Annotated in this window: 91 protein-coding genes (1 of these 91 only partly in view); 38 read left to right on the plus strand and 53 right to left on the minus strand. The window is 59.3% G+C overall.

Annotation, left to right across the window (positions count from 1 at the left end):
• Both earP and AACY02_RS06150 read left to right on the plus strand, forming a co-directional pair.
• Positions 1-488, plus strand: the final stretch of a protein-coding gene (earP, locus tag AACY02_RS06145) for an elongation factor P maturation arginine rhamnosyltransferase EarP (RefSeq protein WP_339431190.1). 655 nt of this gene lie to the left of the window's left edge; the window shows 488 of its 1,143 coding nt (coding positions 656-1,143); its start codon lies beyond the left edge, outside the window; the stop codon is at positions 486-488.
• 48 nt (positions 489-536) lie between these two features.
• Positions 537-1,106 carry an elongation factor P gene (locus tag AACY02_RS06150; RefSeq protein ID WP_028619992.1) on the plus strand — a complete coding sequence of 190 codons (570 nt, stop codon included), beginning with the start codon at positions 537-539 and terminating at the stop codon, positions 1,104-1,106.
• Positions 1,107-1,294: 188 nt separating this feature from the next.
• Here AACY02_RS06150 and AACY02_RS06155 read toward each other — a convergent pair whose 3' ends face one another.
• The 3 genes from AACY02_RS06155 to AACY02_RS06165 form a co-directional block, all read right to left on the minus strand.
• Positions 1,295-1,714: an organic hydroperoxide resistance protein gene (locus AACY02_RS06155; RefSeq protein ID WP_339431191.1), complete on the minus strand. Its 420-nt coding sequence runs from the start codon at positions 1,712-1,714 to the stop codon at positions 1,295-1,297.
• Positions 1,715-2,015: 301 nt separating this feature from the next.
• On the minus strand, positions 2,016-2,471 hold the full coding sequence (locus AACY02_RS06160; protein ID WP_339431272.1) for a MarR family winged helix-turn-helix transcriptional regulator: 456 nt from the start codon (positions 2,469-2,471) through the stop codon (positions 2,016-2,018).
• 72 nt (positions 2,472-2,543) lie between these two features.
• Positions 2,544-3,500: a LysR family transcriptional regulator gene (locus tag AACY02_RS06165; RefSeq protein ID WP_339431192.1), complete on the minus strand. Its 957-nt coding sequence runs from the start codon at positions 3,498-3,500 to the stop codon at positions 2,544-2,546.
• A 110-nt stretch (positions 3,501-3,610) separates the two neighbouring features.
• Between AACY02_RS06165 and AACY02_RS06170 the strand changes: the two genes are divergently transcribed.
• A complete protein-coding gene (locus AACY02_RS06170; RefSeq protein WP_339431193.1) occupies positions 3,611-4,360 on the plus strand; it encodes a sulfite exporter TauE/SafE family protein in 750 nt (249 codons plus the stop codon).
• Here the strand turns inward: AACY02_RS06170 and AACY02_RS06175 are convergent.
• Positions 4,350-5,204: a LysR substrate-binding domain-containing protein gene (locus tag AACY02_RS06175; RefSeq protein ID WP_339431273.1), complete on the minus strand. Its 855-nt coding sequence runs from the start codon at positions 5,202-5,204 to the stop codon at positions 4,350-4,352. The two genes, AACY02_RS06170 and AACY02_RS06175, sit on opposite strands and share 11 nt — an antisense overlap.
• Before the next feature lie 97 nt (positions 5,205-5,301).
• Between AACY02_RS06175 and AACY02_RS06180 the strand changes: the two genes are divergently transcribed.
• Positions 5,302-5,517 (plus strand): DUF1127 domain-containing protein, encoded by a 216-nt coding sequence (locus AACY02_RS06180; protein ID WP_339431194.1) that lies wholly within the window; start codon positions 5,302-5,304, stop codon positions 5,515-5,517.
• A 64-nt stretch (positions 5,518-5,581) separates the two neighbouring features.
• The gene (locus tag AACY02_RS06185; RefSeq protein ID WP_339431195.1) at positions 5,582-6,808 is read left to right on the plus strand and encodes a winged helix-turn-helix domain-containing protein; all 1,227 of its coding nucleotides are present in this window, start codon (positions 5,582-5,584) and stop codon (positions 6,806-6,808) included.
• A gap of 111 nt (positions 6,809-6,919) precedes the next feature.
• Here the strand turns inward: AACY02_RS06185 and AACY02_RS06190 are convergent, their stop codons facing one another.
• Positions 6,920-8,266 carry a class II 3-deoxy-7-phosphoheptulonate synthase gene (locus AACY02_RS06190; RefSeq protein WP_339431196.1) on the minus strand — a complete coding sequence of 449 codons (1,347 nt, stop codon included), beginning with the start codon at positions 8,264-8,266 and terminating at the stop codon, positions 6,920-6,922.
• A gap of 151 nt (positions 8,267-8,417) precedes the next feature.
• Between AACY02_RS06190 and AACY02_RS06195 the strand changes: the two genes are divergently transcribed.
• Positions 8,418-9,173, plus strand: a complete 756-nt coding sequence (locus AACY02_RS06195) for a spermidine synthase (protein ID WP_339431197.1) — start codon at positions 8,418-8,420, stop codon at positions 9,171-9,173.
• A 109-nt stretch (positions 9,174-9,282) separates the two neighbouring features.
• Here the strand turns inward: AACY02_RS06195 and AACY02_RS06200 are convergent, their stop codons facing one another.
• The gene (locus tag AACY02_RS06200; protein ID WP_339431198.1) at positions 9,283-10,074 is read right to left on the minus strand and encodes a crotonase/enoyl-CoA hydratase family protein; all 792 of its coding nucleotides are present in this window, start codon (positions 10,072-10,074) and stop codon (positions 9,283-9,285) included.
• 422 nt (positions 10,075-10,496) lie between these two features.
• Here AACY02_RS06200 and AACY02_RS06205 point away from each other — a divergent pair, with 422 nt between their 5' ends.
• The gene (locus AACY02_RS06205) at positions 10,497-12,170 is read left to right on the plus strand and encodes a DEAD/DEAH box helicase (RefSeq protein WP_008088238.1); all 1,674 of its coding nucleotides are present in this window, start codon (positions 10,497-10,499) and stop codon (positions 12,168-12,170) included.
• A gap of 116 nt (positions 12,171-12,286) precedes the next feature.
• On the opposite strand, the gene AACY02_RS06210 is transcribed toward AACY02_RS06205, so the two are convergent.
• Positions 12,287-13,054, minus strand: coding sequence for a DODA-type extradiol aromatic ring-opening family dioxygenase (locus AACY02_RS06210; protein ID WP_339431199.1), 768 nt, complete (start codon positions 13,052-13,054; stop codon positions 12,287-12,289).
• A gap of 103 nt (positions 13,055-13,157) precedes the next feature.
• Here AACY02_RS06210 and AACY02_RS06215 point away from each other — a divergent pair, with 103 nt between their 5' ends.
• Positions 13,158-13,814, plus strand: coding sequence for a thiopurine S-methyltransferase (locus AACY02_RS06215; RefSeq protein ID WP_339431200.1), 657 nt, complete (start codon positions 13,158-13,160; stop codon positions 13,812-13,814).
• A 127-nt stretch (positions 13,815-13,941) separates the two neighbouring features.
• On the opposite strand, the gene htpX is transcribed toward AACY02_RS06215, so the two are convergent.
• Positions 13,942-14,829, minus strand: a complete 888-nt coding sequence (gene htpX, locus AACY02_RS06220) for a protease HtpX (protein WP_339431201.1) — start codon at positions 14,827-14,829, stop codon at positions 13,942-13,944.
• A 304-nt stretch (positions 14,830-15,133) separates the two neighbouring features.
• Positions 15,134-16,345 carry a pyridoxal phosphate-dependent aminotransferase gene (locus AACY02_RS06225; protein WP_042560257.1) on the minus strand — a complete coding sequence of 404 codons (1,212 nt, stop codon included), beginning with the start codon at positions 16,343-16,345 and terminating at the stop codon, positions 15,134-15,136.
• A gap of 224 nt (positions 16,346-16,569) precedes the next feature.
• Here AACY02_RS06225 and msrB point away from each other — a divergent pair, with 224 nt between their 5' ends.
• From msrB to AACY02_RS06240, 3 genes are all read left to right on the plus strand, one after another.
• Complete coding sequence (msrB, locus tag AACY02_RS06230; RefSeq protein WP_339431202.1) at positions 16,570-16,965, plus strand: peptide-methionine (R)-S-oxide reductase MsrB; 396 nt, start codon at positions 16,570-16,572, stop codon at positions 16,963-16,965.
• A gap of 101 nt (positions 16,966-17,066) precedes the next feature.
• Positions 17,067-17,552 (plus strand): glutathione peroxidase, encoded by a 486-nt coding sequence (locus AACY02_RS06235; protein ID WP_339431203.1) that lies wholly within the window; start codon positions 17,067-17,069, stop codon positions 17,550-17,552.
• The gene (locus AACY02_RS06240) at positions 17,549-18,010 is read left to right on the plus strand and encodes a MarR family winged helix-turn-helix transcriptional regulator (protein WP_339431204.1); all 462 of its coding nucleotides are present in this window, start codon (positions 17,549-17,551) and stop codon (positions 18,008-18,010) included. The genes AACY02_RS06235 and AACY02_RS06240 overlap by 4 nt, the downstream gene beginning before the upstream one ends.
• Here the strand turns inward: AACY02_RS06240 and AACY02_RS06245 are convergent.
• Positions 17,994-20,315: a hybrid sensor histidine kinase/response regulator gene (locus AACY02_RS06245; protein WP_339431205.1), complete on the minus strand. Its 2,322-nt coding sequence runs from the start codon at positions 20,313-20,315 to the stop codon at positions 17,994-17,996. The genes AACY02_RS06240 and AACY02_RS06245 overlap by 17 nt on opposite strands.
• 166 nt (positions 20,316-20,481) lie before the next feature.
• On the opposite strand from AACY02_RS06245, the gene AACY02_RS06250 reads away from it, so the two are divergent.
• Together AACY02_RS06250 and AACY02_RS06255 are read left to right on the plus strand one after the other, a co-directional pair.
• Positions 20,482-21,372 carry an ATP-binding protein gene (locus tag AACY02_RS06250; protein WP_339431206.1) on the plus strand — a complete coding sequence of 297 codons (891 nt, stop codon included), beginning with the start codon at positions 20,482-20,484 and terminating at the stop codon, positions 21,370-21,372.
• The gene (locus tag AACY02_RS06255) at positions 21,369-21,851 is read left to right on the plus strand and encodes a GAF domain-containing protein (RefSeq protein WP_339431207.1); all 483 of its coding nucleotides are present in this window, start codon (positions 21,369-21,371) and stop codon (positions 21,849-21,851) included. Before AACY02_RS06250 ends, AACY02_RS06255 begins: the two co-directional genes overlap by 4 nt.
• On the opposite strand, the gene AACY02_RS06260 is transcribed toward AACY02_RS06255, so the two are convergent.
• The 8 genes from AACY02_RS06260 to AACY02_RS06295 form a co-directional block, all read right to left on the minus strand.
• Positions 21,852-24,797, minus strand: coding sequence for an HD domain-containing phosphohydrolase (locus AACY02_RS06260; protein WP_339431208.1), 2,946 nt, complete (start codon positions 24,795-24,797; stop codon positions 21,852-21,854).
• 47 nt (positions 24,798-24,844) lie between these two features.
• Positions 24,845-28,489, minus strand: a complete 3,645-nt coding sequence (locus AACY02_RS06265; protein WP_339431209.1) for a transporter substrate-binding domain-containing protein — start codon at positions 28,487-28,489, stop codon at positions 24,845-24,847.
• Positions 28,490-28,497: 8 nt separating this feature from the next.
• Entirely contained in the window at positions 28,498-29,124 is a 627-nt protein-coding gene (locus AACY02_RS06270; protein ID WP_339431210.1) for a response regulator transcription factor, read from the minus strand.
• 384 nt (positions 29,125-29,508) lie between these two features.
• The gene (locus AACY02_RS06275) at positions 29,509-30,837 is read right to left on the minus strand and encodes a deoxyguanosinetriphosphate triphosphohydrolase (protein WP_339431211.1); all 1,329 of its coding nucleotides are present in this window, start codon (positions 30,835-30,837) and stop codon (positions 29,509-29,511) included.
• A 70-nt stretch (positions 30,838-30,907) separates the two neighbouring features.
• Positions 30,908-32,071, minus strand: a complete 1,164-nt coding sequence (locus tag AACY02_RS06280) for an EAL domain-containing protein (protein ID WP_339431212.1) — start codon at positions 32,069-32,071, stop codon at positions 30,908-30,910.
• Between the two features lie 126 nt (positions 32,072-32,197).
• The gene (locus tag AACY02_RS06285; protein WP_339431213.1) at positions 32,198-32,536 is read right to left on the minus strand and encodes a hypothetical protein; all 339 of its coding nucleotides are present in this window, start codon (positions 32,534-32,536) and stop codon (positions 32,198-32,200) included.
• Complete coding sequence (locus AACY02_RS06290) at positions 32,533-32,919, minus strand: phage holin family protein (RefSeq protein WP_221729181.1); 387 nt, start codon at positions 32,917-32,919, stop codon at positions 32,533-32,535. Before AACY02_RS06290 ends, AACY02_RS06285 begins: the two co-directional genes overlap by 4 nt.
• A 2-nt stretch (positions 32,920-32,921) precedes the next feature.
• Positions 32,922-33,236 carry a DUF883 family protein gene (locus tag AACY02_RS06295; protein WP_339431214.1) on the minus strand — a complete coding sequence of 105 codons (315 nt, stop codon included), beginning with the start codon at positions 33,234-33,236 and terminating at the stop codon, positions 32,922-32,924.
• 306 nt (positions 33,237-33,542) lie between these two features.
• Between AACY02_RS06295 and AACY02_RS06300 the strand changes: the two genes are divergently transcribed.
• Positions 33,543-34,751 (plus strand): ammonium transporter, encoded by a 1,209-nt coding sequence (locus tag AACY02_RS06300; RefSeq protein ID WP_339431215.1) that lies wholly within the window; start codon positions 33,543-33,545, stop codon positions 34,749-34,751.
• Here the strand turns inward: AACY02_RS06300 and AACY02_RS06305 are convergent.
• On the minus strand, positions 34,748-36,460 hold the full coding sequence (locus AACY02_RS06305) for a cation:proton antiporter (RefSeq protein WP_339431216.1): 1,713 nt from the start codon (positions 36,458-36,460) through the stop codon (positions 34,748-34,750). The genes AACY02_RS06300 and AACY02_RS06305 overlap by 4 nt on opposite strands.
• A 207-nt stretch (positions 36,461-36,667) precedes the next feature.
• Between AACY02_RS06305 and AACY02_RS06310 the strand changes: the two genes are divergently transcribed.
• From AACY02_RS06310 to AACY02_RS06320, 3 genes are all read left to right on the plus strand, one after another.
• A complete protein-coding gene (locus AACY02_RS06310) occupies positions 36,668-36,904 on the plus strand; it encodes a glutaredoxin family protein (protein ID WP_339431217.1) in 237 nt (78 codons plus the stop codon).
• A gap of 112 nt (positions 36,905-37,016) precedes the next feature.
• A complete protein-coding gene (locus AACY02_RS06315; RefSeq protein ID WP_003226726.1) occupies positions 37,017-37,334 on the plus strand; it encodes a transcriptional regulator in 318 nt (105 codons plus the stop codon).
• A 71-nt stretch (positions 37,335-37,405) separates the two neighbouring features.
• Positions 37,406-38,296, plus strand: coding sequence for a pseudouridine synthase (locus AACY02_RS06320; RefSeq protein WP_339431218.1), 891 nt, complete (start codon positions 37,406-37,408; stop codon positions 38,294-38,296).
• 81 nt (positions 38,297-38,377) lie between these two features.
• Here the strand turns inward: AACY02_RS06320 and AACY02_RS06325 are convergent, their stop codons facing one another.
• Together AACY02_RS06325 and mobA are read right to left on the minus strand one after the other, a co-directional pair.
• Entirely contained in the window at positions 38,378-38,599 is a 222-nt protein-coding gene (locus AACY02_RS06325; protein WP_339431219.1) for a YgdI/YgdR family lipoprotein, read from the minus strand.
• A 78-nt stretch (positions 38,600-38,677) separates the two neighbouring features.
• Entirely contained in the window at positions 38,678-39,280 is a 603-nt protein-coding gene (gene mobA / locus AACY02_RS06330; protein ID WP_339431220.1) for a molybdenum cofactor guanylyltransferase MobA, read from the minus strand.
• Positions 39,281-39,361: 81 nt separating this feature from the next.
• On the opposite strand from mobA, the gene moaB reads away from it, so the two are divergent.
• Together moaB and AACY02_RS06340 are read left to right on the plus strand one after the other, a co-directional pair.
• Positions 39,362-39,901, plus strand: a complete 540-nt coding sequence (moaB, locus tag AACY02_RS06335; RefSeq protein WP_339431221.1) for a molybdenum cofactor biosynthesis protein B — start codon at positions 39,362-39,364, stop codon at positions 39,899-39,901.
• A complete protein-coding gene (locus tag AACY02_RS06340) occupies positions 39,885-41,111 on the plus strand; it encodes a molybdopterin molybdotransferase MoeA (protein ID WP_339431222.1) in 1,227 nt (408 codons plus the stop codon). Before moaB ends, AACY02_RS06340 begins: the two co-directional genes overlap by 17 nt.
• Positions 41,112-41,172: 61 nt before the next feature.
• Here AACY02_RS06340 and AACY02_RS06345 read toward each other — a convergent pair whose 3' ends face one another.
• On the minus strand, positions 41,173-41,481 hold the full coding sequence (locus AACY02_RS06345) for a hypothetical protein (RefSeq protein ID WP_339431274.1): 309 nt from the start codon (positions 41,479-41,481) through the stop codon (positions 41,173-41,175).
• 313 nt (positions 41,482-41,794) lie between these two features.
• Here AACY02_RS06345 and yegS point away from each other — a divergent pair, with 313 nt between their 5' ends.
• Positions 41,795-42,712 (plus strand): lipid kinase YegS, encoded by a 918-nt coding sequence (yegS, locus tag AACY02_RS06350; RefSeq protein ID WP_339431223.1) that lies wholly within the window; start codon positions 41,795-41,797, stop codon positions 42,710-42,712.
• Here the strand turns inward: yegS and AACY02_RS06355 are convergent.
• The 3 genes from AACY02_RS06355 to AACY02_RS06365 form a co-directional block, all read right to left on the minus strand.
• Positions 42,696-43,355 carry a response regulator transcription factor gene (locus tag AACY02_RS06355; protein ID WP_339431224.1) on the minus strand — a complete coding sequence of 220 codons (660 nt, stop codon included), beginning with the start codon at positions 43,353-43,355 and terminating at the stop codon, positions 42,696-42,698. The two genes, yegS and AACY02_RS06355, sit on opposite strands and share 17 nt — an antisense overlap.
• A complete protein-coding gene (locus tag AACY02_RS06360) occupies positions 43,352-44,245 on the minus strand; it encodes a sensor histidine kinase (RefSeq protein WP_339431275.1) in 894 nt (297 codons plus the stop codon). The genes AACY02_RS06355 and AACY02_RS06360 overlap by 4 nt, the downstream gene beginning before the upstream one ends.
• A gap of 475 nt (positions 44,246-44,720) precedes the next feature.
• Positions 44,721-45,191 (minus strand): hypothetical protein, encoded by a 471-nt coding sequence (locus tag AACY02_RS06365; protein WP_339431225.1) that lies wholly within the window; start codon positions 45,189-45,191, stop codon positions 44,721-44,723.
• A gap of 453 nt (positions 45,192-45,644) precedes the next feature.
• On the opposite strand from AACY02_RS06365, the gene AACY02_RS06370 reads away from it, so the two are divergent.
• Both AACY02_RS06370 and AACY02_RS06375 read left to right on the plus strand, forming a co-directional pair.
• Positions 45,645-46,580 carry a chemotaxis protein CheV gene (locus AACY02_RS06370; RefSeq protein WP_339431226.1) on the plus strand — a complete coding sequence of 312 codons (936 nt, stop codon included), beginning with the start codon at positions 45,645-45,647 and terminating at the stop codon, positions 46,578-46,580.
• 91 nt (positions 46,581-46,671) lie between these two features.
• A complete protein-coding gene (locus AACY02_RS06375; RefSeq protein ID WP_339431227.1) occupies positions 46,672-47,478 on the plus strand; it encodes an MOSC domain-containing protein in 807 nt (268 codons plus the stop codon).
• 74 nt (positions 47,479-47,552) lie between these two features.
• On the opposite strand, the gene ppnP is transcribed toward AACY02_RS06375, so the two are convergent.
• The 8 genes from ppnP to AACY02_RS06415 form a co-directional block, all read right to left on the minus strand.
• The gene (gene ppnP / locus AACY02_RS06380) at positions 47,553-47,837 is read right to left on the minus strand and encodes a pyrimidine/purine nucleoside phosphorylase (RefSeq protein ID WP_221729165.1); all 285 of its coding nucleotides are present in this window, start codon (positions 47,835-47,837) and stop codon (positions 47,553-47,555) included.
• A 71-nt stretch (positions 47,838-47,908) separates the two neighbouring features.
• Entirely contained in the window at positions 47,909-48,451 is a 543-nt protein-coding gene (locus tag AACY02_RS06385) for an exonuclease domain-containing protein (protein WP_339431228.1), read from the minus strand.
• Between the two features lie 70 nt (positions 48,452-48,521).
• Entirely contained in the window at positions 48,522-50,483 is a 1,962-nt protein-coding gene (locus AACY02_RS06390; protein ID WP_339431229.1) for an acetyl/propionyl/methylcrotonyl-CoA carboxylase subunit alpha, read from the minus strand.
• Positions 50,484-50,535: 52 nt separating this feature from the next.
• Entirely contained in the window at positions 50,536-51,333 is a 798-nt protein-coding gene (locus AACY02_RS06395) for an enoyl-CoA hydratase/isomerase family protein (protein ID WP_339431230.1), read from the minus strand.
• Positions 51,330-52,487, minus strand: coding sequence for a citronellyl-CoA dehydrogenase (atuD, locus tag AACY02_RS06400; RefSeq protein WP_339431231.1), 1,158 nt, complete (start codon positions 52,485-52,487; stop codon positions 51,330-51,332). The genes AACY02_RS06395 and atuD overlap by 4 nt, the downstream gene beginning before the upstream one ends.
• A gap of 30 nt (positions 52,488-52,517) precedes the next feature.
• Entirely contained in the window at positions 52,518-54,134 is a 1,617-nt protein-coding gene (gene atuC / locus AACY02_RS06405) for a geranyl-CoA carboxylase subunit beta (protein WP_339431232.1), read from the minus strand.
• Positions 54,135-54,137: 3 nt separating this feature from the next.
• Positions 54,138-55,007: an SDR family oxidoreductase gene (locus AACY02_RS06410; protein ID WP_339431233.1), complete on the minus strand. Its 870-nt coding sequence runs from the start codon at positions 55,005-55,007 to the stop codon at positions 54,138-54,140.
• Between the two features lie 12 nt (positions 55,008-55,019).
• The gene (locus AACY02_RS06415) at positions 55,020-56,810 is read right to left on the minus strand and encodes an acyclic terpene utilization AtuA family protein (protein WP_339431234.1); all 1,791 of its coding nucleotides are present in this window, start codon (positions 56,808-56,810) and stop codon (positions 55,020-55,022) included.
• Between the two features lie 184 nt (positions 56,811-56,994).
• On the opposite strand from AACY02_RS06415, the gene AACY02_RS06420 reads away from it, so the two are divergent.
• From AACY02_RS06420 to AACY02_RS06430, 3 genes are all read left to right on the plus strand, one after another.
• Positions 56,995-57,618, plus strand: a complete 624-nt coding sequence (locus AACY02_RS06420; RefSeq protein WP_221729157.1) for a TetR/AcrR family transcriptional regulator — start codon at positions 56,995-56,997, stop codon at positions 57,616-57,618.
• Between the two features lie 92 nt (positions 57,619-57,710).
• Positions 57,711-58,508 carry a substrate-binding periplasmic protein gene (locus AACY02_RS06425; RefSeq protein ID WP_339431235.1) on the plus strand — a complete coding sequence of 266 codons (798 nt, stop codon included), beginning with the start codon at positions 57,711-57,713 and terminating at the stop codon, positions 58,506-58,508.
• A gap of 86 nt (positions 58,509-58,594) precedes the next feature.
• Entirely contained in the window at positions 58,595-59,608 is a 1,014-nt protein-coding gene (locus AACY02_RS06430) for a GNAT family N-acetyltransferase (RefSeq protein ID WP_339431236.1), read from the plus strand.
• 137 nt (positions 59,609-59,745) lie between these two features.
• Here the strand turns inward: AACY02_RS06430 and AACY02_RS06435 are convergent, their stop codons facing one another.
• Positions 59,746-60,300: an RNA polymerase factor sigma-70 gene (locus AACY02_RS06435; protein ID WP_339431237.1), complete on the minus strand. Its 555-nt coding sequence runs from the start codon at positions 60,298-60,300 to the stop codon at positions 59,746-59,748.
• 366 nt (positions 60,301-60,666) lie between these two features.
• Here AACY02_RS06435 and AACY02_RS06440 point away from each other — a divergent pair, with 366 nt between their 5' ends.
• Positions 60,667-73,665, plus strand: coding sequence for a non-ribosomal peptide synthetase (locus AACY02_RS06440; RefSeq protein WP_339431238.1), 12,999 nt, complete (start codon positions 60,667-60,669; stop codon positions 73,663-73,665).
• A 121-nt stretch (positions 73,666-73,786) separates the two neighbouring features.
• Complete coding sequence (locus AACY02_RS06445) at positions 73,787-74,602, plus strand: alpha/beta fold hydrolase (protein WP_339431239.1); 816 nt, start codon at positions 73,787-73,789, stop codon at positions 74,600-74,602.
• Positions 74,603-74,710: 108 nt separating this feature from the next.
• Here AACY02_RS06445 and dsbG read toward each other — a convergent pair whose 3' ends face one another.
• The 5 genes from dsbG to AACY02_RS06470 form a co-directional block, all read right to left on the minus strand.
• A complete protein-coding gene (gene dsbG / locus AACY02_RS06450) occupies positions 74,711-75,481 on the minus strand; it encodes a thiol:disulfide interchange protein DsbG (protein WP_221729151.1) in 771 nt (256 codons plus the stop codon).
• On the minus strand, positions 75,457-76,326 hold the full coding sequence (locus tag AACY02_RS06455; protein ID WP_339431240.1) for a TlpA disulfide reductase family protein: 870 nt from the start codon (positions 76,324-76,326) through the stop codon (positions 75,457-75,459). The genes dsbG and AACY02_RS06455 overlap by 25 nt, the downstream gene beginning before the upstream one ends.
• Positions 76,326-78,059: a protein-disulfide reductase DsbD gene (dsbD, locus tag AACY02_RS06460; protein ID WP_339431241.1), complete on the minus strand. Its 1,734-nt coding sequence runs from the start codon at positions 78,057-78,059 to the stop codon at positions 76,326-76,328. The genes AACY02_RS06455 and dsbD overlap by 1 nt, the downstream gene beginning before the upstream one ends.
• A 91-nt stretch (positions 78,060-78,150) precedes the next feature.
• On the minus strand, positions 78,151-78,843 hold the full coding sequence (locus AACY02_RS06465; protein ID WP_339431242.1) for a hypothetical protein: 693 nt from the start codon (positions 78,841-78,843) through the stop codon (positions 78,151-78,153).
• Positions 78,844-78,919: 76 nt separating this feature from the next.
• Positions 78,920-79,612, minus strand: a complete 693-nt coding sequence (locus AACY02_RS06470; RefSeq protein WP_339431243.1) for a hypothetical protein — start codon at positions 79,610-79,612, stop codon at positions 78,920-78,922.
• Between the two features lie 270 nt (positions 79,613-79,882).
• Between AACY02_RS06470 and AACY02_RS06475 the strand changes: the two genes are divergently transcribed.
• The 5 genes from AACY02_RS06475 (at position 79,883) to AACY02_RS06495 (ending at position 84,364) form a co-directional block, all read left to right on the plus strand.
• Entirely contained in the window at positions 79,883-80,563 is a 681-nt protein-coding gene (locus AACY02_RS06475) for a response regulator (protein ID WP_221729146.1), read from the plus strand.
• The gene (locus AACY02_RS06480; RefSeq protein ID WP_339431244.1) at positions 80,563-81,885 is read left to right on the plus strand and encodes an ATP-binding protein; all 1,323 of its coding nucleotides are present in this window, start codon (positions 80,563-80,565) and stop codon (positions 81,883-81,885) included. The genes AACY02_RS06475 and AACY02_RS06480 overlap by 1 nt, the downstream gene beginning before the upstream one ends.
• A gap of 129 nt (positions 81,886-82,014) precedes the next feature.
• Positions 82,015-82,500: a GNAT family N-acetyltransferase gene (locus tag AACY02_RS06485; protein WP_339431245.1), complete on the plus strand. Its 486-nt coding sequence runs from the start codon at positions 82,015-82,017 to the stop codon at positions 82,498-82,500.
• Between the two features lie 143 nt (positions 82,501-82,643).
• A complete protein-coding gene (locus AACY02_RS06490; RefSeq protein ID WP_339431246.1) occupies positions 82,644-84,056 on the plus strand; it encodes an aspartate aminotransferase family protein in 1,413 nt (470 codons plus the stop codon).
• 83 nt (positions 84,057-84,139) lie between these two features.
• Complete coding sequence (locus tag AACY02_RS06495) at positions 84,140-84,364, plus strand: MbtH family protein (protein WP_221729142.1); 225 nt, start codon at positions 84,140-84,142, stop codon at positions 84,362-84,364.
• Positions 84,365-84,446: 82 nt separating this feature from the next.
• Here AACY02_RS06495 and AACY02_RS06500 read toward each other — a convergent pair whose 3' ends face one another.
• The 10 genes from AACY02_RS06500 to soxR all read right to left on the minus strand — a co-directional run bounded on the left by AACY02_RS06500 (position 84,447) and on the right by soxR (position 91,963).
• Positions 84,447-85,355 carry a metal ABC transporter substrate-binding protein gene (locus AACY02_RS06500; RefSeq protein WP_339431247.1) on the minus strand — a complete coding sequence of 303 codons (909 nt, stop codon included), beginning with the start codon at positions 85,353-85,355 and terminating at the stop codon, positions 84,447-84,449.
• Positions 85,356-86,255, minus strand: coding sequence for a metal ABC transporter permease (locus tag AACY02_RS06505; protein WP_339431248.1), 900 nt, complete (start codon positions 86,253-86,255; stop codon positions 85,356-85,358).
• The gene (locus tag AACY02_RS06510) at positions 86,255-87,034 is read right to left on the minus strand and encodes a metal ABC transporter ATP-binding protein (protein ID WP_339431249.1); all 780 of its coding nucleotides are present in this window, start codon (positions 87,032-87,034) and stop codon (positions 86,255-86,257) included. The genes AACY02_RS06505 and AACY02_RS06510 overlap by 1 nt, the downstream gene beginning before the upstream one ends.
• A complete protein-coding gene (locus tag AACY02_RS06515) occupies positions 87,031-87,960 on the minus strand; it encodes a metal ABC transporter substrate-binding protein (RefSeq protein WP_339431250.1) in 930 nt (309 codons plus the stop codon). The genes AACY02_RS06510 and AACY02_RS06515 overlap by 4 nt, the downstream gene beginning before the upstream one ends.
• 35 nt (positions 87,961-87,995) lie before the next feature.
• A complete protein-coding gene (locus AACY02_RS06520; protein WP_339431251.1) occupies positions 87,996-88,571 on the minus strand; it encodes a DUF6162 family protein in 576 nt (191 codons plus the stop codon).
• Positions 88,568-88,909 (minus strand): hypothetical protein, encoded by a 342-nt coding sequence (locus AACY02_RS06525; RefSeq protein ID WP_339431252.1) that lies wholly within the window; start codon positions 88,907-88,909, stop codon positions 88,568-88,570. Before AACY02_RS06525 ends, AACY02_RS06520 begins: the two co-directional genes overlap by 4 nt.
• The gene (locus tag AACY02_RS06530) at positions 88,906-89,448 is read right to left on the minus strand and encodes a thiamine pyrophosphate-binding protein (RefSeq protein WP_339431253.1); all 543 of its coding nucleotides are present in this window, start codon (positions 89,446-89,448) and stop codon (positions 88,906-88,908) included. Before AACY02_RS06530 ends, AACY02_RS06525 begins: the two co-directional genes overlap by 4 nt.
• A complete protein-coding gene (locus AACY02_RS06535) occupies positions 89,445-90,644 on the minus strand; it encodes a PepSY-associated TM helix domain-containing protein (RefSeq protein ID WP_339431254.1) in 1,200 nt (399 codons plus the stop codon). Before AACY02_RS06535 ends, AACY02_RS06530 begins: the two co-directional genes overlap by 4 nt.
• A gap of 294 nt (positions 90,645-90,938) precedes the next feature.
• On the minus strand, positions 90,939-91,397 hold the full coding sequence (locus AACY02_RS06540; RefSeq protein WP_339431255.1) for a VOC family protein: 459 nt from the start codon (positions 91,395-91,397) through the stop codon (positions 90,939-90,941).
• A 119-nt stretch (positions 91,398-91,516) separates the two neighbouring features.
• On the minus strand, positions 91,517-91,963 hold the full coding sequence (gene soxR, locus AACY02_RS06545) for a redox-sensitive transcriptional activator SoxR (RefSeq protein WP_339431256.1): 447 nt from the start codon (positions 91,961-91,963) through the stop codon (positions 91,517-91,519).
• A 93-nt stretch (positions 91,964-92,056) separates the two neighbouring features.
• Between soxR and AACY02_RS06550 the strand changes: the two genes are divergently transcribed.
• From AACY02_RS06550 to AACY02_RS06570, 5 genes are all read left to right on the plus strand, one after another.
• On the plus strand, positions 92,057-92,422 hold the full coding sequence (locus AACY02_RS06550; protein WP_339431257.1) for an antibiotic biosynthesis monooxygenase: 366 nt from the start codon (positions 92,057-92,059) through the stop codon (positions 92,420-92,422).
• 137 nt (positions 92,423-92,559) lie between these two features.
• Complete coding sequence (locus AACY02_RS06555; RefSeq protein ID WP_339431258.1) at positions 92,560-92,829, plus strand: hypothetical protein; 270 nt, start codon at positions 92,560-92,562, stop codon at positions 92,827-92,829.
• A 101-nt stretch (positions 92,830-92,930) separates the two neighbouring features.
• Positions 92,931-93,545 (plus strand): LysE family translocator, encoded by a 615-nt coding sequence (locus AACY02_RS06560; protein WP_339431259.1) that lies wholly within the window; start codon positions 92,931-92,933, stop codon positions 93,543-93,545.
• A 205-nt stretch (positions 93,546-93,750) separates the two neighbouring features.
• Positions 93,751-94,917, plus strand: a complete 1,167-nt coding sequence (locus AACY02_RS06565; RefSeq protein WP_339431260.1) for an aminotransferase class V-fold PLP-dependent enzyme — start codon at positions 93,751-93,753, stop codon at positions 94,915-94,917.
• Between the two features lie 55 nt (positions 94,918-94,972).
• A complete protein-coding gene (locus AACY02_RS06570) occupies positions 94,973-96,781 on the plus strand; it encodes an aminopeptidase P family protein (protein ID WP_339431261.1) in 1,809 nt (602 codons plus the stop codon).
• A 48-nt stretch (positions 96,782-96,829) separates the two neighbouring features.
• Here the strand turns inward: AACY02_RS06570 and AACY02_RS06575 are convergent, their stop codons facing one another.
• Positions 96,830-97,426 carry a 2-hydroxychromene-2-carboxylate isomerase gene (locus AACY02_RS06575; protein WP_339431276.1) on the minus strand — a complete coding sequence of 199 codons (597 nt, stop codon included), beginning with the start codon at positions 97,424-97,426 and terminating at the stop codon, positions 96,830-96,832.
• 35 nt (positions 97,427-97,461) lie between these two features.
• The gene (locus AACY02_RS06580; RefSeq protein WP_339431262.1) at positions 97,462-98,190 is read right to left on the minus strand and encodes an SDR family oxidoreductase; all 729 of its coding nucleotides are present in this window, start codon (positions 98,188-98,190) and stop codon (positions 97,462-97,464) included.
• A gap of 90 nt (positions 98,191-98,280) precedes the next feature.
• Between AACY02_RS06580 and AACY02_RS06585 the strand changes: the two genes are divergently transcribed.
• Positions 98,281-98,844: a TetR/AcrR family transcriptional regulator gene (locus AACY02_RS06585; protein WP_339431263.1), complete on the plus strand. Its 564-nt coding sequence runs from the start codon at positions 98,281-98,283 to the stop codon at positions 98,842-98,844.
• A gap of 1 nt (position 98,845) precedes the next feature.
• Here AACY02_RS06585 and AACY02_RS06590 read toward each other — a convergent pair whose 3' ends face one another.
• Positions 98,846-99,127 carry a hypothetical protein gene (locus tag AACY02_RS06590; RefSeq protein WP_339431264.1) on the minus strand — a complete coding sequence of 94 codons (282 nt, stop codon included), beginning with the start codon at positions 99,125-99,127 and terminating at the stop codon, positions 98,846-98,848.
• Between the two features lie 172 nt (positions 99,128-99,299).
• The gene (gene rhtA, locus AACY02_RS06595) at positions 99,300-100,187 is read right to left on the minus strand and encodes a threonine/homoserine exporter RhtA (RefSeq protein ID WP_339431265.1); all 888 of its coding nucleotides are present in this window, start codon (positions 100,185-100,187) and stop codon (positions 99,300-99,302) included.
• Positions 100,188-100,747: the final 560 nt, after the last annotated feature.

The following is a 100,747-nucleotide window of genomic DNA, read 5'->3' on the forward strand; positions in this document are numbered from 1 at the left end:
TGCCTGAAGGTCGGATACTCGGCGACGTCGCGCGATGGCTTGGGATAGAAAATCTCGACGTCGGGGCGATTCATGTTCGTCAATCGCTGACGGTGCAGGTGCTGCCGTTCGTCCGCCAGGATCAATACGATCATCTGCTCTGGTGCTGCGATTTCAACGCGGTGCGCGGGGAAGACTCGTTCGTGCGGGCGCAATGGGCGGGGCGGCCGATGCTCTGGCACATTTATCAGCAGGACGAAGACATCCATCTGGACAAGCTCGATGCCTTCCTCGCGCTCTACACAAAAGGCCTGTCACCGGCCGCTGCCGAGGCGATGAGCGGTCTCTGGCGAGCCTGGAGCGCCGGTCAGCCGATCGGCGAACACTGGCTCGCGGCCCGTCATCATTGGCCAGAACTGCAGAAAAATGCCGAAGCGTGGTGTCTGGAACAAGGCTTGCAGGCCGATCTTGCCGCGGCGCTGGTACAGTTTTACCTAAATTGGATATGATACGCGGCCTAGATTTTTGTAAATCCCATCCAAATTCGGATATTCGCAATGAAAACTGGTAAAGAACTGAAACCCGGTACCGTGATCCGTCTCGAAAACGATCCTTGGCTGGTTCAGAAAGCTGAATTCACCAAGTCGGGCCGTAACAGCGCGATCATGAAGACCAAGCTGAAAAACCTGCTGACCGGTTACAAGACCGAGATCGTTTACAGCGCCGACGACAAACTGGACGACGTAATCCTCGACCGCAAAGAAGCGACCCTGTCCTTCATCAGCGGCGACACCTACACGTTCATGGACACCACTGACTACACCATGTACGAGCTGAACGCTGAAGACATCGAAGCCGTTCTGCCTTTCGTTGAAGAAGGCATGACCGATGTTTGCGAAGCGATCTTCTTCGAAGAGCGTCTGGTTTCCGTAGAGTTGCCGACCACCATCGTGCGCGTAGTTGACTACACCGAAGGTTCGGCTCGTGGCGACACTTCCGGCAAAGTCATGAAGCCAGCCAAGCTGAGCAACGGTACCGAGCTGCAAGTTGCCGACTTCATCGAAATCGGTGACAAGATCGAGATCGACACCCGCGAAGGCGGTTCCTACAAAGGCCGTGCCAAATAAGCACTGCTTTTTGCGGAAAGAAAAAACCCGACCATTGAGTCGGGTTTTTTTGTGCCTGCGATTTGTGCTGTTGCTCATCCTCTGTGGGAGCGGGCTTGCTCGCGAATACGTTGTTGCATCCAGTGAAGGGTTGACTGACAGGACGCCTTCGCGAACGAGCCCGCTCCCACAGGTTTTTTGCGTTTATCTCAAACGGTGGTGTGCAAACGTACATCAACATTGCCACGGGTGGCGTTGGAGTACGGGCAGACTTGGTGCGCCGCTTCGACCAGGCTTTGCGCGTCGGCCTGATCAAGGCCCGGCAGGCTGATGTGCAAATCGATGTCCAGACCGAAACCGCCTGGGATCTGGCCGATGCCGACGTGGGCGGTGATCGAAGCGTCGTCCGGGATTTTGCGTTTGGTCTGGCTTGCGACGAATTTCAGCGCGCCGATGAAGCAGGCCGAGTAACCGGCGGCGAACAGTTGCTCAGGGTTGGTCGCTGCGCCACCGGCACCGCCGAGTTCTTTCGGGGTTGCGAGTTTGACGTCGAGGATGTTGTCGCTGGAGATTGCGCGACCATCACGGCCACCGGTGGAAGTTGCGATTGCAGTGTAGAGAGTTTGCATGGTGTGAGCCTCGTTCAGTGTCGTTTTTTGCGCTAACTGTTTGCGCGCTAAGTAAGTGCGAGATGAATGTAGCTCGCAAATATTTTGTGCGCAAGATAATTTTTTCAAAAAATGTCGGCCCTGATGTGTGAACAGTCCACTAATCATCAAAAGTGCATGATCTGAAAGGAATTTTTGAGTTGGCGCAGAAACATTGTGGAAGCGGGATTGCTCGCGAAGGCGTGGTGTCTGTCAACGAACAGGAATTTGACACCCCGCTTTCGCACGCAAGCCCGCTCCCTCATGGGGGGAGGTAATGGATTCAGGTGAGGCTGTCGTGCAGATGGCTGCGAAGTGCCTGCAACTCAGCTTGCAGATTCTGCAGGCGCTCCAGGGTGAAACCGCTGGCGCCTAGAATGCATTGCGGAACTGTTCTGGCTTGTTCCTTCAGTGCCCGGCCCTGTGCGGTCAATTCGACAATCACCACGCGTTCGTCTTCACGGCTGCGGGTGCGGCTGAGCAAGCCTTCGCCTTCCAGGCGTTTGAGCAATGGCGTCAACGAACCCGGATCCGTCAGCAGTCGTGTGCTGATTTCTCCGACAGTCAGACCGTCCTTCTCCCACAGCACCATCATCGCCAGATACTGCGGATAGGTCAGGCCCAGCGCTTGCAGCATCGGTTTGTAGACCTTGGTCATCATCAGTGAGGTCGAGTGCAGGGCGAAGCACGCCTGATTGTCCAGCAGCAGGTCTTCGCAGGTGTCGCGTTCGGATGTCATGTCAAAGCCTTGATCGGTGATGGTCATGAATCTAGCGTCCGAATGTTTAATGCGCCAGATAATTCTCCAGTTCTAGTGGCGGCCCAGATCACGCAGGAGTGCCAGATCCCACGGCGGTACGGGGCTGAATCGGGTCTTGAGGTATTCCAGCAACAAATGACTGCGCGAATGGGTTTGCCGTTCCATGCGCAACGCGTAGATGCCCGCGGATTCCGGCGCAGGCAGGCCGTGCTCGCAGAACAGCGGCAGCAACTCGCCGCGCAACAGGTACTCGCTGGCGAGCCAGGTTGGCAGGTGCGCAATCCCCAGCCCGGCCAAGGCGCCACACACCAGTGCCTCGGCGTTGTTGGCGCTCATGCGAATGCGTGCGGGACGATGCAGTTGCATCTTCCCGTCTGCCTCGAAACGCCAGGCAAAGGGCGGGGCGAGACCTTCCCAGTCCAGACCGTCGTGTTCACTCAATTGCGCGGGATGGTCTGGCACGCTTCGGCGTTTGAGATAGTCAGGGCTGGCGCAGGCAATGCGCACTATGCTTGCCAGCGGAGTGGCCACCAGCCGTGTGTCGGCCAGTTGTCCGGCCCGCAGCACCAGATCCACTTTGCCCAGGTTCGAACCGCTCATATCGACGAAGCTGTCGATCAGGTGCAACTGCACATCCAGCCCGGGATACAGAACGAGGAAGTCAGCAATGACTGGTGCCAAGTGTCGCCGCCCGAACGCGGCCGGGGCGTCGATGCGAATCAAGCCTTCCGGCGCACTGCTCAGGGAAACGGCTTCGGCGCGGGCCAGTTGCAGTTCGGCGACGATCCGTCGCGCCCGTTCGGCAAAGGCCAGGCCTGCGGGGGTGGCGCGCACGGCGTGTGTGCTGCGGATGAACAACTGGCTGCCGACCGCGCTTTCAAGGCTGTCGATGCGTCGAGCGACTGCCGAAGGCGTCAGTGGATGAAGGCGTGAAGCGGCGGAAAAACTGCTGCTTTCCAGCACATCGAGAAACAGCCCGAGTTGATCGGTCAATTGATTGGGGTTCATGTCGGTTCAACGCTTTTGCGAAATCGGCATAGCCATTGTGCGTTGCTGTGCGTTTCCCTGCCAGCCGCGACTGCGTAGGATGAATCGCCTGACGTAAGAGGAATTTGGCTGTGATGGACTTCTTGTTGTACCTGCTGTTCGGCGCGGCCCTCGGCACACTCGGTGGCATCTTCGGCATCGGTGGCGGCCTGATTGCCATTCCTTTGCTGGGCGTGTGGTTCGGGCTCGACCAGCAGATTGCCCAAGGCACCGCGCTGGTGATGGTGGTGCCGAACGTGATGCTGGCGCTGTGGCGTTACCATCAGCGCAATCGCATCGAACTGCGGCATGCGTTGCCGCTGGCCGTCATGGGCTTCTGTTTTGCCTGGATCGGCTCGATCTGGGCGGTGGGCATCGATGCACAGACGATGCGCATCGGTTTTGTCGCCTTTCTGGTCGTTTTGTCCGTCTATAACCTGGTGCGCATACTAGGCGCGCGGCCAGCGACGACACCCCGGATGCGTTATTCCTGGCCATGGCTGGGTGTACTTGGTGCGGCGTCCGGAACCATGGGCGGGTTGTTTGGTGTCGGCGGAGCCGTGGTGGCGACGCCGGTGCTGACCAGCGTGTTCGGAGCCACTCAGGTGGTTGCTCAAGGCCTGTCGCTGGCGCTGGCGTTGCCGAGCACTGGCGTCACCCTGGTCACCTACGCGGTGCATCACGAAGTTGACTGGATGATCGGCCTGCCACTGGCCATCGGCGGTCTGGCGAGCATCAGTTGGGGTGTGAAAGTTGCCCACGCGATGCCGGAAAAAATTCTGCGTGGGCTGTTCTGCGGCTTCCTGGTGCTGTGTGCGGTGATGCTCGCGATTAAAGTTTGAAGCCGTCGACGATGTGTTCGGCCAGGCACTCGGTAATCGGGGAAGGTTTGTTCAGGTTGCGGATCAGCATGATGCTCGCCTCGGGCAGCAGCGGCAGGTTTTCGTCGGCGCCGAGAATACGCATATCCGGGGTGATCAGGCTTTCCAGTTGGGCGGTGATCGCCAGACCAGCGCTCACCACCGCCATCAGCGCCGACAGGCTGGTGCTGTTGTAGGCGATGCGGTAATCGCGGCCCATTGCGTCCAGCGCATTGCATGCCCACAAGCGACAGAAACAATCACTGTTGAACATCGCCAAAGGCAACGGCGTCTGTTCGTGGGCGCTGAAGTTTTGCGCCTCGGCCCAGACGAAGCGCTCCTTGCGCAGCAGTTGACCAATCTCGTTGCCCGGCTCGCGGGTCACGATCGACAGGTCCAGGTCGGTGCGCTGCAATAGCTGTCTGGTCGATTCGCAATGCACTTCGATCTGGATCAGCGGATAGAACTGCGCAAACCGCGACAGGATTCCCGGCAGAAAGCGCATCACGTAATCATCCGGCGTACCGATGCGCACGGTGCCGACCATGTGCGGCTCGCGCAAGGTGTTGAACACTTCGCTATGCAGTTTGAGGATGCGCCGCGCGTAACCGAGCAGAACCTGACCCTCTGCAGTCAGTCGCACCTGACGGCCATCACGCTCGAACAGTTGGCGCTGCAACACGTCTTCTTCCAGCCGCTTCATTTGCATGCTCACCGCTGATTGCGTGCGGTTGACCATCTCGCCAGCGCGGGTGAAACCGCCCTGATCGGCAATCGCGACAAAGGTGCGCAGGACATCGGTATCGATACTGGGGTAGGCCGACAATTGATGAATCTCCGTGATGAATGCCATCAGAAACATTCGTTGGATTGATCTTAGCGCCAGCGCGAGACTGGGGCCATCCACAACGGAGGGCAATACGATGAAAGGTCAAAAAGTCTATGTAAGCGATGAAAGAGTTCCTGTTCATCTCATCTCGGATCTGCTGCACAAGTTTAGTCGCTGGTACGAGCTTCACCGCGAACGCGAGTTGCTCGCCAGTCTGAGTGACGAAGCGCTGAAAGACATCGGCGTCAGTCGCGCCGACGTCGAACATGAGTCGGTGCGGCCATTCTGGGACGATCCGATGCACAAATGATCAGGGCATTACTACACAAACCACTTTCAGGTGAGGTAGGTTGCGAGCAGACAAGGAGATGCTCATGCCCGCGACACTGTCCTTTTCCCTTAAACAGGCTCGACGTCTGGCGCTGGCTGCCCAAGGGTTCAACGGGCGCCAGCCGCCGACCGTCAAGGCATCGCACCTTAACCGGCTGATCGAACGGCTGGGCCTTTTGCAGATCGACTCTGTCAATGCCGTGGTGCGCTCGCACTATCTGCCGCTGTTCTCCCGTCTCGGTTCCTATTCTTCTGACTTGCTCGACCAAGCGGCCTGGACTTCGGGACGGCGTCGCACGTTGTTCGAATATTGGGGGCATGAGGCATCGTTGCTGCCGCTGTCGATGTATCCGTTATTGGCGTGGCGGATGCAGCGCGCCAAACGTGGCGAAGGCATCTATCAGCAGTTGGCGAAGTTCGGTCGCGAGCAGCAGGGCACGATTCGTCGGGTGTTGGCGTCTGTTGAAGCACAGGGTGCTTTGGGGGCCGGCAGTCTGTCGACCCGCGAAGACAAGGCTGGGCCTTGGTGGGACTGGAGTGCGGAGAAGCATGCGCTGGAATGGTTGTTCGCCGCTGGCGAAGTGACAGTGGCGGGGCGGCGCGGATTTGAGCGTTTGTATGATTTGCCCGAGCGGGTAATGCCGGCGTCGATCCTGCAGCAGACCCTGCCTGATGAGGCCCAGGCGCAGCGCGGATTATTGCTGCATGCCGCTGAAGCACTGGGCGTCGGCACGGAAAAAGATCTGCGTGACTACTTTCGTTTGAATCCGGCGGATGCCCGTCCGCGTCTTGCCGAACTGGTTGAGGCCGGACAGTTGCTCACCTGTGAAGTGGCCGGTTGGCGGCCAATCGCCTATTGCCTGCCGGAGCCGAAAGTCCCGCGCAAGGTAGCGGCCAGCGCGCTGTTATCACCGTTCGATTCGTTGATCTGGGAGCGTAGTCGCACCGAGCGTCTGTTCGATTTCCGCTATCGACTGGAGATCTACACGCCTCAGGACAAACGGGTTTACGGGTACTACGTGTTGCCGTTTCTACACAACGAACGGATTGCTGCGCGGGTCGATCTGCGTTCCGAGCGGGCATCGGGGCGATTGGCGGTGCAGGCGGTACACGAGGAGGCGGCGGGGCTGGATGACGAGGGGATGCTGGCGCTGGCGGTGAACTTACGGCGGATGGCGCATTGGCTGGGGTTGGAGAGGGTGCAGCTTAATTGTCAGCGCGAGAGTGCAGGGCGGTTGCGGGTGGCATTGGCGCAAATTGATGTTGATTGATTGGGCCTTTTCGCGAGCAAGCCCACACTGGATTGGTGTTGTTCACTAAACCAGTGTGGGAGCGGGCTTGCTCGCGAATGCGACCTGTCAGACGCTAGATGCCTGACTGATTCAACGGCGAACCTGCTTCAGCGTCTCAGCAATCAAAAACGCCAGTTCCAGCGACTGATCGGCATTCATCCGCGGGTCACAGTGCGTGTGATAACGATCCGACAAGCCATCTTCAGTGATCGGCCGCGCCCCGCCAATGCACTCGGTGACATTCTGCCCGGTCATCTCGATATGAATCCCGCCGGCATAAGTGCCTTCGGCTCCGTGTACCTGGAAGAACTGTTTCACCTCGCCGAGGATCTGCGCAAAATCACGGGTCTTGTAGCCGCTGCTGGCCTTGATCGTGTTGCCGTGCATCGGGTCGCAACTCCATAGCACCTGCTTGCCTTCGCGCTGAACCGCACGGATCAGTGCTGGCAGGTGATCGCCAACCTTGTTCGCGCCCATTCGCGCGATCAGGTTCAGGCGACCCGGATCGTTGTCCGGGTTGAGCACGTCGATCAGGCGGATCAAATCGTCGGGGTCCATGCTCGGGCCGACTTTCACCCCGATCGGGTTGTTCACGCCGCGCAGGAATTCGACGTGAGCGCCGTCGAGCTGACGGGTGCGGTCGCCGATCCACAGCATGTGCGCCGAGCAATCGTAGTAATCGTTGGTCAGGCTGTCACGACGCACGAAGGCTTCTTCGTAGTTCAGCAGCAATGCTTCATGGGCGGTGAAGAAACTGGTTTCGCGCAATTGCGGCGAGCTGTCCATGCCGCAAGCGCGCATGAAGGCCAGGGTTTCATCGATGCGGCCAGCGAGGTGGCTGTACTTCTCGGCCAGCGCCGAGTTGGCGATGAAATCGAGATTCCATTTGTGCACTTGATGCAGGTCGGCAAAACCGCCCTGGGCGAAGGCGCGCAACAGGTTCAGGGTCGCGGTGGACTGGTGATAAGACTGCAGCAGGCGTTCCGGGTCCGGCACACGGCTTTTTTCGTCAAAACCGATGCCGTTGACGATGTCGCCACGGTAGGCCGGCAGGGTCACGCCGCTGATGGTTTCGTCGTTGGCTGAGCGCGGCTTGGCAAACTGGCCGGCCATGCGCCCGACCTTGACCACCGGGCAGCCCGCGGCGAAGGTCATGACGATGGCCATTTGCAGCAACACTTTAAACGTGTCGCGAATTTTCGCCGCGGAAAATTCGGCAAAGCTTTCGGCGCAGTCACCGCCCTGCAGCAGGAACGCCCGCCCCTGAGTCACTTCGGCAAACTGACGACGCAGTTCGCGTGCTTCGCCGGCAAACACCAGTGGCGGATAGCTGGCCAGCGTCTGCTCGACCTGGCGCAAGTGCGCGGCGTCGGGGTATTGGGGTTGTTGCTGGATCGGCAGGGCACGCCAGCTTTCAGGGCTCCAGGGTTGGTTCATCACGGTCTCTAAGGTTCTACGCACGGAAGGCCATGGTATCAGCAAATTAGTGCGTGACCTGTTCCTGCCCCTTCGCCGACAATCGCCTCTTTGCCACGGCGCCAAAGCGGTGCCATCGCGTCACCGCGCTCGGTGACCATCAGGAGACGAAATGACTGAGGAGCGCGTCGAGCATCTGCTCGCCGAAGTACAGGATGAGTTCGGCGTGATTCGCGTGCTGGAAGTGGCGGATTACCGCTTTCTCGAATTCGGCGATGCAATCGAGCAGAGCTGTGTGTTCACCGCTGATCCGAGCTGGCTGGAATACGACTACACCCGGGCGATGCTGATTGGCGCGTTGTGCCATGAGCGCCCGGAGAGTGCGCTGTTCCTCGGACTGGGCGCCGGTACGCTGACTCAGGCCTGCCTCAGGTTCCTGCCTCTGGAGGATGTCGAAGCGATTGAGCTGCGTCCCGATGTGCCGCGTCTGGCCGTTGAATACCTTGGGCTGGATGATGATCCGCGTCTGTACATTCGCGTTGGCGATGCGCTCGAGTTGCTGCCAACCGCCGAGCCGGCGGATCTGATTTTTGTCGACCTCTATACCGATGTCGGGCCGGGCGTCGGGCACCTTGCCTGGCGTTTCCTGGGTGACTGTCAGAAGCGTCTGAATCCGGGCGGCTGGCTGGTGATCAATCAGTGGGCCACCGATGACGGCAAGCCGCTGGGTGCGGCGTTGTTGCGCGGGCTCTATCACCGGCATTACTGGGAGTTGCCGGTGAAGGAGGGCAATGTAATTCTGATTGTCCCGGCGGATCTCGATCAGGCACTGGACATGCAGGCGCTGACGGCCCGGGCCGAAGCACTGGCGCCGCAGTTGGGGTATTCGTTGCAGTCGTTGATCAAAGCCATTCGTCCGGCGACTTGAGTCTTCAGTGCTGACCCCTTCGCGAGCCAGCCCGCTCCCACACTTGAAATGCATTCCAAATGTGTGAGCGGGCTGGCTCGCGAAGAGGGCCTGAAGAGCACCACATTTCTCAGATCCCTTTGAAGATGCCCGGGCGCCGTTCAACCAGCGACTTGATACCTTCCTTGGCATCCTCACTACTCAGCAACTTTTTCACCAGCGTCGGCAACCCCTGCGCCGCCGCCGTCTCACCTTCATAGCGCGCCTGTCGCGCCGATTGCAACGTCGCCTGTACCCCCAACGGCGCCTGTCGGGCAATCCGCTCAGCCAGTTCAATCGCCCGTGGCAGCAGATCTTCGCTGGCCATCACTTCCTGCACCAACCCCAGCCTTAATGCGTCGTGGGCATCAAACTCATCCCCGGTCAGCAACCAGCGCATCGCATTGCCCCAGCCGGCCACCTGATGAAAACGTAAAGTCGCGCCACCAAAAGGAAAGATCCCACGCTGAACTTCCATTTGCGCGAAGCGGGTATTGCTCGCACACAGGTTGATATCCGCTGCCAGCATCAACTCGATACCAATGGTCAGGCAGTAGCCCTGCGCTGCAACAATCACCGGTTTGCTCACCCGTGGCCCGACGAAAACGCCCCAGGGATCGCAACCGCCGGTCGGAACCTGCCAGCCTTGCGCAAGGGCGGCGCTGGCATTGACCAGATCCAGACCGGCGGTAAAGTGTTCGCCATGCCCGAACACCACCGCTACCCGCGCCTCGCTATCCGCCTCGAACTCGCCGTAGGCCAGGCTCAGCTCATTGAGCAGGTCGAGGTCGAACGCATTGCGCTTGGCCGCTCGGTCGAGGCCGATCAGGTGGACATGACCACGACGTTCTCGGCTGACGCGGCCGGGGCAGGGCTGGTTCATGGCTAAATCCTCAGGCAGGAAGGGCGGGGCAGCGACGGTATGCCGCACATCGGTGAATCGTTTTAGCGTCATCACCCGTAGGGCCGGGCCTTTGAAAAATAGACCTTGGCGCGATTATCCGCAAAACCCCATTACACAGCGGTGACGCACGGATTCAGGCGATAAAAAAAGCTCCCTTTTTGGGCAAAATCCGGTATAGTGCGCGCCGGCCTTTAACCGGGCCGCGTTTAGGTAGCGCAATTTCCCGAAGTCAGCTTCGGCTGCACGTCCGCATTGCGGGCTCTTCCCGGACGATTCTTTTTCTCATTCATTCGTTTTCGCAAATCCCCGCCGACAAAGCTGCCAGGGCGACTCTTGAGTCTCAACACGGCATGCGCAGCTTTGGAGCATGGGTCTTTGCGGATGCACTTAGAGGCAGACCCATGACCCAGGAAACCGGCGGATTCGCCGCTTTTAATCTTAATCCGAATATTCTTGCAGCCGTCGCAGCGACCGGCTACGAAGAGCCTTCGGCGATTCAGCAGCAATCGATCCCGATCATCATGGCCGGCCAGGACATGATTGGCCAGGCGCAAACCGGTACCGGTAAAACCGCCGCGTTCGCACTGCCTATTCTGCACCGCATCGATCCTGCCAAGCGCGAACCGCAAGCCCTGATCCTGGCGCCAACCCGAGAGTTGGCGCTGCAAGTAGCAACCGCTTTTGAAACCTACGCCAAGCAAATGCCAGGCGTCACCGTTGTCGCCGTTTACGGCGGCGCGCCGATGGGCCCGCAACTGAAAGCAATCCGTAACGGCGCACAGATCGTTGTCGCCACTCCGGGCCGTCTGTGCGACCACCTGCGTCGCGACGAGAAAGTGCTGTCGACCGTGAACCACCTGGTTCTCGACGAAGCTGACGAAATGTTGAAACTGGGCTTCATGGATGACCTGGAAGTCATCTTCAAGGCTCTGCCAGCGACCCGTCAGACCGTTTTGTTCTCGGCTACCCTGCCGCAGTCGATCCGCGCCATTGCCGAACGCCACCTGCGCGATCCGCAACACGTCAAGATCCAGACCAAGACCCAAACCGTTACCGCGATCGAACAGGCTCACCTGTTGGTTCACGCTGACCAGAAGACTTCGGCCGTTCTCAGCTTGCTGGAAGTGGAAGATTTCGACGCTCTGATCATGTTCGTGCGCACCAAGCAAGCGACCCTGGATCTGGCCAGTGCCCTCGACGCCAAAGGCTACAAAGCCGCTGCGCTGAACGGTGACATCGCCCAGAACCAGCGTGAGCGCGTTATCGACTCGCTCAAGGATGGCCGTCTGGACATCGTTGTTGCGACCGACGTTGCTGCTCGTGGTCTGGACGTTCCGCGCATCACTCACGTTTTCAACGTGGACATGCCGTACGATCCAGAGTCCTACGTTCACCGTATCGGCCGTACGGGTCGTGCCGGTCGCGAAGGTCGCGCACTGCTGCTGGTGACTCCGCGTGAGCGTCGCATGCTGCAAGTGATCGAGCGTGTAACCGGTCAGAAAGTGGCTGAAGTACGTCTGCCGGACGCTCAGGCTGTTCTCGATGCGCGCATCAAGAAGCTGACCAACAGCCTCTCGCCGCTGGTGGCTGATGCCGAGTCGACTCACGGTGAACTGCTGGATCGTCTGACTGCCGATATCGGCTGCACGCCGCGTGCTCTGGCTGCTGCTCTGCTGCGCAAGGCCACCAATGGCCAAGCGCTGAACCTGGCTGCAATCGAGAAGGAGCGTCCACTGGTGCCGAACAATGCACCGCGTGGCGACCGTCCTGAGCGCACCGGTGATCGTCCAGATCGTGGTGACCGCGAGCGTCGCGCGCCAATGCCTTTGGGCGAAGGCCGTGCTCGTTGCCGTACCGCGCTGGGTGCGCGTGACGGTATCGCTGCGAAGAACCTGCTGGGCGCTATCCTCAATGAAGGTGGTCTGGCCCGTGAAGCGATCGGTCGCATCCAGGTGCGTGACAGCTTCAGCCTCGTCGAGCTGCCGGAAGATGGTCTGGACAAACTCCTGACCAAACTGAAGGACACTCGCGTTGCCGGTAAGCAGCTGAAACTGCGTCGCTATCGCGAAGATTGATCCGCTCCTGGCTGATTGATCGAACATAAAAAATCCCCGACTGGTTCGGGGATTTTTTTTGCCTGTTTTCTGGATTCACATCAATCCATGTGGGAGCGAGCGTTCTCGCGAAAGCGTCAGCCGAAACGATATATATCCATCCCCAACGCCCCCATCGTGAACCCCTTGTGCGCCACACTGAACTCGCCTCCGGCACCTCGCGCAAAATACAGCGGCAGCAAATGCTCATCACTCGGATGGCTTCGCACCGCGTTGGGCGCCTGCTGACGGTAGTCGTGCAGCGCAGCCTCATCGTTGGCTGCAAGTCTGTCGATCATCCAGTCACGGAAGGCCTTGGCCCATGGCTCGACACTTTCCGCACCGGCATGCCAGTCCAGCTCACGCAGGTTGTGAGTGATGCTGCCAGAGCCGATCAGCAGAATCCCTTGTTCGCGCAGGCTTGCCAGCGCACGGCCGACGCGTGTTTGCAGTGCCGGACCGCCGCGACTCGGTAACGAAACTTGCACCACTGGAATATTTGCCTCGGGATACATCAGGGACAGCGGCACCCAGACGCCGTGATCGAACGGGCGCTGTGGATCGAGGCGCACGGGTAGGCCTTTAATGGTCAGCAGATCGGCGACCTCGGCAGCCAGTTGCGGATTGCCCAGCGCCGGGTACTGCACTTCAAACAGGGCGCGCGGGAAACCGCCGAAGTCATGCAATGTCTCGGGTTGCGGATGGCTGCTGACCAGCAATTCGTGACTCTCCCAGTGTGCGGAGACAATCATGATGGCTTCGGGCCTGGGCAATTCGGCGGCCAGTCGTGCGAGGGCTGGGCCGCTGGCGCCGGGCTCCAGCGCGAGCATGGGCGATCCATGGGAGATAAACAGGCTGGGAAGCATGGACGGGTTCCTGAGCGGTAAGATGGGCCATCTTCAGTCAGTTCATTGATCTAAATCTAATATAAGTTTTAACGCTTTTTGATCGATTTTTTAGGAGCGACACATGCAGCCTGAGTTTTGGCACAAGAAGTGGGCATCTGACCAGATCGGCTTTCATCAGCCTGAGGTGAACCCCCATTTGCAGCGGCACTGGCCGGATCTGTCGATCCCTGTATCGGCCCGCGTACTGGTGCCACTGTGTGGGAAAAGTCTGGATTTGCTGTGGCTGGCCGGGCGTGGCCACAAGGTTTTAGGGGTTGAGCTGTCGGAAAAAGCTGTCGAGGATTTTTTCAGCGAGCAGCGGGTGTCCCCGCAAATCAGCGAGAGGGGCATATTCAAGGTATATCGCGCTGGATCTATCGAGCTTTGGTGTGGTGATTTCTTTGCACTGAAAGCGGACGATGTCGCCGATTGCGCAGCGCTGTACGACCGGGCAGCGATGATCGCGCTCCCGTCACCGATGCGTGAGCAGTATGCGGCGCACCTTCAGCAGATCTTGCCGCAGGGCTTGCAAGGATTGTTGATTACGCTGGATTACGATCAGTCACAGATGTCCGGGCCGCCGTTCGCGGTATTGGACGATGAGGTGCAGCGGTTGCTGGGCGGCGGTTGGCAGGTGCAAGTGCTCGAACAGCAGGATGTGCTGGGGGAGAGCTGGAAGTTCTTGCAGGCGGGCGTGACGCGGTTGGAGGAGAGGGTTTACCGTATTTCCGGTCATTAGTTGTTTTTCGGCAGTACTGACGTTATCGCTGACTTGCCAGCGATGACGTCAGCCAGAGCAGCCCATGACTCGAAGCAATAAAAAAGACCCGCATCACTGCGGGCCTTCTTTTTTTACGTGAGCTGGATCAACCGCGACGACGCAAAGCGTCGATACGCTCTTCCAGAGGCGGGTGACTCATGAACATGCGGGCGAAGCCCTGCTTGATACCACCGTTGATGCCAAACGCACTCAGGGTGTCCGGCATGTGTACCGGCAGGCCCTGTTCGGCACGCAGGCGTTGCAGTGCACCGATCATCGCGCTGGTACCGGCCAGACGTGCACCGGCTTCGTCGGCGCGGAATTCGCGTTTGCGCGAGAACCACATGACGATCGCACTGGCCAGGATGCCCAGTACCAGTTCGGCGAAGATGGTGGCCACGTAGTAGGCAATGCCCCGGCCTTCTTCGTTCTTGAAAAAGAACTTGTCGACGAAGTTGCCGATGATCCGCGCGAAGAACATCACGAAAGTGTTTACCACGCCCTGGATCAGCGCCAGGGTCACCATGTCGCCATTGGCAACGTGGCCGATTTCGTGAGCCAGCACGGCTTTCACTTCATCGGGCGAAAAACGCTCGAGCAGGCCCTGACTGACGGCGACCAGTGCGTCGTTCTTGTTCCAGCCAGTGGCGAACGCGTTTGCTTCGTAAGCGGGGAAAATACCGACTTCGGGCATCTTGATCCCGGCTTCGCGGGACAATTGCTCGACGGTTTGCAGCAGCCATTGCTCATGCCGTGTGCGTGGCTGGCTGATGATCTGGGTGCCGGTGCTCATCTTCGCCATCCACTTGGAGATGAACAGCGAGAACAGAGAGCCGGCGAAACCAAAGACTGCACAGAAAACCAGCAGCTGACTGAGGTCGAGATCAACCCCGTTGGCCGCCATGAACCCGTTGAAGCCAAAAAGGCTCAGGGTGATGCTGGCTATCAGCACGACCGCCAGGTTAGTGGCCAAAAACAGCAGGATGCGCATCATGGTTGTAGAAATCTCCTCAAGCTAAAGATGTAGCGTAGTGCGGGGTATATAAGGTGCTGCACCGGGCTATTCAACCGGGTGACTATTTCAAACTGTGTCCTACAGCGATTTCTTCGGCGCACGCCCCGTTTCCCACAACAGACACTGATACGGACGACACGCAGCCGCGACCCGTCGCCATGGCGTCAGGCGTATATGGCGGGTACGAATCGCAAGTGTAGAGGGCGTGTGGAGGAGGGGAGCGCAGAAGTGTTGCTGAATCAGACAGTGCGCAACGTTCGGGCCGTTGCGCACTGCTGGCCATTTACTGGCGGTAGGACTTGAGGAAGTTGCCGATGCGGCCGATGGCCATTTCGAGTTCGTCGACTCGTGGCAGGGTGACGACACGGAAGTGATCCGGCCACGGCCAGTTGAATGCCGTGCCCTGCACCACCAGCAACTTCTCGGAGAGCAACAGGTCAAGGACGAATTTTTCGTCGTTGTGGATCGGGCAGACCTTCGGGTCGATCCGTGGGAACGCGTAAAGCGCACCCATCGGTTTGACGCAGCTCACACCCGGGATATCGTTGAGCAGTTCCCAGGTACGGTTGCGCTGTTCCAGCAGGCGACCTTGCGGCAGTACCAGATCATTGATGCTCTGATAGCCGCCCAATGCGGTCTGGATCGCATGTTGGCTCGGCACGTTCGCACACAGACGCATGTTGGCCAGCATGTCGATGCCTTCGATGTAACTCTGGGCGTTGTGTTTCGGTCCGGAAATCGCGATCCAGCCAGAACGGAAGCCGGCCACGCGATAGGACTTCGACAGGCCGTTGAAGGTCAGGCACAGTAGATCCGGGGCCAGGGACGCGGTGCAGATGTGCACGGCGTCGTCGTACAGAATCTTGTCGTAGATTTCGTCGGAGAACACCACCAGGTTGTGCTGACGGGCCAGTTCCAGCATGCCCAGCAACACTTCCTTCGAATACACCGCGCCGGTCGGGTTGTTCGGGTTGATGATCACCATGGCCTTGGTGTTCGGGGTTATTTTGGCCTTGATGTCGGCCAGGTCCGGGAACCAGTCGGCACCTTCGTCGCACAGGTAGTGCACCGCGTTGCCGCCGGCCAGGCTCACGGCAGCGGTCCACAGCGGATAGTCTGGCGCCGGCACCAGCACTTCGTCGCCGTTGTTGAGCAGCGCCTGCAGCGACATCACGATCAACTCGGAAACGCCGTTACCCAGGTAGATGTCTTCAATGCCGACACCTTCGACCTGTTTCTGCTGGTAGTACTGCATCACGGCCTTGCGCGCACTGAACAGACCTTTGGAATCGCTGTAGCCTTGCGCGGTTGGCAGATTGCGGATCACATCCTGAAGGATTTCGTCCGGCGCTTCGAAACCGAACGGCGCCGGGTTGCCGATGTTCAGCTTGAGGATGCGCTGGCCTTCCTCTTCCAGTCGTTTGGCGTGCTTGAGCACCGGGCCGCGAATGTCGTAGCAGACGTTGGCGAGCTTGTTCGATTTGCTGAACTGCATGGCGATGTGATCCCGAAAATGAACGATCCAGACGGCGGATGGACAACCGTGCTGGGATTCCTGCGTCTTCGTACAGGCGAATGTCTTGAGGCATGGTGCCCAGAATCCGTTTGAATGCGCCCGGTCTGGCTGCCAGACTGGCGTGTGACGAGGCGCAATCATACGTGCCGCCCGATCCGTGGAAAAGGTACAGATCGGGCTTTTTCAGCCGCTGAGGTGTGATGATGGAAAAGTTGGAAAAAACCCTGGAAGAATGGAAAGCCATGCTTGATCCGCAGCAGTACGAGGTTTGCCGCCTCAGTGCGACCGAGCGACCGTTCTCCGGCAAGTACAACGCCACCAAAACTGATGGTGTTTACCACTGCGTCTGCTGTAACGAGCCATTGTTCGACTCCACGACCAAATTTGATTCCGGTTGCGGCTGGCCGAGCTTCTACGCGCCAATCGGCGAAGGTGCCATGACCGAAATCCGCGATATCAGCCACGGCATGATTCGTACCGAAGTGAAATGCGCGTGCTGTGATGCGCATTTGGGGCACGTCTTTCCGGACGGTCCGCCCCCGACTGGTTTGCGCTATTGCATCAATTCGGTGTGCTTGAATCTGGAGCCCCGGGAGTAGGTGTTTGGGCGGCCCAAGGGTCGCTCTTCGAATAATTAAATTGTATGCAATTAAATTGTTCGCTATTTTTGCGGCTTCTTCCTGATTTCAGAGCGCGCCCCATGAGCGACAACCTGCTGAATATCCCTTGCACCACCATCAAGGGCGAACAAAAGACCCTGGCCGATTTCGCCGGTAAAGCGGTGTTGGTGGTCAACACTGCCAGCAAGTGCGGCTTCACCCCACAGTACAAGGGGCTGGAGGAACTGTGGCAGGCCTACAAGGACCAAGGCCTGGTAGTTCTGGGCTTTCCATGCAATCAATTCGGCAAGCAGGAGCCTGGCAATGAGGGCGCGATCAGTGAGTTCTGCGAACTGAATTTCGGTGTCAGCTTCCCGCTGTTCAAAAAGATCGAAGTCAACGGCGCAGGCGCCCACCCACTGTTTGTGCAATTGAAGAAGCGCGCTCCGGGTGTACTCGGTTCTCAGGGCATCAAGTGGAACTTCACCAAGTTCCTGATTGGTAAAGATGGCCAGTTGGTCAAGCGCTTTGCGCCGGCCACCAAGCCGCAGGATCTGAGCCGCGAGATCGAAGCCTTGCTCAAATGAACAGCCTGTCCGTCGATTCGCTGAACCTCGACAGTCAGTTGTGCTTCAAGCTGTATGCGGCTTCTCGTGCGGTGATCCGCGCCTACAAGCCGATGCTCGATCAGCTTGGCCTGACCTACCCGCAATACCTGGCGATGCTGGTGTTGTGGGAATGGCAGGACAGCGCGCCAGAGCAACCAACGGTCAAGGCACTTGGCGAGCGACTGGCGCTGGATTCCGGCACCTTGACCCCATTGCTCAAGCGGCTGGAGCAATTTCAACTGGTACAGCGCCAGCGCTCTGTGCTCGATGAGCGTGAGGTGCATCTGAGCCTGACGGCGGCGGGGCAGGCGCTACGCGAGGAGGTCGGGCCACTGAAGGCCCGTCTGCTGTGCGACAGCGGTGTGGATCTGGACCGATTGAATGGCTTGCGCGACGGACTCGATCACTTGCTGGGCCAGATCAAAGCGCTGGCGTAGTCGTGATCCATTGGTCCAGCAATGCCGCCAGCTCTTCGCGGCGAAACGGCTTGGCCAGGTAGTCACTCATGCCCGCCGCCCGACAGCGTTCACGCTCCTCGGACATAGCGTTGGCGGTCAACGCGACAATCGGCAGGTTTGGCCAGCGTCCGCTCTGGCGAATCTGTCGGCTCGCTTCATAACCGTCCATCACGGGCATGTTGCAGTCCATCAGCACCAGATCGAATTCCTGATACTCCAACTGATCCAGCGCTTCGGCGCCATGGGCAGCCACCACGACATCACAGCCAAGTTTGCCGAGCATGCCTTTGGCCACCAGTTGATTGACCGGGTTGTCCTCGACCAGTAGCACACGCCCACGTCTGACGGGGGGCGAAGTTTCGAGTTGTGCATCGTTGATGGTGGCGACCTCCGGGTTCAAGGTGCGCCGCAGATTCTGATAGAGCGCGTTACGCGCCAGTGGTCGGGCCTGTTGTTGCAGCGGGGCGAGGGCCGCCGCTTCTTCGCTGGGCAGGAAACTGCCGTAGGCGGTCACCAGCAGGATCGGAGCGGTGAGTGTCGGACGCAGCCCGAACAGGCACTCGGGGCAGTCAGTGATCAGTACATCGGGCGACAGCCCCAGCAGCGAGTCGTCCATAGTGCGTTGTTCGTACGCAAGGCCCCAGACCGGCAGCAGATTTTTCAACAACTCTGCCAAGCCGCTGCTGGCGGCGGTAATGGCGAGGACTTTGCCATGCAGAAGCGCCGGAGCCAGTGCTCGGGTATGGCAGGGCAGCGGTAGCTCGGCGCAGAACTGGCTGCCGAAACCGGTCTCGGAAGTGATACTCAGGCGTCCCTGCATGGCTTCGCAGAGGTTGTAAGTCAGCGCCAATCCCAGTCCGGTGCCGCCGTACTGGCGGGTAATGCCGGCACCCGCCTGAGTGAACGGCTGGAAGATCTTCACCTGTGCTTCCTGTGCGATACCGATACCGGTGTCGCAGACTTCGATACGCACGCCATCCTTGTAGGTCGACAATCGCACATCCACCCGCCCGAAGCGGGTAAATTTCAGGGCGTTGGACAGCAGGTTGCTGACGATCTGCCGGACCCGGGTCGGATCGCCCAGCACCAGTGCGGGGAAGTGCGGATCAATCAGGCAGGTCAGCTCGACGCTCGGCGCCGCGTTCTGCGACAGCAGGTTGGCGGTGTCCTCGATCAATGAGCCGAGGTCGAACGGGATGTGCTCGAGCTCCAGTTGTCCTGCATCGAATTTAGACAGGTCGAGAATATCGTTGAGCAACTCCACCAGCACTTTGCCCGAGTCGTGGGCGATCGATAGCTGTTGTTGTTGCTCGGCATTCAGCGGTCCGTCGAGTGAAAGCGCGATCATCCCCAGCAGACCGTTGAGTGGCGTGCGGATCTCATGGCTCATGTTGGCCAGGAACGCCGACCGCGCTTCGGCCATCTCCAGCGCCGTGCTGCGGGCGACTTCGAGCTCCTGATTGGACTGGCTGAGCCGGGTATTGATCGCTTTGAGTTCGGCGGTCCGCGTCGAGACGATGTCTTCCAGTTGGCCGAGGTATTCGGTCAGACGGTTTTCGGCGTTGCGCCGCTGCTGGATCTCGGTGGCGATGTTCTCGAATTGCTGATTGGCGACTTTGACCAGTACGCCGATTTCATCGTTGGCATGCCCGGCCGGGCATTCCAGCGTGGCCGCTTCGGCGCTGCGAGGGTCACGTCCGCTGAGCTCGCGAATGACGCGAACCAGCGGTTTGGTCAGCATCACGTAAAACAGCGCCAGCAGAATGCCGGTCAGGATCAGGCTGCGCGCGAATCCATTGAGCAGTGTGACCTCGGCCCGGCGCAGGAAGCGGCTGCCGTACGTGTAGGTGTCGACTTCAAGACTCAGGATCCCCAGCGATTCGTTGGGCAGGTGATCCAGATACAGGCGATCTTCGAATTGACGCTTGGCGCCGAAGAGGAAATCGCTGATCACCCGATAGCCGTTTTGCAGCTCCGGGCGTTTGACACTGGCCAGCTCCGTATTGTTGTTGTCGATCAGTTGCGCAGAAATGATTGCCGGTGAGCGCAGCAGGCCCAAGGCGAGTTCCTGGGCCAGTTCGGCATCGATGTTGTAGGCAATGCGTGATGCCGGGTTATGGCTGATCTCCAGCAAAGACAGGATTTCACGGTTGATGGCGGCGTCTTCACTGGCATAATCGATGCCGATTTGCAGTAGGCTGAGCAGCGTGCCGAGAATGAACCCGACCAGCACAGTAAGCCGGGCTTGTTTGTATGACAGCCGGTGAGTGAATTTGATATCCATGGGGTGTTGAACCACTTCCGTTTCCCTTCGCTGCTCAAGCATAGTCGATCATGTACGGATACCGAGGTTCCCGAATCGCCTTGTAACAAGGCTCGGCGCGGGAGTTTTGATCTGAGTGTCGTCGCTGGATCGCCATCATCACTGTGAAAGGGCCCGAGGAGAAGACGTGGATTCCCGATTGAATGCTTTTCTTGAACGTGCCGAGTCTGTTCTGGCGCGGATCGAACCGTTGTTGCCGGTGCCTCGTCCTGTCATCGACTGGGGGACTTGCCTGGCTGCGCGCTGGCAGCGTGACGGACGCAGCGGTTTTCTGCTGCCGCTGGAGGTCAGCCTCGACATGCGGCTGTCCGACCTGATCGGTGTTGACCGTCAGCTTGAGCAACTGGGGCGCAACACCCGGCAATTCCTCGACGGCATGCCGGCCAACCACGCTTTGCTCTGGGGCTCGCGCGGCACCGGCAAATCCTCGCTGGTCCGGGCGTTGCTCGCCGAGCACGCCAAGGCCGGCCTGCGCCTGATCGAGATCGAGCGCGACCATCTGGCCGACTTGCCGCGCGTGGTCGAGCAGATTGCCAAACTGCCGCAACGTTTTGTGCTGTTCTGCGATGACTTGTCGTTCGAATCCGGTGAAGGTGATTACCGCATTCTCAAAAGCGTGCTTGACGGCTCGCTGGAGCAGGCGCCGGACAACGTCTTGCTGTACGCCACGTCCAATCGCCGTCACCTGGTGCCGGAGAAGGAAAGCGACAACGAAAACTGGACACGCGTCGACGGCGAACTGCACCCCAGTGAGGCGGTGGAGGACAAGATCGCGCTGTCGGATCGTTTCGGTCTGTGGCTGTCGTTTTATCCGTTTACCCAAGAACACTTCCTGAATGTTGTCGAACACTGGATCGGCCAGTTGGCCGCCAAGGCTGGCCTGAGCTGGCAGCGCGACGAAGCACTGGACATCCTTGCCGTGCGTTGGGCCACCGGCCGCGGCAATCGCAACGGACGTTGCGCGTACCAATTCGCCCGTTATTGGGTGGGACTGAAATTGTTGGAGCACAAGGCATGATTGATTTGCAACAAAGCGGCCAGGGCCTCGAAGGTTATGGCATGTTGGCCGCGCAACTGGAGTCGCTGCTGGCCGATGAGCGCGATTTTATCGCCAACGCTGCGCAGTTTTCCGCGTTCCTGTTCAACCAGCTCGAGGATCTGAACTGGGCGGGTTTCTACCTCAATCGCCACGAAGAGCTGGTGCTCGGCCCGTTTCAGGGCCAGATCGCATGCGTGCGTATTGCGTTCGGGCGCGGTGTCTGCGGTGCAGCGGCGGCAACCTTGCAGACCCAGCGGGTTGAAGACGTTCACGCGTTTCCCGGTCATATCGCCTGCGACAGCGCCTCGAACAGTGAACTGGTCGTGCCGCTGGTCAAGGAGGGGCGCCTGATCGGTGTTCTTGACCTCGACAGCCCGAAGCTTGCGCGATTTGGCGCCACCGATCAGACGGGTATCGAGCAACTGGCGGCGATCTTCCTGCGCCTGACCGACTGCTGATCACGCGCCAAGGCCGGCCTTTTGCAACAGGCTGGCCGTATCCACTGAATCAATCTGGTGGGGGTCGAGAAAACGTTCGGCGTACTGCATGTACACGCCGTCGTTGATGAACAATCCAAACAACTGCGCATCGATGTGCGCCTCGCGGCACATGGTAGCCATGATCCCCAGAGCCTCGCTCAAGGACTTGGCTTTCTTGTAGGGACGATCGGCCGCAGTGAGTGCCTCGAAAATATCGGCGATCGCCATCATTCTTGCTGGCAGGCTCATCTCTTCGCGCTTAAGGCGTTTCGGGTAACCGGTGCCGTCCATTTTTTCATGATGGCCACCCGCGATTTCGGCAATGCTGTCGAGGTGGCCGGGGAAGGGCAGGTGACTGAGCATCATGATCGTCTGCACCATGTGGTGATTGATGATGTAGCGCTCTTCGCGGGTCAGGGTTCCGCGCACGATGCTCAGGTTGTACAGCTCGCCGCGATTGTATTTGTAGCGCGGTACATCCAGCTTGAAGCCCCACGGATTGTCGTCCGCAATCAACTCGTTTGCGTCGCGTTCAAGTAAATGTTCGGGTTTGTCCGCCAGCAACTTTTCGTGTGCTGGCAAACTCTGCACTGGTGTTTTCGCCTGACGCTTGTTTTCTTCCCATGACACGCCTAAACGGTCATCCAGCGTCCGCACCCATGTGCGTTGGGACAGATCATGCAGGCGCTGCAGATCCGCTTCGGCCATCGCTTCACTGCCCAGGTTGCAGCGGGCCACAAAGGCAAAGTCTTCGTCCAGTGCGTACAGGGTTGCATCGCGTCGTTCGGCCAGTGAGGTTTCGTCTCCACCCAGGGCCAGGGCCTGCCAGTAAATGATCCAGGCATCGCGCTTGAGCACTTCGAAACGGGTGCGGATTTCGTGGATGCGGTCGTTGAGGGTTTCCAGTTTGGTGGCCTTGTCGACCACGTATTCCGGCGTCGTGACCTTGCCGCAGTCGTGCAGCCACGCGGCAATGTGCAAGGCTTCCCATTCATCCTCGGTGGGTTGATAGGCCTTGAAGGCGGGCGCCTGGCTCGCCGCAGCGGCCTGGGCGAGCATCAGGGTCAGCTCTGGCACTCGTTGACAATGCCCGCCGGTATAGGGGCTCTTGGCGTCAATGGCCCCGGCGAGTAACTGAATGAATGCATCGAGCAGTTGTTTCTGTCTGGCTTGCAGGCGTTGGCTCTCGATACTCACAGCCGCTGCACCGGAGACTGCCTGCAGGAAGGCAATGCGGTCGGGCCGCAGTTTTTCGAGGTCGGCCGGGGTGCCGCTGTCGTTGATCAGCAGGATCAGCAGCCCGATGGTTTCGTTATGGCGGTTGTGCAGGCGGATGCCGATCAGATGGATGCGCGGCGAGGCCATTGCCAGCAAGACTTTCTGCAGATCCCCGGCCTGATCGACACCCATGTTGCTCACCACATTGTCGGTGCTGACCAATTGTTCAAACCATGCAGGGCCTTGGCTCTCGTGCAGGTCGTGCCCCTGAATATCGAACGCCTCCAACGCTTGAGGTGTGCCATTGATCACCAGCCCGTAAGGCTCCATGCGGCTGTCATCGTTTTCACGCAGATAGATCAGCCCTGCCTGAGCCTGGGCGATCTGCACCGTTTCGAACAGTACCCGTTGCAGCAGCGGTGCGAACCGGGTTTCGGCCCCCAGGGTGTCGGTTATCCGGAAGAAACTTGCCAGGGTATCTTTCATTCGGGCCATCGACACGCTCAATTGGTCGACTTCAAGTACCGGAGAGCGCCGGGCCAGTGGAAAGTTGAAATCGAAACTGCGGATCGCGTCCGCTTCCTTTACCAGCGCATGCAGCGGTTTGACCAGAATACGCGAGATCACCCAACCCAATGGCAGGCACAACAACAAGGTGCCCAGGGTGATCAACGCACCTTGCCAGCGCATGCGATAGGCATCGACCAACAGTTCGTCTTCCGGTACGAGCAACGCCAATTGCAAACCTTTCGGGCCGCCTTCCTGAATGCTGCTGCGTGCGACGATCCATTGCCGGCCGTTCGCTTCCAGTCGATTGCCCGTGTGTGCACCAGACAGCAGCGCATGGAGGCTGGGGCTCAAGTCGGCCGCCCTGGCCAGATGCGCGGTGCGGTCATCGACGATCAGGCGGCTGCTATCGGGATAAGCCACGGCATTGCCGTTGGCATCGAACAGGACAATTTCGGTAGAAGGCGTGACGACATGCTTGCTCAAGGTGGCAGACAGGGCGGCCAATGTCAGGTCAGCGCCAATCACCGCATTCTCGCCACTGCGTCGGGCCAGCGTGGTGCCGACATTGTGGGTGGAGAAAAACACATAGGGTTGGGTGGTGATCTGCTCGGTTTGCTGGCGGGCGTCGACGAACCAGGCGCGGCTGCGCGGATCGTAGGCGTCTTCGGTATTGTCCTGGCGGCTGATTGGCGTCAGGGCGAGGTCGAAGAACAGCGATTGCGAATGCATCTTGCCCTGCGGGTCATGCTCGATGCTCCAGACCTGATACGCCGCCGCTTCCGGTGCCTTGAGCAATGTCTTCAAGGCAGCGGTGCGTAGCGGGCGGACCATGAAAAAATCGCCATTGGCATAACCCAGATAGAGCGAGGCCAGGTTCGGGTTGTCCGTGAGCGACTGGCTGAACGGTCTGAGCAGCGGCAAGCGTTGATCAAGACGCATGGCCTGTGTGGCGGGATTGTCCGCCAGCAGGCTCAACAGGTGCCGGATTGGCTGATAGGTCGCGGACATGTCCAGGCGCACGTCCTGCTCGATCCTGTTGAACAGTTTTTCACTGCTCGACAGGATGATCTGTGTCGTCTGGCGATAATTGAACAGTCCCAGCACCACGCCCGTGAGCAACAGCAGAAACGTGAACATGACACTGATGTGCACGTGCAGCGGGAACCGGCGTTGTTGCGGGCGCAGTGGGCTGGGCATTTCCGGTTCTCCTTGATGGTTAACTCACTGCTCAGCGCCAAGCATAGTTAAGGCACGCTCATTGTGCCTTGATCGGACAATGCTAATTGTTGTTGCAAGGCTTGCTCCAGTTCGAGTATTGCCCGGTTGCTCGCCTCGCAACGGCGGGCGATCTCGTCCGTTGCCAATGCCTGTGCGCAGGCCTGTTCAAGGGCATCGCAGCATTCGATTACGCGTGTTGCCTGAGCGATGCGCGCGGCGCCTTTGATCTTGTGAGCGACCACGGCCAAGGCTCCGGGATTGTCTTGCGGCGACAACGCGAGCAGTTCCTGTCGGTCGAGACGGCTGCTTTTGAGCAGTTCAACCAGCAGCCGCCGAGCCTGTGCAGGATTGCCGCCGGTCAACATGTTCAGACTTTGCAGGTTGAATGCTGGCGAGGGTGAAACCGGGACGATGCCATCGAGCCACTGGCTGAGCAGACTCAGGCTCAGGGGTTTGAACAGGCAATCGTTCATGCCGGCCTGTTTGCAACGTTGTATCTCCTCGGGTTGTGCATTGGCGGTGAAGCCCAGCACCGTGCAGGGTGGGCAGCGGCTCTGCAGCTCTTGCTGGCGAATGGCGCGGGTCAGTTCATAGCCATTCATCAGGGGCATGTTGCAGTCGACAATCACCAGGTCGAACCGGCCATCCTTCCACAGTTCAAGTCCGCAGCGACCGTTCTCGGCGATGCTGAAGTGATGACCGAGGAACTCCAGTTGCTGACACATCAACAAGCGGTTGGCAGGGTGATCGTCCACCACAAGTACGCGCAGGGGCGCCAGCGAAGTTTTGACAGGGGGTTCACTTCGGGCCGTACTCACCTGGGCCGGCAAGGTTTCCAGCGGCAAGGAAATGCATACCTGAGTGCCGATACCGGGCTGGCTGCTCAATTGCAGTTGTCCGCCCATCATTTCGCACAGATTGCGACTGATGACCAGGCCCAGACCTGCGCCGCTTCTGGCCTGCTGATGGCTGTTCTCCGCCTGGGCAAAGGGTGCGAACAAACGCTGCTGATCCTCGGCACTGATACCGACGCCGCTGTCCTGTACGGTCAGTTGCATCAGCGCACGAGCCGGCACCTCCGTGCTCATGAGGTCAAGAGTGATCCTGATATGTCCGCGCTCGGTGAACTTGATGGCGTTGCTGATCAGGTTGGACAGCACTTGCTTGAAGCGCAGTGGGTCCAGCTGCACGTCGACCGCCAGATCCGGCGGATTGAAGATGATTTGCAGGGCCAGATTTTTCTGCCGGGCGAGGCCGTCGAAAATTCTGGCGACAGACGCCACCGTGTCGACCAGATTGACCCGTTCCGGACAAAGGCTCAGGCGTCCGGATTCGATCCGTGCGATGTCGAGAATGTCGCCGATCAAGCCCAACAGATCCTTGGCTGAATGGTAGGCAGTGTCGATCGATGAACGGTCCGGATGCTGTTGATCCATGCGTTTGAGCGTCAGCTCGAGCATACCGATCACAGCATTCATCGGTGTGCGGATCTCGTGACTCATGGTGGCAAGAAAAGTGCTCTTGGCACGGTTCGCCTCATCTGCCTGCTCTTTGGCGGTGCGCAACTCGTCGAACAGTTGGCGACGCTCGCTGATGTCGATCCAGCCACCGATGATGCCTTTCACTTCGCCGCTGGAGTCGCGATACGGGATGATCCAGTGATAGATCGTCAGCCGGCGGTTACCGATGTGCAGGGGACGATCCAGTAACTGGGGAATGCCTTCGTTCACTACGCGCTGGTAATCGGCTTGAAACGCCTGGGCTTCGAAGGCGTTGCTCAGAGTGCCCTGCATGACGCTTTTGCCGATAACGTCCTCGCGTCTGGCATTGAACACTTCGAGGTAGCTGTCGTTGCAGCTTTGCAACAGACCTTTGCGGTCGCGAACGTAGATCGGGTGTGGTGTGCCGTTGACCAGTGAGCTCATGAACTCGAACTGGTCGCTCAAGGCTCGCTCGGCTGCCTGGCGCTGTTTGATCTGGTGTCGCATGTAGGCGTTCCAGGCCAGCAGGAGCAGCAGGACCAGGCAGGCTCCTGTGATCACTTGATAGAACAGGCGCTGATAGTTGCGCCAGATGTTCTGCGAGGCGCTGGAGTAACCGCGCCACCGGCCGTTGATCACGCCGAGTTCTTCGGGGGCAATGCTCAGCAACGCTTTGTTGATGATCGAACCCAGTTCCTTGTTATCACGGGCAGTTGCCAGGGAGAACGCTGCCTGACCGGTGCCGATGGTGGTGGTGATTTGCAACGCGCGCTCGAAGATCCGCGAAGAAATGAAGTAGTTGGCGATCACCAATGAATTCACCGCGCCGTCAACGTGACCTTCGGCCAGTAGCGAGACGGCGCTGAATGTATCTTCTGTTTCGATCAACTGGATACGTGGGAACTCGCGTCGCAAATACTCGACCATCGGATTGCCTTGGGCAATCGCCAGTCGCTTGTCTTTGAGCTGACCCAGATTGGTCGGGCTGTCAGCGCTTTTGCGAGTCAGCAAGACGTAAGAGTTTTCCAGATAGGGCCGACTGAAGTTCAGGGTTTTTTCCCTCTCGGCAGTTGGCAGCAGTGCAGCTATGAGATCGGCCTTATGGCTGTCGATCTGTTTGATCATCTGTGCGTCGTTACGGCTGCGATGAATCTCGAAGCGCAAGCCGGTGCGCAGGCGGATCAGTTCGAGAAGGTCTGCGCTGATTCCTCGAAAATTGCCGTCGCCGTCGAAGAAGGTCAGCGGCGCGTATGCTTCATTCACCACCACACTCACCACGGGATGCTGTTTGAGCCATGTTTCTTCGCGTCTGGTCAATTGCAGCTTCTGATCGGTGAGGAGCAGGTCGCTGCCGGCGCTCCAGCGTTTGGCGATGTTGTCCCGTTCGCTGCGTGGAACCGCTTTGAGCACGGCGTCGATGATGCCCAGCAATTGCGGATTGTTACGCCGTACGGCGAAGCTGAATCCGAGGGCTTCCTGCTTGCCGAAATTAGCCATGCGGACGTTGTTCAGGTGGCCCTTGTTGATCATGTAATGGGTGGAAAGCGTGTCACCGATAAATACATCGGCCTGATCGAATGCGACGGCGTTGATCGCGTTTTGATAGGAGGGATAACAGGTAATGAGCGCTTTGGGATAAAGCATCTTGACGTCAGGGGGCGGCAGGTAGTGATACACCATGCTCAGTCGCAGGCCTGCCAGGCCTTCGGTCAGGGAGCGGTTTTCGTCTTCGCGGGTAACGAGCACTGGCTGATCAATTGCGTACGGTTCGGATAGCGCGATGTCGGCATTACTGGCTTCGAACCCGTTCGCCGTACCCAGCAGGTCAACCTGGCCGTCGATGAGCGCGTGAATCGCGGCCTCTCGGGAGGGAAAGCGTTTGACCCGGATCGGCAAACCGATGGTTTGACTGAGAAGCCCTGCATAGTCGGCGGTCAGCCCCTCGTAATCGCGACCGCTGGCGGTCATGTCGAAGGGGGGGTAATCGGGGGCAGAGGTGCCCAGTATCAGCTCGCTACGGGTTTGCAGCCACTGTCGTTGAGACTGTTCGAGTGCCACTGGCACCGATTCGCTCGCCGAGCGGCTGAGCAAGTTATAGTCCGGTGAATCAAAAGGCATGGCGAACACATTGCTGCTCAAGAACAGACCGGCACTCAACGCAATTAAATAGTCTTTTAAACGACTGGGCATGCTGGCTCTCACACGAGTGCGTTACGTTTGGCCATCTCGATAAGCTCTACAAGGGATTTGGCTTTGAGTTTCTGCATAAGGCGTTTTTTGTAGGTGCTGACGGTTTTATTGCTGAGAAACATGCCTTTGGCTATTTCCTTGTTGGTGCGCCCTTGGGCAAACAGTTGCAATACCATCAACTCGCGATCGTTGACGGACTTGAAGAGTTCCAGTTCTGTATAACGAATATCGTCGCTGCGAACCGGATTCAACGCTTGGCTGGGGAAATAGTTGTAACCGGAAAGTACCGCCTTTATAGCACTGACCAATTCGCTTAGGTCTTCCTGTTTACATACATAGCCCGACGCACCGGATTGCATGCAGCGAATTCCGAATAAAGTCGGGCATTGCGCGGTCAGTACCAGGGTTTTCAACGGCGAACTCATGGCGTTGAATCGCGCCAGTACCTCCAGACCGTCGAGTTTTGGGATGCTGATGTCGAGAATGATCAGGTCCGGCATGCACTCGCGCACCATCTGCATGGCATCGACCCCATTGTCGGTCTCTCCGACGACCTTATAACCTTCATGTTCCAGCAGCATGCGAGCGGCGAGACGGATGACCGGGTGATCGTCGACAATAAAAACGGAGTTCATAATCAAATCCCATACAAGCACCAATAAAGCGCGCACCTTAGCCCAGATAGATGAAGGCTCGCATGAACTGACTTGGCTTCAGTCGCGATATCGGATTATTCCTACAATTAATGAGGAAAGGTACTACGGTCGAACTAGGTTTGGCGTAAGGATGTACAGGGAATGCAGTGGCTTATAGTTCGGCTTGAATGTTTTACAAGTGTTGGTTGTTAATGGTTTTTTATAGGTGTTTAAGTGTGCTGGTTCGTCGCTTGTTTGTTTTTGTTTGTTTTGCCGTTACGTCGCGCCATAAAACTGCTGAGTGTGCCCGTGTCATAAGGGATTGAGCAGAGAAAGTGATTGCCCGACATTCGGTCGGCTAAATGCCGACCGAATGAGGCTGAATCAGCGACTGGAGCGACCGGTCATTTCCAGCGCCATGTCGCTGGCGTAGCTGTCGGTCATGCCGGCAATGAAATCGATCATGCGTAAAAATGACGTGTGCAACGAACCTTGCGGATCCGGTGCGTTATTGCCCAGCAAATCGAGAATACGTCGACTCTTGAACGACGGTGTGCGCCCGTTGTGTTGTTCCAGTGCGGCGCCGCAGAACGAGTTGAGCAGAATCTCCAGCGTCGTGTAGGCGCCGATTTCGTGCAGGGTTTTGCGTTTGTCCTGAAAGATCTTCTTGCGGGCAATGTCCTTGGCGTTCAATACACAGCGCTTGGCCGGGCCGTGCATGTGCTCGACCAGATCGCCGTGCAACGTGCCGGCAAGCAGTGCGTCCTGTTGCTCGACAAAGGCCCGCGCCGCCGCGTTGGTCAAATGCTCGATGGCCTTGCCACGCAGGATTGCCAGTTTGCGTCGACGCGAATCCTGCGGGCCAAGCTGACGATAGGTTTCCGGCAGATCATCACCCACCAGTCCGAGCAGCAGCGATTCGACTTCGGCGTATTCCAGCAACTCCATCTCAAGACCGTCCTCGAGGTCGATCAGGGCATAGCAGATGTCGTCGGCGGCTTCCATCAGGTACACCAACGGATGGCGCGCCCAGCGCTGGTCTTCCAGTTGCGGCAGTCCGAGCTTTTGAGCGATCTGTTCGAGCAGCGGCAACTCGCTCTGATAGCAACCGAATTTGTGTTTTTTGTATCCCAGGGAGTCAGCGTGACGGGCTGTCCACGGGTATTTCAGATACGTGCCAAGCGTGGCGTAGGTCAGGCGGGTGCCGCCGTCGAACTGATGGTACTCAAGCTGCGTGAGCACCCGGAAACCCTGGGCATTGCCTTCGAAATTGAGGAAATCGGCGCGTTCGGCTTCACTCATGCCATCAAGCCAGCCACGCCCGGCCGCCTGTTGAAACCAGTGGCGAATGGCATCTTCACCTGAATGGCCGAATGGCGGGTTGCCGATGTCGTGAGCCAGACAAGCCGATTGCACGACCATCCCCAGGTCGGCGGGATCACACCAATCGGGAAGGGCATTGCGCAGGGTTTCTCCGACGCGCATGCCCAACGAGCGGCCGACGCAACTGACTTCCAGTGAATGGGTCAGGCGCGTGTGGATGTGATCGTTGCTCGACACCGGATGCACTTGGGTCTTGCGACCCAGGCGGCGGAAGGCGCCGGAGAAAATGATGCGGTCATGGTCTTTATGGAAAGGGCTGCGGCCGAGCTCTTGCGGGCTGTGCAGGGGCTTTCCGAGGCGTTCGCGGTTGAGCAGGGTGTGCCAATCCAAGGCTGATTCTCTCCGTCTGGTGACTGAATTGCCCTAGCTTCCCGGTTCACGGCGGCACCTGCAAGCGGAACTACAGCCCCGCCGCATCGATGTCGATCAACAGTAACCGTTCGCCGTTGTCGAAAAACTGTCCGGCCGTCAGGCAATACTGGTTGCTGGTAGCGTCGCGGTAGGTGTTGGAGAGGGTCAGGCGCCGCTCCTCCCAGCCTTCGGCGAGTAAATGGTAGAAGTACGGGCGCCATGACCAGTTGTGCCCTAGATACCGGTTATCAGCGACCCAGCCGTTGTTGCGCCATTCCAGATTGGGGGTCAGTTGCGTGCCATGACGGTCGCATTGATAAAACCGCAGCAGCCATGGGAAGGCTTCCAGTTGTGGCAATGCACTGAGTGGCGCGTGAGCCTGAGCCCAGTGTTGCAGGATTGCCATCAATTCACTGAGTTGCTTGCGCATCTGCATCAACCGTGCGCGTTCGGCGAGTTTCTGATGAACGTACCGCTGGCGTAGCTCGGCAAAACGCTGCACAAAAGCGTCTGTCGGATAGAAGGCTTCCTGGGCCCGGGCGAACAGAAAACCCTGCACGTAACGGGAACCGCACTCAAGGGCGAAATTCAGTTGGGCTTCGGTCTCGACACCTTCGGCGATGATCCAGCAGCCGGTTTTCTCGGCCATTTGTGCAAGCGCTTTCACCACATCACTGCTCGGGCCGCCTAGGGCGGCGGCCTGAAATAAACGCATGTCGAGTTTGAGGATATCCGGTTGCAACGCCAGTACTCGATCAAGTTGCGAATAACCGGCGCCAAAGTCATCGATGGCAATCCGCGCACCGGCCTGGCGATAACGCGCGACCACTTCGGCAAGGCGCTCACCATTGCCCCCCAATTCGGTGATTTCGAACACGATACGTTGCGGATCAACATCATGTCGTGTCAGTTGTTTAAGGCTGGGTAGCGCTTGATCGGAGCGCAGTCGACTGATCCAGCGCGGCGACATGTTCAGGCTGAGAAACCAGTCAGCCGGAGCTTCATGCAAGCGACTCAGGGCGTTGTCACGAATCTGCCGATCAAGGCGGCGCAGTGCGATGGCAGGCGTGCGGCTGTCGGCGAACAATGGCCCGACCGAGGTCAGTTGACCGTCAGCCTGACGCAGGCGTCCTAACGCTTCGACGCCTGCTATGCGTCCGGTGGCCGTGTCGATGAAAGGCTGAAAGCAGGCGAGCGGTTGCCCGTCGATCACGGGGCCTCCTTAGTCGTTCTTGTTCTGGCTGAACCCCGTCGACCGGGTAGGCGCGAGAGGATTGAACCTCCGGATACAGGAGGTTCATCTCGCGGCTATTGCAAGAATGTAGCCAGATGCGTTCGTTCAGCGTTTGCCAGAACCCTGCATGACCAGTTTGATCAGCGGCCCAAGGCTGGTGCCCAGACGAATCAATCGGGTCAGCCCCCCGACGCCGCCGCTTTTCGCGCCTTTGCCGGTAATAAAGCCCAGCAGTGTGACAGCCGCCACGCCCCACAGCGGCGCGTGCTTGATGCCCAAGCCACCCTGCAGGTTTTGTGTCATGCCGCGCATCCGCTGCAGGGGCTGCATCACCTGACCCGCTTCATGGCGGATTTCCTGCCGGTGCATTTCCATGCGAAGGCGGATAAGCGCTTTGCGCATTTCCCGGCGTGAGCTGTTCTGTGGAAGTTCATGCAGGCTCATGGCAGCAGGCGCTCCCGGTCATTGGCCAGCTCTTCGAGCGTGCCGTGGAAGGGCGAGGATTCATCGAAGATCGCAGCCTTGAGGCGCAACCCACAGAAGATCGCCGCCAGGGTGTAGAACACGCACAGGCCGATGATCGCCGGGAGACGGTAGGTGTCCCAGAACACAATCAACACCAATGTCGATAAACCGACCAGCAACAGCAGGGCAAACACCAACGCTAGGCCTGCAAAGAGCAACAGGCTGACGGTGCGTGCTTTCTGCTCTTGCAATTCGATGCCGAACAGCTCGACATGACTGTGCAACAAGCCAAGGACGGCAGCGCCCAAACGCCGCGTGGAGGAGGCGGTGCCCGCAGTCGGGCCGGATTCACCGATCGACATGATCAGCGCCGAGTGGCCAGCAGGCCGATCAGGAAGCCGACGCCTGCCGCGATACCAACGGACTGCCAAGGGTTGGCCGACACGTAATCTTCGGTGGCAGTGACAGCGGCCTGACCACGATCACGCAGAGTGTCTTCGGTCAGTTTCAGGGTTTCCCTTGCACGCAGCAGACTGTCGTGGATCTGATCACGCAGTTCATCGGCCTGATCGCCTGCCAGACTGGCGGTGTGCTCGAGCAAACGTTCGGTGTCGGCGACTAATGTCTGGAAGTCGTTGATCAGGATTTCTTGAGCAGTCTTTGCCTTGATGCTAGCCATGGTGGATCTCCGTAGGTGGCGTCTGAATCGTTCGAGTATGAGCCTTGCGCGAAGGTTCAGTACAAATGACTGGTACAACTTTTGCTGTGTCGTGGTGCGTCGCCCGGCTGTCGTGCGCGGTTGCTGGGCACGCAAGCAGGAAAACCTTAACTCAAACAATCCATGTTCGTGTCAGGACATCGACCTCGTGCGCCAAAGTGGTTCATCGGCCCCTGGGGTTCATGACAGTTTGGTCGCAACTTGGTGCATGAAATGCCCGCACGAACTGCTTTGGTGCCTTTTTTAAGCCCTCAGGTCTGCCTCTTTATGGAAAATCTGCAAAGCGCTGTGGACACGCTGGTTCACAGCTCCAATACGTTGTTCATTCTGATCGGTGCGGTGATGGTGCTGGCAATGCACGCCGGTTTCGCTTTTCTGGAGGTCGGTACGGTCCGCCAGAAAAACCAGGTCAACGCATTGTCGAAAATTCTCAGCGATTTCGCCGTCTCGACCCTGGCCTATTTCTTTATAGGTTATTGGATTTCCTACGGCGTGACCTTCATGCAACCGGCGGCGGTGTTGAGCGCCGATCATGGTTATGGGCTGGTGAAGTTTTTCTTCCTGCTGACTTTTGCGGCGGCGATCCCGGCAATCATTTCCGGCGGCATTGCCGAGCGAGCACGCTTTGTTCCGCAATTGTGCGCTACGGCGCTGATCGTGGCGTTCATCTATCCGTTTTTCGAGGGCATGGTCTGGAACGGCAACTATGGCCTGCAAGCCTGGCTGACGGCGCGGTTCGGTGCGGCGTTCCATGACTTTGCCGGTTCTGTGGTGGTACATGCCATGGGCGGCTGGCTGGCGCTGGCGGCGGTGTTGCTGCTCGGTCCGCGTAATGGGCGTTATCGCGAAGGACGTCTGGTGGCCTTCGCGCCGTCGAGCATTCCGTTTCTAGCATTGGGCTCGTGGATCCTGATTGTTGGCTGGTTCGGCTTTAACGTGATGAGCGCGCAAACGCTGCAAGGGGTCAGTGGTCTGGTGGCTGTCAATTCGTTGATGGCGATGGTCGGTGGCACCATGACGGCATTGATCGTCGGACGCAATGACCCGGGTTTTCTGCATAACGGCCCGTTGGCCGGGTTGGTGGCGATCTGCGCAGGCTCTGATCTGATGCATCCGGTCGGTGCGCTGATAACCGGGGCCATTGCCGGTGCACTGTTTGTCTGGTGCTTTACCGCTGCGCAGGTCAAATGGCGCATCGACGATGTGTTGGGAGTGTGGCCATTGCACGGTTTGTGCGGCGTCTGGGGTGGGATTGCCTGCGGGATTTTCGGCCAGACAGCGCTCGGCGGTCTCGGTGGCGTGAGTCTGATCAGCCAATTGATTGGCTCGGCGCTCGGCGTTGCGGTGGCGCTGATCGGTGGTTTCGCCGTGTACGGTGTGATCAAGGCGTTGCATGGGCTGCGCCTGAGTCAGGAACAAGAGTATTACGGCGCCGACCTGTCATTGCACAAGATCGGCGCGGTGAGTCAGGACTAAGTCTCCTCATGGTCGGCACCGGGGTAAAAACCGTGCAGCAGGCGATAGCGATCAATGCGTACCAGATCGACTTTTTCCTGTACCTGATGCGCCGGCAAACCGAGCATGATCAAGGCGTGCGAGGCCAGCATCAGGCTCGATTCCAACAGTTCCGGCACCACTTCGGTGGCGCCGGCGGCTTTCAATTCGGCCCATTGACTGTCGTCGCGGGTGCGCACCAGAATCGGTACATGTGCGTTGAGCCGGCGGGCTTCCTTGAGGATGCGCAGGGCGACATCGCTCTGATCCACCGCAATCACCAGCAGCCTTGCGCGAAGCAGGCCGACGGCAGTCAGGAGATCTGCGCGTGAGCAATCGCCATAATGCACGTCACTTTCTCCGGATGCGGCTTCCTGTACCCGCACCGGGTCGTTATCCAGAGCAATGTAGGGTTGCTTCGCATTGCACATGAAGCGGCCGATCGATTGGCCGACGCGGCCGTATCCACAAATAACCACATGCTTGTCGAGTTCGGCGTTGAGCGCGCTGATCTCCTCGATCTGTGCTTCCTGGTTGGGTTTGCGATGCAGGGCCGCAGCGATGCGTGGAGCGGCCCGCAGCAACAATGGTGTCAGTAGCATCGAGCAGAAGGTTGCCGCGAGCAGCAGCGCCCCCAATTCGTCGGGCATCATGCTGTTTTGTTGCATCTGCGCCATCAGCGCGAAACAGAATTCGCCGCCCTGTGCCAGGGCCAGACCGCTGCGCCAGGCGGTTTCACTGTCACTGCCGCGCCACTTCACCAGAAGCGCCACAACGATGCCCTTGATGACCATCAATCCGAGTGTGAGGCCGAGAATCAACAGGCTGTGGCTGACGAACAATTGCAGATCGATCAGCATGCCGATGCTGACGAAAAATACCCCGAGCAGAATGTCGCGAAAGGGCCGGATATCAGCCTCGATCTGATGCCGGTAGTGGCTTTCACCCAGCAGCATGCCGGCGAGGAAGGCGCCAAGTGCAGGGGACAGACCCAGCAGGTGAGTCAGCCATGCAGTCAGTAGCACAATTACCAGCGCCAACAGCACAAACAACTCTGCCGAGCGTGAAGCAGCCACTTCATGGAACAGCCGAGGCAACAACCAGCGACTGGCGAACAGCAGGCCGACAAACAGCACCCCGGTTTTCGCCAGGGTCAGCGGCAATGCCCAATACCATGCTTGATCGCTGCTGCCGGCGAACACCGGCACCAGCGTCAGCAGCAAAACGGCGACAACATCCTGAAACAGTAAAACGCCAATGGCATTCTGGCCATGACTGCTGAATACCTCGCCGAGGCTGCCCAGCTCTTTGGTCACGATCGCCGTGGACGACAATGACAGTCCGGCGCCGAGCAACAGCGCTGGAGTCATCGGCATGCCCAGCAGCATCAGCAGCAGCCCCAGCAGCGCTGCGCTGATAAGCACCTGCTGGCTGCCCAGGCGAAACACCACCTGGCGCAACGCGATCATCTTCGACAGGGAAAACTCCAGGCCCAGCGAAAACAGCAGAAACACGACGCCCAGTTCGGCCACGTCTGGCAGGTGTTCACTCTCGTTGACCCAGTCGAATGCGCTCGGCCCGACCAGCAGCCCCACGCACAGGTAACCCAGCACCGGCGGTAGCCGCAGACGACGGAACAGGGCAATCACCACGAGGGACGAGGCGAGGATGATCAGCAGGTTGGCAAACACTAGGCACTCCGATGTCAGGCTCTGGCTTCTCAAGCGTAGAGGCAAAAAGAGCGGAAGCATCGCGTAATTGGTTATTGCGTGAACTGATATGAGTCAGGGTTTTGCGAGGGAAACGCCAAAGAGGCGCTGAAGCCTTTGGGCGGTGGTGGCTCGACGGGTTTCCAGGGGAGGCCTAGAATAAATTCATTAAATTTTGGTTGAGCAACCATGCCTCCTGAATGTCAGTTGTTCGGCACCCTGGGGTGTCATTTGTGTGAAGTCGCTGAAGCCCAATTGATGCCTTTTGTCGAGCACGGCCTGCTTGTCGAACTGGTGGATATCGCTGAGGACGAGCGCTGGTTTGAGGCCTATAGCCTGCGGATTCCGGTGCTGCGCCGAGTCGACACCGGTGCGGAACTGGGCTGGCCGTTCAGTGCCGATGAGGTCGCGGCGTTCCTTGGTTGAGGAGCTTTACCGGATTATCCCGCTGGTCGCCGATGCGAATCCATCCCTTGGCACTTCACGGTTTATTCGGTTACTGTATGGGCATACAGTAATTGGGTCAGAGGGACGAACTGTGGTCAATGTCGAACAGTTGAAGAACAGCGTGAACCGGATGTCGGTTGACGTGGTGCGCGAGGCCGTTCTCGAATTGCGCCTTGACGGACTGGTCACGGAAGGCAAGACGCCATTCAACAAATTGCATTTCAACACGTGTTTTGCCGAGATCGAAGCCCTGTTTCAGCGCGCCGGTTACCACAAGCAATTGGATGTGGTTGGCTATCAGGGTTTGCTCTATGCCTTGTATGACCCGGGTCGCTGGGAGGCTGTCGATGTGTTGCGCTGGCTCAAGGAGTTCACCGAGGCGGCGGCACTCAAGTCGATTCCCGCCTGAGGATTCTGCGCTAGGTTCGCTTCTCTCATTGCGGGATAATGCCAGCCTGCATTGAGGGTCCGAATTTTCGTATGTCCACATCAACATTCTCTGCTGCGCAAAATCAGGCCAGCACGCTTTATCTGCCACCCGGTAAGTGGCCGACCGTACTCGATTGTCTGTGCGAGCACTTCAGTGCCATTGGTCGCGAGCAATGGCTGGACCGAATCGCCCGGGGGCGGGTACTCGATGGTCAGGGGCAGCCAATAGCGGTGGACCTGCCCTACAAGGAAGGCTTGCGGATTCACTACTTTCGCGAGGTGCCGGACGAAAAGCCGATCCCGGTGGTCGAGTCGATTCTCTATGCCGATGAGCACTTGGTGGTGGCTGACAAACCTCACTTCCTGCCTGTCACGCCGGCCGGCGAGTATGTCGAGCAGACCTTGCTGCGCCGGCTGATCCGGCGTCTGGATAATCCCCATCTGGTGCCATTGCACCGTATCGACCGGCATACGGCGGGGCTGGTGATTTTTTCTGCCAATCCACAAACCCGCTCGGCGTATCAGTCGCTATTTCCGACGCGGCAGATCGACAAACGCTACGAAGCCATTGCCCCTGCCTTGCCCGAACTGAGCTTCCCGTTGGTGCATAAGAGCCGCCTGATCGAGGGGGAACCGTTTTTCCGCATGCAGGAGGGGCCGGGAGTCAGTAACACTGAAACGGCTGTCGAGGTTCGGGAGAAGAATGGCAATCTCTGGCGCTACGGCCTGTATCCAGTGACCGGCAAGAAGCATCAACTGCGTGTCCACATGACCGCGCTGGGGGCAAGTATCTGCAACGATCCGTTTTACCCGGATGCGCTGAAAGACGTTGAGGACGACTATGCCAATCCGCTGAAACTCTTGGCGCAAGGACTTCGTTTTATCGACCCGGTAACAGGTGAGGAGCGCGAGTTCGAGAGTCGTATCACCCTGCAATGGTGACGCCGTGCGCACTTTTTGAGTGTCCATGAAAAAGCCCGCATGAAAATGCGGGCTTTTCTGTATCCGTTGTCGACGTAGAGCTTAAAGCTCTTTAACGGTACGAACCTGATCCTTGTTGATGCGAGTTTCTTTACCGTCCAGCTGTTTGAACTCGTAGAAACCTGAATCTTCGTCGTATTGCGGGGTGTCGACGGCCTGGATTTCGCGACCGTCATTCAAGGTGATCACTGTAGGCGAGGAGCAACCGGCGAGGGTAGCGAGGCCCAGTGCGAGCATGAAAGTGGCGAGGGTCCGTTGAGTCATTAGTGTGTCTCCGAATGGGAATTCTTTTGGTTACTGAGCTTGAGACGTACGCAAGACGTCAGAGTTCCTTCGATAATGTCAGTCTGACACGGTGTTGTGTGAATTTAACAGGTCGGGGGTGTTCAGGTTAGCCAGTCGCGGGTCGTTGTCGGGGCATTGCAGGGCATTGGCGCCCAAGCTGCGCATCACTCGGCCGGGGCTGCGTTCACCGGCGTTCCAGGCGTCTTCGAAGGCCGGTAAAAGGGCGGCCGGAATCACGCAGAGCAAAGGTTCCCAGTGCTTGCCGTGGCGCAACATTAAAGGTTTGTCAGGATGCCGGTTGGCGGTTTCGCGCATGTCGTGCAGCAGCGCTGCGTCGATACTCGGAACATCACATGGCAATACCAGCAGGTGAGGATGGCGCGCGGCTTTCAGGCCCGCACGAATGCCCGCCAATGGTCCTGGAAAGTCGCTCTCGTCATCGATCACCAATTGATCGGCGAACAGCGCATAACGCTCGCGATTGCGATTGCAGGAGATGATCAGGTCGTCAGTCAGTGGGCGAGTCTTGCGCTGCAAATGTGCGATCAGCGGGTCGCCCCTCCACTCCACCAGACCTTTGTCCTGACCGCCCATGCGCTGGCCGCGTCCGCCTGCCAGAAGGAGAATGGAGCAGGGCGGCAGTTGCGTCTTCAAGGTCATGGCTGCTCTCCAGAGGGGCGGCAAAAAAAGGGGGCGCTGTGATATAACACCGGGCTGTTTCCCCTACAACTGGACGAGCCTATGAAAGCCAAGGCTGATGTACCTTTCGTGCCGCTCAATATTGCGGTTCTGACTGTCAGCGATACCCGAACCCTGGAAACCGACACCTCCGGTCAGGTCTTCGTGGACCGCTTGACTGCAGCTGGCCACGTTCTGGCCGAGCGTGTCTTGCTTAAAGATGACCTCTACAAAATTCGAGCGCAAGTCGCCCACTGGATCGCCGATGATGTCGTGCAGGTTGTGCTGATCACCGGTGGCACCGGTTTCACGGGGCGTGACAGCACGCCGGAAGCCGTGGCGTGCTTGCTCGACAAGCAAGTGGATGGGTTTGGCGAGTTGTTCCGGCAGATATCGGTGGCCGATATCGGCACCTCTACCGTGCAGTCCCGTGCGCTGGCCGGCCTGGCGAATGGCACACTGGTTTGCTGCTTGCCGGGTTCGACCAACGCCGTGCGCACGGGCTGGGATGGCATTCTTGGCGAGCAATTGGACGCTCGCCACCGCCCGTGCAATTTCGTGCCTCATCTGAAAAAGGCGATGCCTTGTGAGTCCCGTGGGTAAGCCGGGCAAGACGGGCTCGCTGATGCCGGTCGAGGAAGCGCTGGCGCGTTTGCTGGATATGGCCGAGGCCTCGCCAATCGTCGAGCATGAGTATTTGCCACTGGCGCTGGTCGAAGGTCGGGTGCTGGCCGAAGATTTGATTTCGCCCCTCGATCTGCCACCTTGGCCCAATAGCGCCATGGATGGATATGCCCTGAACCTGGCCGACTGGACCGGCGAACCTCTGCCAGTCAGTCAAAAGGTGTTTGCCGGGCAGTCTCCCGAAGCTCTGAAACCCGGTACCTGTGCGCGCATCTTTACGGGAGCGCCGGTACCGTCTGGGGCTGATTGCGTAGAAATGCAGGAAAACGCTGACGTTCAGACTGATGGAACCGTACGCTTCATCGAACCGATGAAGATCGGCCAGAACATTCGCCCACAAGGCCAGGAAACAACGGTCGGTGAGTTGATCCTGTCGGCCGGAACCCGGCTTGGCCCGATTGAGCAAGGTTTGGCTGCTTCGCTGGGCTGCGCCGGTCTGACGGTTGTGCGCAAGGTTCGGGTGGCGGTGATTTCCACTGGCGACGAATTGGTCGAGCCGGGTCAACCGCTGGGGCCAGGGCAGATCTACAACAGTAATCGGGTGCTGCTGTGCAGTTGGTTACAGCGTCTGGGCTGTGAAGTGATCGACGCAGGCATTCTTCCGGATGATCTGGCTGCCACCCGCGCTCGCTTGGGTGAGTTGCAGGATGTTGATCTGATTCTTTCCACCGGAGGCGTTTCGGTGGGAGAGGCTGATTTTCTGGGTGTCGCTTTGCGAGAAGAGGGCGAACTGGGCCTTTGGAAGCTGGCAATCAAGCCCGGAAAGCCGCTGACATTTGGCCATTTCCGCAATGTGCCCGTTATCGGGTTGCCCGGTAACCCGGCTTCGACGTTGGTGACTTTCGCGCTGCTGGCTCGGCCTTACCTGATGAGGCGCCAAGGCGTGCGGGATGTCGGCCCCCTGAAGTTCAAGGTGCCAGCAGGCTTTGTCTGGCCTGTTGCCGGCAATCGGCGTGAATACTTGCGGGGGCGTCTTGAACAGGGGAGGGCGACTATCTACAGTAACCAGAGCTCAGGTGTGTTGCGCAGCGCCGCGTGGGCAGACGGATTGGTTGAAGTATTGGAGGGGGGCACTCTGCTCGAAGGAGACGAGGTCGTCTTCATTCCGCTGAGTGATCTCCTGGGCTGAACCCTGCTTCGCAAATGCAGGCGTCGACTGATCCTGTCGACGCCTGCAATGTTTCGTTCGGTCAATGGCTGATCAGTGCAACAAGCTGGTCGAATCGGCTATTGGCCACCCAACCCAACAGACTCAGCACTACGGCTGTTGCGCCCGCCGAGTAGGCGAGACGGTGTTTGATCGTTCTGACGTCACTTCGGACTTCGTCCATGTCCCGTCGAATGTATTTGAGGTGGGTTTCCAACTCGGTCACACGAGGTTCCATATCTGTTTCTCCAGTGGTCTTGGTGCTGCTTTTGAAATCGGACTTGTGACTCGCGCGACATTCGGCGAGAGGGGCAACCGGACTCACTGGCATTCTGGCTTCATGGCTTGACATGGACATATCCACTTGCTGTTTCAAATGTACGCCAGCGACCTTTTTCATCTTTCGAGCTATTAAAAAACCTTGGGGAGTTTCCACTCATTACATGCACATCCTTGTGTTGTCGGATTGATGATTGATACCGCCGGCACACGGTGACCCAACTGTTCTGTGTGGTCAATTGAGCCGATTCCGCATGTTTCGTAAGAAAAAGTACCGCTGTGTAGGACGCTTCGGCCGGCAATTGAATTAATTGTCATTGCTGTGGCTTTTTTGCGCGACAGGGCGGTCAACATGTTTCAATCGATTCAATTCAGGGAGTGACGCTATGAGTGAACGCCGGGCGCTGTTGGTTCTGCATGGCAAGCAGGCACTCAACGAGGCCGTTCGCACCGCGGTAGAGAACAAGCGCAAGCAAGGCTGGGAGTTGGCGGTACGCCTGACCTGGGAAGCGGGGGATGCCCAGCGATGGGTCGAGCAAGCGTTGGCGGACGGGTACACGAAAATTATTGCTGGCGGCGGAGACGGCACGTTGCGCGATATCGCCGAAACCCTTGCGGCGCATCCAGGCAAAGCCAGTCTGGTGCTATTGCCTTTGGGAACTGCCAACGACTTTTCCCGCGCAGCAGGGATCCCGCTGGAGCCGGCCAATGCGCTTGAACTTCTTGATGTACCGCCGTGTGACATTGATCTGGGGGAAGTGGGCGGGCAGGTCTTCCTGAATATGGCTACCGGCGGTTTCGGCAGTCAGGTTACGGCCAATACTTCAGAAGAGCTGAAAAAAGTATTGGGTGGTGCAGCCTATCTGTTCACCGGTTTGTCGCGGTTCAGTGAGCTGCATGCTGCTTATGGTGAGCTGCAAGGGCCGGATTTTCACTGGAGCGGCGAGTTGCTGGCATTGGGGATCGGCAACGGGCGTCAGGCGGGTGGCGGGCATGTATTGTGTCCGCAGGCGCTTGCCGATGACGGTTTGCTTGATATCAGCATCTTGCCCGCACCACAGGAGTTGGCCGGCACCTTGAAGTCGCTGCTCAGCGATGGTTTCGGTATCGACAACATGTTTGTCAGAACCCGATTGCCTTGGGTCGAAATCAAGGTCGCTGAAGGGCTGTACATCAATCTTGATGGTGAGCCGCTGGAAGGCAGCAGCATGCGGTTCGAGGCGCGGCCAGCGGCGTTGCAGGTTCACCTGCCGAGGAGTTCGCCGCTATTGACCATCAAGCCGTCAGTCAGTCGTCCAGACTGATGATCTGTTCGCGCACGGCGAACAGTACAAGGCCCGCCACATCGTAGATTTGCAGGCGTTTCATGATCTGCGAACGGTGGGTCTCTACAGTCTTGATGCTCAAACCCAGGCCATTGGCGATTTCCCGGGTGGATTTGCCGCGTACGATCAAACGCAGGATTTCCAGCTGTCGGGCAGTCAGGTTGTGCGAGTCGGCGGTTTCCGGTTGCTGCTTCTGATTGCGGGTCAGCGCCTGGTTGATCACGGTGTGGGCGATGGCCGGACTCAAGTAACGCTCGTTGTTGCGCAAGGCTTCCAGGGCGTGCTCGAGTTCGGTGGCTGTGGTGTCCTTGAGCAGGTAGCCGTGGGCACCGGACTCCAGTGCCTGCATGATCAGCGCAGGGTCGGTGTGCATCGACAGGATCAGCACTTTGCTCTGCGCACGCACGCGCTTTAACCGTTGCAAAGCTTCCAGCCCGCCGGTTTCTTTCATGGAAATATCCAGCAGCACGATATCGGGACTCAGTTGCTCGACCATTTCGAGCAATTGCGAGCCGTCATTGGCCTCGCCAATCACCGCGTAACCGGGAATATCCAGCACCAGAGCGCGCACGCCGGCCCTGATCAGCGAGTGGTCATCCACCAGAAGTAAGTTGCAAGTCAACGCATAACCTTATTCGTACTGGCCCGTTCGAGTGCACGGGGGGCCCAGGGGAAAAGTGCTTCGATTCGAGTGCCTTTGCCGGGCTCACTGATAACGTTCAGGGTGCCACCCAATTGCTCGATCCGTTCGGCCATCCCGGCCATGCCTCGCTGTCCTTCACGACCTGGATTGGCGGCAGGGGCAAATCCCCGTCCGTCATCGCTGATCAGCAACGTCAGGCCCTTTGGCAGGCGTTGCACGCGTATCACCAGATTTTTCGCCTGCGCGTGACGCAGGATATTGGTCACCGCCTCCTGGGTGATGCGAAAGGCGGCGACCGCCATTTCTTCCGGGATGCCGTTAAGGCGCTGCTGGCAATCGAGGCTCCAGTGCACGCTTGTATGAGTCAATGTCTTGAGCAGATGTGCTCTCAGGCTGGCTTCAAGGCCAAGGCTGGTCAATTGGCGAGGATTGAGAATGGCCGAAACATCGCGCACCTTGTTGAGCGTTTCCTCAAGGGTTTCGCACAGTGCGGTGCATTGGTCCTGCAAGTCTTCCGGCATCCGCCGTTTGAGCCAGTCGCTCTGCAGCTTGGCGGCGGTCAGCAATTGGCCGATATCATCGTGCAGCTCGCGGCTAAGGCGGTGGCGCTCGTTTTCCTGGACTTCGAGCAGGCGGTCGGCGAGCTCCTGCGGCTGGAATTTGATTGATTTGCGTGACAGCCGATATTGCACCCAGACACAGGTGGTAGCCGCGACCTCAAGCAACAACAGTCCGAGGCCAATGTGTGCGGAAAAGCCATAGGTCAACAGGCTGCCAAGTGTGGCCGCGACACAAAGGATGAGTGTGAACCGGCGGGCGTTTTCCCGAGAGGGTGGCCATGTGGTGATTGACTTGAGACTGGCGTACATAACGGATGGAGCCAATGGATGTTCGCTGCGGGTAGACCGGCCGGTGGCTGGCGGGTCTCTGTCTGAAAATGCTGTCAATTATGTTATTGATTTCAACGCGGTTCAGTGATCGTGTTTGGCTGCCAACTTCGCTGGAGTGCCTATAGGTGGAGTCACTGTGCCATTAACTTGAGAGCAACTAATGGGCGGCATAATACCACTTAAGATACCGTTGGTCGCGCTTGCTATATATGTCCGAGAAGTCAGGAATATGTGTGGTGTCGGGCACAATTGCCATAATGGGAAAAGTCAATCTATTGTGTTCAATAGATATCTGCGTGCCTGAAGTTGAGTTTCAACACACAGGTAAACCCTGAGCCCAGCCGGAAATATCCATGGCTGTCAGGTGTGATGATTTAATTCGATTTGTCGCTGACAGGCATGAACTATTCAATCACGACATTTGGCGGCCTCTTCAGTCATGGCGTGCGCCGGATCAGGCCTGTCGCTCCGAAAAGGCCAGGAGGGGCAAACGTTTGGCGGTGGGGGCTGGCTGAAACCGAGTTTGACCGACTTGAAAGGCGAAGGCATCGATCAGCGAGGCCTGTTCACTTTTATCGAGGCTCAGTTGTCCGGTGCTCTGATCGACCAGTTCAAGTTGCCAGGCCATCAGCGTGAAGCAATCTTTCAAGGCAACCAGGGCCTGTTCGTGCAGGTCGACGTGGTCCTGCACCGGGTTGAGCAAGTCGTAAATGTGCCGTGAGAACTCGGAAATAGCCTCAAGCGCCAGGGCCTCAGCCCTGCTTGCAAGCTTGAGCAGCGTGCTGAGCATGCAGTCGATGGCGTCCTTGTCGTTGCTGATCAGTTGTAGATGGCTGAGGCATTCTTCGGACTTGGCCAGGAGTGTTTCGGCCTCGACCAGAAATTCGGGGAAGCGTTGCGCCCACTCTTTACGGTCGATCGGCATGCTTATCTCCACAACGTCATGTCTGGTGAGGGAGTGCCGTGTGTGACGACGATCATGAATCGTCGGGAGATCGCGCCCAGACGTGCAGGTGCACAGACTGAGAGGTTCCAGAGGGGTTGTTGCCACTGAACTGCGATCGCACACAATAGCCTGACTCCGTTCATGCAATGAGAATGGCGTCACATTAATGGCTATTGGATATTGCGAATATCAGGTTGATCCTGATTGTTACTAGGGGAATCCCTTAGGCGCGGGAACCTACAGTGCAAACCGAGGTCGCGCCGCAAAGAATGTAGCAGATGAAAATCACGGCGCCAGTAAAGCATGATGTTAATGTGACATCAATGGTGCGTTGTGGCATTTTGATGGTGAATTTTGCGGGAATCAAGATTCGTCATAGACCGCCGATAACCCCTTTTAGTGAATTCATCAGAACAAGCCCAGGAGTCATTGATGGCCGGCATTCTCGACACGGTAGACCAACGCACGCAACTGGTGGGTGAGAATCGCCTGGAAATTCTCATGTTCCGGCTGGCCGGGCGCCAATTGTTCGCGATCAACGTGTTCAAGGTTCAGGAAGTGCTGCAACTGCCAAAGCTGACCCTGATGCCTCAGCGTCACCCGTTCGTCTGCGGCGTGGTCAACCTGCGTGGGCAGACGTTGCCGGTGATCGACCTGTCGCAAGCAATTGGTATGCGTCCACTGGTACCTGGTCCGAACAGCACCATCATCGTTACCGAGTACAACCGTTCGGTGCAGGCATTCCTCGTTGGTGGTGTGGATCGCATCGTCAACATGAACTGGGAAGCCATTCTGCCGCCGCCGACCAGTGCTGGCCGTCAACACTATCTGACGGCGATCAGCAAAGTCGACGATCAACTGGTGGAAATCATCGATGTCGAGAAAGTGCTTGCCGAGATCGTCCCGTACAACGCCAAGGTCTCGCGTGACAAACTCGACGATCCGGTGCTGGAACGCGCCCGTGATCGCGAAGTCCTGTTGGTGGACGACTCCAACGTGGCGCTCTCGCAATTGCGTGACACCCTCGGCCAGCTCGGCGTGAAAATGCACATTGCCAGCGATGGTCTGAAGGCACTGAACATGCTCAAGGCTTGGGCGGATACCGGCGTGAACATGACGGACAAACTGCTGATGGTATTCACCGATGCGGAAATGCCGGAGATGGACGGCTATCGCCTGACCACCGAAATTCGTAACGATCCACGTCTGCGTGGTCTGTATGTGGTGTTGCACACCTCGTTGTCCGGCAGTTTCAACGAATCGATGGTGAAGAAGGTTGGCTGCGACAATTTCCTCTCCAAGTTCCAGCCGGACAAGCTGGTCGACGTGGTACGCCAGCGTCTGATGCTCGACGAAGTGCCAGCGTGATGGATCTGTTCGAAGGCTGACCTCTCGTCAGCCTTTGATTCGCGGGTGAAGCTCGTATAGGGTGGCGTTTTTGCCCACAAGGGAGTTGGCCATGCTGCGTCTGAGCGCGCTTTATCGTTACCCGTTGAAATCCGGCAAGGCCGAGGTTCTGCAAGGGATCAGCCTGGACAAGCTGGGACTGGAGGGCGATCGACGCTGGATGTTGGTCGACGAAGCCAGCGGCCGTTTCCTGACCCAACGCGCCGAAGCGAAAATGAGCCAGCTGTCCGCGCTTTGGAATGCTCAGGGTGGTCTCACCTTGAGCGCGCCTGAGCATGCTTCAATCGACATCACCTTGCCTGCCAGCGATGCGCAGTTACGTGGCGTGACCATCTGGCGCGACACGTTGCGTGTGCCGGATGCCGGTGACGAAGCGGCAAATTGGGTCAGCGAATTCATCGGTAAACCGACTCGTCTGGTGCAAGTACCGCTGGACCGGGCACGCACGACTCAGGCCGGTTTTGGCAAGGACGACGACCAAGTCGCCTTCGCCGATGGTTTTCCACTGTTGCTGATCGGTGAAGCCTCGTTGCAACACCTGTCGAAACAGGTCGGGCGGCCGTTGGAAATGCTGCGTTTCCGGCCGAATCTGGTGATCGAAGGCAGCGAGGCGTACGCCGAAGACAGCTGGAAGCGTATCCGTATCGGCGATGTCGAATTGCGCGTGGTCAAGTCATGCTCGCGTTGCATTCTGACCACGATTGATCCGCAGACCGGCGAGCGCAGCGCTGATCGTGAACCGCTGGCGACCCTGCAGAAAACCCGTGCCCAGGCCGACGGTGCGATGTTCGGTCAGAATCTGGTCAACGACGGCAATGGTCGTCTGGAAGTCGGGATGGCGGTAGAAATTCTCGAGTAATCGATGCCAGAACGAAAAATGCCCGTGTCCTTGGACACGGGCATTTTTTTTTATCGCGCATGAACCCGCTGGGTTTAGCCGCGGTATTCGCACAGGTAAGCGGTGTCGACCGCGACTTTCAGCTGGAATTTGCTGTTGGCCGGCACGTTGAACTGGCTTCCGGCGGCGAAGGTTTCCCAGTTGTTGCTGTCCGGCAGTTTGACGGTCAGTGCGCCAGACACTACGTGCATGATTTCACGCTGGCTGGTGCCGAATTCGTATTCGCCCGGGGCCATGACGCCGATGGTCGCCGGACCTTCAGCGGTGCCAAAGGCGATCGACTTGACGGTGCCGTCGAAGTACTCGTTGACTTTAAACATGGGCGATTCCTCGAAAAGGGCTAAAAAGTGAGGCGGCCAGTATGCACAAGGCTTTTAACGCCGTCACGCCCCTAAAGCGGCAGAACCAGCGGCAGCAGGCGCGCGGTGTTGCGTGCATCCTCCAGCGCTCGGTGTTGCTGACCACTGAACTGCATCCCGGCCAGTTGCAGCGCACCATTGAGGCCCAGCGGCCGCTCCAGGCGCCGGGCCTTGGCGAAGCGTTGCTTGAGGTTCATGTGCGGCACCCGGCTTAAGGCGCTGTCGAATTGCAGCCGCTGCCATTCCTGAAGTAGTTGTTTGCGGTCGTAATCGCCCCAGCTCACCCAGCCTTCGAGGCGCGTCTGATGCTGACCGAGCCAGCGTTCGAAGGCCGGCCAAACCTCGGTCAACGGCAGCGCCGCGTCGATATTGGCTTGAGTGATGTGTGTGAGTTCGCGACAGAACGGCGTCAGCAAGGGCCGTCGCGTCGGTTTGACGAAGCGCTGGAAGTGATCCTGCTCGCGTCCGGTACGATCAACCAGCGTGGCGCCGATCTCGATAATTTCCATTTCGGTGACCGGCCAGCCACCCTCGTCGGTGGTGGCTTCCAGATCTATGACCAGCCAGTGAGGCATCGCAGGGTTCCTGATTTCCGCGTCCTGATTCATCAGAGCGTAGTCAAACCCTGCGTTTGCGCCTGGCGACTCACTCCACTTGCAACAGGATCTGACGATTTTTTACCTGATCGCCGACCTTGACCTGCACCCGCTTGAGCACGCCGTCAATGCCGGCCTTGAGCGGGTGCTCCATTTTCATTGCCTCCAGCACCACCAGCAACTGACCTTTGCTGACTGCGCTGCCTTCGCTGGCCAGTACGTCGACGATGGCGCCGTCCATCGGTGCTTTTAGCGTGCCGGAGTTGACGCTGGTCTGACTGCCGATGACCGCGTGAGTTCGATTCTCAAGGTGCAGGTTGCCGGGATGGGTGAACAGCCAGAGTCGCTCAGCATTGAGCCGATAGGCGTGTCGCTGGCGCAAACCGTCGATCTCCAGCGTCAACGCCAGCGGCGTGTGGTCGATGATTTTGAGTTCCAGGGTCTGTTGCGCCACTAGCACCTGGAAGGTGTTTTGCCCGCGCGGGAGTAGTTGCAGCATCCAGTCCTGCGAATCGAGCCCGAGGCGATAGTGCAGCGGCACATTGGCATTGTTGCGCCAACCCGCCAATGCCGTGCGGTGGAGGCGGGCGCCTGCCTGATAGAACAGCACCGCGGCGATTGCCAGTTGTTCGGCACTGGGCACATAGCTGTGCAGGCTTTCGTGATCCGAAAAGTGCTGGGCAATGAACGCCGTGCTGAACGCACCCCTGACAAATTGCGCCTGCTGCAGCAGGCTGACCAGCAAACGCTGATTGCTTTGCACGCCCAGCAACACCGTGTCCTGCACGGCACGCAACAGTTTGCGCCGCGCCTCTTCGCGGGTGGCGCCGTGGGCAATCAGTTTGCCGAGCATCGGGTCGTAGAACGGGCTGATCTTTTGACCTTCGAGCAGGCCATGATCGATGCGTGCGCCGTGCAAAAGCGCTGGCTCCCAGGCTTCAATGCGCCCGGTTTGCGGCACAAAGTCCTGTGCCGGGTCTTCGGCATAGAGCCGCACTTCCATGGCATGGCCATTGAGTTGCACCTGATCCTGAGTCAACGGCAGTGGCTGTCCTTCGGCGACCAACAGTTGCCAGGCGACCAGGTCCAGCCCGGTAACCAACTCAGTCACCGGGTGCTCCACTTGCAGGCGCGTGTTCATTTCCAGGAAGTAGAATTGCCCGCGGGCATCGAGCAGAAACTCCACGGTACCGGCGCCGACGTAGTTCACTGCACGTCCGGCCTTGAGCGCGGCCTCACCCATGGCCTGGCGCAGTTCGGCGGTCATCACCGGGCAGGGTGCTTCTTCGATGACTTTCTGATGACGACGCTGGATCGAGCAGTCGCGTTCGCCAAGGTAGATAAGGTTGCCGTGCTGATCGCCGAACAGTTGCACTTCAACGTGGCGCGGTTCGATCAGCGCTTGTTCGAGGATCAATTCGTCACTGCCGAATCCGTTCAACGCTTCCGAACGTGCGGTACGCAATTGCGCCGGCAATTGCGACGCGTTGTGCACCAGACGCATGCCGCGTCCGCCTCCGCCTGCGCTGGCTTTGATCATCAATGGATAGCCGATGCGTTCGGCTTCGCGCAGCAATGTGCTGTCGTCCTGTTCTGCACCTTGGTAGCCGGCGATGCACGGCACGCCGGCTTCGAGCATGGCGATTTTCGACAGACGTTTGCTGCCCATCAGTTCGATGGCGTCGGCACTTGGTCCGATGAAGGTCAAACCAGCCTGTTCGCAGGCGCGGGCGAATGCGGCGTTTTCCGAAAGAAAACCATAGCCGGGGTGGACGGCATCGGCGCCGCTGCGGCGGGCGGCATCGAGAATGGCCGGGATGTTCAGGTAGGACTGCTGCACTGGCGCCGCACCGATGGGCACGGCTTGATCAGCCATTTTTACGTGCAGCGCATCGGCGTCGGCTTCACTGAACACCGCGACGGTGCGATAGCCCTGGGCCTGTGCGGTGCGCTGGATACGGCAGGCGATTTCACCGCGGTTGGCGATCAGGATTTTCTGAATGGCGGGCATGGGCTGTTCCCTCGAAAGTTGCGGTGTATGTGCTGGCCTGCTCGCGAAGCTTTTAGGTGGCCCACCCGGGTTTGCGTTTTTGCATGAACGCCATGGTGCCCTCGATGCCTTCAGTACTCGTCACCGCTTCGCTGAACCACTGCGCCGCTTCATCGAGTAATTCACTTGACGGTTGCCCGGCACTGGCCAGCAGCAATTTCTTCGTCGCAGCATTCGCCTCCGGCGCGCAACACAGGACATGCTGCAGCACCTCATCCAGGCGCTCGGCCAGGGCCTGCGCATCCTGCTCGACAAAATGCACCAGCCCCAAACGGCGTGCCTGATGGCCATCGAAACGTGCTGCTGTCAGCGCCAGTCGACGGGTTTCAGTCAGGCCGATGCGTTGCAATACAAACGGTGCGATCTGCGCGGGGATCAGGCCCAGGCTGGTTTCCGGCAAACCGAATTGCGCTTGGTGATCGGCAATCGCGATATCGCTGACACACGCCAGTCCGAAACCGCCGCCCATCACGGCGCCTTGCAGCACGCAAATCAGCACTTGCGGCGCGTGTTGTGCTTCTTCCAGCAATGCCCCGAACGCACGGTTCAAGTGGCGGTAGGCATCTGCACCCTGAGTGCGGGCGTTGGCCATGTCCTTGATGTCGCCGCCTGCACAAAAATGTCCACCGGCACCGCTGAGTACCAAGGCTCGAATGGCACGCTCATCGCGAACCGCCGCCAGCATCGCGCGCAGTTCGGCGACCATCTGCAGGCTCATTGCATTGCGGCTTTGCGGGCGATTGAGGGTGACGTGCAGTACGCCGCCGTGCCGCTCCAATAGCAGTGTCTGGCAATCGGGCAGGGGGCTCATTTTTTTTTCCCCGGCAGGATGCCCATCAGTTTGCAGATGATCCCCAGCATGATTTCGTCGGCGCCGCCGCCAATCGACACCAGCCGCACATCGCGGTAAGCGCGGGCCACCGGGTTATCCCACATGAAACCCATGCCGCCCCAATATTGCAGGCAACTGTCGCTGACTTCGCGACCCAGACGCCCGGCCTTGAGCTTGGCCATCGAGGCCAGGCGCGTGACGTCCTGGCCTTTGATGTATTGCTCGGTGGCCTGATAGACCAGTGCCCGCAGGCATTCGATTTCGGTCTGCAATTCGGCGAGGCGAAAGTGGATGACCTGATTGTCGATCAGGGCGTTGCCGAAGGTTTTGCGCTCCTTGCAGTACTCGATGGTGCTGTCGACGCAGTATTCCAGGCCCTTGAGCATGTTCGCCGCACCGAACAGACGTTCTTCCTGAAACTGCAGCATCTGCATCATGAAGCCGGCGCCTTCATGGCCGATGCGGTTGCGCTGCGGGATGCGCACGTTGTCGAAAAACACCTGAGCGGTTTCCGAGCTGCGCATGCCGAGTTTGTCCAGATGCGAACTGAGACTGATCCCGGGTGTGTTCATCGGCACCATGATCAGCGATTTGTTGATGTGCGGCTTGTCGTCGGAGGTATTGGCCAGCAGACAGATGAAATCAGCGCTTGGTGAGTTGGTGATCCACATTTTGCTGCCGTTGATCACGTAGTCGTCGCCATCCTTGCGGGCGTTGGTTTTCAGCCCGGCGACGTCGGAGCCAGCGCCCACTTCCGAGACACCGATACAGCCGACCTGCTCGCCGCTGATGGCCGGGCGCAGGAATGCTTCACGCAGTTCATCGGAGCCGAAGCGGGCCAGCGCCGGGGTGCACATGTCGGTCTGCACGCCGATCGACATCGGAATGCCACCGCAGTGAATGGTGCCGAACTCTTCGGCGGCGACAATCGAATAGCTGTAATCAAGGCCCATGCCGCCGAATTTTTCCGGTTTGGAAATCCCCAGCAAGCCCAGATCGCCTGCCTTGCGGAAAATGTCGTGGATCGGAAAGCGTCCGGCCTTTTCCCATTCGTCGACATGTGGATTGATCTCGTGCTCGACGAATTGGCGGACGGTGCGGCGCAGTGCTTCGTGTTCCGGGGTGAAGATCATTTTTATTGTTCTCCGTAAGATCCGTGGCGATCAGAACCGGCTGACGCCGAAGCTGTTGGGTTGCAGGGCGCGGAGGTCGGCTTCGTGGCAAATATCCAGCAAGTAGCCCAGCAGGGTGCGCGTATCGCGGGGGTCGATCAGCCCGTCGTCCCACAGGTTGGCGCTGCCGTAGAGGGCGGTGGATTGGCTGTCGAGTTTCTGCGCGGTGGCCTGTTCGAGCATGTCGAGCATTTTCGGATCAGGCGTCAGGCCGTCCTTGAGCTGCTTGGCTTGGGTGACGATGCGCAGGACTTTACCCGCCTGAGCCCCACCCATCACGGCCGTGCGGCTGTTGGGCCAGGCGAAAATGAAGCGCGGATCGAGACCGCGCCCGCACATCGCGTAGTTGCCGGCGCCGTAGGAGCCGCCCACGACAATCGTCAGTTTAGGCACCCTGGCATTGGCCACGGCTTGAATGAGTTTCGAGCCGTGTTTGATCACGCCTTGCTGCTCCGACTCGGTGCCGACCATGAAGCCTGTGGTGTTGTGGAAGAACAGCAGCGGTGTCTGGCTCTGATCGCACAGTTGAATGAATTGCGCCGCTTTGCTCGCGCCGTTGGGGGTGATCGGGCCGTTGTTGCCGATGAACCCGCAGGCGCGCCCCTGAATTTTCAATTGGCCGCAAAGGGTTTGCTGATCGAATTCGCCTTTGAATTCGAGGAAGCAGGATTCGTCAGCGATGCGCGCGATGATTTCGCGCACGTCGTAGGGCTTTTTCGGGTCGTCCGGTATCAGCCCCAGCAACTCGTCGATGGGGTAGAGCGGCTCTTTATATTGCGGTTCCGGCAACCACGGCAGTTGCTCGTTCCACGGCAGCATGCGCAGGATTTCGCGCACCTGGCGTACCCCGTCGGCATCGTTTTCGGCCAGGTATTCGGCAGTCCCGGCAACTTGCGCGTGCATCTCGGCGCCGCCCAATTCTTCATCCGTGGCCACCTCGCCTGTGGCGGCTTTAAGCAAAGGGGGGCCGGCAAGAAACAGCTTGGCCTTGCCGCGCACCACCACCACGTAATCCGACAACCCCGGTTGGTACGCGCCTCCAGCCGTCGCCGAGCCGTGTACGACGGTAATCTGCGGTAAACCCATGGCCGACATCCGCGCCTGATTGGCAAAACTGCGTGCGCCTTCGACGAAAATCTCCGCGGCATAATTGAGGTTGGCGCCACCGCTTTCGGCGAGGGTGATGACTGGCAGTTTGTTCTCCTGAGCGATCTGTTGCAGGCGCAGGGATTTTTTCAGACCGCTGGGTGAGATCGTGCCGCCCTTGATCGCACTGTTGTTCGCCACCACCAGCGCACGAATGCCAGACACGTAACCGATGCCGGCAATCAAGCCGCCACCGGCCGCGCTGCCATCCTTGTCGTCGTGCAGTTTGTAACCGGCGAGGCTGGCCAGTTCGAGAAACGGCGCGCCGGGGTCGAGCAGCAGGTTCAGGCGTTCTCGGGGCAGCAGTTGGCCGCGCTTGTCGAATTTCGGCTTGGCTTCGGCGGCCTTGTTCAACAGGTTCTGTTCCAGTTGCTGGACGTGTTCGATGGCGGCGAGCATTGCTGCGCGGTTGCGGGCGAATGCCTCGCTGTGCGGGTCGAGTTGGGACTGGATCTGCGCCATGGCTTACTCCTTGTCCTGCAAAACGTCGGGAAGGTAAGCGCGGTGGAAACCGTTGAATGAGTCACTGTGGGTCGCCTTGTGCAACGGCCATGCACGGCAGCCGATGCTGGCGGCACCATCGATTTTCAGCGTGCTGCCACTGATGAATGCCGCTGCCGGGCTGAGCAGAAATACAATCGCCGCGCTGACTTCCGATTCGGTGCCGATGCGCTTGAGCGGCACATGTTCACGCAGGGTCGGGATCACCGCTTTGAACGCCCCTTCGTAGGTGTCCATGCCACTGGAGGCGATCCAGCCCGGCGCGACCGCGTTGACTCGCACCCCGGCGTATCCCCACTCGAAGGCGGCAGTTTTGGTGAAGTTGTCCATGCCTGAACGCGCGGCGCCCGAGTGGCCCATGCCGGGCATGCCGCCCCACATGTCGGCGAGCATGTTGACGATGTTGCCACCGTGTTTGCTCATCGACTGGTTGAACACTTCCCGGGCCATCAGGAAACCGCCGACCAGATTGGTGCGTAGCACGGTTTCGAAACCTTTCTGATTGATCGACGCCAGCGGTGACGGGTACTGACCGCCGGCATTGTTGACCAAACCGTGGATCGGCCCGTGCTCGGCGATCAGCACCTTGACCAATTCCTTCACCGCCTCTTCATCGCGAATATCGCAAGCCTTGCAGTGTGCACGGCCACCGTCCTCGGCGATTTCGGCGGCGACCTTCTGCAGCTTTTCAGGTTTGCGTCCGACCAGCAGCACCTTGGCACCGAGCGCCGCCAGTTCATGGGCGGTGCAGCGACCGATGCCGCTGCCGCCGCCAGTGACGATGATGGTTTGGCCGCTGAACAGATCGGCTCTGAAAATCGACGCGTAAGCCATGCAAACAATCCTCTAGTCGAGCTGTTCGGCGATGCTCTGCGGCACCGGGATCTGGATTTCCAGCAGTTGCTGGGCGAAGGCTTTGCCTTGCGGATCGATACGCAGACTGGCCACGCCACCGCCGCCGAGAGCGTTTTCCAGGAGAAAATTCAAACTGTGGGTGCCCGGCAGGTACCAGCGTTCGACCCGACCGTGGAGCGGGTCGAGGACGTGGCTCATCCAGTCGACGATGACCGCTGGGGTCAGCGCTTCAGCGATCCATGGCAGGTATTCAGGCTTGCGCGGCATCACACCGATGTTGCTGTGGTTGCCCTTGTCGCCAGAGCGCGCCACGGCGAGTTTCACCAACGCGACGCTGGCGTCGGCGCGGCCCTCAGGTTTTGGTGGTTGATCGGCGATGGGCAGGTTCTGGCTGTCGAGAGCAATCAATGCGGGCAGGGCGCAGGGGTGTCGCTCACCGGCCTGGTCGATTTGCAGGGTGCAGGCACTTTTATCGATCAGGAACGAGAACAGACGAATGACCGGGTACACCGTCGGCCGGCCACCGACGATGCCGGTGAGCCCCGGCGCCATGCCCGTGGCAGCCTGGGCGATCTCCCGGGAGAACAGGATCAGCGCTTGCTTGTTCGGATGGCGTACAGCCAGTTTGATCACCACCTCTCGCGTGTCGCGACGCTGGCCATGGGGGCCATAAGTGGCTTCACTGCCGAGCAGTTCGAGGCTGGTTTCGCTGTAGGGCATCCAGCCACGCTGGCTGAACATCTGCGCAGTCTTGTCGATAATGGCCTGACCGACGCGGCGTGCCTTTGCCACCGCGTCAATGCCGGCGATCAGGCAACTGGCGGTGCAGCGAAAACCGTCCGGGTACGTGGCACTGACTTTGTATTTGTCACTGGGCGGCAGGCCTTTGGCACCCTGTACATGCACCCCGTTTTTGCCCTGCTGCTGTAGTTTGACCTGACTGAAATTGCAGACCACATCGGGCAACAGATACGCCTGTGGATCGCCGATTTCATAGAGCAACTGTTCGCCGACGGTCAGCGGCGTGACCAGTCCGCCGGAGCCCTCGGGCTTGCTGACGATGAATTGGCTGTCGGCGCTGACCTCTACGATCGGGAAGCCGATGTGCTCGTAATCCGGAACATCGCGCCAATCGGTGAAATTACCGCCGGTACATTGCGCACCGCATTCGATGATATGCCCGGCCAGCGCGGCTTGGGCGAGTTTGTCGTAGTCATGCCACGACCAGCCGAACTCGTGCACCAGCGCTGCACTGACCACGGCACTGTCGACCACCCGCCCGGTGATGACGATGTCGGCGCCCAGGCGCAGTGCCTCGACAATGCCCGGTGCGCCGAGGTAGGCGTTGGTCGACACGCACATTGGTGGCAGCGGGGCGCCGCTGAACATCTCGGTGATGCCTTGGCCGGTGAGTGACTTGAGTTGCGGTTGCAGGTCATCGCCCAGCAGCACGGCGATTTTCAGCGCAGTGCCAGCCTTGTCACAGGCGGCTTGCAGGGCGGCGGCGCAAGCCAGCGGGTTGACCCCGCCGGCATTACTGATGACACGGATTTTCTGCTCGGCCAGTTGCGGCAGTAGCGGCGTCAGCACGTCGATGAAGTCGCTGGCGAATCCGGTCTGTGGGTCTTTCATGCGTGCGCCAGCCATGATCGACAGGGTGATCTCGGCCAGGTAATCGAACACCAGATAATCCAGGCGTCCTCCTGCCACAAGCTGAGCGGCGGCGGTCGACGTGTCACCCCAGAAGGCACTGGCGCATCCGATGCGGACGGTGGTTGGCATTTTTATCTCCGACTCAGGAACCTGCGACAGAAGTGTCTGGAGGCTACCAAGCAAGCGCTTGGTTTGTAAATACTTGAAACTATCTTCTGCCCGAGCGCTTGCTTGGTCGTCGCCAGCGGCTTAAATTGCGCGCAACCCTGCGGTTTCAGGGGGCAACAGACTGATCGACTGTAGGAGAGAACGGGTGGACGAGCAAAAAGCCCTCAGGGTCATGCGCGAATTGGTCGATGCAGGCCAGTTGACCGACCCGGACAGCGCTCGCGGCAAACTGCTGCAGGTGGCGGCTCATCTGTTCCGCAATAAAGGCTATGAACGCACCACGGTGCGCGATCTGGCCGGCGCGGTGGGGATTCAGTCGGGCAGCATTTTTCATCACTTCAAAAGCAAAGATGAAATTCTCCGTGCCGTGATGGAAGAAACCATTCGTTACAACACCGCGTTGATGCGCGCAGCGCTCGCCGAAGCGACCAGCGTGCGTGAGCGGGTGTTGGCGCTGATCCGTTGCGAGTTGCAGTCGATCATGGGCGGCAGCGGCGAAGCGATGGCGGTGCTGGTCTATGAATGGCGCTCTTTGTCCGAGGAAGGTCAGGCCAAGGTTCTCGCGTTGCGCGATGTCTATGAAGACATCTGGCTGCAAGTGCTCGGTGAGGCCAAGGACGCCGGGTTTATCCGCGGCGATGTTTTTATTACCCGACGTTTCCTCACTGGCGCACTGTCCTGGACGACCACTTGGTTTCGCGCGGGTGGCAGTTTGAGCCTTGATCAGTTGGCGGATGAAGCCCTGATTCTGGTCCTCGAAGAGCGTTGAGGCGCTTTCTATCCGTCCGGGAAACTGGCTAACTGGGCAAAACCGCCTAGCTTGAATGCATTGATCGATATTTTTTCGGGGAGTGGGGTGTTTTGAAGTTTTCGCCAATTCGGACAGTCGCGGGGTTAGCGCTCGCAGTGCTGGCTGCACTATGGGTATTGCCCGCTCAGGCAGCGCAATTGGTTCGGGTCGGCGCGGCGCATTTTCCGCCTTACACCGTTCGCCCGGAAAACGGTGCCGATACCGGTCTGTTACCCCAGTTGGTTGAGGCGCTTAATCGCCTGCAAAGCGACTATCAGTTCGTGCTTGTGCCGACGTCGATTCCCCGACGTTTCGGCGATTTCAAGCAAGGCCGGATCGACATGGCAATCTTCGAGAACCCTGATTGGGGCTGGAAGGAGATTCCCCACACCGACGTCGACATGGGCCTTGAAGATGCCGAGATCTTCGTCGCGCAGCGCGAGGAGGGTCGCCAGCAGAACTACTTTGCCGACCTCACCGGCAAACGCCTGGCGTTGTTCAGTGGTTATCACTACGAATTTGCCAACTTCAACGCCGACCAAAAATTCCTCACGCAGCATTTCAACGCCACGCTAACCTATTCCCACGACAGCAACCTGCTGATGGTGCTGCGCGGGCGGGCGGATATCGCGCTGGTGACCCGCTCCTATTTGAGTGATTACCTGCTGCGTAACGAAAAGGTGCGCGATGAGTTGTTGGTGTCGCAACGCATTGATCAGGTCTATCACCACTACGCCATTCTTCGCCCGACCGCGCCGATCAGTGGCGAAGCGTTCGGCAAGCTGCTACAGGGTTTGCGCGACAACGGCGAGATGCTGAAGATTTTCCAGCCGTACCAGATTGCCGTGGTGCCAGTGCCTCATCGCTGAGGCACTGATTGACCTCCAAACCTAAATTTCCCCTCTTGGCTCACGTTCCATCGTTTAACTGTCAACGATTACCGTGAGCCCGACCCATGTCCAATCTGAATGACCTGACTGCCCTGGCCTTGCCATCGGGCAGCCAATTGGTAGCCGATGCAACCGAAAGCCGTCTGAGCCTGAGTCTGGACGGGCAACCGTTGATTCGCCTGCGTCTGGATCGCGAGGCCAAGGGGCCGATCCAGATCGATGAGCGTTTTGCCCTGCCGCCAGGCCAGGCGCTGTGGGCTGCCTGTTACTGGCTGTTCGCGCGGGACCCGCAGTGCCAGCAATTGACTTGGCAACTGGATCAGCCACCGACGCAGGCCTTGCTCAGCGGTTTGCTGGTGAGCACCGACGTGGCGGGTGAATACCGCTGCGAACGCACGCTGTTCTGGCAACTGCCGCAACCGTGGCTCGGCGCTTCGCTGACTGGCAGCTATCCGCAGCAAATGGTTGTCAGCGCTGGCAAGCGCCATCCGTTGCGACCGGTGAAGCCGCGCGGCGAGGTTTATCGGCGTTTTGATGCGCGCCTGGGCGCTTGGATTTCCCTGCGTACCGTCGAAATCGAAGCAGACCTGCCGCGCTTCAATCGCTGGCAGAACAGTCCGCGGGTGGCCAGTTTCTGGCAGGAAGAGGGCAGCCTTGAACAGCATCGCGACTACCTGAGCAAGCTTGACACCGACCCGCACACCCTGACCCTGATCGGTTGTTTCGATGATCAGCCGTTTGCCTATTTCGAAGCCTATTGGGCCAAGGAGGATCGCATTGCACCGTTCTGCGACGCGGACAATTACGATCGCGGCATTCACATGCTGGTAGGGGAGGAAGATCACCGTGGCCCGCACAAAGTGGCGAGTTGGTTATCGGCGCTGGTGCATTACCTGTTTCTCGATGATCCGCGCACTCAACGGGTGGTCGCTGAACCCCGTGCAGACAACGCGAAGATGATCGGCCATATGCAGAACCAGTGCTTTCATTGCGAGAAAGAGTTCGACTTCCCGCACAAACGCGCAGCGCTGATGATTCTGGGGCGTGAGCGGTTTTTTGATCGGTGCACATTGGCTTGATGATCGGGCCTCAGGATCTGAGTGATCCAGAGGCCGCCTTCGTGAGCAGGCTCGCGTCCACATGGGTTTGATGAACAAGACAAATCCAGTATGGAAGCTAGCCTGCTCGCGATTGGGAGCGCTGAAAACTCTGCGGGTTAGCGACGACCCACCGCCACGGCATCCCGACGACTACCCGAGACCTTGCGGCAGTGCACCAGCGCATCACGAATCATGAAGTTGACCAGGGTCGGCGAAACGCCGAGTTCCTTGGCGATGTCCTTTTGCGGCACACCGTGCAAGCGGTACATCTCGAACGCATAGCGAGTGCGGCTGGGCAGCTCGGTCAGGGCGTCGGCGATGTGTTCCAGGGTCGAGAAGTTGATGTGCGAGATTTCTGGCGAAGCACCCTGAATGACTACGTTCAGCCCTTCCTCTTCAGGGCCGGAATACTTCTGCTCCAACGCCTGTTTGCGGTAGTGATCGATGGCCAGGTTGCGCACGATCTGGAACAGGTAGCTCAGTTGAGCCTTGATCGACGAGGTGATCTGTGGCGCCGATTGCAGTCGGAAAAACGCATCCTGCACCACGTCTTCGGCCCGCGATCGGCAGCCGGTAATGCGCGCTGCAATTTTGACCAGAATCAGTCGGTTGTCGACAAAGGCCTGAAGTAGCGGTGAATCGCACCTGCCTGTGGATACTTGTTCCGTCATGGAAATCACCTTGCTGCCAATAGGTTAGTGGGGCGCCTGGGGGAGGGGCGTCCTACACATCGAGCGACAAATTATGCTGAATGATAATGATTGTCAATTGAGAAAGAGAATTAATGATCCGTGAGGGTGCGGTCTGGGAGGTGCGACACGCCGCCGCACCCCTGCGCCATTGGCTAGCCCGCTTGGCGACTAATTATTTCAAGACGTCGTCCGTTCTCATTGGTGAATGGTTGCGGGGTCACCACCCCGGCCAGACAGTATTCCCATGCCTTGCGTGGTCGGCGTAGACCGCGCCCTGCATGCCCTCGAAGGGCGTGACGCAGCAACCCGATTCCACTAGCAAGCCGAATTCAGGCAGGACACCCAATGACCGACGCGTTCGAACTCCCCAGCACCCTGGTCCACGCCCTCCAGCGCCGCGCGGCCCTGACGCCGGATCGACTGGCCTTGCGTTTTCTCGCCGAAAACGAAGAGCAGGCTGTGGTGCTCAGTTATCGCGAACTCGATCAGCGTGCACGCAGCATTGCTGCCGCGTTGCAGGCCGAAGCCGGGTTCGGTGATCGTGCGGTACTGTTGTTTCCCAGCGGCCCGGATTACGTCGCGGCGTTCTTTGGTTGTCTGTACGCGGGGGTGATCGCGGTACCGGCCTATCCACCGGAGTCTGCCCGTCGTCACCATCAGGCGCGATTGCTGTCGATCATCGCCGACGCCGAACCGCGTCTGTTGCTGACCAGTGCAGATCTGCGTGACGCCTTGCAGCAGATCGAAGGGGCGCCGCCGTTGCTGTGCGTCGACACCCTCGACAACGCTCTGGCCGAGCGTTGGGTTGAACCGACCCTGTCGCCGGATCACATCGCCTTCCTGCAATACACCTCCGGCTCCACCGCGTTGCCCAAAGGCGTGCAAGTCAGTCACGGCAATCTGGTGGCCAACGAATTGCTGATCCGACACGGTTTTGGCATCGACGTGAACCCCGACGACGTGATCGTCAGTTGGCTGCCGCTGTACCACGACATGGGGCTGATTGGCGGTTTGCTCCAGCCGATTTTCAGCGGTGTGCCGTGCATCCTGATGTCGCCGGCGTACTTCCTCGGCCGGCCGTTGCGCTGGCTCGAAGCGATCAGCCAATACGGCGGCACCATCAGCGGCGGGCCGGATTTCGCTTACCGCTTGTGCAGCGAACGGGTCAGCGAATCGGCGCTTGAGCGTCTCGACCTGAGCCGCTGGCGTGTGGCGTATTCCGGCTCCGAGCCGATCCGCCTCGACACCCTGCAACGTTTCGCCGAAAAGTTCACCGTGTGCGGTTTCAGTGAAGACAGTTTCATGGCCTCGTACGGCCTGGCCGAAGCCACACTGTTTGTCGCCGGCACACCGCGCGGCACGGGCATTGCTGCACTGCGCGTGGACGACCAGGCGCTGGCACAAAACCGCGCCGAGCCGGGTGACGGCAGCCCGATCATGAGTTGTGGCATCAGTCAGCCGGAACATGCGGTGCTGATCGTCGACCCCGCCCGTCTTGAAGCACTTGCCGATAACGCCGTCGGTGAAGTCTGGGCGGCCGGCCCGAGCATTGCTCAGGGCTATTGGCGCAACCCCGAGGCCAGTGCCAAGACCTTCGTTCAGCACGCCGGTCGCACCTGGCTGCGCACGGGTGACCTGGGTTTCAGCCGCGACGGTGAGCTGTTCATCACCGGTCGTTTGAAAGATATGCTGATCGTGCGCGGTCACAACCTGTATCCGCAGGACATTGAGCAAATCGTCGAGCGCGAAGTGGAAGTGGTGCGCAAGGGGCGCGTGGCCGCGTTTGCGATCAGCCAGGATGGCGAAGAGGGCATCGGCATTGCCGCAGAAATCAGCCGCAGCGTGCAGAAAATCCTGGCGCCCGAAGCGCTGATCAACGCGATTCGCCAAGCGGTGGCCGAGGCTTGTCAGCAAGCACCGAGCGTGGTGGTGCTGCTCAATCCGGGCGCGTTGCCGAAGACGTCCAGCGGCAAACTTCAGCGCTCGGCCTGCCGCCTTCGTCTGGCCGATGGCAGCCTCGACAGCTACGCGGTGTTCCCTTCGGCTGCAGCCTCAAGCACCGAACCGGCCGTGCCAACCACTGACCTGCAAGCCCTGATCGGCCACATCTGGGCCGAGCAATTGAACGTCAAACAGGTCAACAACGACGATCACTTCTTCCTGCTCGGCGGTAACTCCATCGCCGCCACCCAAGTGATCGCCCGTGTTCGCGAAGCACTCGGCCTGGAACTGAACCTGCGCCTGCTGTTTGAAGCGCCGACCCTGTCTGCTTTTGCCGCCGCCGTGGCGCAACAGCAAGAAGATGGCGGCCACGCTCAGGGCGCAATCACCGTTGTGCCGCGCACTGAGCCGATGGCGCAATCGCTGGCACAGAATCGTTTGTGGATCACCTGGCAACTGGACCCGCAAAGCAGCGCTTACACCATTCCCGGTGCCTTGCGTTTGCGCGGTGAGCTGGACGAAGACGCCTTGCGCCGCAGCTTTGAGCAACTGATCGAACGCCACGAATCCCTGCGCACGCGCTTCTTGGAGCGTGACGGCGTGGCCCTGCAGCAAGTCGATGCGACGGCTCAATTCAACCTGCAACGGATCGACATCAGCGATCTGCCATTGCATGCGCGTGAAACCCGTGCGCAACAAATCCGCGAGGACGAAGCGCGCACTCCCTTTGATCTGCAAAAAGGTCCGTTGCTGTGGGTGAAGCTGATTCGTCTCGATGACGAAGACCACCAACTGCTGGTGACGATGCATCACATCATCGCTGATGGCTGGTCGCTGAACGTGCTGATCGATGAGTTCTCGCGCCTGTATGCCGCCGCCTCCCAAGGTGCTACCGCCCGTCTCGCGTCGTTGCCTACTCAGTACGCCGACTACGGCAGTTGGCAGCGTCAATGGCTGGCGCAAGGCGAGGGCGAGCGGCAACTGGCGTACTGGAAAGCGCAGTTGGGCGATGAGCATCCGACCCTGGCGCTGGCCTCCGATCATCCGCGCTCGGCTCAGCAACTTCATAGCGCCGCACGACACACGGTGCGTCTGAGCGTCAGCCTCAGCGAAGCGATCCGCAACACCGCGCAGGCGCACGAAGCGACGCCGTTCATGCTGCTGCTCTCGGCCTTCCAGAGTCTGTTGCACCGCTACAGCGGCCAGCGTGATATTCGCATCGGCGTGCCCAATGCCAACCGTCCGCGCCTGGAAACCCAGGGCCTGATTGGCTTCTTCATCAACACCCAAGTGCTGCGCGCGGAAGTCGATTCGCGCTCGTCGTTTGTCCAATTGCTGGCCCAGACCCGCCACGCCGTACTCGGTGCCCAGGCCCATCAGGATCTGCCGTTCGAACAACTGCTCGAAGCCTTCCCGCAGGCCCGTGAGCAAGGCCTGTTCCAGGTCATGTTCAACCACCAGCAACGCGATCTGAGTGCGCTCAAACGTCTGCCGGGTCTGCTCGCCGAGGAACTGCCGTGGCACAGCCGCGAAGCCAAGTTCGACCTGCAACTGCACAGCGAAGAAGACCGCAACGGGTGCCTGACCCTGTCCTTCGACTACGCCAATGAGCTGTTTGACGCCGCGACCATCGAGCGTCTGGCCGAGCATTTCAGCAACGTGTTGCGTGAGGTCTGTGAACGTCCGCAACAAGCCATCGGCGACCTGCAACTGTTGGCTGCCGCCGAGCACGATCAACAGCAACAGTGGAGCATTGCGCCGTGTACTGCGGCGCAACAATGGCTGCCGGAACTGCTCAATGAACAGGCACGCCAGACCCCCGAGCGCAGCGCACTGATCTGGGACGGTGGCAGCCTCGACTTTGCCCAGTTGCACACACAAGCCAACCGCCTTGCGCATTACCTGCGCGATAAAGGCGTTGGCCCGGATGTCTGCGTGGCCATCGCCGCCGAGCGTTCGCCGCAACTGTTGATCGGCCTGCTGGCGATCATCAAGGCAGGCGGCGCCTACGTGCCGCTGGACCCGGATTATCCGGCCGATCGCTTGGCCTACATGCTCAGCGACAGCGGCGTTGAACTGCTGCTGACCCAGACCGCACTGCTCGACCGCTTGCCGGCCAGCGAGGGTGTCAGCGTCATCGCCATGGACGCGCTGCATTTGGAGAACTGGCCAAGCCAGGCACCGGGTCTGTGCCTGCACGGCGACAACCTTGCCTACGTGATTTACACCTCCGGTTCCACCGGCCAACCCAAAGGCGTCGGCAACACCCACGCGGCGCTCGCTGAACGTTTGCAGTGGATGCAGAACAGCTATCGCCTCAACGAAACCGACGTGCTGATGCACAAAGCGCCGATCAGTTTCGACGTGTCGGTGTGGGAGTGCTTCTGGCCGCTGATCACCGGTGCCCGTTTGCTGATCGCCGGCCCCGGCGAGCACCGCGATCCGCATCGCATCGCCCAACTGGTCCAGCAGTACGGTGTGACCACATTGCATTTCGTGCCGCCGCTGCTGGCGTTGTTTATCGACGAGCCACTCAGCGCCGAGTGCACCAGCCTGCGCCGGGTCTTCTCTGGCGGTGAAGCCTTGCCGGCGGAGCTGCGCAACCGCGTGCTCGCGCAATGGCCGGCGGTGCAACTGCACAACCGTTATGGCCCGACCGAAACCGCGATCAACGTCACCCATTGGCATTGCACCCGCGCCGATGGCGAGCGCTCGCCGATTGGCCGACCGCTGGGCAATGTGGTCTGCCGTGTGCTCGACGCCGATCTCAATCCAGTACCGGCCGGTGTACCCGGTGAACTGTGCATCAGCGGTAGCGGTCTGGCCCGTGGTTATCTCGCCCGCCCGGCACTGACCGCCGAACGTTTCGTGGCCGATCCATTGGGCGAGCAGGGCGCGCGGCTGTACCGCACTGGCGACCGCGCTCGCTGGACGTCGGATGGAGTGATCGAATACCTCGGCCGTCTCGATCAGCAGGTCAAACTGCGCGGTTTTCGCGTAGAACCGGAAGAAATCGAAGCGCGTCTGCTCGCTCAGGACGGCGTTGCCCAAGCCGTGGTGCAGGTGCGCGAGACCGCCGCCGGTGCGCAACTGATTGGCTATTTCACGGCCCTTGATGGCCGCGAAAATCAGGACGCGCAGATCATTCGCCTGAAAACCGCATTGGCCGCCGAACTGCCGCAATACATGGTTCCGGCGCAACTGATGCGTCTGGACGAAATGCCCCTGAGCCCAAGCGGCAAACTCGATCGCCGCGCCTTGCCAGCGCCGCAATGGCAAGTGCGCGAACACGTCGAACCGGTCTCTGCGCTTGAGCAACAGATCGCCGGCATTTGGCGCGAAGTGCTCTGTCTGGCGAAAATCGGTCTGCGCGACGATTTCTTCGCCCTCGGCGGCCACTCGCTGCTGGCCACGCAAATCATCTCGCGTACTCGTCAGGCCTGCGACGTCGAACTGCCGTTGCGCGCCTTGTTCGAACACAGCGAACTCGGCGATTTCGCCGAGCAGATTCGCCTGATCCAGGTCAGTGGCCGCACCAACCGACAACCGCCGATTGCTGAAGTTGATCGCCGTCAGTCGGTGCCGCTGTCCTACTCACAGCAACGCATGTGGTTCCTCTGGCAAATGGAACCGGACAGCCCGGCGTACAACGTCGGCGGCATGGCGCGCCTGCGGGGCGTGTTGCATGTCGAGCATTTCGAGGCGGCATTGCAGGCGCTGATCCTGCGCCACGAAACCCTGCGCACCACGTTCCCCAGCGTCGACGGCGTGGCCCGTCAGCAAGTGCATGCCCAAACCGGTGTACGCATGGGCTGGAAGGATTTCTCCCAACTCGCCGCTGAGGTGCGTGAGCAAAACGTCCAGCAACTGGCCGACGCAGAGGCGCACCTGCCGTTCGACCTGGAAAACGGCCCGCTGCTGCGCGCCTGCCTGGTCAAGACTGCCGATCAGGAACATTACTTCGTCCTGACCCTGCACCACATTGTCACCGAAGGCTGGGCGATGGACATCTTTGCCCGCGAACTCAGCGCGTTGTACGAGGCGTTCGTCGATGACCGCGATTCGCCGCTCGAACCGCTGGCGGTGCAATACCTCGACTACAGCGTCTGGCAGCGCGACTGGCTGGAGTCCGGCGAGCGTCAGCGCCAGCTCGACTACTGGACGGCGCAATTGGGCCGCGAACACCCGCTGCTGGAATTGCCGGGCGACCGTCCGCGCCCGCCAGTGCAAAGCCATCAGGGTGAACTGTTTCGCTTCGATCTGAGCGACGGTCTCGCCGCACGGGTTCGGGCGTTCAATGCGCAAAACGGTCTGACCCTGTTCATGACCATGACCGCCGCCCTCGCCACGCTGCTCTACCGCTACAGCGGCCAGACCGATCTGCGCATCGGCGCGCCGGTTGCCAACCGTATTCGTCCGGAAAGCGAAGGGCTGATCGGTGCGTTCCTCAACACGCAGGTGCTGCGGTGCCAGCTCGACGGGCAGATGTCGGTCGGCGAGTTGTTCGACCAGGTTCGCCATACGGTGATCGAAGGCCAGTCGCATCAGGACCTGCCGTTCGATCATCTGGTCGAGGCCTTGCAGCCACCGCGCAGCGCCGCGTACAACCCGCTGTTCCAGGTGATGTGCAACGTGCAGCGCTGGGAGTTCCAACAGAGCCGCACGCTCGCCGGCATGACTGTCGAGTACCTGGCCAACGATGCACGGGCGACCAAGTTCGACCTCAATCTGGAAGTCACCGACCTGGACCATCGCCTCGGTTGCTGCCTGACCTACAGCACGGATTTGTTCGATGAGCCGACCATCGCACGCATGGCCAGACATTGGTGCAACCTGCTCGAAGCACTGATCGCCGATCCGCAACAACGCCTCAGCGAACTGCCGCTACTCGATCAACCTGAACGCCAGCGATTGCTCGACAGCCTCGGCGTGGAGCCGGGCGAGCATCGCCTTGATCAGTGCATCCATCACCTGTTCGCCGAAAAGGCTTTGGCGCGAAAAGACGCACCGGCCCTGACTTTCGCCGGACAGACTCTGAGCTACAGCGAACTCGATGCCCGCGCCAATCGTCTGGCCTGGGCGCTGCGTGAGCGCGGCGTCGGGCCGCAAGTGCGGGTTGGTCTGGCGCTGGAGCGTTCGCTGGAAATGGTCATCGGCCTGCTGGCGATCCTCAAGGCCGGCGGCGCTTATGTGCCGCTGGACCCGGAATACCCGCTCGATCGTCTGCATTACATGATCGAAGACAGCCGCATCGGGCTGCTGCTCAGTGACCGCGCCCTGTTCAAAGCCCTGGGCTCATTGCCGTCGAGCGTGGCGCGCTGGTGCCTGGAGGATGATCGCGCCGCACTGGCCGATTACCCGGCCACCGAGCTGCCCTTCATTAGCCTGCCGCAACATCAGGCGTACCTGATTTACACCTCGGGCTCGACCGGCAAACCGAAAGGCGTAGTGGTCAGTCACGGTGAAATTGCCATGCACTGCCTCGCGGTGATCGAGCGTTTTGGCATGCGTGCGGATGACTGCGAGCTGCACTTCTATTCGATCAACTTCGACGCCGCCACCGAGCGTCTGCTGGTGCCGTTGCTCAGCGGTGCGCACGTTGTGCTGCGGGCGCAAGGGCAGTGGGATGCGCAAGAAATCTGCGGGCTGATTCGCCGTCATCGCATCAACGTTCTTGGCTTTACCCCCAGCTATGGCAGCCAGTTGGCGCAATGGCTGGCGACGCAAAACGACATCCTCCCGGTGCGTATGATCATCACCGGTGGCGAAGCGTTGACCGGCGAACACCTGCAGCGCATTCGTGCAGCGTTCAAACCGAGCCTGTTCTTCAACGCTTATGGCCCGACCGAAACCGTGGTCATGCCGCTGGCGAGTCTCGCTCCCCAGGAGCTGGAAGAAGGCGCCGGCAGCGTGCCGATCGGCAGCGTGATCGGCGCGCGCGTCGCTTACATTCTCGACGCCGATCTGGCGCTGGTGCCGCAAGGCGCGACGGGTGAATTGTTCGTTGGCGGCGCGGGACTGGCTCAGGCCTATCACGACCGTGCGGGCATCACCGCCGAACGCTTTGTCGCTGATCCGTTTGCGACCGATGGCGCACGCATGTACCGCACCGGCGACCTGGTGCGCCAGCGCGCCGACGGTCTGGTGGAGTACTTGGGGCGCATCGACCATCAGGTGAAAATCCGTGGTTTCCGTATCGAGTTGGGCGAAATCGAAACGCGCTTGCTCGATCACGACGCGATCCGTGAAGCGGTGGTGCTGGCACTGGACACACCGAGCGGTCAGCAATTGGTGGCCTATCTGGTGACGGCGCTTGCCGATCAAGTCGAAGCCAGACAGGCCGAACTGCGTGAAGCCCTCAAGTCGCATCTGAAGGCAAAACTGCCGGATTACATGGTGCCGACGCACCTGATTCTGCTGGCAAGCATGCCGCTGACGGCCAATGGCAAACTCGACCGCCGCGCCTTGCCGGCGCCGGATCCGGAGCTCAATCGTCAGGACTACGTCGCCCCCAACAGTGAATTGGAGCAGACCCTGGCACAGATCTGGTGCGACGTGCTCAACGTCGAACGGGTCGGTCTCAACGACAACTTCTTCGAACTCGGCGGCGACTCGATCCTGTCGATTCAAGTGGTCAGTCGTGCGCGACAGCAGGGTATTCATTTCAGCCCGCGTGATCTGTTCCAGCACCAGACCGTGCAGACGCTGGCCGCTGTGGCCAGTCGCACGCAGCAGGTGACGGCCGAACAAGGTCGGGTTGTTGGCGAGTCGCCAATGACGCCAATCCAGCACTGGTTTTTCGACACGGACATCCCTGAGCGTCAGCACTGGAACCAGGCGTTGTTGCTGGAACCGACCGTGAGGCTGGAACCTCATCGTCTGGAGCAGGCACTGTGGGCAGTGATTGAACAGCACGATGCCTTGCGCCTGCGTTTCAGCCAAGTCGCAGGCGAGTGGCAAGCGACGCATCAGCCCGTGTCTGAAGCGGTCGTGTTGTGGCAGGTGCGTGTCACGTCGATGGACAAGTGTGAAGCACTGTTCGCCGATGCCCAGCGCCGTCTCGATCTGCAAAACGGCCCGTTGCTGCGCGCTTTGCTGGTCGACGGCCCGCAAGGGCAGCAACGTCTGTTTATTGCTATCCATCACCTGGTGGTTGACGGTGTGTCGTGGCGGGTATTGCTCGACGATCTGCAAACCGTGTATCGCCAACTCGACAACGGGCAGTCGCTGAAACTGCCGGCGAAAACCAGCGCCTTCAAGGACTGGGCGGCACGCTTGCAGGCTTACGCGGGCAGCGAGTCCCTGCGTGAAGAATTGAGTTGGTGGCAGTCGCAACTGGCCGGCCCGAACGCTGACCTGCCGTGCGAAAACCCGCAGGGCGACCAACACCATCGTCACGCGCAAACCGTCAGCGTGCGACTCGATGCCGAGCGCACTCAACAACTGCTGCAAGCGGCGCCGCGTGCCTATCGCACTCAGGTCAACGACCTGCTGCTGACTGCGTTGGCCCGCGTCTTGTGCCGCTGGAGCGGTCAGCCGTCGGCGCTGATTCAACTCGAAGGCCACGGCCGCGAAACCCTGTTCGACGAGATCGACCTGACCCGCACCGTCGGCTGGTTCACCAGCGCCTATCCATTACGCCTGACCCCGCACAATATCGAAGAGGCTGCCGGGCAGGGCGCTTCGATCAAGGCGATCAAGGAACAACTGCGCGCCGTGCCGCACAAAGGTCTGGGCTATGGTGTGCTGCGTTATCTGGCCGATGACGTCTGCCAGCGCAGCATGGCGGCGTTACCGAATGCGCCGGTCACCTTCAATTACCTCGGTCAGTTCGACCAGAGTTTCGGCAGTCATGCTCTGTTCCGTCCGCTGGACGAGCCGGTCGGTGCCGCCCACGATCCACAGGCGCCGCTGCCGAACGAGTTGAGCATCGACAGTCAGGTCTATGGCGGTGAACTGCTGCTGCGCTGGACCTTCAGCGACGAGCGTTACAACGCGCAGACCATCAATGAGCTGGCCGCTGCCTACCTCGGCGAACTGCAAAGCCTGATCGCTCACTGCGTGCAAAGCGAGGCCGGCGGCCTGACGCCGTCGGACTTCCCGCTGGCCAAACTGACCCAGGCACAACTCGATGCCTTGCCGGTGCCGGCCGCGCACATCGAAGACGTCTATCCGCTGACCCCAATGCAGGAAGGCATGCTCCTGCACACCTTGCTCGAACCGGGCACCGGTCTGTACTACATGCAGGATCGTTATCGCATCAACAGCGAACTCGACCCCGAGCGTTTCGCTCAGGCCTGGCAAGCGGTGGTCGCCCGTCACGAAGCGTTGCGTGCGTCGTTCTGCTGGAACGTCGGCGAAGACATGCTGCAAGTGATCCACACCCCGGGGCGCACGCCGATCGAATATCTGGACTGGAGCGCCATCGCCGACACCGAGCAGGAACCCAAGCTGCAAGCGCTGCTCAAAAGCGAGCGCGAGGCCGGCTTCGATCTGCTCGATCAGGCACCGTTCCACCTGCGTCTGATCAAGGTTGGCGCGGCGCGTTACTGGTTCATGATGAGCAACCACCACATCCTTATCGATGCCTGGTGCCGTTCGTTGTTGATGAACGACTTCTTCGAGATCTACACCGCCCTCGGCGAGGGCCGCGAAGCACAGTTGTCGGTGCCGCCGCGCTATCGCGATTACATCGCTTGGTTGCAACGCCAGAGCCTGGCCGAGGCGCGGCAGTGGTGGCAGCAGAATCTGCAAGGGTTCGAACGCACCACGCCGATCCCCAGCGACCGGCCGTTCCTGCGTGAACACGCCGGTGACAGCGGCGGCATGATCGTCGGCGACCGCTACACCCGTCTCAATGTCGAGGACGGTGCACGTCTGCGTGAGCTGGCGCAGGCCCACCAACTGACCATCAACACCTTCGCCCAAGCGGCGTGGGCACTGGTGCTGCGACGCCTGAGCGGTGATCGTGACGTGCTGTTTGGTGTCACCGTGGCCGGGCGTCCGGTGGACATGCCGCAGATGCAACGCACCGTTGGCCTGTTCATTAACAGTGTCGCGCTGCGGGTGCAGATGCCGGCGGACGATCAGCGCTGTGGCGTGCGCCAGTGGCTCAGTGGTCTGCTCGACAGCAACATGCAACTGCGCGAGTACGAATACCTGCCGCTGGTGAACATTCAGGAACAGAGCGAATTGCCCAAAGGCCAGCCGCTGTTCGACAGCCTGTTCGTGTTTGAAAACGCCCCGGTGGAAGTCTCGGTGCTGGACCGGGCGCAGAGCCTGAATGCAACCTCGGATTCGGGCCGCACCCACACCAACTTCCCGCTGACGGCGGTGTGCTACCCGGGCGATGACCTCGGTCTGCACCTGTCTTATGACCAGCGTTATTTCGACGAATCGACGGTCGAGCGCATGCTCGGCGAGTTCAAGCGACTGCTGCTGGCGCTGATCGACGGCTTCCATGGTGACATGGCCGATTTGCCGCTGCTGGGTCGCGAAGAACAAGATTTTCTGCTGCACGGCTGCAACCAGAGCGCTCACGACTATCCGTTGGAGCACAGCTACGTGTCGCTGTTCGAAGCGCAGGTTGCGCAACATCCGCAACGCATCGCCGCCCGTTATCTCGATCAGCAATTGAGCTACGAGGCGCTGAACCACAACGCCAACCGCCTTGGTCATGCACTGGTTGCGGCCGGCGTGCAGATGGATCAACCGGTGGCGTTGCTGGCCGAACGTAACCTCGATCTGCTGGGCATGATCATCGGCGGCTTCAAGGCCGGTGCCGGTTACCTGCCGCTGGACCCGGGCCTGCCGAGTCAGCGTCTGCAACGGATCATCGAACTGAGCCGCACGCCGGTGCTGGTGTGCAGCGAGGCGTGCCGTGAACAGGCGCAGGTCTTGCTGGACGAATTCAGTTGCGCCAACCGCCCACGGTTGTTGGTCTGGGAAGAGGTTCAGGCCCTGGCGACGTCGATGGAAAACCCGGGCATTCACAGTGGCCCGGACAACCTCGCTTATGTGATCTACACCTCGGGCTCCACCGGTTTGCCGAAGGGTGTGATGGTCGAACAGCGCGGCATGCTCAACAACCAGTTGAGCAAGCGCCCGTACCTCGATTTGAGCGAGGCCGACGTGATCGCGCAGACCGCTTCGCAAAGCTTCGACATTTCCGTCTGGCAGTTCCTCGCCGCGCCGCTGTTCGGGGCGCGAGTGGACATCGTGCCGAACACCATCGCCCACGATCCGCAAGGTTTGCTGGCGCATGTGCAGGTGCAGGGCATCACTGTGCTGGAGAGCGTGCCGTCACTGATTCAGGGCATGCTGGCCTCGGATCACCTGAGCCTCGACGGTCTGCGCTGGATGCTACCGACCGGCGAGGCGATGCCGCCGGAGCTGGCGCACCAATGGCTGCAGCGTTACCCGCAGATCGGTCTGGTCAACGCTTACGGCCCGGCGGAATGTTCCGATGACGTGGCGTTCTACCGTGTGGACATGGCCTCGACTCGCGGCAGCTATCTGCCGATCGGCACACCCACCGACAACAACGTGCTGTATCTGCTTGATGGCGCGCTGGAACTGGTGCCGTTGGGTGCGGTGGGGGAATTGTGCGTGGCCGGCACCGGGGTCGGGCGCGGTTATGTCAGCGATCCGCTGCGCACTGCGCCGGTGTTTGTACCGAATCCGTTCGGTGCGCCGGGCGAGCGTCTGTATCGCACCGGTGACCTGGCGCGGCGGCGTAGCGATGGCGTGCTGGAATACGTCGGCCGCGTCGATCATCAGGTGAAGATTCGCGGTTACCGGATCGAATTGGGTGAGATCGAAGCGCGTCTGCACGAACAACCGCAATTGCGCGATGCGGCGGTCGGGGTGCAGGAGGGCGTCAACGGCAAGCACTTGGTCGGCTATCTGGTTGCGGCGGATTGCGCGCTCAACCCCGACGAACGTCTGGAGCGCATCAAACAACGCCTGCGCAGCGAATTGCCGGAGTACATGGTGCCGCTGCACTGGTTGTGGCTTGCGCAGTTGCCGCTCAACAGCAACGGCAAACTGGATCGCAAAGCGTTGCCGGCGCTGGAGATCGGTCAGTTGCAGAGCCGCGATTATCGGGCGCCACGCAATGAGCTTGAGCAGACCCTGGCGGGTATTTGGGCTGAGGTGTTGAAGGTCGAGAAGGTCGGCGTGCGCGACAACTTCTTCGAGCTGGGCGGGCATTCTTTGCTGGCCACGCAGATTGCTTCGCGGGTGCAGAAAACCCTGCAACGCGACGTGCCGCTGCGGGCGATGTTCGAGTGCAGCACGGTCGAGGCGCTGGCCGAATACATTGAGGGGCTGGCGGCCAGCGATATCACCGAGGAGAAGGTGGATCGCTTGAATGATCTGATGGCGCAGCTGGAGGGTTTGTAGTCTCCGGCATCATTGAACTCAACACACTTCAACCGCCACATTCGAGTACATTTTCAAGGTTGACGACCCCGAACCGGCAGCTCAGTCTGCCGGTTCACTTTTTTACCGCGCAGGTGAATCGATGCCCTTTTTCACGGTGGACGGACAAGCACTTCATTACATTGATCAAGGCACAGGCCCCGCCGTGTTGCTGGCCGGCAGCTATTTGTGGGACCAGGCCATGTGGGCGCCGCAGATCGCCGCGTTATCGCCGCACTATCGAGTGATTGCGCTGGATCTGTGGGGCCATGGCGAATCCGGGCGGCTGCCCGATGGCACTCAGTCGCTGGATGACATTGCCCGTCAGGCGCAGGCGTTGCTCGATCATCTGGGCATCGACAAGGTCACGCTGGTCGGGCTGTCGGTGGGTGGCATGTGGGGCGTGCGTCTGGCGCTGTCGGCACCGCAGCGGCTCAAGGGGCTGGTGCTGATGGACACTTACGTTGGCGTCGAACCCGAACCCACCCGTCAGTACTACTTCTCGCTGTTTAAACAGATCGAGGAAACCGGGGAAATCTCTGAACAGTTGCTCGACATCGTCGTGCCGATCTTCTTCCGGCCGGGCATTGATCCGCAGTCGGCGTTGTATCAGGGTTTTCGCGCAAAACTCGCGGCTTACACTGCTGACCGGCTACGCGAAAGCATCGTGCCGATGGGGCGCATCACCTTTGGTCGTGATGACCTGTTGCCGCGTTTGGGTGAGCTGAATGCAGCGACCACACTGGTGCTGTGCGGCGATCAGGACAAACCACGGCCACCGTCGGAAGCGCAGGAAATGGCAGAGCTGATTGGTTGCCCGTGGGTACTGGTGCCAGAGGCGGGGCATATCTCCAATCTGGAGAATCCGGCGTTTGTGACTCAAGTGCTGTTCAACTTCCTGAGTGAGCGCAACGGTTAGACCGCGTCATCGTTCTTCGCGAGCGAGCCCGCGCCCACAGAAGGATGGCATTCCACTGTGGGAGCGGGCTCGTTTGCGAAGGGGCAGTAGCCTCAACAATGTCCAGTGTTATTTAGGCCCAAGAATCTTCGCCAACTTGTCCGGCGTCGGCGCGCCTTGTTGCTGTTGCAGTTCGCCCTTGTCGTCCATATAGAAAATCGCTGGCGTGGCTTGCAGGTCCAGGTCTTCCATCAACTGCATGTTTGCCGCCAGTTTGGTCTGCACCGCCGCCGGGATGTCTTTCAACGCTTTGAGCGAACTGCCCTTGCCTGCCTTTTCGTGGTCTTGCAGGGCCTTTGCCGGATCCTTGGCGGCCAGCAGCGCAGCAGATTTACCCGGGCTGTCTTCGCGAATGATCCCGACCATGATGTGCCGTAATTGCACCTTGCCGGAGTTGACCCACGGCCGTGCCTGTTCCCAGAACATGTTGCAATACGGGCAGTTCGGGTCGCTGAACAGGTACACCGTGCGGGGTGCATCCTTGTTGCCGTCCTGAATCCAGTTGCTCGCTTCAAACTTGGCCCAGACTTCCTTGGCCATCGGCGCGTAGACCAGTTTTTGCAGCGGTTCGCTGCTCAGGTCCTTGCCGTCGGCGTCGTACAGGTTGCCCAGCAAAACGTGTTGACCGTCCGGGGTCAGGTACAGCGCCATGCCACGGTTCTGGTATTGCGCGGCATAACCACGCAAGCCGTCCGGGGCGTCGAACTGGCCGACGATTTTTGCGCCTTTGGCTTCGATCTTTTTGATCGCGGCCGGTAACTCTTCAGCGGCCTGAACGGACGGCAGGTGGAGCAGGGCTGTGCCCAGGGTCAGCGTCAGCAGGTGGCGGAGGCGGTGCATGGCAGTTTCCTTGCAGAGGTGGCCGGGCCTGTGGCTCGGTTCGGGGCGTCGAAGTTTTCCAGGGCGCGGGCCAGACTGGCGTTGGACAGTTCGCCCAGATGACTGGCCAACAGCCGGCCGTCAGGGCTATAGAACAGGGTAGTGGGTAATGCCATGGAACCCACGGCCTGACCCAGGCGGCCGCCACGGTCGAACAACACGTTGCTCAGGCTCAGACCCTGGGTTTCGAGAAACGTCGCCACGCTCTGCATGCTTTCGGCCTGATTGACGAACAGGAAGGTCAAATCGGGGCGTTGCTGTTGGGCACTTTCCAGTACCGGCATCTCCCGCCGGCAGGGCGGGCACCAGGTCGCCCACAGGTTGATCACCAGTGGCCCGCCCTGATAGTCGCTGAGTTTGATGGTCTCCCCGGCCGCGTTGCGCAGAGAGATGTCCGGCAAGCGGGTACCTTGTTCGTAGATATTCAACGACAAGGTCGCCAGCAGCCAGAAGGCCACGCCGCTGGCGACGCCGAACCCCAGCGGTCGACGCGCCCCCGGGCGACGCCAGCCACGATACAGCGCCGCCAACAGCAATACGATCACCCCCGGCCAGGCAAGAAAACCACCATCGCGCAGGTCGATGATCTGCCACGGATCATTGCGATAGTGGCTCCAGTACATGGCGACAAATGCGATGCGGGCCGCGAGTATGCCGAGCAGAAACAGGCAGAACAACGCTGACTCGGGGTTATCGCCACCACGCTTGGCCACCCGCCAGCCAACAAAGGTTGCCAGTGCCAATGCACTGATCAGCAGCAGGTGATTAAGCGCGATGGCAAACGTGCCGAGGGTGAAGGTCAGCATCAGTTGGCGTCCCGGGTGGCGGTCCAGCGTTGCAGGAACGTATCGGCATCGACTTCACCGGTAATGCGCTGGCTACGGCGTTCCTTGCCGTCGGCGCCGATCCACACGAAGCTGGGTGGTCCCGGTACTTTGTAGCGACCGAGCAGTTCACGGCTGGCGGCGTTGTCGGCGGTGACATCCAGTCGCAGCAGGCGCACATCGCTCAGTGCCTGCATCACCTTGTCCTTGCCGAACACCTGCTTTTCCATGACTTTGCACGACACGCACCAGTCGGCGTAGTAATCGAGCAGCACCCACTGGCCCTGGGCCTTGGCGGTATCCAGTTCGCGTTGCAGTGCCGCCGGATCCTTGAGAGTGGTGAACGCGTCATGGCCACTCGTTGCGGCGTTGGTGACACGGCCGGCGCTGTAGACCTGCAACGGCTGGTACGGATCGTCGCTGCCGCCAGCGGCGCCGATCACCAGCAAACTGCCCCACAACCCGAGCAGCAAGGACGTGGCACCGAACATCTGGGCAACCCGGCCATAACCTTCGGATTGTTTCCAGGCGCTATAAGCGGCGATCAACAACAGGGCACCGCACAAACCCTGCCACAAAGACGGATCCAGCACCGGGCGCAACATCAACAATGCGGTGGCGAGGAACAGGAAGCCGAACACGCCTTTGAGCAGGTTCATCCAGTCACCGGGTTTTGGCAGGAAGCGATTGCCGACCGTCACCAGCAGCAACAGCGGTACGCCAATGCCGATCCCCAGCGCGAACAGAATCAGACCGCCATGCAGGGCGTTACCGCTCTGTGCGATGTACAGCAGCGCACCGGCCAGTGGCGCGGTCATGCAGGGGCCCACCAGCAAACCGGACAGCGCGCCGAGTACACCCGCGCCAATCAGGCTGCCACCGGTGCGGCTGCGCGAAGCGTGTTCCAGTCGGTCCCGCAGCGCGACCGGCAATTGCAGTTCAAAGAAACCGAACATCGGCAATGCCAGTACCACGAACACGGCGGCGAAGGCACCCAGCAGCCAAGGATTTTGCAACCAGGCCTGCAGGTTCGCCCCCAGCAGTGCGGCGATCACGCCCATCGCGGCATACACCAGTGCCATGCAGATCACATAACTGCTGGCCAGCGCGAAACCGCGACGTGGCGTCGCGCCACTGCCGACAATCATCCCGGCCAGGATCGGCAGCATCGGCAATGTGCAAGGGGTGAACGCCAATAGCAGGCCAAGGCCGAAAAACACCAGCAGGCTCCAGCCCAGCGCCCGTTGTTGCAGGCTGCTGGCCAGGGCTTGATCCGGTGCCTCGGCGCTCGCATTGGTTTGCGCTTTGCCCCCGAGGTCGATGACCCGGGTTTGCGGCGGATAACACAAGCCCGCATCGGCACAGCCCTGGTAGCTGACTTTGATTTGACCGGTGGCCGCCGCAGGAATTTTTACCTCCAGCCCTTGGCGATACACCGGTTGTTCACCGAAAAACTCGTCGCTGTGGGATTCGCCCTCGGGCAGTGCCGGCTGCTGCTCGGCCGTCAGCCCGTCGAATTTCAGGCGTTTCTGGTACAGGTAGTAGCCGTCTGTAATTTGCCAGAATAGCTGGGTTTCACCGGATTCCAGGCGTTCGGACGTGAGCGCGAACGCCTGGTCGACCGGTAGAAACTCGGGTTTTGTTTCAAATGGATTGTTTCCTGCCTGGGCCAGACTCGAAATCAGAAGCGCAAACAGTAGAAAGAAATGACGCATGTAGGAGCCTTGTCCCTGTGCAAGTGAAGCGCAGAATGGGCGGTGGCGATTAACCGATGATTAACCGCGCCCTGTGAAGCCTCTTGGCGAGTCAGTCACGCAACAGTCCTGGCCAGGTACCGTCATTGACCGACATTGGGCCGTACGTTAGTGAATTGTCCATGTCGTATCTCAGGTACTCGTGGTTGGTCAGGAAAATGTAAAGCACTGAGCTGTCCGATGTACGATCATTTTGTGCAACGGAAATCATTCGATGTTTATAGCGCGACAAGCCCGGCCAATTATTCTCGTTGATCGTTCTGTGACTGATCGTGTCGCGTGCCAGGTTTAAGCTGAGGGTAGTGCCATCGCTTAACAGAAACCGGAAATATTTGTCTTTTGCGAGAATCGGCCACCAGGTACCTCCGATAATTCGCTCAAAGTACGGTTTCAGGCGGTGCCACATTGAATGTTCAAGGAGCTGGTGGCCCATGACTTTGTCGGTATCCTGGTTGTACCACGTCACCACCGGAGTTTTATCCTGATAAGAGAACAACCACAGAATATCGCGGTCATCGAAGAATACTTTCTCCCGAGGGATTCCGGTTGTAGTGAAGCCGAAACGCAGGTTTTTTACGTCATTGAGAGTGTCCCAGCGACCCTTGACAGGTGTGGGGTAACCCTCCGGTACTTCATTGTCACCAATGTTGAAGCGTGAGTAGGTGTTGGTGTCTTTGAAGAAAAAATAAATCCGGTCTTCTCCTGCGCGCCAGTCCACAGCGACAAAATTTTTTAATTCAGGCATGTCTGATTCCATTCATATAAAAGCGGTAAGTTTGCTGCTTTAAGGTTTGTTTGTACGGCGGCTGTCACACAATGGCTCAGTCGCGCAGCAGCCCCGGCCAATTGGTTTCATTGATGTTGTGCGGGCCGGATACGAGCCGGTCTGTCAGTATGTTGTAAACAAGGTATTGGTTGCCGGTCAGGAAGATATACCAATAGCTGTCTGCGAAAGTCCGATCATTTTGTGCGCCGGTGATGATCCGGTTTTTATAAGGAACAAGGGCGCCCAGCCTATGCTGGCCCAACGCATTGCGGGTCAGTGTTTTTGCTCTGAAGTCGAACGTCAGGTAATGCCCGTCATTGAGGATGAATCTGAACAGGAAAGAATGGCCCGTAATCTCTGCCCATGTACCGGTAATGATCTTGTCAAAGTAAGGAAGTATCGGCTTCCAGAGCGTGTCGGCCAATTTGTAAATGCCCGATACTTTGTCTTCGTCCTGGTTGTACTTGCAGACTGTCGGCGTGTCGCCGTTGTAGAAGAACAGCCAGGCGATATCTTCGTCGCTGCCGGCGTTAAACCCCAGTGACGTGGTGGTGAAGCCGAAGCGCAAGTGTTTGGTGTACGGGTCGAACTTGTCCCAGCTGCCTTTAGTGGGGCCGGGATAGCCGTCCGGCACTTGTCGGTCGCCGATATCGAATCGAGAATAGGTGTCGGTGTCTTTGAAAAAGAAGTAAATGCGATCGGGGCCAGAGCGCCAGTCGACGGCGACGAAGTTTTTTAATTGACGCATGTTTTAAGTCCATTTAATCAGGGTTGTTTTTGTGAGGCGTGTTCAAACTATCTGGAAAAGTTATTTGTATGTAGTGAAAAGGTGTGGTTTTTTATTTCTGGAAGCGCTGGATGGACATGATCTAGCGCAACATCCGACTATTGGAGTGGGCGATCACAGGGCGCTGGCCCGCTCGATTGTTCGCTGTGCTTTGCGTCACACTCGGGGATCGCCATAATTGCCGCTTAATCCTCACTTGCTTCACTCACGTCTTTTGCTCAGGGAGCTGCCATGCACGTACTGGTTTGTGAAGACGATGAGTTGATCGCCAGCGGTATCGTCGCCGGTCTCACTGCCCAGGGCTTGACTGTGGAGCACGTCAACACCGCGTCCAAGGCGCGGGCGATACTCAAGGTCGCCGAGTTTGACGTGATGGTGCTTGATCTCGGCCTGCCCGACGAAGATGGCCTCAAACTGTTGCAGCAGCTACGCCAACAAGGCCTGGAGATTCCCGTGCTGATTCTGACTGCACGCGATTCGGTCACCGACCGCGTCAACGGCTTGCAGGCCGGCGCTGACGATTACTTGCTCAAACCGTTTGATCTGCGTGAGCTTTTTGCGCGTCTGCAAACCCTGCTGCGTCGAGTGGCCGGGCGCAGCGTCAACCTGATTGAACACGGTGCGCTGACCTACGACCCGAGCAGCCGTGAAACCACCCTGGCCGGGCAGCCGGTGGATTTGTCGCGACGCGAACAATCGCTGCTGCAAGCCCTCCTGCACAACCGGGGCCGAGTGCTTTCCACCGAACAATTGAAAGACAGCGTCTACGGTTTCAATGATGAGCTGGAAAGCAACGCGCTGAACGTGCATATCCATCACCTGCGCAGCAAACTGGGCAAAGGCATTGTCGAGACTGTGCGAGGGCTGGGCTATCGCCTCGGGCCGGCCGATGGTGGAGATCAGAACAAGTGATGAGTCTGCGATTGCGCCTGAGCCTGACCCTCGGCGCTGCGTTTGCGCTGATCTGGGCGCTGGCAGCGGCGTGGATGCTCAGCGATCTGCGCAATCAGATGATGTTTTCCCTCGATCAGCGTCTGGTGGCTTCAGCACGCATGGTTGCCGGGCTGCTGGAGCAACTGCCGGCCTTGCCGAGCAAAGGTGAGGGCACTCATTTCAGTGCCGAGCAACTGAACATTCCCGGCGGCATGGCCTGTCAGGTCAGTTCGCTGCGCGGGGAGATTCTCGCCCGCAGTCACAACCATCCTGAACAAGCGCTGGAGGCCGAGAAAATGGGCTTCCACGACCAGATGATCGACGGCGCGCCGTGGCGCAGTTTCACCCTCGCCCGGGGCGATGTGCGGATCACCACGGCGGACCGGCAGATTGAACGCGAAGCCCTGAACATGTCGATCCTGCTGGCGGCGTCGGTGCCGGTGGGGGTGGCGTTACTCGGATGTCTGTGCCTGCTGTGGCTGGGGATCGGCCAAGGGCTGGCGCCGCTCAACCGTCTGCGCGAAGCTTTGATGCGGCGTAATGCCGATTCGCTTGAGCCGTTGCAGTTGCAGTCGTTTCCCAGCGAACTGAAGCCTTTGCTCGACACCCAGAATCAGTTGTTCCAGCGCATCGGCAAGACCATCGAACGTGAACGTCGCCTGACCGGTGACGCCGCCCACGAACTGCGCAGCCCGCTGACGGCGATCAAGACGCACCTGCAAGTGGCACGCATGACCGACGGCAGTGCCCGCGATCAGTCGCTGGCACGGGCCGAGGAGGGCGCCGACCGTCTGCATCGCACGCTTGAGCAGTTGCTGTTGCTGGCGCGGGTTGAGGGCAGTCTCTCGTTTGATGACGGTTCGCAATGCAGCGCCGAACAAGTGGCCAGACTCGCCATTCAGGACGCCACGGGTGGTGAACGTCAGCGGATCGAATTGCAGGTGCCGGCCAATCTCTCGGCAGCGCCATTGCAAATGCCAGCGGTGCTGTCGATTGCCGCGCTGCGCAATTTGCTCGACAACGCCCTGCGCCACACGCCCGAGGACTGTGCGGTCGAGGTGAGCCTGGAAACCATCGGCAACCGCGTACGCTTTGTCGTGCGTGACCACGGCCCCGGCATTGCGCAGGACGATCTGCAGCATCTGACCCAGCGCTTCTGGCGCAATGGCCAGAGCACGGGCTGCGGCCTGGGCCTGGCGATTGTTCAGGCAATCGTCCAGCGTTGCGACTGCGCGCTGCATTTCGACAGCCGCCCGGACGGGTTGCGGGTTGAACTGACCATGCCGTTGCAACCGGCCTGAATCCAGCATGAATCCCACAAAGGATCAGTGTTTTGGCTCATCAAATGTAACTTCTCGGCGTTCGCTATCCGGCTGGCTTGGGGTTAAGGTCACCCAAGCTTTGACTCAATGGATTGAGGGAACTGCGCCATGGAAGCACCCATCTGCATTCGTCCGGCCATTCTGGCCGACGTCGGAATCATCAGCCGTATCATCGAACATTCGATCCGTTTCGGTTGTGCGCTCGATCATCGCAATGACCCGCTGCTCGTCAGTGGCTGGACCCGACAGCATAGCGCTGACGCCATCAGTGCCCGGCTCGCCGATCCGCACTTCTACTTGAGTATCGCTTTGCAGGCGGACAAGCCGGTCGGTGTCGGCATGGCCCGGGTCAGCGGCGACATTGTGTTCTGCTATGTACAGCCGCAATCCTTTCGCCGTGGCGTGGGGCGGGCGCTGATGAATGATCTTGAAGGCTGGTTGCGGGTTCGGGGGGCGCTTCACGCCCACCTCAACAGCACTTGCACCGGTGAAGCCTTTTATCGTCATCTGGGGTATCACGAATCCGAACCATCCCTGGCACACCAAGGCTTGCAGGTCCTGCCCATGTACAAGCCGTTGCCGTTGACCGGATGACGAGTCGATCAAGGGCCTAAATCCTCACCTCGCTTAAGCGTTTCCAGAACAGGAAAACCTGCAAGTGCGCGCCGTGACTGGAATGCGTAATTGTCGGGTGTGCTGTTTTGGTCGCTATCCATAGCCAATTGAGGGGTCGAGAGATGTCAGTCGCCACCAGCCTTATCGAAGCGTCGTCGGCCCGGGTCATCTCGGCGCCAGCGGAAACCCTGTATCAGTTCAATGAATCGCCATTGCTGGCCCGTCAGGCCCGGCAGGAATCCAATGCCCGCAGCTATCCACGCCGCATTCCGCTGGCACTCAAGCGCGCCAGGGGCTTGTATGTCGAAGACGTCGAGGGGCGTACTTTCATCGACTGCCTGGCCGGTGCCGGCACGTTGGCGCTGGGGCACAACCATCCGGTGGTGATCGAGGCGATCCAGCAGGTGCTGGCCGATGAATTGCCGCTGCATACGCTGGACCTGACCACCCCGGTCAAGGATCAGTTTGTCCAGGATCTGTTCGGCCTGCTGCCCCCGGCGCTGGCGGCGCAAGCGAAAATCCAGTTCTGCGGCCCGACCGGCACTGATGCAGTGGAAGCGGCGTTGAAACTGGTGCGCACTGCCACCGGGCGCAGTACGGTGCTGTCGTTCTCCGGCGGTTATCACGGCATGAGCCAGGGGGCATTGAGCCTGATGGGCAGCCTGGGGCCGAAAAAACCGCTGGGGGCTTTGCTCAGCAGCGGCGTGCAGTTCATGCCATTCCCGTATGACTACCGTTGCCCGTTTGGCCTCGGTGGCGCGGCGGGGGTGAAGGCAAACCTGAGCTATCTGGAAAACCTGCTGAACGATCCTGAAGCGGGCGTGCAATTGCCTGCGGCGGTGATCGTCGAGGCGGTGCAGGGCGAGGGCGGTGTGATCCCCGCCGATATCGAATGGCTGCGCGGTTTGCGCAGGATCACCGAGAAGGCTGGTGTGGCGCTGATTGTCGATGAGATCCAGAGCGGTTTCGCCCGTACCGGCAAGATGTTCGCCTTTGAACACGCCGGCATCACCCCGGACGTGGTGGTGCTGTCCAAAGCCATCGGCGGCAGTCTGCCGCTGGCGGTGGTGGTCTATCGCGACTGGCTCGACACCTGGCAACCGGGCGCCCACGCCGGTACCTTCCGGGGCAATCAGATGGCGATGGCTGCAGGCTCTGCGGTCATGCGGTATCTGGTCGAACACAAGGTGTGCGAACACGCCGCCGCCATGGGCGCGCGCTTGAGTGAGCACCTGCGCATCCTGCAACGGGATTTCCCGCAACTGGGCGATGTTCGTGGTCGCGGTTTGATGCTTGGTGTCGAGTTGGTCGATCCGAATGGCGCCCCGGATGCGCTCGGCCATCCACCGTCGTTTGCGCGACTGGCGCCACTGGTGCAGCGCGAATGCCTCAAGCGTGGCTTGATTCTGGAACTGGGTGGCCGTCATGGCGCGGTGGTGCGTTTCCTGCCGCCGTTGGTGATCACCGCTGCCGAGATCGACCGTGTTGCCGAGATTTTCGGTCGCGCCCTGGGCGCGGCCATCGCGGCACTCTAAATTTCTCACCACGCCGAACGTTCTTTCTACATACCCGGCTGCACCCTTCGAGCAGCCCACCCTTACAACGATGGAGAATCAGCATGACGTCAGTATTCGACCGCGAGGACATCCTCTTTCAGGTCGTGGTCAACCACGAAGAGCAGTACTCGATCTGGCCGGATTACAAAGCCGTGCCAGAGGGTTGGCGCACCGTGGGCAAGAGCGGCTTGAAGAAGGAATGCCTGGCCTACATCGAGGAAGTCTGGACTGACATGCGTCCGCTGAGCCTGCGCCAGAAGATGGAAGGTCTGACAGCCGCTCAATAAGCGGCCAGGCAAAAAAAGAAACCCGCTGGACTGGATGCAGTCAGCGGGTTTTGTCATTTCCGGGATTTGATCATGCAGAGCGTTAATGCGCTGCACTCAACCCCTTGAGCAACTCGTCGACATTGCCTTCCAGTTCAACCACCGGGTCCGCCGCATCTGTACTCAACACCAACAGCCGACTACCCGATTCAGCAATCGCCGCTTTTACCGCCTCCGACGGCTGTCGATGGTGCAACACCAGCGCCACCTCATTGTCTTTTAGCGTCGCCGTCAGTTGCTTCAGATCTTCAGGTGCCCAGTCAGCATCAGGGCGTGGGTCCTGACCGATCAGCTCCAGGTTCAGGCTGCCGATCAGATACCCGAAGTGATCGCTCAAGCTCATCACACTCAGATTATCGGTACTGGCCAGACGCGCTTCGCTGTCGGCGCTGAGCTTGAGCAAGCGCTGTTTCAACGCCGCCAGATTCGCCTCGATCCTCGTCTTGGCGGTCGGTGCCAAACGCACCAGATCGGCGGCCATCACGTCGGCCATGCGTCCCATGTTGTTACTCGCCAGCCATGGCTGACTGTTCAAACCATCGACCTTCAACCCCGGTTGCACAGCGATGCCGGGCAGGGCGCCGTCGACCGGGCGGGCAGCATCGACTTCAACGATACGGATGTTGCTGCGGCGGGCGATCGGGTACAGCGGATCATCGGCCCACAGCGAGCGCACACCGATCACCGCATCGGCGCCGGTTGCCAGTTTGCTCAACGCCGGCGCGCCGCGCCCGGTGAAGTAGGCGGTCTGGCGACTGCCCGGCAGGTTGGCCGGTGCCGCACGTTCCAGGCTGACGTCGGTGCCTTTGAGCAGCACCTCGCCCAGGCCATAGGTGATTGGCAGCGAGGCGAGCACTCGCAGGGTTTTGGCGCTTTCGGCGGCCATCAAAGGCGTTGCGACCACGCCGCACAGGGCCATGGCCAACGTCAGGTTGCGCAATGAAAAAGCCATTTATCCAAGGTTCCCTTTCAGACTGGGGATGACACCGCGCGCGATGGCGGCGAGGGCGAAGGCGATGCCGGCGACCAGAATGATCGCGGCGCCGGACGGAATCGGCAGATCAAACACGATCGGCGCGAGAATTCCGCACAGGGTGCTGACGGTGGCAATCAATACCGAACACCCGAAAAAGCCCTTGAGCGACTGGCTGAGCAAACGCGCCGCCGCCGCCGGAATCACCAGCAGGGCGCCCACCAGAATTGCGCCGATGACTTTCACGGCCGCGACGGTGATCAGTGTCACCAGAATCACGAACAGGTAATCCAGAGTCTTTACGGCCACGCCGCGCACGGCGGCCAGTTGCGGGTTGAAACTGGCGAGCATGATGCGGTTGTACAGCGGCAGGGCCAGCGCCATGACCAGCGAACCGACGATGGCCAGCACTGCAAGATCGTTGCCGTTGACGGTCAGCACCGAACCGAACAGCACGTTCTCCAGAATGTGCACGTTGATCTTGCCCGCCAGAATCAGCAGCAGACTCGCGCCCAATGCCAGCGACACTGACAGGAACACGCCGATCAGGGTGTCGGGTGCCAGACCGGTGCGGTTGCGCAGGTAATTGAGCAGGATGCCGAACAGCAGGCAGTAACCGAACAGGCTGCCGTAAGGTCCGGTGTAGGGTTCGCCGAGCAGGATGCCGATGGCCACGCCGGTCAGCGCCGCATGGCCCACCGCCTCCGAGAAAAACGCGAAGCGCTTGACCACCACCAGCGTGCCGAGGCCACCGAGTACCGGGCCGATCAACAGACCGGCAAGCAATGCATTGACCACAAAACCATAGGCCAGCGCTTCGGGCAGGTAACCGGAGGAGGCCCAGCCCTGGACCATCAGACGAAAGGCTTCATAACTCATCAGGCAACGCTCCGTGGATGGGTCGAAAACAAACTCAGCAGGCGTTCCGGAGTCAATGCCTGTTGCGGTGTGGCGTCGAACAGCACGCGACGGTTGAGACCGGTGACGCGATCGGCCAGACGCCCGACCGCGTCCAGATCATGTTCGATCCACAGCACGGTGATGCCCGCTGCGCGCCAGTCGCCGAGCAGGCGTTCGAATACCTGGATCCCGGCTTCGTCCAGAGCCGACATGGGTTCGTCGAGCACCAGCAGTTGCGGCGCCGGGATCAGCCCTTGCGCGAGGAGCACTCGCTGACGTTCACCGCCGGACAGCGCGCCCATGCGGCGTTTGCGTTTGTCCTGCATGCCGACGCGCTCCAGTGCCGCACCGATGGCGCCGGCGTAGCGCTTGCTCAATCCGAGAAACGCCGGCCGGCGCTGGCACATGGCGGCCATGAAATCGTCGACTGTCATCGGCAAACCGCGATCGAATTCCAGCGCCTGCGGGACGTAGCCGATGGTGCCGGGCATGCCGGGCCATTGCAGGCTCAACTGCCCCTGATGCGGCATTTGCCCCAGCAACGTCTTGATCAGCGAGCTCTTGCCACCCCCGTTGGGGCCGACCAGTGCATGCACGCTGCCGGGCTGTACCTCAAAGGTTACGTTGTCGAGAATCGTGGTGCGCCCCAGCGTCAGACTGACTTCGGCAAAATCCAGCGTCGGCCCCGAAACCTGCGCGAGCAAGCTCGCTCTCACAGCGGATCTGGATGCGTCAGAAAGGGTTTGTTTTACCGTCATGCGCCGGACTCCTGAATCGCCCGAACCACGGTGTTGAGGTTACCGGTCATTTCCTTTTCGTACTTGTCTGCCGCGTATTCACCGTAAGAAATGTGCGACAGCGGGTACAGCTTCACGCCTGACTCACGCTCAATGGTGTCGACATACGTGGATGGGAAGTCCATTTCCGAAAAAATCACTTTTACGTCCAGTTCGCGCAACTGGTCGATGGTCTTTTTCAACTGGCTCGGGCTCGGTTCAATACCGTGGGCCGGTTCAACCACCGCGGTCACTTCCAGGCCGAATTCGCGCAGCAGGTAGTCATAAGCGGCGTGAACCGTGGCGACGCGCAATTGGGCGTTGGGTGCCTGGGTCAGTTTGGCGAGCGCATCGGCACGCATCTGCCGCAGGCGTTTGCCGTAGGCGCGGGCATTTTGGGTGTAGGTCTTGGCGTTGTCCGGATCGAGTTTGCCCAGCTCGCGAGCGATGTTGTTGACCTGCGCGATAGAGGCGCTGATCGACAGGAACGTATGCGGATTCACGACTTTGCCGGCACCGCGTGCGGCGACCCCGGTGGCGGCCAGCAGCGGCACGTTTTCGTTGGCTTCGATGGTGTTGACGTTTGGCGTTTCGCTGGCCGCGATCATGCGGTCGGCGAAATCATCATGGCCGACACCGTTGAGCACGATCACATCCAGACCGCTGATGCGTTTGATGTCCTCGGCCCGGGGTTCGTAGGCGTGCGGATTGAAACCCGCAGGAATCAGCGGCACGACCTCAGCCTTGTCGCCGACGATGTTCGCCACATAGCTGTAATAAGGATGCAAGGTGATGCCGATACGCAGGCGTTTGGCCGGATCGGCGCTCGCTAGCGGGCTCAGCAGGCAGGCGCAAAGGCCCGCTAGAAACAAACGTAACAACGGACGGCGAGGCGATGAAATAGACATGGGCAAGCGGTCTTCTCTCGAATAAGGGCGAGGAATCAATGACGATGTTCGCGGGTAACCCCGGCATCGTATTGCGCGACGATCTGTTTCCACCCGGCGGCGGACAGGGCGGTGTCGGTCAGTTTCGGTGGCGCTTGCAGACCCGCATCACGATTGAGCCAGATATCCGGTGCAGCCTTGTCATCGGCGGTTACGCGCATCAGAAACGAACCGGCGACGGCGGGTGTCTGGCTATGGCCGAAGTAGGCGCTGTCCGCGAGTATTTGCCAGGCATGGCCGCCACGGCTGATCGCGCTGATGTCCTGAGCAAACGGGGCGAAACCTTCATCGGCCAGGCCTTGTGGGGACGGCAGGGTTTTCTGTTCTTCGCGCAGCAACTGGATTTCGTCCAGCGTCACGCGCAGATCGGCATAAATGCCCTGCTCGGCGGCGCTGAGGTCGCGCCGGGCATCGAACTGATGGCTGGCAACAGGCTCTGGTTCGTGGGAAACCCTGCGCCATGCCACCACGGAACCTGCTATCGCGAGGATCAGCAGGCACAGCAGCAAGACGTTGAGGGTTTCATGGCCGGCTCCAGCCGGGCGCACAACTTGGGTGGTTGGCGTACTCATGGTGCCTCGATGTCCGCTTGGTCGATTTCCACGACGTGCCCCGGACCGGCATCGAACAGTACGTAGAACTCGGTGCCGGGTTTCTTGAAGGTCAGGGTCGAGTCGCTACCGAGTTTGCCCGGCACCAGAATCGTCTCGTCGTAGCCGATCACGTCGAGGGTTACCCCCGGCGCGCCGCTGCCGTCGGAGAAACCGCCGGTGCATTTGATCTGCTCGGCATCAATGGCTTTGCACTCGCACATCGGGTTGTGCGCCAGGGCGCCGGCGCTGAAGCCGGCGCACAGTACCAGCAGCGCGGCCCTCAGTCGCAGACGGGAAGGGCGTTGAGCGGGGCTCATGGGTTGGCTCCTTGTTTGTTCAGCCAGGCAATGGTGGCGGGGGAGGCCTGGCTCAGGGGAATCGAGGCCTGATGCATGCTGCCGTCCCAGCCCTCCAGGGTGATCCACAGTTCGGCGTCAGCTTTGGTTTTTTCCGGGATCGGCAGTTGTGTGCCCATTCGGTAAGGCGTACCGAAGAAGATCACGCCGGCTGCACGCAGGCTGCGCGGCTTGCCGATGCGCAGATAGGTGGCCTTGACCTGTTCGATACAGGTCTCGCAGAGGGCCGCGCTAAAACTCTTCATATAGCCGGCCGGCCCCGTGAGGATGGGGGCTTCATTGCGAAGTTCGGCCAATCGCAGGCTCCAGGGCCCGACCTGGATATCACCGATCTCGTGCTGACCCAGGCCACTGTCGCCGCGAAACAATGAGGCATCGGCGAAGTATTTGGGCATGAAGCCCAGGGGGATCAACAACAGCAGAACATTGATGTGAAACCGCCACTTGTGCCAGAAGCGAGACAGTCGGGATGGCCGCTTGATCAAGGTTGACTTGCTCACAGGCTGGCCTGCGAGGGTTCACGGCTCATGGCCGCTTGCGCCTTGATGCGGGTTTTCTTGTCCTCGCGCTTCAGCGCGTTGGCGGTCGCCAGCGCGGTACGCTTGGTCCAGATCAGCAGGCCACTGAGCACCATCATGCTCAGCAGCAGGCCGAAGAAAAACCAGATCAGCTTGATCCAGATTCCGCCGAAGTCACCGGTGTGCAGCGGGCGCATGGATTCGGTTACGAACTCCAGCGAGGAGCGATCGGACAGTAACCGTAAAGCGGCCAGGTCACCGTTGTACGGGTTGAGCGTCGCGGTCTGGAACATCAATGGATACCAGCCGCGACCGCCGACGCTCATGTGGCTGTAGGCGTTACCCGGCAGGCTGACGAAACTGGCTTGCAGCCCCGGAATCTTCTGTTGAGCGATCTCGATGGCGTGATCCAGGCTGATATGTGGCGGCGGCGTGCCTGTTGCTGAAACGGGTACGCTTTCTCGGGACATGGCCGGGATGATCGGTTCGCTGGAGATGGAAATCTGGTTATCAAACAGAATCGCCCGGATCAGGAACCAGATGCCGGTAATGGAAATGACCGCAATGAACCAGATCGACCAGATGCCGCACAGTCGATGGAAGTCGCCCCAGAAGATGCGTGCTCCGTGGCGCACACGCAGGGTCGGACGCAGAAAACCTTTCCAGAAGCGCTTGTAGACCACCAGTCCGGTCATCAACGAGACCAGCATGGGCACGCCCAGAAACGACACCAGATACCACCCCCAACTGAAACCGTTGGTGAATGGCACCAGCCACCAGCCATGCAGGGCGCGGGTGAAAGCCTTGAAGTCGAAGGCGGGCGCAGTGCCCTGAATGACGCCGGTGTACGGGTTGACGTAGACCGTCAGTGAGCGCCCGTCGGGGTAGCTGACTTCGACATCAAGGGCAAAGTGTGATTCGTCCGGACGGCTGATGCTTTGCACCAGTGTCTGGGGCTCGGCCTTTTTGATCGCAGCCAGAATCTGGTCGTAGCTGAGCAGCGGGGCATCGTCTGAGGGCTGGCTGGCGCGCATTTGCGGGTTGGCCAGCCAGACAATCTCCTGGCTGACGACCGCCAGCGTGCCGGTGACGCAGACGATCAGGACAAAAAACCAGATGGGCAATGCAAGCCAGCTATGTGCCAGGAACCACAGTTTGGAGCGGGATTTCTTCGACATGATTACGCGTCTTGATTCGGTGAAAGGCCGCGTGACTACGGGCTTCGTAGTTGGCGTCCCTGAAAGGCGCAGTCGTGGCTTTTGCCTACGCGAAAGGCCTGTATCCCTATAAGACGGATGAGCGAAGCAAATCCCGATAAACGATATGAAAGTAAATGTTTCGCAATTCTCCGGATGATCCAGAACTGCTCTTGGGGATCTCGGTAAGTAGCGCTGGCAGGTGAAGCAACCGCGCCAAACAACCCTGTGAGAGCGGGCTTACTCGTGAGGAGGCCAGACCTGCCACGCAAAAATCTAACCCTGACTGAACATCTCCATTGCCCGCTGCCTGATTTGCTCCTCTGTCAGATCCTCCTTGCGTGTGGCCAGAAACCACAAATGCCCATAGGGATCCTTCAACGTGCCGCTGCGATCACCGTAAAACTGGTCCTTGACCTCGGACACCGTCGTCGCCCCGGCGTCCAGCGCCCGTTGAAATGATTTGTCGACATCAGTCACATACAGATGCAAACCGACCGATACCGCTTTGTCGGGGCTGCTCAGTGGCCCTTGATCACACGGCGAGCCGAGCATGATTGCGCTGTCGCCGATACGCAGTTCCGCGTGGCCGATGCCGCCATCGGGCATGGCCAGGCGCATGACTTCGGTGGCACCGAAGGCTTTCTTATAGAAATCGATGGCCTCGGCGGCCTTTTGGATGCCCAGGTATGGGGTAATGCTGTGATACCCCTCCGGGATGGGTTTGACGCTCATGACGTTCTCCCTGATTTTTATTCGAAGAGATGTGGCTCCACCCCACAGGTGGAAAATTCACTATAGAACTGTCCTTGCGGCGAGGATTTTTGCCCGACGAGCAGCACCCCATATCCGTATTAGAGAAAGTGCGGCCCGGGTCCTTGTTCTCCCAGCACATCGCCCTGATTGCGCAGCGGACAAGCCTCCATCGACAGGCAGCCACAACCAATGCAGCCATTGAGTCGGTCGCGCAGCAGCGTCAGTTGGTTGATCCGCTCATCCAGTTCGCGCTGCCACTGCTGCGACAGGATCTTCCAGTCCGCCGCGGTCGGGGCACGATCATCCGGCAGGATTTTCAATGCCTCGCCAATCTCCGCCAGCGTAATGCCCAGGCGCTGTGCAACCTTGATCAGCGCTACCCGCCGTAGCACTGCGCGTGGATAACGCCGCTGATTTCCGCCATTGCGCTGGCTTTTGATCAACCCCTTGGCTTCATAAAAGTGCAGGGCGGTGACTGCAACGCCGCTGCGGGCCGCGACTTCACCCACGCTTAACGGCTTGTGTAGGTTTTCTTTGGTGATCATCTGAAACAGCTCTTGACCTTGACTTAACTAGAGGTTTTACCCTGCGATCCTTCGAGTCGCAAGATTCGTCATACAGATACGAGGGGGCTTTTCATGCAAGCATCAGCGAAAAATCGTAGCTTCACCCAGTTGATCGAATTCGAGATCGAACCTCGGCAGCAAACGGCACTGGTCTTGGCGTTGTCGGTGCAAACCGAGCGTCTGGCCCTGCGCTACGAGGGGTTTGTCAGCGCCAGCGTGCAGGCCAGCGACGATGGCCGGCGGGTGTTGAGTTTTCTGCAATGGCAGAGCCGCGAGGCCGGGGAGGCGGCATTCAGCAGTTTCGAGAATGGTGAGCAGGATTTTTGGCAGTTGATCCGCGCCCATCAAGCGAAAACCGTTACGTTCAATTCGTTCCAGGTGCTGAGCAGCATCGCCCGCAGTCATGACGATGCACTGCACTGCCATCTGGTCGGGTAGATCGAAAACCGGATCAGCCATTTGCGGGGAAATGGTCAAATTCTGATAGCCACTATCGAGAGCGTTGATTTTTGCACGAGCGCGGCCGGGCGTAGCCTTTGTCCATCGACTCCACACTGCTTGCCAGGACGCTCCCCATGAATCGCTTACTGACCCTTTCGCTGTTGCTCGTGGTTTCCGTGCTTGCCGGATGTGCCACCCATGTCTCCCCGGAACAACGTCCCTACACCCCCGAAGAAACCCGTGAGTTGGCGATGGAGGCCCTCAATCGCAGTGGTTTGTCCTTTGATGAATATCACGCGAAAAAAGCCTTGTTGCTTGGCCAGTCACCCAAAGCATTTGGTTTCGATAAACAAGGCGAAATGAGCGCCGAGCGTGCCGTACAGCTGCATGGCCGCTCAAGCTGAAAGGCAACTGTACTGCTTGAAGTTTTACCTAACTGTCCGTGGGTTTACTGGGCTGCGTGGGATAGGGTCAACATCTGAATGACCTTGATGGATTGCCCACCATGACCCTCTCGCTTGATCTTCTGCTGGGCTTTGCCCTGTTTGCCCTTGTCACCTCGATTACGCCGGGGCCGAACAACACCATGTTGCTGGCATCGGGGGTAAATTTCGGTTTCAACCGTACTATCCCGCACATGCTCGGCATCACCTGCGGCTTCTTTGTTCTGGTGGTGGCGGTGGGTTTTGGTTTGGGCGCGGTATTTCAGAACTATCCGATTCTTTATACGGTGCTGCGCTACGTCGGCGCCGTATATCTGCTGTATCTGGCGTGGAAAATCGCGCGCTCCGGGCCTGTCGGTGACAGCGCGCAAGGCGAAGGCAAGCCGATCAGCTATCTGGGTGCTGCAGCGTTCCAGTGGGTCAATCCCAAGGCGTGGATCATGGCCATCGGTGCCATCAGTACCTACACGCCGATGCAGGGTTATTTCACCAATGTGCTGGTGATCGCCGCCGTGTTCGCCATCATCAATCTACCGAGCGTCGGCGTCTGGGCCGCGTGCGGTACGCTATTGCGCAATGTGCTGAAGGATCCGCGCTGGTTGCGTGTTTTCAACTGGGGAATGGCCACGTTGCTGTTGATTTCGCTGTACCCGTTACTTCTCGAAAGCTTTAGCTGACGCATTGCTTCAATCGCCGGCCCGATGCCTGTTAAGCTCGGCTTCAGGAGCGTTCCTACGCACTTTTAAATGAAGTTGTTCTTCTTTAACGGCATCCGATCAGGTATTGATGACGCTCTCCAACCGACGCGCAGCTCACGAGGCTGCGCTGTGCCGTTTGCAGACACGAGCCTCCTGATCCCGGAACACGCTCTGCGAGTCTTTTATGAACACACGTCCGTTGTATTTCGATTACGCCGCCACCACACCGGTGGACGAGCGTGTCATCCAGGTGATGATCGAATGTCTGGGGTTTCACGGTAACTTCGGCAACCCGGCTTCCAGCTCCCACGCGTTCGGCCAGCAGGCCCGGAAAACGGTCGAGCAGGCTCGCCGGCAAGTCGCCGAACTGGTGGGTGCGCAAGCCGGACAGATCGTCTGGACCTCCGGTGCCACCGAGTCCAATAACCTCGCCCTCAAAGGCGTGGCCCAAGCGCGCGGTGTGCCGGGCGGCCACATCATTACCAGCCAGATCGAACACAAAGCCGTCCTCGATACCGCCCGCCAATTGCAGGACGCCGGCATCGCCGTGACCTATCTTGTGCCGGACACCGACGGCCTGATCACGCCGCAGGCTGTCAGCGAAGCGATGCGCGATGACACCTTTCTGGTGTCACTGATGCTGGTCAACAACGAACTCGGCACGGTCAACGACATCCCCGCCATCGGCGAGGTCGTGCGTGGCCGCCAAGCACTGTTCCATGTCGATGCGGCTCAAGGTGCCGGAAAAGTGGCAATCGATCTGGCGCAGTGGCCGGTCGATCTGATGTCGTTTTCGGCGCACAAGCTATACGGTCCCAAAGGCATCGGCGCCCTGTATGTCGGCCCGCGGGCGCAGCAACGTTTGCAGGCGCAGATCCATGGCGGCGGCCACGAGGGAGGGCTTCGTTCCGGGACTCTGGCGACCCACCAGATTGCCGGTATGGGCGCGGCGTTTGCCTTGGCTGCAGCCTCCTTTGATGAAGAGAAGACGTCCATCGTCGCGCTGCGCGAGCGTCTGCTCGAACCACTGCTGAGCTTGCCGGGCGTCAATCTCAACGGCAGCGCGAGCCACCGTATCCCGCACACCTTGAGCCTGACCTTCGGCGAAGGCGAGTTCAACAGCGCGGCGCTGAGCCATTCGATGGCGTTTTCCGCAACCTCGGCCTGCAACTCGGCAAGCAACGCGCCGTCCCATGTGCTGTTGGCGTTGGGGCATGACGCACGTCTAGCCGAACGCACTATTCGCTTGAGCCTTGGCCGTTTTACAACGGCCGAGGATATCGACAAGGCCGTAGAATTGATCAAAACCGCCTGCGCCAGTGCTCCGGCATTCTGGGCGACAGGTCTTTAACCAGCCGACCTAACGGCTACGAATAATAACGATGAAGTGATTGGCAGGAGACATGATGAGTAACCAGACCTCGACCGAAGGATCGGTGCCCCAGCGCCTTGCGCAGACCCGCGAACTGATGCGCCGCGAAGGCATTCATGCGTTGTTGGTGCCGTCGGCCGACCCGCATTTGTCGGAATATCTGCCGGGTTACTGGCAAGGCCGGCAATGGCTTTCTGGCTTCCACGGCTCGGTCGGGACTTTGATTGTCACCGCAGATTTCGCCGGCGTCTGGGCTGACAGTCGTTACTGGGAGCAGGCGACCAAGGAACTCAAGGGTAGCGGTATCGAACTGGTCAAGTTGCAACCGGGTCAGCCGAGTCCGTTGGACTGGCTGTGCGAGCAGACGCCGCAAGGTAGTGTGGTTGCCGTCGATGGTGCAGTAATGGCTGTGGCTTCGGCGCGCACCTTGAGCTGTAAACTTGAAGCACGCGGCGCTCGACTGCGTACCGATATCGATTTGCTGAAGGAAGTCTGGAGCGATCGGCCGAGTCTGCCGAATGCCCCGATCTATCAGCATCTGCCGCCACAGGCGACTGTCAGCCGTGTCGACAAGCTGGGCAAACTTCGCGAAACCATGCAGGAGCGCGGAGCAGACTGGCATTTCATCGCCACCCTCGACGACATTGCATGGTTGTTTAATCTGCGTGGCGGCGATGTTTCGTTCAACCCGGTGTTTGTTTCCTTCGCGTTGATCAATCAACAGCAAGCCACGCTGTTCGTGGCCTTGAGCAAGGTTGATGCAGGTTTGCGCGCAGTGCTCGAAAAAGATGGCGTGACGCTGCGCGATTACAGCGAAGTGGCTGACGCCTTGCGCGCTGTGCCGAATGGCGCCAGCCTGCTGGTGGATCCGGCGCGAGTCACCAGCGGTCTGCTGGATAACCTCGACAGCGGCGTGAAACTGGTCGAAGGCTTGAACCCGACCACGCTGGCCAAATCGCAAAAAAGCGAAGCCGATGCTCAGCACATTCGCAAAGCAATGGAGCAGGATGGCGCAGCGTTGTGCGAATTTTTCGCCTGGCTGGAGTCGGCCTGGGGCCGAGAACGCATCACCGAATTGACCATCGACGAGAAACTCACCGCTGCCCGTGAACGTCGTCCTGATTATGTTTCGCTGAGTTTCAACACCATTGCTGCGTTCAATGCCAATGGCGCGATGCCGCATTATCACGCCACCGAAGAAGAACACGCGGTGATCGAGGGCGATGGTCTGCTGCTGATCGACTCCGGTGGTCAGTACCTGGGCGGCACGACCGATATCACAAGGATGGTGCCGGTCGGTACGCCGACTGAAGAACAGAAACGCGATTGCACGCGCGTTTTGAAAGGCGTGATTGCACTGTCGCGAGCGCAATTTCCGAAAGGCATTCTGTCGCCGCTGCTTGATGCCATCGCTCGTGCGCCAATCTGGGCTGAGAGCGTGGATTACGGTCATGGTACCGGTCACGGCGTAGGCTATTTCCTAAACGTTCACGAGGGCCCGCAAGTCATTGCCTATCAAGCGGCGCCGGCACCGCAGACGGCGATGCAGCCAGGGATGATCACGTCCATCGAGCCTGGCACTTATCGTCCGGGTCGTTGGGGCGTGCGCATCGAGAACCTGGCGATGAACCGTGAGGCGGGCAGCAGTGAATTCGGCGAATTCCTCAAGTTTGAAACCTTGACGCTGTGCCCGATCGACACTCGGTGCCTGGAGCCTGCGTTGCTGACGCAGGAAGAGAAACAGTGGTTCAACACCTATCATGCCCAAGTGCGTGAGCGTCTGAGCCCGTTGCTCGATGGTGCGGCGCTGGAATGGCTGAACACTCGCACTATCGCTATCTGATCGACCGCAACTCAGGCGCTGATACCAGCGCCTGAGTCACAGCTTCCTCTAGGGTTGGCGCAGCACTTCTTCGACAAAGTCGAGGCGATCCTGGCCAAAGAACATCTGATTGCCAATAAACATGCTCGGCGCGCCGAAAACTCCGCGCTTAACCGCTGTTTCCGTATTTTCCTTAAGAACGGCTTTGACGGTTTCGTCGTTGGTCAGCGCCAGTACTTCTTGTGGATCGAAACCGTGTTCGCTCAACACCGCTGCGACAGTTGCTGGTTCATCCAGGCTGCGGCCTTCTACCCAAAGTGCGCAAAACAGGCAATCAATTAAGGCCTGGAAACGATTTGGCTGACGCAGTTGAACACCTGTCACGGCGCGCATCAGTGTCAGCGTATTGATGGGGAAGTGTGGGTTGAACCTCAGGGCGACACCATAGCGTTTGGCATAGCGATCCAGATCCTGAAACATATAGCGACCTTTTGCCGGAATCATTGCCGGGGAGGCGTTACCGGTGGCTTTGAATACGCCGCCCAGCAGCATAGGGGTGTAGATCAGCTCACTGTTGGTCGCGGCGCATATCTTCGGCAACTGGGTATAGGCGAGGTAAGTGGCAGGGCTGCCGAGGTCAAAATAGAACTCCACGGTTTTGCTCATCATCGCTGAACGCTCTTTATTGTTATGGAGGGGGATTACCAGCGCTCGTTCCAAGGGCGCAGGTCCAGCTCAAACGTCCACGCATCCCGTGGCTGACTGTGCAGATACCAATAGTTTTCGGCAATGTGTTCGGGGTTGAGAATACCGTCCTGATCCTTGGAGGCGTACTTCTCGGGAAAGCTGTTGCGGATGAAATCGGTATCGATGGCGCCATCGACCACTACATGCGTGACGTGAATGTTCATCGGCCCCAATTCACGCGCCATGCTCTGTGCCAGAGCGCGGATACCGTGTTTGGCACCCGCGAACGCGGCGAAACCCGACGCCCCGCGAAGTCCGGCGGTCGCGCCCGTGAAGAGAATGCTGCCACGTTGACGGGTAACCATGCGTTTGGCCACTTCGCGAGCATTGAGGAAACCTGAAAAACAGGCCATTTCCCAGATCTTGAAGTACTTGCGAGCGGTTTCCTCGAGGATGCTGCACGGCACGTTCGCGCCGATGTTGAATACGAAGGCTTCAATCGGACCGACGCGAGTTTCGATGTCTTCGATCAGTGCAATGACGTCTTCCTCCTTGCGCGCGTCGCAGGCGAAGCCGTGGGCTTCGCCACCCTCGGCCCGAATGGCCTCCACCAACGGCTGCAATTTATCGGCGTTGCGCCGCGTGACGCAGGCGATGAGTCCTTCCCTGGCAAAGCGCTTTGCAATCGCGCCGCCCGTCGCATCGCCAGCGCCGACAACCAATACGACCTTCTTGTTATTCATGGGTAGCCCCTTTATTAAACGATCGTTAAGTGAACGAACGTTATGCTAGGATCCAGGCAACGTCAAGGCAGCCAGTTCGAGAGCAAACATATGCGTTACTCCGCCAGTCACAAACTGCAAACCCGGGAAAAACTATTGCAGAGCAGTGCGCTGTCAGCCAAGCGATCCGGGTTTTCCACGGTTGGCGTCGATGGCTTGATGAAAGCCATTGGCTTGAGTGGTGCGGCGTTTTACAGCCACTTCTCGTCCAAGGATGCGTTGTTCTCTGCCATCGTCGAGCGAGAGTTGGGTCAGAGCCTTGAGCGACTGGGCGGGCAGGGCACGCAGGATCGTGAGCGACTGGAACGCTGTCTCAAGCACTATTTGAGTATGGCCCACGTTGAACAGCCAGAATCCGGCTGTGCCTTGCCTGCGTTAGGGGCGGAAATCGCACGTTCGGATATTCAGGTGCGTGAACAGGCAGAGTTGTGGATATGTCAGCTTCAAGAGCGTTGGGCGCAGATACTTGAGAGCGACAGTCTGGCATGGTCGGTCCTGTCGCAGTGTGTGGGGGCGCTGGTGGTGGCGCGTATGCTGGCCACGCCGGACATTCAGCGAGCGGTGCTGAAGTCCAGTCACAACGAGATTGGACGCCAGATCGCTACACGGCCGTGATCTATTTACAGATGACGATCATGCTGCGACTTGTGTAGCCAGCGGGGTTGAGGCCAAACGGATAGTCGCCTGGCTCTTCCACGGCATCCCCCGATTTGGCGATAACCCTGTAGCCTTTCGGAGCGCAGGAAGTAGCTGCGCTGGTATAGCAACGATCCCAAGAGGACGAGAGTCCCGAACAGTTGATGTGCAGTCCTTTCTTGCCGTGCTTTACCGAAGTTTTCGACGTTGCCGCGCAGCCAGTGACTGCGAGTACGGCTACCAGTATCAAAATTCGCTTCATTACTGTCCTTATAGCTAGCAGCCACGAGTCTCTCGCTCGGGTCTGCCTGTATTCGCTCGCACTCTAAGCGTTTCGATATCCCTATCCGAAAAAATCCATATCTGGCACTGAGTTAAGGGGTTAAACATGGCCTAAATGAACGCCAATTGCCAGACCTTCGTCAAATCCTGTTTCAATCTGCCGCAATGACAGGCTTGGCCGCGCTACCCATAGTCATGGTTGCGCCGACGGAAGCCAGGATAATGCACAGGATCGCCAGCCATTGTGACAGTGTGAGGTATTCCTGCAGGAACAGCAGTCCCGACAACGCTCCGAACGCGGGTTCGATGCTCATTAATGTACCGAAGGTGCGTGCAGGCATACGCGTGAGTGCGACCATTTCCAGCGTGTAGGGAAGGGCGGTGGACAGGATGGCAACGCCAATGGCAATCGGGATCAGCGATGGCGTCAGTAGAGCTGCTCCGGCATGCACGATACCTATGGGGGCCACAAACAGGGCTGCGATCATCACGCCTAACGCAGCGGTTGTAACACCGTTGTCGGCACCGGCCTTCTGACCGAACAGGATGTAAAGCGCCCAGCAGACGCCGGCACCTAAAGCATACCCGGCGCCGACCCCATCGATGCCTGCGGTTGTTGCCCCTGTAGGTATCAACAGCAGCAGTCCGGTTGCTGCCAGGCCGATCCATAGAAAATCGATGGCGCGACGGGATGCATATATGGCTACAGCCAGCGGACCGGTGAATTCGAGAGCAACGGCGATTCCCAGCGGAACTGTGCGCAAAGACATATAGAAGAGGAAGTTCATGCCGCCCAATGCCATGCCGTAGACGATCACTGTGCGCAACGACTTGGTGGTTAGCTTCGCTCGCCATGGGCGTAGCAATAACAACATGATCACGCTCGCGAAGAGCAAGCGCAGGGTGGTTGTTCCTTGGGCGCCAACCACCGGAAACATGCTTTTGGCCAGAGAGGCCCCGGACTGGATCGATGCCATGGCTATCAAAAGCAGGCCAACCGGGAACAGCATGGAGGCAAGAGAGCGGGGTTGGTCGTTCATCGTGCGGCATCGTCCAAAGTGAGAGCGGGGGTATTGTTTTAGGTGTTGGGCAATATACTGCGCATTCACTGTCGCTTCGTCTATATATAAGCGGCTCTTTCCGTCAATCTATAGAAAAGCGAAATTAATGGTTGACGGCGAATTCCAGACGTCTATAATGCGCCCCACTTCCGGCGCAGTCGAAACGGAAAACTCCTTGAGATTCAACGAGTTATGAGGTTTTCGGCAGCAAGCTGCTTCGGTTCATCGAAGCCAGAAAGAAGTTGAAAAAGAGGTGTTGACAGCAGCGTGTAACGCTGTAAAATTCGCCTCCCGCTGACGAGAGATCGAAGGCGCAAGTGGTTGAAGTTGTTGAAGAATTCTTCGAAAACTTCTGAAAATAATCACTTGACAGCAAATGAGGCTGCTGTAGAATGCGCGCCTCGGTTGAGATGAAAGATCTTAACCAACCGCTCTTTAACAACTGAATCAAGCAATTCGTGTGGGTGCTTGTGGAGTCAGACTGATAGTCAACAAGATTATCAGCATCACAAGTTACTCCGCGAGAAATCAAAGATGTA

The organism is Pseudomonas sp. EA_65y_Pfl2_P78, assembly GCF_963970495.1.
In the GTDB taxonomy this organism is placed as follows: Bacteria; Pseudomonadota; Gammaproteobacteria; order Pseudomonadales; family Pseudomonadaceae; genus Aquipseudomonas; species Aquipseudomonas baetica_A.

What these genes read in the sequence shown, in the direction of transcription:
- AACY02_RS06395 (WP_339431230.1), bottom strand. Translation starts at nt 51,333, where the DNA reads ATGAGCCCCCTGCCCGATTGCCAGACACTGCTATTGGAGCGGCACGGC.
- AACY02_RS06255 (WP_339431207.1), top strand. Translation starts at nt 21,369, where the DNA reads ATGATTGATTTGCAACAAAGCGGCCAGGGCCTCGAAGGTTATGGCATG.
- AACY02_RS06370 (WP_339431226.1), top strand. Translation starts at nt 45,645, where the DNA reads ATGGCCGGCATTCTCGACACGGTAGACCAACGCACGCAACTGGTGGGT.
- AACY02_RS06580 (WP_339431262.1), bottom strand. Translation starts at nt 98,190, where the DNA reads ATGAATAACAAGAAGGTCGTATTGGTTGTCGGCGCTGGCGATGCGACG.
- AACY02_RS06270 (WP_339431210.1), bottom strand. Translation starts at nt 29,124, where the DNA reads ATGAACTCCGTTTTTATTGTCGACGATCACCCGGTCATCCGTCTCGCC.
- AACY02_RS06535 (WP_339431254.1), bottom strand. Translation starts at nt 90,644, where the DNA reads ATGTCGAAGAAATCCCGCTCCAAACTGTGGTTCCTGGCACATAGCTGG.
- AACY02_RS06445 (WP_339431239.1), top strand. Translation starts at nt 73,787, where the DNA reads ATGCCCTTTTTCACGGTGGACGGACAAGCACTTCATTACATTGATCAA.
- AACY02_RS06555 (WP_339431258.1), top strand. Translation starts at nt 92,560, where the DNA reads ATGAATCGCTTACTGACCCTTTCGCTGTTGCTCGTGGTTTCCGTGCTT.
- AACY02_RS06585 (WP_339431263.1), top strand. Translation starts at nt 98,281, where the DNA reads ATGCGTTACTCCGCCAGTCACAAACTGCAAACCCGGGAAAAACTATTG.
- atuC (WP_339431232.1), bottom strand. Translation starts at nt 54,134, where the DNA reads ATGGCGCAGATCCAGTCCCAACTCGACCCGCACAGCGAGGCATTCGCC.
- ppnP (WP_221729165.1), bottom strand. Translation starts at nt 47,837, where the DNA reads ATGTTTAAAGTCAACGAGTACTTCGACGGCACCGTCAAGTCGATCGCC.
- AACY02_RS06295 (WP_339431214.1), bottom strand. Translation starts at nt 33,236, where the DNA reads ATGGCTAGCATCAAGGCAAAGACTGCTCAAGAAATCCTGATCAACGAC.
- AACY02_RS06320 (WP_339431218.1), top strand. Translation starts at nt 37,406, where the DNA reads ATGTCCACATCAACATTCTCTGCTGCGCAAAATCAGGCCAGCACGCTT.
- AACY02_RS06245 (WP_339431205.1), bottom strand. Translation starts at nt 20,315, where the DNA reads ATGGATATCAAATTCACTCACCGGCTGTCATACAAACAAGCCCGGCTT.
- AACY02_RS06190 (WP_339431196.1), bottom strand. Translation starts at nt 8,266, where the DNA reads ATGAACCAACCCTGGAGCCCTGAAAGCTGGCGTGCCCTGCCGATCCAG.
- rhtA (WP_339431265.1), bottom strand. Translation starts at nt 100,187, where the DNA reads ATGAACGACCAACCCCGCTCTCTTGCCTCCATGCTGTTCCCGGTTGGC.
- AACY02_RS06515 (WP_339431250.1), bottom strand. Translation starts at nt 87,960, where the DNA reads ATGTCTATTTCATCGCCTCGCCGTCCGTTGTTACGTTTGTTTCTAGCG.
- dsbD (WP_339431241.1), bottom strand. Translation starts at nt 78,059, where the DNA reads ATGCGTCATTTCTTTCTACTGTTTGCGCTTCTGATTTCGAGTCTGGCC.
- AACY02_RS06365 (WP_339431225.1), bottom strand. Translation starts at nt 45,191, where the DNA reads ATGCCGATCGACCGTAAAGAGTGGGCGCAACGCTTCCCCGAATTTCTG.
- htpX (WP_339431201.1), bottom strand. Translation starts at nt 14,829, where the DNA reads ATGATGCGCATCCTGCTGTTTTTGGCCACTAACCTGGCGGTCGTGCTG.
- AACY02_RS06410 (WP_339431233.1), bottom strand. Translation starts at nt 55,007, where the DNA reads ATGGCTTACGCGTCGATTTTCAGAGCCGATCTGTTCAGCGGCCAAACC.
- AACY02_RS06390 (WP_339431229.1), bottom strand. Translation starts at nt 50,483, where the DNA reads ATGCCCGCCATTCAGAAAATCCTGATCGCCAACCGCGGTGAAATCGCC.
- AACY02_RS06570 (WP_339431261.1), top strand. Translation starts at nt 94,973, where the DNA reads ATGAGTAACCAGACCTCGACCGAAGGATCGGTGCCCCAGCGCCTTGCG.
- AACY02_RS06495 (WP_221729142.1), top strand. Translation starts at nt 84,140, where the DNA reads ATGACGTCAGTATTCGACCGCGAGGACATCCTCTTTCAGGTCGTGGTC.
- AACY02_RS06185 (WP_339431195.1), top strand. Translation starts at nt 5,582, where the DNA reads ATGCCCGCGACACTGTCCTTTTCCCTTAAACAGGCTCGACGTCTGGCG.
- AACY02_RS06465 (WP_339431242.1), bottom strand. Translation starts at nt 78,843, where the DNA reads ATGCCTGAATTAAAAAATTTTGTCGCTGTGGACTGGCGCGCAGGAGAA.
- AACY02_RS06435 (WP_339431237.1), bottom strand. Translation starts at nt 60,300, where the DNA reads ATGACGGAACAAGTATCCACAGGCAGGTGCGATTCACCGCTACTTCAG.
- AACY02_RS06285 (WP_339431213.1), bottom strand. Translation starts at nt 32,536, where the DNA reads ATGAGCCTGCATGAACTTCCACAGAACAGCTCACGCCGGGAAATGCGC.
- AACY02_RS06575 (WP_339431276.1), bottom strand. Translation starts at nt 97,426, where the DNA reads ATGAGCAAAACCGTGGAGTTCTATTTTGACCTCGGCAGCCCTGCCACT.
- AACY02_RS06550 (WP_339431257.1), top strand. Translation starts at nt 92,057, where the DNA reads ATGCAAGCATCAGCGAAAAATCGTAGCTTCACCCAGTTGATCGAATTC.
- msrB (WP_339431202.1), top strand. Translation starts at nt 16,570, where the DNA reads ATGGAAAAGTTGGAAAAAACCCTGGAAGAATGGAAAGCCATGCTTGAT.
- AACY02_RS06415 (WP_339431234.1), bottom strand. Translation starts at nt 56,810, where the DNA reads ATGCCAACCACCGTCCGCATCGGATGCGCCAGTGCCTTCTGGGGTGAC.
- AACY02_RS06520 (WP_339431251.1), bottom strand. Translation starts at nt 88,571, where the DNA reads ATGAGTACGCCAACCACCCAAGTTGTGCGCCCGGCTGGAGCCGGCCAT.
- AACY02_RS06510 (WP_339431249.1), bottom strand. Translation starts at nt 87,034, where the DNA reads ATGACGGTAAAACAAACCCTTTCTGACGCATCCAGATCCGCTGTGAGA.
- AACY02_RS06200 (WP_339431198.1), bottom strand. Translation starts at nt 10,074, where the DNA reads ATGAACCAGCCCTGCCCCGGCCGCGTCAGCCGAGAACGTCGTGGTCAT.
- AACY02_RS06210 (WP_339431199.1), bottom strand. Translation starts at nt 13,054, where the DNA reads ATGCTTCCCAGCCTGTTTATCTCCCATGGATCGCCCATGCTCGCGCTG.
- yegS (WP_339431223.1), top strand. Translation starts at nt 41,795, where the DNA reads ATGAGTGAACGCCGGGCGCTGTTGGTTCTGCATGGCAAGCAGGCACTC.
- AACY02_RS06490 (WP_339431246.1), top strand. Translation starts at nt 82,644, where the DNA reads ATGTCAGTCGCCACCAGCCTTATCGAAGCGTCGTCGGCCCGGGTCATC.
- atuD (WP_339431231.1), bottom strand. Translation starts at nt 52,487, where the DNA reads ATGATCTTCACCCCGGAACACGAAGCACTGCGCCGCACCGTCCGCCAA.
- AACY02_RS06225 (WP_042560257.1), bottom strand. Translation starts at nt 16,345, where the DNA reads ATGCAGTTCAGCAAATCGAACAAGCTCGCCAACGTCTGCTACGACATT.
- moaB (WP_339431221.1), top strand. Translation starts at nt 39,362, where the DNA reads ATGAAAGCCAAGGCTGATGTACCTTTCGTGCCGCTCAATATTGCGGTT.
- AACY02_RS06565 (WP_339431260.1), top strand. Translation starts at nt 93,751, where the DNA reads ATGAACACACGTCCGTTGTATTTCGATTACGCCGCCACCACACCGGTG.
- soxR (WP_339431256.1), bottom strand. Translation starts at nt 91,963, where the DNA reads ATGATCACCAAAGAAAACCTACACAAGCCGTTAAGCGTGGGTGAAGTC.
- AACY02_RS06560 (WP_339431259.1), top strand. Translation starts at nt 92,931, where the DNA reads ATGACCCTCTCGCTTGATCTTCTGCTGGGCTTTGCCCTGTTTGCCCTT.
- AACY02_RS06360 (WP_339431275.1), bottom strand. Translation starts at nt 44,245, where the DNA reads ATGTACGCCAGTCTCAAGTCAATCACCACATGGCCACCCTCTCGGGAA.
- AACY02_RS06525 (WP_339431252.1), bottom strand. Translation starts at nt 88,909, where the DNA reads ATGAGCCCCGCTCAACGCCCTTCCCGTCTGCGACTGAGGGCCGCGCTG.
- AACY02_RS06205 (WP_008088238.1), top strand. Translation starts at nt 10,497, where the DNA reads ATGACCCAGGAAACCGGCGGATTCGCCGCTTTTAATCTTAATCCGAAT.
- AACY02_RS06195 (WP_339431197.1), top strand. Translation starts at nt 8,418, where the DNA reads ATGACTGAGGAGCGCGTCGAGCATCTGCTCGCCGAAGTACAGGATGAG.
- AACY02_RS06260 (WP_339431208.1), bottom strand. Translation starts at nt 24,797, where the DNA reads ATGCCCAGCCCACTGCGCCCGCAACAACGCCGGTTCCCGCTGCACGTG.
- AACY02_RS06500 (WP_339431247.1), bottom strand. Translation starts at nt 85,355, where the DNA reads ATGGCTTTTTCATTGCGCAACCTGACGTTGGCCATGGCCCTGTGCGGC.
- AACY02_RS06345 (WP_339431274.1), bottom strand. Translation starts at nt 41,481, where the DNA reads ATGTCAAGCCATGAAGCCAGAATGCCAGTGAGTCCGGTTGCCCCTCTC.
- AACY02_RS06540 (WP_339431255.1), bottom strand. Translation starts at nt 91,397, where the DNA reads ATGAGCGTCAAACCCATCCCGGAGGGGTATCACAGCATTACCCCATAC.
- AACY02_RS06375 (WP_339431227.1), top strand. Translation starts at nt 46,672, where the DNA reads ATGCTGCGTCTGAGCGCGCTTTATCGTTACCCGTTGAAATCCGGCAAG.
- AACY02_RS06475 (WP_221729146.1), top strand. Translation starts at nt 79,883, where the DNA reads ATGCACGTACTGGTTTGTGAAGACGATGAGTTGATCGCCAGCGGTATC.
- AACY02_RS06155 (WP_339431191.1), bottom strand. Translation starts at nt 1,714, where the DNA reads ATGCAAACTCTCTACACTGCAATCGCAACTTCCACCGGTGGCCGTGAT.
- AACY02_RS06325 (WP_339431219.1), bottom strand. Translation starts at nt 38,599, where the DNA reads ATGACTCAACGGACCCTCGCCACTTTCATGCTCGCACTGGGCCTCGCT.
- AACY02_RS06505 (WP_339431248.1), bottom strand. Translation starts at nt 86,255, where the DNA reads ATGAGTTATGAAGCCTTTCGTCTGATGGTCCAGGGCTGGGCCTCCTCC.
- AACY02_RS06485 (WP_339431245.1), top strand. Translation starts at nt 82,015, where the DNA reads ATGGAAGCACCCATCTGCATTCGTCCGGCCATTCTGGCCGACGTCGGA.
- AACY02_RS06385 (WP_339431228.1), bottom strand. Translation starts at nt 48,451, where the DNA reads ATGCCTCACTGGCTGGTCATAGATCTGGAAGCCACCACCGACGAGGGT.
- AACY02_RS06165 (WP_339431192.1), bottom strand. Translation starts at nt 3,500, where the DNA reads ATGAACCCCAATCAATTGACCGATCAACTCGGGCTGTTTCTCGATGTG.
- dsbG (WP_221729151.1), bottom strand. Translation starts at nt 75,481, where the DNA reads ATGCACCGCCTCCGCCACCTGCTGACGCTGACCCTGGGCACAGCCCTG.
- AACY02_RS06440 (WP_339431238.1), top strand. Translation starts at nt 60,667, where the DNA reads ATGACCGACGCGTTCGAACTCCCCAGCACCCTGGTCCACGCCCTCCAG.
- AACY02_RS06455 (WP_339431240.1), bottom strand. Translation starts at nt 76,326, where the DNA reads ATGCTGACCTTCACCCTCGGCACGTTTGCCATCGCGCTTAATCACCTG.
- AACY02_RS06215 (WP_339431200.1), top strand. Translation starts at nt 13,158, where the DNA reads ATGCAGCCTGAGTTTTGGCACAAGAAGTGGGCATCTGACCAGATCGGC.
- mobA (WP_339431220.1), bottom strand. Translation starts at nt 39,280, where the DNA reads ATGACCTTGAAGACGCAACTGCCGCCCTGCTCCATTCTCCTTCTGGCA.
- AACY02_RS06235 (WP_339431203.1), top strand. Translation starts at nt 17,067, where the DNA reads ATGAGCGACAACCTGCTGAATATCCCTTGCACCACCATCAAGGGCGAA.
- AACY02_RS06470 (WP_339431243.1), bottom strand. Translation starts at nt 79,612, where the DNA reads ATGCGTCAATTAAAAAACTTCGTCGCCGTCGACTGGCGCTCTGGCCCC.
- AACY02_RS06265 (WP_339431209.1), bottom strand. Translation starts at nt 28,489, where the DNA reads ATGCCCAGTCGTTTAAAAGACTATTTAATTGCGTTGAGTGCCGGTCTG.
- AACY02_RS06430 (WP_339431236.1), top strand. Translation starts at nt 58,595, where the DNA reads ATGTCCAATCTGAATGACCTGACTGCCCTGGCCTTGCCATCGGGCAGC.
- AACY02_RS06150 (WP_028619992.1), top strand. Translation starts at nt 537, where the DNA reads ATGAAAACTGGTAAAGAACTGAAACCCGGTACCGTGATCCGTCTCGAA.
- AACY02_RS06160 (WP_339431272.1), bottom strand. Translation starts at nt 2,471, where the DNA reads ATGACATCCGAACGCGACACCTGCGAAGACCTGCTGCTGGACAATCAG.
- AACY02_RS06300 (WP_339431215.1), top strand. Translation starts at nt 33,543, where the DNA reads ATGGAAAATCTGCAAAGCGCTGTGGACACGCTGGTTCACAGCTCCAAT.
- AACY02_RS06310 (WP_339431217.1), top strand. Translation starts at nt 36,668, where the DNA reads ATGCCTCCTGAATGTCAGTTGTTCGGCACCCTGGGGTGTCATTTGTGT.
- AACY02_RS06240 (WP_339431204.1), top strand. Translation starts at nt 17,549, where the DNA reads ATGAACAGCCTGTCCGTCGATTCGCTGAACCTCGACAGTCAGTTGTGC.
- AACY02_RS06290 (WP_221729181.1), bottom strand. Translation starts at nt 32,919, where the DNA reads ATGTCGATCGGTGAATCCGGCCCGACTGCGGGCACCGCCTCCTCCACG.
- AACY02_RS06590 (WP_339431264.1), bottom strand. Translation starts at nt 99,127, where the DNA reads ATGAAGCGAATTTTGATACTGGTAGCCGTACTCGCAGTCACTGGCTGC.
- AACY02_RS06480 (WP_339431244.1), top strand. Translation starts at nt 80,563, where the DNA reads ATGAGTCTGCGATTGCGCCTGAGCCTGACCCTCGGCGCTGCGTTTGCG.
- AACY02_RS06180 (WP_339431194.1), top strand. Translation starts at nt 5,302, where the DNA reads ATGAAAGGTCAAAAAGTCTATGTAAGCGATGAAAGAGTTCCTGTTCAT.